This window comes from Streptomyces sp. M92, from assembly GCF_028473745.1.
Taxonomy (GTDB): Bacteria; Actinomycetota; Actinomycetes; order Streptomycetales; family Streptomycetaceae; genus Streptomyces.
This window is the reverse complement of record NZ_CP101137.1, coordinates 1,596,827-1,708,654: the sequence shown is the minus strand read 5'-3', so window position 1 is coordinate 1,708,654 and position 111,828 is coordinate 1,596,827. Positions and strand designations below refer to the sequence as shown.

105 protein-coding genes, 3 tRNA genes and 3 pseudogenes (2 of these 111 only partly in view) are annotated in these 111,828 nt (G+C 71.0%); 61 read left to right on the top strand and 50 right to left on the bottom strand.

The window, feature by feature from the left end; translation table 11 throughout:
• Positions 1-58, top strand: the final stretch of a protein-coding gene (gene rplI, locus M6G08_RS07765) for a 50S ribosomal protein L9 (protein WP_003975023.1). 389 nt of this gene lie to the left of the window's left edge; only the last 58 of its 447 coding nucleotides appear in the window; its start codon lies beyond the left edge, outside the window; it ends in the stop codon at positions 56-58.
• Positions 59-189: 131 nt separating this feature from the next.
• Here rplI and M6G08_RS07760 read toward each other — a convergent pair whose 3' ends face one another.
• Positions 190-1,527: an MATE family efflux transporter gene (locus tag M6G08_RS07760; protein WP_272586435.1), complete on the bottom strand. Its 1,338-nt coding sequence runs from the start codon at positions 1,525-1,527 to the stop codon at positions 190-192.
• Between the two features lie 459 nt (positions 1,528-1,986).
• On the opposite strand from M6G08_RS07760, the gene dnaB reads away from it, so the two are divergent.
• Positions 1,987-3,471 carry a replicative DNA helicase gene (gene dnaB / locus M6G08_RS07755; RefSeq protein ID WP_272586434.1) on the top strand — a complete coding sequence of 495 codons (1,485 nt, stop codon included), beginning with the start codon at positions 1,987-1,989 and terminating at the stop codon, positions 3,469-3,471.
• Between the two features lie 59 nt (positions 3,472-3,530).
• Positions 3,531-4,916 carry a serine hydrolase domain-containing protein gene (locus tag M6G08_RS07750; RefSeq protein WP_272586433.1) on the top strand — a complete coding sequence of 462 codons (1,386 nt, stop codon included), beginning with the start codon at positions 3,531-3,533 and terminating at the stop codon, positions 4,914-4,916.
• A gap of 55 nt (positions 4,917-4,971) precedes the next feature.
• Here the strand turns inward: M6G08_RS07750 and M6G08_RS07745 are convergent, their stop codons facing one another.
• Complete coding sequence (locus M6G08_RS07745; RefSeq protein WP_272586432.1) at positions 4,972-5,424, bottom strand: GNAT family N-acetyltransferase; 453 nt, start codon at positions 5,422-5,424, stop codon at positions 4,972-4,974.
• Positions 5,425-5,447: 23 nt separating this feature from the next.
• Complete coding sequence (locus M6G08_RS07740) at positions 5,448-5,912, bottom strand: MarR family winged helix-turn-helix transcriptional regulator (RefSeq protein ID WP_073726051.1); 465 nt, start codon at positions 5,910-5,912, stop codon at positions 5,448-5,450.
• 138 nt (positions 5,913-6,050) lie between these two features.
• On the opposite strand from M6G08_RS07740, the gene M6G08_RS07735 reads away from it, so the two are divergent.
• A complete protein-coding gene (locus tag M6G08_RS07735; RefSeq protein ID WP_272586431.1) occupies positions 6,051-7,262 on the top strand; it encodes an MFS transporter in 1,212 nt (403 codons plus the stop codon).
• Between the two features lie 112 nt (positions 7,263-7,374).
• A complete protein-coding gene (locus tag M6G08_RS07730; protein ID WP_272586430.1) occupies positions 7,375-7,794 on the top strand; it encodes a GlcG/HbpS family heme-binding protein in 420 nt (139 codons plus the stop codon).
• A 68-nt stretch (positions 7,795-7,862) separates the two neighbouring features.
• On the opposite strand, the gene M6G08_RS07725 is transcribed toward M6G08_RS07730, so the two are convergent.
• The 6 genes from M6G08_RS07725 to M6G08_RS07700 all read right to left on the bottom strand — a co-directional run bounded on the left by M6G08_RS07725 (position 7,863) and on the right by M6G08_RS07700 (position 12,553).
• Positions 7,863-8,729, bottom strand: a complete 867-nt coding sequence (locus M6G08_RS07725; protein ID WP_272586429.1) for a GNAT family N-acetyltransferase — start codon at positions 8,727-8,729, stop codon at positions 7,863-7,865.
• Positions 8,730-8,817: 88 nt separating this feature from the next.
• A complete protein-coding gene (locus M6G08_RS07720; protein WP_272586428.1) occupies positions 8,818-9,300 on the bottom strand; it encodes an NUDIX domain-containing protein in 483 nt (160 codons plus the stop codon).
• A gap of 67 nt (positions 9,301-9,367) precedes the next feature.
• A complete protein-coding gene (locus M6G08_RS07715) occupies positions 9,368-10,273 on the bottom strand; it encodes a LysR family transcriptional regulator (protein WP_272586427.1) in 906 nt (301 codons plus the stop codon).
• A 240-nt stretch (positions 10,274-10,513) separates the two neighbouring features.
• Positions 10,514-11,680, bottom strand: coding sequence for a cystathionine gamma-lyase (locus M6G08_RS07710; RefSeq protein WP_272586426.1), 1,167 nt, complete (start codon positions 11,678-11,680; stop codon positions 10,514-10,516).
• Positions 11,677-12,171, bottom strand: a complete 495-nt coding sequence (locus M6G08_RS07705; protein ID WP_272586425.1) for a low molecular weight protein-tyrosine-phosphatase — start codon at positions 12,169-12,171, stop codon at positions 11,677-11,679. The genes M6G08_RS07710 and M6G08_RS07705 overlap by 4 nt, the downstream gene beginning before the upstream one ends.
• A gap of 4 nt (positions 12,172-12,175) precedes the next feature.
• On the bottom strand, positions 12,176-12,553 hold the full coding sequence (locus tag M6G08_RS07700; RefSeq protein WP_272586424.1) for a phage holin family protein: 378 nt from the start codon (positions 12,551-12,553) through the stop codon (positions 12,176-12,178).
• A 59-nt stretch (positions 12,554-12,612) separates the two neighbouring features.
• Here M6G08_RS07700 and M6G08_RS07695 point away from each other — a divergent pair, with 59 nt between their 5' ends.
• From M6G08_RS07695 to M6G08_RS07680, 4 genes are all read left to right on the top strand, one after another.
• A complete protein-coding gene (locus tag M6G08_RS07695; RefSeq protein ID WP_043382483.1) occupies positions 12,613-12,930 on the top strand; it encodes a cupin domain-containing protein in 318 nt (105 codons plus the stop codon).
• A 174-nt stretch (positions 12,931-13,104) separates the two neighbouring features.
• Entirely contained in the window at positions 13,105-13,317 is a 213-nt protein-coding gene (locus M6G08_RS07690; RefSeq protein WP_007388908.1) for a DUF5326 family protein, read from the top strand.
• A 306-nt stretch (positions 13,318-13,623) separates the two neighbouring features.
• The gene (locus M6G08_RS07685; protein WP_336299027.1) at positions 13,624-14,358 is read left to right on the top strand and encodes an IclR family transcriptional regulator; all 735 of its coding nucleotides are present in this window, start codon (positions 13,624-13,626) and stop codon (positions 14,356-14,358) included.
• 98 nt (positions 14,359-14,456) lie between these two features.
• The gene (locus M6G08_RS07680) at positions 14,457-14,894 is read left to right on the top strand and encodes an SsgA family sporulation/cell division regulator (protein ID WP_073726029.1); all 438 of its coding nucleotides are present in this window, start codon (positions 14,457-14,459) and stop codon (positions 14,892-14,894) included.
• A gap of 61 nt (positions 14,895-14,955) precedes the next feature.
• Here M6G08_RS07680 and M6G08_RS07675 read toward each other — a convergent pair whose 3' ends face one another.
• On the bottom strand, positions 14,956-16,497 hold the full coding sequence (locus M6G08_RS07675) for a YibE/F family protein (protein WP_272586422.1): 1,542 nt from the start codon (positions 16,495-16,497) through the stop codon (positions 14,956-14,958).
• 253 nt (positions 16,498-16,750) lie between these two features.
• Here M6G08_RS07675 and thiC point away from each other — a divergent pair, with 253 nt between their 5' ends.
• The gene (gene thiC, locus M6G08_RS07670; RefSeq protein WP_272586421.1) at positions 16,751-18,562 is read left to right on the top strand and encodes a phosphomethylpyrimidine synthase ThiC; all 1,812 of its coding nucleotides are present in this window, start codon (positions 16,751-16,753) and stop codon (positions 18,560-18,562) included.
• A 61-nt stretch (positions 18,563-18,623) separates the two neighbouring features.
• On the opposite strand, the gene M6G08_RS07665 is transcribed toward thiC, so the two are convergent.
• The 3 genes from M6G08_RS07665 to M6G08_RS07655 all read right to left on the bottom strand — a co-directional run bounded on the left by M6G08_RS07665 (position 18,624) and on the right by M6G08_RS07655 (position 22,104).
• The gene (locus M6G08_RS07665) at positions 18,624-19,490 is read right to left on the bottom strand and encodes a hypothetical protein (RefSeq protein ID WP_272586420.1); all 867 of its coding nucleotides are present in this window, start codon (positions 19,488-19,490) and stop codon (positions 18,624-18,626) included.
• Between the two features lie 182 nt (positions 19,491-19,672).
• Positions 19,673-20,779, bottom strand: a complete 1,107-nt coding sequence (locus M6G08_RS07660) for a metallophosphoesterase family protein (RefSeq protein WP_272586419.1) — start codon at positions 20,777-20,779, stop codon at positions 19,673-19,675.
• Between the two features lie 212 nt (positions 20,780-20,991).
• Entirely contained in the window at positions 20,992-22,104 is a 1,113-nt protein-coding gene (locus tag M6G08_RS07655) for a LacI family DNA-binding transcriptional regulator (protein WP_073726019.1), read from the bottom strand.
• A gap of 399 nt (positions 22,105-22,503) precedes the next feature.
• On the opposite strand from M6G08_RS07655, the gene hisC reads away from it, so the two are divergent.
• The gene (hisC, locus tag M6G08_RS07650) at positions 22,504-23,583 is read left to right on the top strand and encodes a histidinol-phosphate transaminase (protein WP_272586418.1); all 1,080 of its coding nucleotides are present in this window, start codon (positions 22,504-22,506) and stop codon (positions 23,581-23,583) included.
• 51 nt (positions 23,584-23,634) lie between these two features.
• On the opposite strand, the gene M6G08_RS07645 is transcribed toward hisC, so the two are convergent.
• The gene (locus M6G08_RS07645; protein ID WP_272586417.1) at positions 23,635-24,009 is read right to left on the bottom strand and encodes a cyclophilin-like fold protein; all 375 of its coding nucleotides are present in this window, start codon (positions 24,007-24,009) and stop codon (positions 23,635-23,637) included.
• Between the two features lie 209 nt (positions 24,010-24,218).
• Between M6G08_RS07645 and M6G08_RS07640 the strand changes: the two genes are divergently transcribed.
• The 5 genes from M6G08_RS07640 (at position 24,219) to M6G08_RS07620 (ending at position 33,295) form a co-directional block, all read left to right on the top strand.
• Positions 24,219-25,724, top strand: coding sequence for a cytochrome ubiquinol oxidase subunit I (locus M6G08_RS07640; protein ID WP_272586416.1), 1,506 nt, complete (start codon positions 24,219-24,221; stop codon positions 25,722-25,724).
• Between the two features lie 20 nt (positions 25,725-25,744).
• A complete protein-coding gene (gene cydB / locus M6G08_RS07635) occupies positions 25,745-26,749 on the top strand; it encodes a cytochrome d ubiquinol oxidase subunit II (RefSeq protein WP_272586415.1) in 1,005 nt (334 codons plus the stop codon).
• A gap of 79 nt (positions 26,750-26,828) precedes the next feature.
• Positions 26,829-30,332: a thiol reductant ABC exporter subunit CydD gene (gene cydD, locus M6G08_RS07630; RefSeq protein WP_272586414.1), complete on the top strand. Its 3,504-nt coding sequence runs from the start codon at positions 26,829-26,831 to the stop codon at positions 30,330-30,332.
• 114 nt (positions 30,333-30,446) lie between these two features.
• Positions 30,447-32,129 (top strand): GAF domain-containing sensor histidine kinase, encoded by a 1,683-nt coding sequence (locus M6G08_RS07625; protein ID WP_272586413.1) that lies wholly within the window; start codon positions 30,447-30,449, stop codon positions 32,127-32,129.
• 122 nt (positions 32,130-32,251) lie between these two features.
• Positions 32,252-33,295: a M23 family metallopeptidase gene (locus M6G08_RS07620; protein WP_272586412.1), complete on the top strand. Its 1,044-nt coding sequence runs from the start codon at positions 32,252-32,254 to the stop codon at positions 33,293-33,295.
• A 27-nt stretch (positions 33,296-33,322) separates the two neighbouring features.
• On the opposite strand, the gene M6G08_RS07615 is transcribed toward M6G08_RS07620, so the two are convergent.
• The 5 genes and pseudogenes from M6G08_RS07615 to M6G08_RS07595 form a co-directional block, all read right to left on the bottom strand.
• Positions 33,323-34,210, bottom strand: a complete 888-nt coding sequence (locus M6G08_RS07615; RefSeq protein ID WP_272586411.1) for an HAD family hydrolase — start codon at positions 34,208-34,210, stop codon at positions 33,323-33,325.
• Positions 34,211-34,258: 48 nt separating this feature from the next.
• Positions 34,259-35,164, bottom strand: coding sequence for an LLM class flavin-dependent oxidoreductase (locus tag M6G08_RS07610; protein WP_272586410.1), 906 nt, complete (start codon positions 35,162-35,164; stop codon positions 34,259-34,261).
• Between the two features lie 52 nt (positions 35,165-35,216).
• Positions 35,217-35,675, bottom strand: a complete 459-nt coding sequence (locus M6G08_RS07605; protein WP_272586409.1) for a hypothetical protein — start codon at positions 35,673-35,675, stop codon at positions 35,217-35,219.
• A gap of 6 nt (positions 35,676-35,681) precedes the next feature.
• A pseudogene (locus M6G08_RS07600) lies at positions 35,682-36,224 on the bottom strand (RNA 2'-phosphotransferase).
• A gap of 136 nt (positions 36,225-36,360) precedes the next feature.
• Positions 36,361-38,112 carry an SDR family oxidoreductase gene (locus M6G08_RS07595; protein ID WP_272586408.1) on the bottom strand — a complete coding sequence of 584 codons (1,752 nt, stop codon included), beginning with the start codon at positions 38,110-38,112 and terminating at the stop codon, positions 36,361-36,363.
• A gap of 210 nt (positions 38,113-38,322) precedes the next feature.
• Here M6G08_RS07595 and M6G08_RS07590 point away from each other — a divergent pair, with 210 nt between their 5' ends.
• From M6G08_RS07590 to M6G08_RS07570, 5 genes are all read left to right on the top strand, one after another.
• A complete protein-coding gene (locus M6G08_RS07590; RefSeq protein ID WP_272591279.1) occupies positions 38,323-39,285 on the top strand; it encodes an ABC transporter ATP-binding protein in 963 nt (320 codons plus the stop codon).
• Positions 39,275-40,183, top strand: a complete 909-nt coding sequence (locus M6G08_RS07585; protein WP_272586407.1) for an ABC transporter permease — start codon at positions 39,275-39,277, stop codon at positions 40,181-40,183. Before M6G08_RS07590 ends, M6G08_RS07585 begins: the two co-directional genes overlap by 11 nt.
• A complete protein-coding gene (locus M6G08_RS07580; RefSeq protein ID WP_272586406.1) occupies positions 40,180-41,091 on the top strand; it encodes an ABC transporter ATP-binding protein in 912 nt (303 codons plus the stop codon). Before M6G08_RS07585 ends, M6G08_RS07580 begins: the two co-directional genes overlap by 4 nt.
• An 11-nt stretch (positions 41,092-41,102) precedes the next feature.
• Positions 41,103-41,822 carry an ABC transporter permease subunit gene (locus tag M6G08_RS07575; protein ID WP_272586405.1) on the top strand — a complete coding sequence of 240 codons (720 nt, stop codon included), beginning with the start codon at positions 41,103-41,105 and terminating at the stop codon, positions 41,820-41,822.
• Between the two features lie 116 nt (positions 41,823-41,938).
• A complete protein-coding gene (locus M6G08_RS07570) occupies positions 41,939-42,175 on the top strand; it encodes an SGM_3592 family protein (RefSeq protein ID WP_217248430.1) in 237 nt (78 codons plus the stop codon).
• A 240-nt stretch (positions 42,176-42,415) separates the two neighbouring features.
• On the opposite strand, the gene M6G08_RS07565 is transcribed toward M6G08_RS07570, so the two are convergent.
• From M6G08_RS07565 to M6G08_RS07525, 9 genes are all read right to left on the bottom strand, one after another.
• Positions 42,416-43,195 (bottom strand): HAD family hydrolase, encoded by a 780-nt coding sequence (locus M6G08_RS07565; protein ID WP_272591278.1) that lies wholly within the window; start codon positions 43,193-43,195, stop codon positions 42,416-42,418.
• Positions 43,196-43,257: 62 nt separating this feature from the next.
• On the bottom strand, positions 43,258-44,535 hold the full coding sequence (gene serS, locus M6G08_RS07560) for a serine--tRNA ligase (RefSeq protein WP_272586404.1): 1,278 nt from the start codon (positions 44,533-44,535) through the stop codon (positions 43,258-43,260).
• A 570-nt stretch (positions 44,536-45,105) separates the two neighbouring features.
• Positions 45,106-46,038 (bottom strand): prephenate dehydratase, encoded by a 933-nt coding sequence (gene pheA, locus M6G08_RS07555; protein WP_272586403.1) that lies wholly within the window; start codon positions 46,036-46,038, stop codon positions 45,106-45,108.
• A gap of 80 nt (positions 46,039-46,118) precedes the next feature.
• On the bottom strand, positions 46,119-47,447 hold the full coding sequence (gene efeB, locus M6G08_RS07550; protein ID WP_272586402.1) for an iron uptake transporter deferrochelatase/peroxidase subunit: 1,329 nt from the start codon (positions 47,445-47,447) through the stop codon (positions 46,119-46,121).
• Positions 47,448-47,455: 8 nt separating this feature from the next.
• On the bottom strand, positions 47,456-49,492 hold the full coding sequence (locus M6G08_RS07545; protein WP_272586401.1) for a copper resistance CopC/CopD family protein: 2,037 nt from the start codon (positions 49,490-49,492) through the stop codon (positions 47,456-47,458).
• 13 nt (positions 49,493-49,505) lie between these two features.
• Positions 49,506-50,015 carry a copper chaperone PCu(A)C gene (locus M6G08_RS07540; protein WP_272586400.1) on the bottom strand — a complete coding sequence of 170 codons (510 nt, stop codon included), beginning with the start codon at positions 50,013-50,015 and terminating at the stop codon, positions 49,506-49,508.
• Positions 50,012-50,662, bottom strand: a complete 651-nt coding sequence (locus tag M6G08_RS07535) for an SCO family protein (protein WP_272586399.1) — start codon at positions 50,660-50,662, stop codon at positions 50,012-50,014. The genes M6G08_RS07540 and M6G08_RS07535 overlap by 4 nt, the downstream gene beginning before the upstream one ends.
• A 125-nt stretch (positions 50,663-50,787) precedes the next feature.
• Complete coding sequence (locus tag M6G08_RS07530) at positions 50,788-51,540, bottom strand: YcnI family copper-binding membrane protein (RefSeq protein ID WP_272586398.1); 753 nt, start codon at positions 51,538-51,540, stop codon at positions 50,788-50,790.
• 132 nt (positions 51,541-51,672) lie between these two features.
• A complete protein-coding gene (locus M6G08_RS07525; protein WP_272586397.1) occupies positions 51,673-52,509 on the bottom strand; it encodes a hypothetical protein in 837 nt (278 codons plus the stop codon).
• 284 nt (positions 52,510-52,793) lie between these two features.
• Here M6G08_RS07525 and M6G08_RS07520 point away from each other — a divergent pair, with 284 nt between their 5' ends.
• The gene (locus M6G08_RS07520; protein ID WP_272586396.1) at positions 52,794-53,255 is read left to right on the top strand and encodes an ATP-binding protein; all 462 of its coding nucleotides are present in this window, start codon (positions 52,794-52,796) and stop codon (positions 53,253-53,255) included.
• A gap of 88 nt (positions 53,256-53,343) precedes the next feature.
• Here the strand turns inward: M6G08_RS07520 and M6G08_RS07515 are convergent, their stop codons facing one another.
• Together M6G08_RS07515 and M6G08_RS07510 are read right to left on the bottom strand one after the other, a co-directional pair.
• Positions 53,344-54,819, bottom strand: a complete 1,476-nt coding sequence (locus M6G08_RS07515; protein WP_272586395.1) for an aminopeptidase P family protein — start codon at positions 54,817-54,819, stop codon at positions 53,344-53,346.
• A 133-nt stretch (positions 54,820-54,952) separates the two neighbouring features.
• Positions 54,953-56,467 (bottom strand): PP2C family protein-serine/threonine phosphatase, encoded by a 1,515-nt coding sequence (locus M6G08_RS07510; RefSeq protein ID WP_272586394.1) that lies wholly within the window; start codon positions 56,465-56,467, stop codon positions 54,953-54,955.
• 648 nt (positions 56,468-57,115) lie between these two features.
• Between M6G08_RS07510 and M6G08_RS07505 the strand changes: the two genes are divergently transcribed.
• Positions 57,116-57,781 (top strand): bifunctional DNA primase/polymerase, encoded by a 666-nt coding sequence (locus M6G08_RS07505; RefSeq protein WP_272586393.1) that lies wholly within the window; start codon positions 57,116-57,118, stop codon positions 57,779-57,781.
• A gap of 56 nt (positions 57,782-57,837) precedes the next feature.
• A complete protein-coding gene (locus M6G08_RS07500; protein WP_272586392.1) occupies positions 57,838-58,668 on the top strand; it encodes a hypothetical protein in 831 nt (276 codons plus the stop codon).
• Between the two features lie 243 nt (positions 58,669-58,911).
• On the opposite strand, the gene M6G08_RS07495 is transcribed toward M6G08_RS07500, so the two are convergent.
• The 3 genes from M6G08_RS07495 to M6G08_RS07485 form a co-directional block, all read right to left on the bottom strand.
• Positions 58,912-59,877 (bottom strand): DUF5926 family protein, encoded by a 966-nt coding sequence (locus M6G08_RS07495; RefSeq protein ID WP_272586391.1) that lies wholly within the window; start codon positions 59,875-59,877, stop codon positions 58,912-58,914.
• Between the two features lie 551 nt (positions 59,878-60,428).
• A complete protein-coding gene (locus tag M6G08_RS07490) occupies positions 60,429-61,067 on the bottom strand; it encodes an ATP-binding protein (protein ID WP_272586390.1) in 639 nt (212 codons plus the stop codon).
• Positions 61,068-61,257: 190 nt separating this feature from the next.
• Entirely contained in the window at positions 61,258-62,085 is an 828-nt protein-coding gene (locus tag M6G08_RS07485; protein ID WP_272586389.1) for a glycerophosphodiester phosphodiesterase, read from the bottom strand.
• Positions 62,086-62,408: 323 nt separating this feature from the next.
• Here M6G08_RS07485 and M6G08_RS07480 point away from each other — a divergent pair, with 323 nt between their 5' ends.
• Positions 62,409-64,010, top strand: a complete 1,602-nt coding sequence (locus M6G08_RS07480; protein WP_272586388.1) for a S1C family serine protease — start codon at positions 62,409-62,411, stop codon at positions 64,008-64,010.
• A 62-nt stretch (positions 64,011-64,072) separates the two neighbouring features.
• Positions 64,073-64,157 (top strand) — tRNA-Ser (locus M6G08_RS07475).
• Between the two features lie 168 nt (positions 64,158-64,325).
• On the opposite strand, the gene M6G08_RS07470 is transcribed toward M6G08_RS07475, so the two are convergent.
• Together M6G08_RS07470 and M6G08_RS07465 are read right to left on the bottom strand one after the other, a co-directional pair.
• Positions 64,326-64,511: a DUF1918 domain-containing protein gene (locus tag M6G08_RS07470; RefSeq protein WP_272586387.1), complete on the bottom strand. Its 186-nt coding sequence runs from the start codon at positions 64,509-64,511 to the stop codon at positions 64,326-64,328.
• 195 nt (positions 64,512-64,706) lie between these two features.
• Positions 64,707-65,465: a GntR family transcriptional regulator gene (locus M6G08_RS07465; protein ID WP_272586386.1), complete on the bottom strand. Its 759-nt coding sequence runs from the start codon at positions 65,463-65,465 to the stop codon at positions 64,707-64,709.
• A gap of 79 nt (positions 65,466-65,544) precedes the next feature.
• On the opposite strand from M6G08_RS07465, the gene M6G08_RS07460 reads away from it, so the two are divergent.
• From M6G08_RS07460 to M6G08_RS07440, 5 genes are all read left to right on the top strand, one after another.
• Positions 65,545-65,823: a hypothetical protein gene (locus M6G08_RS07460; RefSeq protein WP_031186080.1), complete on the top strand. Its 279-nt coding sequence runs from the start codon at positions 65,545-65,547 to the stop codon at positions 65,821-65,823.
• Between the two features lie 12 nt (positions 65,824-65,835).
• Positions 65,836-66,147: a hypothetical protein gene (locus tag M6G08_RS07455; RefSeq protein WP_272586385.1), complete on the top strand. Its 312-nt coding sequence runs from the start codon at positions 65,836-65,838 to the stop codon at positions 66,145-66,147.
• A 199-nt stretch (positions 66,148-66,346) separates the two neighbouring features.
• Positions 66,347-66,571 carry a hypothetical protein gene (locus M6G08_RS07450; protein ID WP_272586384.1) on the top strand — a complete coding sequence of 75 codons (225 nt, stop codon included), beginning with the start codon at positions 66,347-66,349 and terminating at the stop codon, positions 66,569-66,571.
• 8 nt (positions 66,572-66,579) lie between these two features.
• Positions 66,580-67,311 (top strand): GntR family transcriptional regulator, encoded by a 732-nt coding sequence (locus M6G08_RS07445; RefSeq protein ID WP_272591277.1) that lies wholly within the window; start codon positions 66,580-66,582, stop codon positions 67,309-67,311.
• The gene (locus M6G08_RS07440) at positions 67,308-67,601 is read left to right on the top strand and encodes a hypothetical protein (RefSeq protein ID WP_272586383.1); all 294 of its coding nucleotides are present in this window, start codon (positions 67,308-67,310) and stop codon (positions 67,599-67,601) included. Before M6G08_RS07445 ends, M6G08_RS07440 begins: the two co-directional genes overlap by 4 nt.
• 323 nt (positions 67,602-67,924) lie before the next feature.
• Here M6G08_RS07440 and M6G08_RS07435 read toward each other — a convergent pair whose 3' ends face one another.
• The 3 genes from M6G08_RS07435 to M6G08_RS07425 form a co-directional block, all read right to left on the bottom strand.
• The gene (locus M6G08_RS07435; RefSeq protein WP_272586382.1) at positions 67,925-68,500 is read right to left on the bottom strand and encodes a hypothetical protein; all 576 of its coding nucleotides are present in this window, start codon (positions 68,498-68,500) and stop codon (positions 67,925-67,927) included.
• Between the two features lie 181 nt (positions 68,501-68,681).
• Positions 68,682-69,197, bottom strand: a complete 516-nt coding sequence (locus M6G08_RS07430) for a hypothetical protein (protein ID WP_272586381.1) — start codon at positions 69,195-69,197, stop codon at positions 68,682-68,684.
• Between the two features lie 137 nt (positions 69,198-69,334).
• On the bottom strand, positions 69,335-70,141 hold the full coding sequence (locus M6G08_RS07425) for a TIGR04255 family protein (protein ID WP_272586380.1): 807 nt from the start codon (positions 70,139-70,141) through the stop codon (positions 69,335-69,337).
• A 795-nt stretch (positions 70,142-70,936) separates the two neighbouring features.
• On the opposite strand from M6G08_RS07425, the gene M6G08_RS07420 reads away from it, so the two are divergent.
• Positions 70,937-72,736 (top strand): IS481 family transposase, encoded by a 1,800-nt coding sequence (locus tag M6G08_RS07420; protein WP_443049007.1) that lies wholly within the window; start codon positions 70,937-70,939, stop codon positions 72,734-72,736.
• A gap of 8 nt (positions 72,737-72,744) precedes the next feature.
• Here M6G08_RS07420 and M6G08_RS07415 read toward each other — a convergent pair whose 3' ends face one another.
• Positions 72,745-73,248, bottom strand: a complete 504-nt coding sequence (locus M6G08_RS07415) for an NUDIX hydrolase (protein ID WP_272586378.1) — start codon at positions 73,246-73,248, stop codon at positions 72,745-72,747.
• 18 nt (positions 73,249-73,266) lie between these two features.
• Between M6G08_RS07415 and M6G08_RS07410 the strand changes: the two genes are divergently transcribed.
• From M6G08_RS07410 to M6G08_RS07365, 10 genes are all read left to right on the top strand, one after another.
• Positions 73,267-74,046, top strand: a complete 780-nt coding sequence (locus M6G08_RS07410) for a GntR family transcriptional regulator (RefSeq protein ID WP_272586376.1) — start codon at positions 73,267-73,269, stop codon at positions 74,044-74,046.
• Positions 74,047-74,185: 139 nt separating this feature from the next.
• The gene (locus tag M6G08_RS07405; protein WP_003950171.1) at positions 74,186-74,542 is read left to right on the top strand and encodes an SCO3933 family regulatory protein; all 357 of its coding nucleotides are present in this window, start codon (positions 74,186-74,188) and stop codon (positions 74,540-74,542) included.
• 3 nt (positions 74,543-74,545) lie between these two features.
• Entirely contained in the window at positions 74,546-75,901 is a 1,356-nt protein-coding gene (locus tag M6G08_RS07400) for an FtsK/SpoIIIE domain-containing protein (protein ID WP_272586375.1), read from the top strand.
• 83 nt (positions 75,902-75,984) lie between these two features.
• Positions 75,985-76,638, top strand: coding sequence for a DUF2637 domain-containing protein (locus M6G08_RS07395; RefSeq protein WP_272586374.1), 654 nt, complete (start codon positions 75,985-75,987; stop codon positions 76,636-76,638).
• 32 nt (positions 76,639-76,670) lie between these two features.
• Positions 76,671-76,862 (top strand): mobile element transfer protein, encoded by a 192-nt coding sequence (locus M6G08_RS07390; protein ID WP_007388789.1) that lies wholly within the window; start codon positions 76,671-76,673, stop codon positions 76,860-76,862.
• Positions 76,863-76,873: 11 nt separating this feature from the next.
• Entirely contained in the window at positions 76,874-77,029 is a 156-nt protein-coding gene (locus tag M6G08_RS07385; RefSeq protein WP_003950175.1) for a hypothetical protein, read from the top strand.
• A gap of 23 nt (positions 77,030-77,052) precedes the next feature.
• Positions 77,053-77,370, top strand: a complete 318-nt coding sequence (locus tag M6G08_RS07380) for a SpdD-like protein (RefSeq protein WP_272586372.1) — start codon at positions 77,053-77,055, stop codon at positions 77,368-77,370.
• A gap of 89 nt (positions 77,371-77,459) precedes the next feature.
• On the top strand, positions 77,460-78,857 hold the full coding sequence (gene repSA, locus M6G08_RS07375) for a replication initiator protein RepSA (RefSeq protein ID WP_272586371.1): 1,398 nt from the start codon (positions 77,460-77,462) through the stop codon (positions 78,855-78,857).
• Positions 78,851-79,069 (top strand): helix-turn-helix domain-containing protein, encoded by a 219-nt coding sequence (locus M6G08_RS07370; protein WP_030403155.1) that lies wholly within the window; start codon positions 78,851-78,853, stop codon positions 79,067-79,069. Before repSA ends, M6G08_RS07370 begins: the two co-directional genes overlap by 7 nt.
• Positions 79,069-80,217 carry a tyrosine-type recombinase/integrase gene (locus tag M6G08_RS07365; protein ID WP_272586370.1) on the top strand — a complete coding sequence of 383 codons (1,149 nt, stop codon included), beginning with the start codon at positions 79,069-79,071 and terminating at the stop codon, positions 80,215-80,217. Before M6G08_RS07370 ends, M6G08_RS07365 begins: the two co-directional genes overlap by 1 nt.
• Before the next feature lie 86 nt (positions 80,218-80,303).
• Here M6G08_RS07365 and M6G08_RS07360 read toward each other — a convergent pair whose 3' ends face one another.
• A complete protein-coding gene (locus tag M6G08_RS07360; RefSeq protein WP_272586369.1) occupies positions 80,304-80,825 on the bottom strand; it encodes a DnaB-like helicase N-terminal domain-containing protein in 522 nt (173 codons plus the stop codon).
• Positions 80,826-81,724: 899 nt separating this feature from the next.
• On the opposite strand from M6G08_RS07360, the gene M6G08_RS07355 reads away from it, so the two are divergent.
• Together M6G08_RS07355 and M6G08_RS07350 are read left to right on the top strand one after the other, a co-directional pair.
• Positions 81,725-82,402, top strand: coding sequence for a DJ-1/PfpI family protein (locus M6G08_RS07355; RefSeq protein ID WP_272586368.1), 678 nt, complete (start codon positions 81,725-81,727; stop codon positions 82,400-82,402).
• Between the two features lie 39 nt (positions 82,403-82,441).
• Complete coding sequence (locus M6G08_RS07350; RefSeq protein WP_272586367.1) at positions 82,442-82,750, top strand: hypothetical protein; 309 nt, start codon at positions 82,442-82,444, stop codon at positions 82,748-82,750.
• A gap of 29 nt (positions 82,751-82,779) precedes the next feature.
• Here the strand turns inward: M6G08_RS07350 and M6G08_RS07345 are convergent, their stop codons facing one another.
• On the bottom strand, positions 82,780-83,652 hold the full coding sequence (locus M6G08_RS07345) for a bifunctional DNA primase/polymerase (RefSeq protein ID WP_272586366.1): 873 nt from the start codon (positions 83,650-83,652) through the stop codon (positions 82,780-82,782).
• Positions 83,653-84,057: 405 nt separating this feature from the next.
• Between M6G08_RS07345 and M6G08_RS07340 the strand changes: the two genes are divergently transcribed.
• The 3 genes from M6G08_RS07340 to M6G08_RS07330 all read left to right on the top strand — a co-directional run bounded on the left by M6G08_RS07340 (position 84,058) and on the right by M6G08_RS07330 (position 87,233).
• Positions 84,058-84,384, top strand: coding sequence for a hypothetical protein (locus tag M6G08_RS07340; RefSeq protein WP_272586365.1), 327 nt, complete (start codon positions 84,058-84,060; stop codon positions 84,382-84,384).
• Between the two features lie 328 nt (positions 84,385-84,712).
• On the top strand, positions 84,713-85,309 hold the full coding sequence (locus M6G08_RS07335) for a SigE family RNA polymerase sigma factor (RefSeq protein WP_272586364.1): 597 nt from the start codon (positions 84,713-84,715) through the stop codon (positions 85,307-85,309).
• 247 nt (positions 85,310-85,556) lie between these two features.
• Positions 85,557-87,233, top strand: a complete 1,677-nt coding sequence (locus tag M6G08_RS07330) for a long-chain fatty acid--CoA ligase (RefSeq protein ID WP_272586363.1) — start codon at positions 85,557-85,559, stop codon at positions 87,231-87,233.
• 52 nt (positions 87,234-87,285) lie between these two features.
• Here the strand turns inward: M6G08_RS07330 and M6G08_RS07325 are convergent, their stop codons facing one another.
• Both M6G08_RS07325 and M6G08_RS07320 read right to left on the bottom strand, forming a co-directional pair.
• A complete protein-coding gene (locus tag M6G08_RS07325) occupies positions 87,286-91,821 on the bottom strand; it encodes a hybrid sensor histidine kinase/response regulator (protein WP_272586362.1) in 4,536 nt (1,511 codons plus the stop codon).
• 200 nt (positions 91,822-92,021) lie between these two features.
• The gene (locus tag M6G08_RS07320) at positions 92,022-92,534 is read right to left on the bottom strand and encodes an SSI family serine proteinase inhibitor (RefSeq protein ID WP_272586361.1); all 513 of its coding nucleotides are present in this window, start codon (positions 92,532-92,534) and stop codon (positions 92,022-92,024) included.
• Between the two features lie 179 nt (positions 92,535-92,713).
• Between M6G08_RS07320 and M6G08_RS07315 the strand changes: the two genes are divergently transcribed.
• The 3 genes and pseudogenes from M6G08_RS07315 to M6G08_RS07305 all read left to right on the top strand — a co-directional run.
• Positions 92,714-92,804, top strand: a tRNA-Ser gene (locus M6G08_RS07315).
• Positions 92,805-92,972: 168 nt separating this feature from the next.
• Positions 92,973-93,045 (top strand) — tRNA-Arg (locus M6G08_RS07310).
• A gap of 182 nt (positions 93,046-93,227) precedes the next feature.
• Positions 93,228-93,593 (top strand): annotated as a pseudogene (locus M6G08_RS07305) (DUF6234 family protein); the annotation flags it as partial.
• 59 nt (positions 93,594-93,652) lie between these two features.
• On the opposite strand, the pseudogene M6G08_RS07300 reads toward M6G08_RS07305, so the two are convergent.
• Positions 93,653-93,955 (bottom strand): annotated as a pseudogene (locus M6G08_RS07300) (protein kinase); the annotation flags it as partial.
• Between the two features lie 84 nt (positions 93,956-94,039).
• Positions 94,040-95,344, bottom strand: a complete 1,305-nt coding sequence (locus M6G08_RS07295; RefSeq protein ID WP_272586359.1) for a hypothetical protein — start codon at positions 95,342-95,344, stop codon at positions 94,040-94,042.
• A gap of 265 nt (positions 95,345-95,609) precedes the next feature.
• On the opposite strand from M6G08_RS07295, the gene M6G08_RS07290 reads away from it, so the two are divergent.
• Positions 95,610-97,094 (top strand): peptidoglycan D,D-transpeptidase FtsI family protein, encoded by a 1,485-nt coding sequence (locus tag M6G08_RS07290; RefSeq protein WP_272586358.1) that lies wholly within the window; start codon positions 95,610-95,612, stop codon positions 97,092-97,094.
• 19 nt (positions 97,095-97,113) lie between these two features.
• On the opposite strand, the gene M6G08_RS07285 is transcribed toward M6G08_RS07290, so the two are convergent.
• The gene (locus tag M6G08_RS07285) at positions 97,114-97,473 is read right to left on the bottom strand and encodes a winged helix-turn-helix transcriptional regulator (protein ID WP_272586357.1); all 360 of its coding nucleotides are present in this window, start codon (positions 97,471-97,473) and stop codon (positions 97,114-97,116) included.
• A 122-nt stretch (positions 97,474-97,595) separates the two neighbouring features.
• Here M6G08_RS07285 and M6G08_RS07280 point away from each other — a divergent pair, with 122 nt between their 5' ends.
• From M6G08_RS07280 to M6G08_RS07245, 8 genes are all read left to right on the top strand, one after another.
• On the top strand, positions 97,596-98,483 hold the full coding sequence (locus tag M6G08_RS07280) for a DUF2797 domain-containing protein (protein ID WP_272586356.1): 888 nt from the start codon (positions 97,596-97,598) through the stop codon (positions 98,481-98,483).
• 116 nt (positions 98,484-98,599) lie between these two features.
• Entirely contained in the window at positions 98,600-99,490 is an 891-nt protein-coding gene (locus tag M6G08_RS07275) for an amidohydrolase family protein (protein WP_272586355.1), read from the top strand.
• A gap of 125 nt (positions 99,491-99,615) precedes the next feature.
• On the top strand, positions 99,616-100,356 hold the full coding sequence (locus M6G08_RS07270) for a response regulator transcription factor (RefSeq protein ID WP_272586354.1): 741 nt from the start codon (positions 99,616-99,618) through the stop codon (positions 100,354-100,356).
• Positions 100,353-101,906, top strand: a complete 1,554-nt coding sequence (locus M6G08_RS07265; RefSeq protein WP_272586353.1) for a HAMP domain-containing sensor histidine kinase — start codon at positions 100,353-100,355, stop codon at positions 101,904-101,906. Before M6G08_RS07270 ends, M6G08_RS07265 begins: the two co-directional genes overlap by 4 nt.
• 14 nt (positions 101,907-101,920) lie before the next feature.
• Positions 101,921-103,210: a bifunctional glycosyltransferase family 2/GtrA family protein gene (locus tag M6G08_RS07260; RefSeq protein WP_272586352.1), complete on the top strand. Its 1,290-nt coding sequence runs from the start codon at positions 101,921-101,923 to the stop codon at positions 103,208-103,210.
• Entirely contained in the window at positions 103,207-105,315 is a 2,109-nt protein-coding gene (locus M6G08_RS07255) for an ArnT family glycosyltransferase (RefSeq protein WP_443048751.1), read from the top strand. Before M6G08_RS07260 ends, M6G08_RS07255 begins: the two co-directional genes overlap by 4 nt.
• Positions 105,316-105,372: 57 nt before the next feature.
• Complete coding sequence (locus M6G08_RS07250; RefSeq protein ID WP_272586351.1) at positions 105,373-106,899, top strand: MFS transporter; 1,527 nt, start codon at positions 105,373-105,375, stop codon at positions 106,897-106,899.
• 147 nt (positions 106,900-107,046) lie between these two features.
• On the top strand, positions 107,047-107,805 hold the full coding sequence (locus M6G08_RS07245) for a TetR/AcrR family transcriptional regulator (protein ID WP_272586350.1): 759 nt from the start codon (positions 107,047-107,049) through the stop codon (positions 107,803-107,805).
• A 54-nt stretch (positions 107,806-107,859) separates the two neighbouring features.
• Here the strand turns inward: M6G08_RS07245 and M6G08_RS07240 are convergent, their stop codons facing one another.
• Entirely contained in the window at positions 107,860-108,330 is a 471-nt protein-coding gene (locus tag M6G08_RS07240) for a PPOX class F420-dependent oxidoreductase (RefSeq protein WP_272586349.1), read from the bottom strand.
• A gap of 29 nt (positions 108,331-108,359) precedes the next feature.
• A complete protein-coding gene (locus M6G08_RS07235) occupies positions 108,360-108,761 on the bottom strand; it encodes an STAS domain-containing protein (RefSeq protein ID WP_272586348.1) in 402 nt (133 codons plus the stop codon).
• A 260-nt stretch (positions 108,762-109,021) separates the two neighbouring features.
• Between M6G08_RS07235 and M6G08_RS07230 the strand changes: the two genes are divergently transcribed.
• Both M6G08_RS07230 and M6G08_RS07225 read left to right on the top strand, forming a co-directional pair.
• Positions 109,022-109,726 carry an ANTAR domain-containing protein gene (locus M6G08_RS07230; protein ID WP_272586347.1) on the top strand — a complete coding sequence of 235 codons (705 nt, stop codon included), beginning with the start codon at positions 109,022-109,024 and terminating at the stop codon, positions 109,724-109,726.
• An 18-nt stretch (positions 109,727-109,744) separates the two neighbouring features.
• Positions 109,745-110,446, top strand: a complete 702-nt coding sequence (locus M6G08_RS07225) for a GAF and ANTAR domain-containing protein (protein WP_272586346.1) — start codon at positions 109,745-109,747, stop codon at positions 110,444-110,446.
• On the opposite strand, the gene M6G08_RS07220 is transcribed toward M6G08_RS07225, so the two are convergent.
• Both M6G08_RS07220 and M6G08_RS07215 read right to left on the bottom strand, forming a co-directional pair.
• Complete coding sequence (locus M6G08_RS07220; protein WP_272586345.1) at positions 110,429-111,250, bottom strand: YceI family protein; 822 nt, start codon at positions 111,248-111,250, stop codon at positions 110,429-110,431. The genes M6G08_RS07225 and M6G08_RS07220 overlap by 18 nt on opposite strands.
• Before the next feature lie 109 nt (positions 111,251-111,359).
• On the bottom strand, positions 111,360-111,828 hold the final stretch of the coding sequence (locus M6G08_RS07215; RefSeq protein ID WP_524540351.1) for an MFS transporter. 2,024 nt of this gene lie beyond the right edge of the window; only the last 469 of its 2,493 coding nucleotides appear in the window; the start codon falls outside the window, past its right edge — the gene reads right to left on this strand; the stop codon is at positions 111,360-111,362.

Genomic DNA, 111,828 nt, shown 5'->3' with positions numbered 1-111,828 from the left:
CGTGCGTCTGCACCCCGAGGTTGACGCCAAGGTCAGCATCGAGGTCGTCGCTGCCTGAGCCTTGCTCTGGCTGAAGCGATGAGATGGGGCCGCATCTCCCGGTCGGGGGATGCGGCCCCATCTTCCGTCGGACCTGTTCGACTCGAAGCGTCGTGTTTCACGTGAAACACGACGCTTCGAGTCGAACGCTCAGCGCGTCGCACCGGTGACGATCCAGCGGCCCGACCGCGTGCGCAGCCACAGGGTCACCAGGCGCATCGTCATCATCAGCGTCATGGCCGCCCACAGCGCGGTGAGGCCACCGCCGAACGCCGGGACCAGCAGGGCTGCCGGAGTGAAGACCGCCAAGGTGAGCAGCATGGCCCAGGCCAGGTAGGGGCCGTCTCCGGCTCCCATGAGGACGCCGTCCAGTACGTAGACCACTCCGCAGACCGGCTGCGACGCAGCCACGATCACCAGGGCGGGCAAGGCGGCGTCCTTGACCGCGGAGTCGCCGGTGAAGAGGGGCAGGAACGCCGGGCGGGACAGCACCACGAGCAGACCCAGGACGACTCCGACCGCGACACCCCACTCCACCATCCTCCGACAGGCATCGCGGGCACCCTGGGTGTCACCAGCTCCCAGATAGCGTCCGATGATGGCTTGCCCCGCGATGGCGATCGCGTCGAGGGCGAAGGCGAGCAGGCTCCACAGCGACAGGATGATCTGGTGGGCCGCGATGTCGGCGTCGCCGAGGCGAGCCGCCACGGCCGTGGCGATCATGAGGATGGCCCGCAGCGAGAGGGTGCGCACCAGCAGCGGGACTCCTGCCTGGGCGGAGGCCTTGATGCCGGTGATGTCCGGGCGCAGGGAGGCGCCGTGCCGATGTGCTCCACGGATCACCACCCAGAGGTACACCGCGGCCATTCCGCACTGGGCGATGACGGTGCCCCAGGCGGAGCCGGCGATACCCAGACCGGCGCCGTAGACGAGTACGACGTTGAGGACGGCGTTGGTGAGGAAGCCGCCCACGGCCACGTAGAGCGGGGTCCGGGTGTTCTGCAGCCCTCGTAGGACACCGGTCGCGGCCAGCACGACGAGCATTGCCGGGATGCCGAGAGCGGAGATCCGCAGGTAGGTGATGGCGTACGGGGCCGCGGTGTCGGAAGCGCCGAAGAGTTCCACGAGGGAGGGCGCGGTGGGCAGGACGACGGCGATGACCGCGGCGCCGAGCAGGAGTGCCAGCCAGATGCCGTCCATGCCCTGGCGGATCGCGGATTGCAGATCGCCCGCGCCGACGCGGCGGGAGACTGCCGCCGTCGTGGCGTAGGCGAGGAACACGAAGACGCTGACGGCCGTCGTCAGCAAGGCGGAGGCGATGCCGAGCCCGGCGAGTTGCGCGGTGCCGAGGTGGCCGACGATCGCACTGTCGGCCATGACGAAGAGGGGCTCGGCGACGAGCGCGCCGAAGGCCGGAACGGCCAGCGCGATGATCTCGCGGTCGTGCCGACGCCGATCGGTCCGGGAGCGCTCGGAAGCCTGTGTCATGAGCACCAATCTAATCGTCCACAGGTAAGAGATGCAAAGCTTTTGTGACCCTTACCTCGTGCCTCGTCGGGCGTACGTCCCGGCGGCGTTCGAGACGATCATGGCTTGAGTGAGAAAGTTTTTCTTCTGCACAGGGCGCGGGCTGCAAAGGCGCAGATCAGCGGCGTTTTCTCAGGAGGGGCGAGGGCTTGTTCACAGGCCTGTCCACCGGGTCGTGCACAGGTTTCGGGGAGTTCTCCACAGCATCTGGCCCGTCTTCCACATGGCCTGTGGATAACCAGATTGGCTGACGCTGCCGACAGGCCTACGGTTGTCCGGCGCCCGCTCCGTCCGCCGGCTTGTGAACCCTCATAAAACCGACGCGCCAGAACCGGAGTTGGGCGTCTTATTTGTCAGTGTCGTGCCGTAGAAATGAGGGCACGGCGAGGGTCCGCTCGGCGGACGGGAGGAGGTGGCTCGGTGAGTATTTCCGAGCCCTTGGACGACCCGTGGGCCGACAGCGGTCCCAGTGATCGTCTGCCGGCTTCCCGCCGCCGGAGTGACAGCGGCCGCGGACGCGACGAGCAGCACGAGCGCGGTCCGGACGGCGGTGCCGGTGCCTGGGACGGCGGCGGGCCCTCGTTCGAGCGGCTGCCCCCGCAAGATCTGGACGCCGAGCAGTCCGTCCTCGGTGGCATGCTCCTGTCCAAGGACGCCATCGCCGACGTCGTGGAGATCCTCAAGGGCCACGACTTCTACAAGCCGGCCCACGAGACGGTCTACCAGGCCATCCTCGACGTCTATGCCAAGGGCGAGCCGGCCGACCCCATCACCATCGCGGCCGAGCTCACCAAGCGCGGTGAGATCAACAAGGTCGGCGGTGCCTCCTACCTGCACACCCTCGTCCAGACCGTGCCGACGGCCGCGAACGCCGCCTACTACGCGGAGATCGTGCACGAGCGGGCCGTGCTGCGCCGCCTGGTGGAGGCAGGTACGCGGATCACCCAGATGGGATACGCGGCCGACGACGACGTCGACGAGATCGTCAATCGCGCCCAGGCCGAGATCTACGCCGTCACCGAGCAGCGCACCAGCGAGGACTACCTGCCGCTCGGCGACATCATGGAGGGCGCGCTCGACGAGATCGAGGCGATCGGCTCGCGCAGCGGCGAGATGACCGGTGTGCCGACCGGCTTCACGGACTTCGACTCCCTGACCAACGGTCTGCACCCGGGCCAGATGATCGTCATCGCCGCACGTCCCGCGATGGGCAAGTCCACACTGGCGCTGGACTTCGCGCGGGCCGCGTCGATCAAGAACAACCTTCCGAGCGTCATCTTCTCGCTCGAAATGGGGCGCAACGAGATCGCGATGCGCCTGCTGTCCGCCGAGGCTCGCGTCGCGCTCCACCACATGCGCTCCGGCACCATGACGGACGACGACTGGACCCGGCTGGCCCGCCGGATGCCGGACGTCTCGGCGGCCCCTCTCTACATCGACGACTCCCCGAACCTGTCGATGATGGAGATCCGTGCCAAGTGCCGCCGGCTCAAACAGCGCAACGACCTCAAGCTGGTCGTCATCGACTACCTCCAACTGATGCAGTCCGGCGGATCCAAGCGTGCCGAGAGCCGTCAGCAGGAAGTCTCGGACATGTCCCGCAACCTGAAGCTCCTGGCCAAGGAACTGGAGATCCCGGTCATCGCGCTCTCCCAGTTGAACCGTGGCCCCGAGCAGCGCACCGACAAGAAGCCGATGGTCTCCGACCTGCGTGAGTCCGGGTCCATCGAGCAGGATGCCGACATGGTCATCCTGCTGCACCGCGAGGACGCCTACGAGAAGGAGTCGCCGCGCGCAGGCGAGGCCGACCTGATCGTGGCCAAGCACCGTAACGGTCCGACGGCCACGATCACGGTTGCCTTCCAGGGCCACTACTCGCGTTTCGTGGACATGGCGCAGACCTGATCCCCACGGCACGCGGAAATCGGTTCGACGTGTGAGGCCCCGACCGGTGAACTGAGGGCATGACGACACCTCAGGAAGAGCTCCTTCCCGCAACCCGCCGGGCGCTGTTGCACCGGATCGCCGTGGCCCAGACGGAGGGGCGTGCGCCGTCGCTCGTCGCCGCGGTCGTCCGGGACGGCCGGCCCGTGTGGCACGGTGCGCGGACCTCGGTGGACGGTCACGGACCGGACGAGAACGTGCAGTACCGGATCGGCTCGATCACCAAGACGTTCACCGCTGTGCTGGTGCTTCGGCTGCGTGACGAGGGCGCGCTCGATCTCGGCGATCCGCTGGAGAAGCATCTGCCGGGCACGGGGGCGGGAGAGGCCACGATCGCCGAGTTGCTGGCCCACTCCGGCGGTCTGGCCGCCGAGTCGCCCGCGCCGTGGTGGGAACGGACGCCGGGCTCGCTGCGCCCCGAGCTCGCCGATGTGCTGGGCAGGCAGCCACTCCTCCATCCGGTGGGCCGTCGGCACCACTACTCCAACCCCGGATACACGGTGCTCGGCGCCCTGGTGGAGAAGCTGCGCGGTGCTTCGTGGGAAGAGGTGTTGCGGCAGGAGGTACTGGAGCCGCTGGGCCTGGACCGGACGTCCCGGCATCCCCGGGCACCGCACGCCGGCGGCTGGGCCGTGCATCCATGGGCCGACGTGATGCTGGCGGAGCCCGCTGAGGATCTCGGGCGGATGGCCCCGGCCGGTCAGCTCTGGTCCACCACCGGTGACCTGGCCCGGTTCGCCGTCTTCCTGGTGAAGGGGGACGACAGGGTGCTGAGTCACGAGTCCGTGCGGGAGATGCGCGGGCCGGCGGCGCCGATGGAGGCCGCCGATGTCGCGGACGGGGCGGCGTACGGTCTGGGGCTTCAGATCCAGCACCGGGACGGGCGGCTGCTCGTCGGGCACTCCGGGTCGCTCCCCGGTTTCCTGGCCAACCTCACGATCAGCGTGGAGGACGACGTGGCCGCGGTGGTACTGGCCAACTGCACGTCCGGGCCGCTGCTCGCCGGAGTCGGCGCCGACCTCGTGCGTGTGGTCGCCGAGGCGGAGCCCAGGATCCCTGAACCGTGGCAGCCGCTTTCGGACGTCGACGCATCCGTCCTGGAGCTGGCCGGCCAGTGGTACTGGGGCACGCACGCCTTCGCCCTGCGGCTGACGTCCGACCAGGGGGTCTCGCTGGAGCCGTTGTCGGGCGTCGGCCGGCGCTCGCGCTTCCGGGCGAACGGTGACGGCACGTGGACCGGACTGGAGGGCTACTACGCCGGGGAGTCGCTGCGAGCCATACGACGGCCGGACGGGACCGTGAGTCACCTGGACCTCGGGTCGTTCGTGTTCACGCGTCAGCCGTATGACGAGGGGGCGCCTGTGCCGGGAGGGGTGGATCAGGAGGGATGGCGCGGGATCGGCTAGGCAACTCGCGCGCCTCGCCGGGTGGCTCTGTTTCACGTGAAACAGAGCCACCGTGTCAGAGCTGGAGCTTGAAACCCGTGTGCGAGGCCGAGAAACCGAGACGCTCGTAGAAGCGGTGCGCATCGGTGCGGGTCTTGTCGGAAGTGAGCTGTACCAGCTGGCACCCCTGTCGACGGGATTCGTCGACGGCCCACTCGATGAGCTGTGTGCCCAGGCCGCCGCCGCGCTCGTCGGCGTGGACCCGAACACCTTCGATGACCGACCGGGTGGCGCCGCGTCGGGACAGGCCGGGCACGATCGTCAGCTGCAGCGTGCCGACCACCCGGCCGTCGCGGACGGCGACGATCACGTGCTGGTTCGGGTCGGCGCTGAGCCGTTGGAACGCGGCCAGGTACGGGCTCAGGTCGTCGGGCGACTCGCGTCGGGCGCCCAGGGGGTCGTCGGCGAGCATCCCGACGATCGCAGGAAGGTCGGCCTCGGTGGTGGGTCGTATCTCAAGATCTGCCATGGCCGCACCCTACGCAGGGAAGGTCAGGCGGGCACTGGTGTTTTGAGCGTCTCGACGACGCGGACCAGCGGAGCCAGGTCGGGGTTCCCGGCGGCCTCGTCGAGAGCCTCGCGCAGGGCGGCGTCATTGGTGGGCCGTGCCTCGTCCAACAGCTTCAGGCCGGCCGCGGTGACATTGGTGTAGATGCCGCGACGGTCGGTGGGGCACAGGTAGCGCTCGAGCAGCCCCCGGTCCTCGAGCCGGGTGACCAGGCGCGTGGTAGCGCTCTGGCTGAGGACCACGGCGTCCGCGACCTGCTTCATCTGCAGGTGCCCGCCGTCGCCGTCGTGCTGTCGGCTGAGCACCTCGAGCAGCGAGTACTCACGGACACTCAGGTCGTGTCCGGCCTGCAGCGCGCGCTCGATGTGGGCCTCGATCCTCCCGTGCAGCAGGGAGAGGGCGCACCAGCCCTGGGAGAGGGCGGTGAGCGCGGGGTCCGTCGCTGTCATGTGTTTCCTCCGTCCCGGAGCGGCTGGGACCAGGGTAGACCAGTATCGCGATTGCCAGCGCTTGCAAATAACCCGCGTCTGCAATTATTGTTGGCGCCTGTAAAGCGCTCCTGCAATTCCTGGGAAGGTAACCCCTCCATGCCTCTCGCGCTTCTGGCCCTCGCGATCGGGGCCTTCGGTATCGGAACCACTGAGTTCGTGATCATGGGCTTGCTGCCCGAGGTCGCGAACGACTACGGGGTCTCCATCCCCACCGCCGGTTTCCTGGTGACCGGGTATGCGCTCGGCGTGATGTTCGGTGCCCCGCTGATGACCGTGCTCGGCACCAAGGTTCCGCGCAAGCGGATGCTGATGCTGCTGATGGGCCTGTTCATCGTCGGCAACCTGCTCTCCGCCCTCGCCCCCGCCTTCTCCGTCATGCTGGCCGGTCGGGTCGTCGCTTCCCTCGCCCACGGAGCCTTCTTCGGCATCGGCTCGGTCGTCGCGGCCGATTTGGTCGCCCCGCACAAGAAGGCCGGCGCGATCGCGATGATGTTCACCGGGCTGACCGTCGCCAACGTCGTGGGCGTGCCACTGGGCACCCTGATCGGCCAGACCGCCGGCTGGCGCGTCACCTTCGCGGTCGTCGCCGCTCTCGGCGTCGTCGGCCTGGCCGGTGTCGCCAAGCTGGTCCCGGACATGCCCAGGGCGGAAGGCGTGCGCCTGCGCCACGAACTGGCCGCGTTCGGCAACGTCCAGGTCCTGCTCGCGATGGCCATGACCGTGCTCGGCTTCGGGGGCGTCTTCGCAGCCATCACCTACATCGCGCCGATGATGACCCACGTCGCGGGTTTCGCCGACGGCTCGGTCACCTGGCTGCTGGTCCTCTTCGGCCTCGGCATGGTCGGAGGCAACCTCGTGGGCGGCAAGTTCGCCGACCGCGCCCTGATGCCCCTGCTGTACATCTCCCTGGGCGCGCTGGCCGTCGTCCTCGCCCTCTTCACGCTCACCGCGCACGACAAGACCGCGTCCGCCGTGACCGTCTTCCTGATCGGAGCCCTCGGCTTCGCCACCGTCCCGCCGCTGCAGAAGCGCGTCCTGGACCATGCGCACGGCGCGCCGACGCTGGCGTCGGCGGTGAATATCGGCGCCTTCAACCTCGGCAACGCGCTCTCCGCCTGGCTCGGCGGCGTCGTCATCGCCGCAGGCTTCGGCTACACCGCCCCCAACTGGGTCGGTGCCGCGCTCGCCGCGGCCGCCCTGCTCCTCGCCCTCCTCTCGGCCGCCCTCGAGCGGCGCGAGCCCGCCGCCGGCGCCGTCGTCGCGGGGTCCGTCCCCGTCGAACAGCGGGCCCCCGCCGTACACCGCTGAACGATCGCGGCCGCCGGATCGCGGGGCGCGGACCGTCCCCGCACCCATGCGCCCCCCTCGCCTCGGCAGCACCCGAGGCACGTACCACTCAGCACCCCCAAGGAGAACCGCAATGACCACCACCGCCGTCGCCCCGCTGACCATCCAGGATGCCGAAGCCCTCGTCACCGCCGCCCAACGCGCCGCGGAGGCCGCCGGGATCGCCGTCAGCGTCACCGTCCTCGACGCGGGCGGCCACCTCCTGGCCTTCCGGCGCGACGACCGGGCCGTGCTGATCTCCGGGGAGACCAGCACCCGCAAGGCCTACACGGCGCTCCAGCTGGACGCACCCACCGCCGACCTCGTCGACGCCGTTCAGCCCGGGGGCCTCTTCCACACCCTGCCGACCGCGCTCGACCGGCCGCTGCTGTTCATCGCGGGCGGCGTTCCCGTGCACCGCGACGGCCGGCTGATCGGCGCGCTCGGCGTCGGCGGCGGAGCCCCCGAGCAGGACCACGCCTTCGCCACGGCCGCCGTGACGAAACTTGCCTGACGGCAGCCGTGGGCCACGAGGCCGGTCCCCGGAACCTCACCGGGGCCGGCCTCGCCGTGCGAACGGGGTCAGCCCGCCGCAACCGTCAGGGGAGCGAACCGCCGCTGCCAGTCTCCGGGCAACTCCGTGATGCCGTACGTCATGACCGCGTTGGTGGTGAGGGAGGAGAGACCGTGCTCCTTCACCCAGGCCAGCAGCTCTTCGTGCCGTACGTCGATGTCCGTGCGCAGCGGGCGGTCGGTGCGGGCGGCGAGGGAGGCCAGCAGCGCCTTGGCCGTCTCGGTGTCACGGGCGATCAGCGGGCCCACGACGTGGGTGTCCATGTTGGGCCAGGCGGCGGCGTATCCGATGAGTCGTCCGCCGTCCTCGGCGACCCGGAGCTGATCGGCGAAGGCGGGCAACCGCGTGAGGATGTGCGTGCGGTCGGCGCCGAACACCTCCTCGTCGAGCCGGAGGATCGCGGCGAGATCCTCGGCCGTGGCCGCGCGCGTGGGGACCGCGGGCTCGCTCCCGGCGGGCACGAAATGCCCGCGCACCATCTCCGCCCGGCCGGTGGTCTTGAAACCGAGCTCCTCGTAGAGGGGCCGCCCGTAGGGAGTGGCGTGGAGCGTCAGCGGGGTGGTGCCCAGGGCGTTGACGACGTGGCGCATCAGCCGGCGCCCGACGCCCTGGCGGGCGTGCCGCTCCGCGACCAGCACCATGCCGATGGCGGCGAGACAGGGGCGTCCGTGCGGCCCGTACTCGGTGACGGCGCAGGCACTGACGAGGCCGCCGCCGGGATCGTCGATGCCGTACGCGTTCCCGGCCGTGAGGAGGAAGGACCACTTGTGTTCCTCACGGGGCCACCCCCGGTCCTCGGACAGGTCGGCGCAGGCGGTGAGATCGCGGAACGTCAGGCGGCGGATCGGCAGCGAGGCGAGGGAAGGTGTCGACACGCAGGTCAGGCTGTCCGACGGCAGCCGTCGGCGTCCACCACTTTCCGTGGAACACACGAGCTTTTGGCCATCCCGGACGCCTCCGGGGTCAGCCGAGGTCGGGGGCGAGCATGGCGCGCACGCCCTCGATGTTGCCGTCGAGATAGTGCCGGAGCGAGAGCGGTACGAGATGCACGGAGGCGATCCCGACCCTGGTGAAGGGCACCCGGACGATCTCGTACTCCCCGGCGGGCTCGTCGACCTCGGGGCCGTGCCGCAGGGACGGGTCCATGGACTCCAGCCGACAGACGAAGAAGTGCTGCACCTTCACACCGGTCGCCCCACCGTCCTCGCCGATGTGTTCCACCGTGTCCACGAAACACGGGACCACGTCGGTGATCTTGGCGCCCAGTTCCTCGTGCACCTCGCGGTGCAGGGCGTCCACGACGGTGGTGTCGCCGGGCTCGACACCGCCTCCGGGAGTGACCCAGTAGGGATCGACGCCGGGCTTGGTGCGCTTGATCAGAATCAGGGCGCCGTCGTCCAGTAGAACGGCGCGGGCGGTGCGCTTGACCACGGGTCGGACGGTCATGGAGGAAATGTGGCCCGGCTGGTTCCACGTGAAACATCGAGGGCGTCAACCGGCCCGGACCGACGGCTCAGCTCCAGTCGGCGGCCGCGCGCAGCAGCCACTCATGGGCCCGGGCGACGTGCGGCATCGCGAGTGTGCCGGTACGCACCACCAGGAAATACGTCCGCAGAGGTGGCACCGCTGGGTCGTGCAGGGCGACTGCCTCACCGCGCTCCAGCGCTTCGGCGCACAGGTAGCGGGGCAGTACGGCGAGCCCGGCGCCGGCGACCGTACAGGCGAGCACCGCACGCAGGTCGGGAGCGACGACCGTGGCCGGGGCCGCCGGGCGGGCGTCGAAGACGGATGCCCAGTAGCGGGCGACGAAGGGCAGCGACTCGTGCACCTCAACGACGGGGATGTGCTCCAGATCGGGTGCGGCGGTGCGGCGGGGCTGCCCGGGAACGGCCCGCTCAGCCCAGTGGGGAGCGGCTACCAGGACGTGCTCCTCATCGCAGAGCGGCGTCGCCGTGAGCAGCGCCCCGCGCGGCCGGGCCGTACCGATGGCCAGATCGTGATGCCCGGCGGCCAGCCCCTCCAGGGCCTCCTCGGCGTTGCCGAACGAGGCGCGCAGGGCGAAGCCCTGTCCGTCCTCGCCGGTGAGCTCCGTGAGCGCGGGCAGCGCCCGCTCGGCGGTGAACTCCGGGGGACCGGCAAGATGCAGGGTCCGCAGGGCGGAGTCGTCGTCGGGCCCGGTCTCGGCTATCTCCATCAGGGCGTCGAGGTGGGGCGCGGCTTTGTGGGCGAGTTCGTCGCCAATGGTTGTCGGGGTCACGCCGCGGGCCTGCCGCAGGAACAGAGGGCGCCCGAGCTGCCTCTCCAGTGTGCGGATCTGAGAGGTGACGGCCGGCTGGGAGAGGCCGAGCAGGGCTGCCGCGCGCGTGAAGGAACCGGCCCGGTGCACGGTCACGAACGTGCGCAGCAAGGCCAGATCCACGGAAGCCGCCCCCTCTTCTGTTCTCGACCGGCCCTCCGGCCGCGCTCAACTATAAATATGTCGATAGGTCGCTGTCGCTACTGTGATTGGACACTGACACAGAGTCAACTAGCCTGAGTCGCGCGGTTCTTCGCGCGCGAGAACCGAAGGGCGGTCCGAGCCACGAGGGGGGAGGCTCGGACCGCTCGGCGTGTCCGGTCGGCCTGTCGAGGAGCCGGGCGGCGCCGGTCAGCCCGCCGACTAGTCGAGCGCGCGCAGCAGGTCCGCCACCAGGTCCTCGGGGTCCTCGGCGCCGACCGAGAGACGGATGAAGCCCTCCGGTACCGCGTCGCCGCCCCAGCGTCCGCGCCGCTCGGCCGTGGACCGTACGCCACCGAAGCTGGTGGCGCCTTCCACGAGCCGCAGCGCGTCGAGGAAACGATCGGCACGCGCGCGCGTGGGCAGCGTGAAGGAGACCACGCACCCGTAGCGCCGCATCTGCTGCGAGGCGATCTTGTGCGAGGGGTCGTCGGGCAGCCCCGGGTAGCGCAGGCCGGTGACCTCAGGCCGCGCACCGAGCGCCTCGGCCACCTTGAGCGCGGTGGCGTTCTGCCGGTCCACGCGCAGCTGGAGGGTGGCGATCGAGCGGTGCGCGAGCCAGGCCTCCATGGGCCCGGGGATCGCGCCGACGATCTTGCGCCAACGCCGTACGGCGGCCATCAGTTCGCGGTCGCGGCCTGCCACATAGCCCAGGAGGACGTCGCCGTGCCCGGTGAGCTGCTTGGTGCCGCTGGCCACCGAGAAGTCGGCGCCGAGGTCCAGCGGGCGCTGACCGAGTGGCGTGGCGAGCGTGTTGTCGACGGCTACCAGGGTGCCGCGTGCGTGGGCCGCCTCCGCGAGCCGTTGGATGTCGCAGACGTCCAGCCCCGGGTTGGAGGGCGTCTCGATCCACAGCAGCCTCGCCCCGTCCAGGACGTCCAGCTGGGCGTCCCCGCCGGTCGGCGCGGTGCGCACCTCGATGCCGTACGCCTCCAGCTGGGCGCGGGCCAGCGGCAGCGCCTGGTAGCCGTCGCCGGGCAGGACGACCGCGTCCCCGGCGCGCAGCTGCGAGAAGAGCACCGAGGAGATCGCGGCCATGCCCGAGGCGAACACGAGTGTCTCGACGTCGTCCTGCCCTGGTGCCTCCAGTTCGCCGATGGCGCGCTCGAGGTGGGTCCAGGTGGGGTTCTCGTCGCGTCCGTAGGTGTACGGACCGGTCGGCTCCCCCGGCAGGTGGAAGTGGGCGGCGAAGACGGGACCGGGCAGCGTCGGCTCGTGCTTGACTGGCTCCGGCAGCCCGGCCCGAACGGCACGCGTGCCGTCGCCGGCGCCGGGAAGGGGCCACTCCGCTCCAGTACCGTGCCTGTCGCCGGCAACGGAATCGCTCATGCCACCCGTCCTCTCACCTGCTCGTGTACCGCGGCGAGCAGTCCGCCGCTCGCCGCCTCCACCATCTCAAGACATGCCTGGAAGCCGTCCACGCCCCCGTAGTAGGGATCGGGTACGTCGAGGTCACCGTGGTCGGCGGCGGGGTCGTAGGAGCGCAGCAGCCGTACCTTGTCCGCGTCCTGTTCCGTGGCAGCGAGGCGGCGCAGCGCCCGCAGGTGGCCGGCGTCCAGAGCGATGACGAGGTCGAGATGTCCGAACCAGGACGGCTGGAACTGCCGTGCCGTGTGGTCGAGGGAGTAGCCGTTCTCCACGAGGACGTCGACCGTGCGGGGGTCGGCGCCCTCGCCCTCGTGCCAGCCGCCGGTGCCGGCGCTGTCGGCCACGACCAGGCCGCCCAGTCCTGCGTCCGCCACGCGTGCGTGGAAGACGGCCTCGGCCATCGGGGAGCGGCAGATGTTGCCCGTGCACACGAAGCAGACGCGGTAGGCCATGGGATCAGTCCTTGTCGGGCAGGAACGCGTTGAGGGCCCAGGAGACGACTGAGATGATCAGTCCGCCCAGGAAGGCGGTCCAGAACCCGTCGACGTGGAAGCTCAGGTCGAGCTTGTCGGCCAGCCACGACGTGAGCAACAGCATCAGCGCGTTGACCACCAGCGTGAACAGACCGAGAGTCAGGATGAACAGCGGGAAGGTCAGCACCTGCACGATCGGCTTGACCAGCATGTTGACCAGGCCGAACATCAGGGCGACGACGATCAGTGTGAGGGCCTTCTCGCCGGTGCTGCCCCCGGCCAGCGTGATCTTGTCGAGCAGCCACACGGCGACCGCGAGGGCGGCCGCGTTGGCGATCGTCTTGACTAGGAAATTCTTCATGTGTCTGATCGTGGCAGACGCGATCGGAAACGAACGGTGAGGCAGGGGCGGACGAGGCGATGAAGGCATTCCGGCTGGACGAACTGGAGGCGGAGCGCGCCGCCAACGACGGTGCCTACCTGCAGTTCCTGCGCGAGCGGAACATGTCGGTCGGTCTGTACGCCCTCGACGCGGGAACCTCCGATCCGCAGCAGCCGCACGCGCAGGACGAGGTGTACTTCGTGGTCAGCGGCCGGGCCGCGATCACCGTGGGCATGGAGACCACCCAGGTCGCGCGCGGCAGCGTGGTCTACGTGCCGGCCGGGGTCGCGCACAAGTTCCACCACATCAGCGAGGACCTGCGGGTTCTGGTGGTCTTCTCTCCGCCCGAGAGCTGAGTCCGCGCTTCGGGGTTCCCTAGGGGATCGGTCAGGGTGAGACAAGGGATGCGGAGCCCCTGCCGGGGCTCGCGCGGCCCTAGCATCGAGTACAGGACATTCGGAGTTCCCATCGGTTGCCGGGCCGCCGAAGGATCCGGCACTCGAACGGGCGGAGAGGTAAGGACGAGGGCGATGCGAGAGATCTTCACGGGGCTGCCGTGGTGGGTGAAGTGGATCGCGGTGCCGGTCATCGCCCTGGTCGTGTTCGGTGGGCTGATCGCCAGCGTGGTCGGCTTCGTGATCGGACTGCTGTTCAAGCTGCTGGTCTTCGTCGCGCTCGTCGGCGGACTGATCTACGTGGTGCGCAAGTTCATGTCGAGTTCATCGTCGCGCAGCGACTGGTGAGGTCTGTGAGACACCGGAGGCGGTAACAGGAATCACCGGTTCCCTCGCGCGAGGGAAGTTTCCCGGACGAATCGTCGGTGAGCGGTGACCGGCGATTAGAGTCCGGAACTCGACGCGGGGGTGACCCCGCGAGCGGCGTACACCCCACCCGTGTTCCCCGCACGGGGCTGCCCCCTCGCGTTCCGGGAGTGACCCTTGGCCACGGCCGACACCGCATTGGTTCCGCTGCACGCATTGCCCGTGCAGCCACATTCGACGCCTCGAACGCCTCCCGCGTCCTCCGCGGATCCGCCCTCCGCGACGCTCATCGGATCCGTTCAGCGGGCGATGCGCCTCCTGGAGTGCGTCGCCGGACACACGTACGGAGCTCCGGCCAAGCAGCTGGCCCGGGAGACCGGGCTGGCGCTGCCCACGGCGTACCACCTGCTGCGCACCCTGGTGCACGAGGGCTATCTGCGCCGGGACAAGGGGTTGTTCTTCCTCGGTGAGGCTGCCGAGCGGCTGAGCGGCAGAGGCGCCCAGCAGAAACGTCGCACCACGGTGATCGACGCATTGGCGCGCTGGCGCGACGCGATCGGCGTCCCTGTGTACTACGCCATGTACCGCGACGGCGAGATCGAAGTCATGTGCGTCTCCGACACCCCGGGGAATCCGGCCGTGGAGGAGTGGGCGGACTTCCGCGAGACCGGGCACGCGCACGCCATCGGCCAGTGCCTGCTCTCGCAGTTGGACGAGGGCGCCCGCCGTGACCACCTGGACCGCTACCCCGTGCGGCCCGTCACGCCGTACACGGTGCGTGATGGCAATGCCCTGCTGAAGCGGCTGGAACGCATGCGGCGGATGGCCCCGGTGGTCGAACGCCAGGAGTACGCACTGGGGACGGTGTGCGCGGCGATCCCGATCACCGTCGGCACCACGGCCGCCACCATGGCCATTTCCCTGCCCCTCCAGCAGGCCGACCGGCTGCTGCCCGCGGCCCAGCGGTTGCAGGACGAGGTGGGGCGGCTTCTGGGGTCGCTGGCGATCTCTATCAGTATCTGAAAACTCACTCCTTGTGATCTGGTGTGTACGTTGAGCAAGATGCCACCAGTGTTAGAGGTTTGATTCCCGGACAGTCGACGGCGAATGACGGGTGTGCGATGGGCGAGTCGGTACAGGCAGAGGTCATGATGAGCTTTCTCGTGTCCGAGGAGCTCTCGTTCCGCATCCCGGTGGAACTGCGCTACGAGACCTGTGATCCCTATGCCGTGCGACTGACTTTCCACCTGCCCGGGGACGCGCCGGTGACCTGGGCCTTCGGCCGGGAGCTGCTGGTGGACGGGGTGGGCCGGCCGTGCGGTGACGGCGATGTGCGCATCGCTCCCGTCGACCCGGAGCCGCTGGCCGAGGTGCTGATCCGCCTTCAGGTCGGGAACGACCAGGCGCTCTTCCGTTCGTCGGCGGCTCCTCTGGTGGCGTTCCTGGACCGGACCGACAAGCTGGTGCCGCTGGGGCAGGAGGGCGCGCTCGCCGACTTCGACGCCCACCTCGACGAGGCCCTGGACCGCATCCTGGCGGAGGAACAGAGCGCGGGCTGAACCGTTACAGCAGGAGCCCCTTCCACGTGCCGTAACGCTTCACCGGCGGCCTCGCCATGGCTCAGCGCTTGCGGCGCCGGCCCCGCCCGCCACGTACGGGCGCCGAACCCGACCCCGGTGCCGCTCCGGCGGTCCGGGCCGTGGGGCGGTCGGCGGGCCGGTCGGCCGACACGACGAGGGCCGCGAGGGCCGTGGTGACCGGAACGGACGCCACCAGGCCGATCGAGCCGATCAGCGTGCGCACGATCTCCTCCGCGACCAACTCGCTGTTGGCGACCGTCCCCACCCCGCTCTGCGCGATGGAGAAGAGCAGCAGCAGCGGAAGGGCGGCGCCCGCGTAGGCGAGGACCAGGGTGTTGACGACCGAGGCGATGTGGTCGCGACCGATACGGATTCCGGCGCGGTACAGTCCGCGGCGGCCCAGCGCTGGGTTGGCCTCGTGCAGTTCCCAGACCGCCGACGTCTGGGTGACCGTCACGTCGTCGAGGACACCGAGCGAACCGATGATGACTCCGGCGAGCAGCAGACCGCTCATGTCGATCGTCGGATACAGGCCATGGATGAGGCCCGTGTTGTCGTCCGTGTTGCCGGTGAGCGCGGCCCAGCCGATGAACAGCGACCCGAGCACGCCGATCAGGACCAGGGAGATGAGCGTGCCCAGTACCGCCACGGACGTGCGGGCCGACAGGCCGTGGCACAGGTACAGCGCGATCAGCATGATGGCGCTGGAGCCGATCACCGCCACGAGCAGCGGGTTCGAGCCCTGCAGGATCGCGGGCAGCATGAAGAAGTTCAGCAGCAGGAAGCTGACGGCCAGCGAGACCAGGGCCATGAGACCCCGCAGCCGTCCGACGACCACGACCGCGAGGGCGAAGATGCCGGCGAGCAGCGCCATCGGGACCCGGCGGTTGATGTCGGTCACCGAGTACTGAAGGTCCTCGGGCGCGGAGGGCTCGTAGGCGACCACGACCTTCTGGCCCTCGTGCAACTGCCGTGACTGGTCCGGTTGCACGATCTCGGTGAAGGTGCGGCCCTTGTCGTCTCCGCTGTCGACGCGGATCGTGGCCCGTTTGCAGTCGCCGTTCGCCCGCTGCATCGCGGAGGAACCCTCGGCGGTGGAGGTGTCGCCGGTCGGGGGTACGCCCGAGGCGTTCACGGACTGGCAGCTTAGCTCGACCACCTTGGTCACGGTGGCCTGCTGCGTCTGCCGGTCGAAGCCGACCCCGGTGCGTTCGTGCGGCGGGGCGCCGCCCGGCCACAGCACCGCGAGCCCGATCAGCACGGCCGCGGCGAACGGGATGAGGACCGCGGCGATGACCTTCCGCAGGTGCCGGGAGACGGGCGCCGCCGGACCATGACTGTGCGCGTGCGAGTGGCCGTGCCCGCCGCCCCCGCCGCCCGAGCCATGGCCTCCACCGGCACCGGGCCCGCCGGGGCCTTGCCCACCGCCCGAGCCGTGCCCGCCCCCCTCGTCATGTCGGTCTCCGCCCGCGCCGTGAGGTCCGGGTGAGGCCGGATCGGCTCCGCGGCCGGCGCCGTGCTCGGTGCCCGGTCCGCGGCGGGGTTCGTGCGGCGGGAAGGGGGGATGCTGCGGTGTGGTCACCGACCGATCATCGCAAGAACGAGGGGGGCCCTCTGTTCACCGCGCCCGAATTGACGCTAGCGTGGAGGCACCTTTGTACACGCGGGAGCTCGGAGCACCGGGCTGAGAGGGCGCTGACCTCCGTCCCAGCGATGTTTCACGGGAAACGTCACCGAAGACGAGTGACGTTTCCCACGAAGCGTCCGAGGACGGAAACCGCTGCGTCGACCGCCGAACCTGTTACCGGGTAATGCCGGCGTAGGGAGTAGGTCTCATGACCATCAAGGACGCAAGCACGCCTGCCTCCGCTCAGAACTCCGCCCAGGAGGAGACCGTGGGGGCCGGGAAGTCCATCGGCTGGCACAAGGCGTACGTCGAGGGCTCGCGCCCCGACCTGCGGGTGCCGGTCCGTCAGGTGCACCTCACCAACGGGCAGTCAGTCACGCTCTACGACACCTCGGGCCCGTACACCGATCCGCTCGTCGACACCGATGTCCGCCGGGGGCTGCCGCCGCTGCGGGAAAACTGGATCATCGCCCGCGGTGATACCGAGGAGTACGCGGGCCGTCCCGTCCGTCCCGAGGACGACGGGATCAAGCACACCTCGCCGCGTGGCGGCCTGCGCAACCTCGACGCCGTCTTCCCCGGCCGTCCGCGCCAGCCGCGCCGCGGCCGGGACGGCAACGCGGTCACGCAACTCGCGTACGCACGCCGGGGAGAGATCACACCCGAGATGGAGTACGTGGCCATCCGGGAGAACGTCGCGCCGGAGGTGGTCCGCGAGGAGATCGCGGCAGGCCGGGCCGTGCTGCCCGCCAACGTCAACCACCCGGAGATCGAGCCGATGATCATCGGCAAGCGGTTCCTGGTGAAGGTCAACGCCAACATCGGCAACTCGGCGGTGACGTCCTCCATCGAGGAGGAGGTCGAGAAGATGACCTGGGCGACCCGGTGGGGCGCCGACACGGTCATGGACCTGTCCACCGGCCGCAACATCCACACCACGCGCGAATGGGTGCTGCGCAACTCTCCCGTCCCCATCGGGACCGTGCCGCTCTACCAGGCCCTGGAGAAGGTCGACGGCCGTGCTGAGGAGCTGACCTGGGAGATCTACAAGGACACGGTCATCGAACAGGCCGAGCAGGGCGTGGACTACATGACGGTCCACGCCGGGGTGCGCCTGGCGTACGTACCGCTGACCGCGAACCGCAAGACCGGCATCGTCTCGCGCGGCGGGTCGATCATGGCGGCGTGGTGCCTGGCGCACCACAAGGAGTCCTTCCTGTACGAGAACTTCGAGGAGCTCTGCGAGATCCTCGCCGCCTATGACGTCACCTACTCGCTCGGTGACGGCCTGCGGCCGGGCTCCATCGCGGACGCCAACGACCAGGCGCAGTTCGCGGAGTTGCGCACGCTCGGGGAACTCAACACGATCGCCAAGCGTTACAACGTACAGACCATGATCGAGGGCCCGGGACATGTCCCGATGCACAAGATCAAGGAGAACATCGACCTTCAGCAGGAGATCTGCGATGAAGCTCCGTTCTATACGCTCGGCCCGCTGACGACCGACGTCGCGCCCGCCTACGACCACATCACCTCCGGCATCGGTGCCGCGATGATCGCCTGGTGGGGTACGGCCATGCTCTGCTACGTCACACCCAAGGAGCACCTGGGCCTGCCCAACCGTGACGACGTCAAGACCGGCGTCATCACCTACAAGATCGCCGCCCATGCCGCCGACCTCGCCAAGGGGCATCCAGGTGCCCAGGAGTGGGACGACGCGCTGTCGGACGCCCGTTTCGAGTTCCGCTGGGAGGACCAGTTCAACCTGGCCCTCGACCCGGACACGGCACGGGAGTTCCACGACGAGACACTGCCGGCCGAGCCCGCCAAGACGGCTCACTTCTGCTCGATGTGCGGGCCGAAGTTCTGCTCCATGAAGATCAGCCAGAGCATCACGGAGCGATTCGGCGGTGCGGCCGCCGAGGGAGCGTCCCCCGAGGAGGTCGCCGAGGGGATGCTCCAGAAGTCGAGGGAGTTCGCGGCGAGCGGGAACAGGGTCTACCTGCCGATCGCCGACTGACCTCACCCGGCCCGGTGCCCCGTACCCCCGAAGGCCGGGGGGTACGGCGCCCGGACGGGGACTACTCGGGCCGGTGTTCCGGACCGCCGAAGTCCGGGCTGCTGTAGTCCGGGCTCGAATAGCTCGGGCGCGGGCCGGTGGCGGTGCCCTCACCGGGGCTCGTGAAGCCCGGACGGCCGTAGCCGAGGTGCGGCATGCGGCTCGTCGGCGCCCCCGGCCCTGTGTGCAGGGCCGCGGTGCCCGGATCGGCGAGTGCCTCGCGCAGAAACGGCAGGATGCCCCGCTCCAGCAGGGCTTCGTGCCAGGCGTCCCTGGCCCGGGCCACCTCCTCGTCGAGTTCGCCGTAGAAGCCGGACTCGGCGAAGGGGCGGTTGCGCAGCGCGGTGAGCAGCAGGCCAACCCCGGCGACGAGGATCGCGACCGCGGTCACGGCGCCGAAAACCCACCCGGTGGTGAGCATGGTCTGCGCGAAGGCCTGCCCCGGGGCGAGGACCTTCAGGAGGTAACCGACGAGCAGGAAGATCGCCGCGGCGGTGCCGGCCAGGACGGGCGCCAGTACGGCGACGACGGCCACGGCCCCCGCGCCGGTCGCCTCGGCGACCTCGCCCATGGTGGCGGCGAGCCCCGCCCCGCCCGTGCCCTGCTCCTCGGAGCCGGAGCCGCGCGCGCCAGGTGCCTTGGTGGACGGCGACGGGTGGCGCAGTTCCTCACGGACCTTGACGTAGTGCTGGTACTCGGTGGTGGCCGCCGCGGTGATCAGGGCGGTGGCGTTGAGTGCCATGGTGCGCAGTTGTTCGGAGTTGAGCCGCTGTCCTACGGCGGCCAGCTCTGGGCGGTGTGGTGCGGAGCGCAGCGCCTCGTCGAGGATCCGCTCGTACTCCTGGCGGTCCTCGTTCGGCAGGTGCTGCGGAACGCTGTTCATGTGCATCCCCCGATGCTCCGTAGGGCTTGGGGCTCGCATGCCAACGAGCCGTCGGGCAGAAACGGAGGGGAGCCTGCTACGGATAAGCCGATGGTAGAGCGGTGACGGTGGAGGGTGACAGGGGGTTTCCAGAAATTGGGTGCCGACCTGTGAGCAAGCCGCCGCCGAAAAGCCCGTCCGGCGAATGCTCAGGATTCCAGCGGCAGTTGCTGGACCAGCAGCTTCCCGGCCATGGTGACGCCGCCGTCCATCGCGATGGCCAGCCCGTCCGCGTAGACATGAGGTCCTTCGACCGCGGTACGGGTGTCGTCCTCGCCGTCCTCGGAACCGACCTCGCCCAGCAGATAGGGGATGGGGCTGTGGCCGTGAACGATCCGGGTGCCGCCGTACGTGTCCAGCAGGGAACGCACGGCGTCGGCGCCGCCCTCGTCGCGGAACGAGAAGCGCTTGGTGAGCTTGCGGAACAGGTCCCACACCTCTTCCGCGTCGTTGCGCGTGAGAGCCTCGCGGACGGTGTCGTTGACCTCCTCGATGGAACGGCCGTAGTCGAGGTAGGTGGTGGCGTCCGAGTGGACCAGGAGATGACCGTCGACCTCTTCCATGGCGTCGAGTCGGGCCATCCACTGCAGGTGGTGGTCCTGCAGGCGGTCCATGTCGGTCTTCTGGCCGCCGTTCAGCAGCCAGGCCGCCTGGAAGGTGGCGGTGCCCGCGCCGGAGTTGACGGGCGTGTCGCCGAACCGCTTGGCGCCCAGCAGCAGCAGCTCGTGGTTGCCCATCAGGGCTTTGCAGTAGCCACCGGCCGCGGCGGCCTCGGCGGACAGCCGCATCACGAGGTCGATGACGCCGATGCCGTCGGGGCCGCGGTCCGTGAAGTCGCCGAGGAACCACAGCCGCGTGGTGCCGGCGCACCACTGGCCGCCCTCGTCGATGAGGCCCTTCTCCCGCAGGGCCGCCACCAGCTCGTCGAGGTAGCCGTGCACGTCGCCGACGACGAACAGCGGGCCCTGTCCCGTGGCGGGCTGTGCCACCTGGGCCGGCTCCGGGTCGACGGCCACCTGGACCGTGTCACCCCGACGGATGACGGGCAGGTCCCGCTGGGTGGGCGTGTACCCATCCGGGAGGCCCTCCTCGTGCCCCTCCTCGGACGGCGGAGCGGCCTCGCTCGCCTGAGGTCCGGGGGCGGCGTACGGAGCGGCCTCGTGGACGTACGCGGGCACCCGGAAGTCGCGCACCGTCGCCGTCCGCTGCACCTCGGGTCCCTGACCGGCCCCCTGAGTCATCGACCCCTCCACCATCGCGCCGCATCTGCACCGCTTCGGACTGCCTGGTCGCAGCGGCCCGCGGTGTGTGGGCCCATCATAGGAATGCGGATCGCGCTGTGTGATGACCCAGGGGTGGTGAATCAGAACAGGACTCCGGTTCACCGCGGCTTTCGCCCCGATTGGGCCCGGCTTCGCCCGTCCGCGACGGGGGCGCGACCGTGCTCCGGACGCGCCGGGCGGCGGCCCTACTCGCGCTCGGGCGACCGCGGCGGGCTGACCGTTGTCCGGGGCGGGCGGCGTTGCGAAGACGTACGCACGATCAGCTCGGTCGGTATAACCTGCTCGACCGGCTGGTCCTGGGCGAGCCCTTCGATGGCGTCGATCAGGACCTGGATCACCGCCGTACCGATACGGCGGGGCTTCAGGGACAGCGTCGTGATGGGCGGCTCGGTGCTGGCGTACACGGTGGACTCGCTGCAGCAGACCAGCAGCAGGTCCTCCGGGACGCGCAGTCCGTAGCGGCGCGCGGCGGCGAGCAGGTCGGTGCCGTTCGGGTCGAACAGGCCGTAGACGGCGTCGGGCCGGTCGGGGCGGGCCAGCAGCCGGTCGGCGGCGACGGCCCCGGCGCACGGATCGTGTGCCGGGTAGGACTCGTAGACGGGGTCCTGGCCGACACGCTCGCACCAGCGCAGGTAGGCGGTGGTCGACAGATGTGTGTAGGTGTCGGTCGTGGTGCCGGTGAGCAGGCCGATCCGGCGGGCGCCGGCGTCGGCGAGGTGGTCGAGGATGCCGAGTACGGCGGCCTCGTGGTCGTTGTCGACCCAGGCGGTGACGGGGAGCGTGCCGGCCGGACGGCCGTCGGAGACGACCGGTAAACCCTGGCGCACGAGCTCGCTGACGACCGGGTCGTGGTCGGAGGGATCGATGACGACCGTGCCGTCGAGTGCGACGTTGGACCACACGTCGTGACGGGAGGTCGCCGGGAGGATGACGAGTGCGTAGCCCCGGGCGAGCGCGGCGGACGTGGCGGCGCGTGCCATCTCGGCGAAGTACGCGAACTCGGTGAAGGTGAAAGGTTCATCCCCGTACGTCGTCACGGTCAGGCCGATGAGTCCGGACTTGCCGGTGCGCAGCGTGCGGGCGGCGGCCGAGGGCCGGTAGCCCAGTCGGTCCGCGACCTCGCGCACATGGCGCCGGGTGGCATCCGGGAGTCGGCCCTTGCCGTTGAGGGCGTCGGAGACGGTTGTGATGGACACTCCGGCGGCGGCGGCCACGTCCCTGATGCCTGCCCGGCCCGGCCGGCTGCCTCGGCGTGAGGTTTCCGCGCGGCTCACCTGGTGCTTCCCTGCTGCTGTCATGGCGAGCCGATAGTAGGGCTCATGGGGTGGGGTAGGGCGGACGCATATGCACGCGTTGACAGTCACGTTTCTGCAAGATCATTGATGGTCAACTGCCATGGAAACCAAGCCTGATGCAGTCGTCTGCCCCAGTACCTGACCTGCCGACGGCTGAGGACCTGGTGCGCGTCCGATGTTGCGAAGAGGTCTCAACTCACCTGCACGAGGGATGCGCGCCACGGCGCGAGCCACCGGCGCGTAGATATATGTGTGGCGCGCCCCCCGAATCGTGCGCCTTAGTGTCCTGATGCCCATGTTGCTGGTGACGGATGAGGTCCGGCCTCACCTATACGCAGCGACGCCGAATCCTCTTATGGTGAGAAGTATTCGATGCCGGTGGTGGTCATGAGGAGGACTGTGGTGAGCGAGACGAGCCCCAAGCTGCGCGCCGAGCTGGAGGGGATTCCCACCTACAAGCCGGGCAAGCCCGCTGCTGCCGATGGCCCGGTGGCCTACAAGCTGTCCTCCAATGAGAACCCGTACCCGCCCCTGCCGGGCGTGATGGAGACGGTGACGGCCGCGGCCTCGTCGTTCAACCGGTACCCGGACATGGCCTGTACGTCCCTGATGAGTGAGCTCTCCGACCGCTTCGGCGTCCCCCTCTCCCATCTGGCCACCGGCACCGGTTCGGTCGGTGTGGCCCAGCAGCTGATCCAGGCGACCTCTGGCCCGGGCGACGAGGTGATCTACGCCTGGCGCTCGTTCGAGGCGTACCCGATCATCACGCAGATCAGCGGTGCGACCTCGGTGAAGGTGCCGCTCACCCCGGGCGACGTGCACGACCTGGACGCGATGGCGGCCGCGATCACCGACCGGACCCGGCTGATCTTCGTCTGCAACCCCAACAACCCGACCGGCACGGTGGTGCGGCGGGCCGAGCTGGAACAATTCCTGGACCGGGTGCCCAGTGATGTGCTGGTGGTCCTCGACGAGGCGTACCGCGAGTTCATCCGCGACCCCGAGGTGCCGGACGGCTGCGAGCTGTACCGCGAGCGGCCCAACGTCTGCGTGCTGCGGACGTTCTCCAAGGCGTACGGCCTCGCCGGCCTGCGGGTCGGGTTCGCGATCGCCCATGAGCCGGTGGCGGCCGCGCTGCGGAAGACGGCGGTGCCTTTCGGAGTGAGTCACATCGCCCAGGAGGCGGCGATCGCGTCGCTGCGGGCCGAGGACGAGCTGATCGGGCGGGTCGGATCGCTCGTGTGCGAGCGCACGCGCGTGGTCGACGCGCTGCGCGCGCAGGGCTGGACCGTTCCGGACACCCAGGCCAACTTCGTGTGGCTGCGACTGGGGGAGCGCACGGTCGCGTTCGCGAACGCGTGCGAGCAGTCCGGCGTGGTCATCCGGCCGTTCCCGGGCGAGGGTGTGCGGGTCACGGTCGGTGAGAGCGAGGCGAACGACATCTTCCTGAAGGTGGCGCAGGAGTTCCGCAAGGAGCTGTAGGGCGGCTGTGGCGCCCGCAGCGGGGTCGTCGTAGCGCGTCGTCGTCAGCTGCTAGGAGTCGACGCGTTCGACGCGCACCGGGTCGCCGTCCCGCACCGTCGCCAGCAGGCGCGGGTCGCCGTCGAGGCGGCCCAGGACATTGCAGGGACTCGCGAGGCGGCACTCGTCTCCTCGCGAGATCGGCGTCGGCCCGTACGGCAGCGCCAGGGCGTCGCCGTCGATCCAGAAGGCGACCGTGCCGGGCTCGACGACCTGGCGGGCGTCCGTTTCACGTGAAACCGACACACCTGTGTCGAAGTACACCTCCTCGCCCCAGGTGTGGGCGGAGGAGGTGAGCGGCAGGGCCTTGAGGAGGGCCTGCGTGCTCGGAGTGTCGGTGAGGGTCGCGGTGAGGTGACCCGCAGGCCACGAGATCCGTATCTTCATGCGGCGAATTCAACAAGATGTTGAAGTTCCCGCCAAGGGGTTGACGTCACAAGGGACCCCCCTTCCGGTGTCGAAAAGCTGTACGTCATAATTGCTTGTGAATGTGAACGCGTTCACAAGCGTGTCTCGGTTGCGCCCGAGTTGGGTGTGACATACACGCACAAACTGCCGCCGATCACGGCGAGTGGCGAGGCAAGGAGAGTGACGACGTGGACATGGCTCTGGCGCCGGAGACGCTGGCGCGCTGGCAGTTCGGCATCACGACCGTCTACCACTTCCTGTTCGTCCCCCTGACGATCTCGCTGGCCGCCCTCACGGCCGGTCTGCAGACCGCCTGGGTACGTACCGAGAAGGAGAAGTACCTCAGAGCGACCAAGTTCTGGGGCAAGCTCTTCCTGATCAACATCGCCATGGGCGTCGTCACCGGCATTGTGCAGGAGTTCCAGTTCGGCATGAACTGGTCTGACTACTCCCGCTTCGTCGGTGATGTCTTCGGTGCCCCGCTCGCCTTCGAGGCACTGATCGCCTTCTTCTTCGAGTCGACCTTCATCGGTCTGTGGATCTTCGGCTGGGACAAGCTGCCCAAGAAGATCCACCTGGCCTGCATCTGGATGGTCTCGATCGGCACCCTGCTGTCGGCGTACTTCATCCTGGCGGCCAACTCCTGGATGCAGCACCCGGTCGGCTACCGGATCAACGAGGAGAAGGGCCGGGCCGAACTCACCGACTTCTGGGCCGTTCTGACCCAGAACACCACCCTCAACCAGGTCTTCCACAGCTTCTCGGCGGCCTTCCTGACGGGCGGCGCCTTCATGGTGGGCATCGCCGCCTTCCACCTGATGCGCAAGAAGCACATAACGGTGATGCGGACCTCGCTCCGGCTCGGCCTCGTCACCCTGGCGGTCGGCGGCATCCTCACCGCGATCAGCGGCGACACCCTCGGCAAGGTCATGTACGAGCAGCAGCCGATGAAGATGGCCGCCGCCGAGGCGCTGTGGGACGGCGAGGAACCGGCTCCCTTCTCCGTCTTCGCCTACGGGGACGTCGACGAGGGGCACAACAAGGTCGCCCTGGAGATCCCCGGACTGCTGTCCTTCCTCGCCCACAGCGATTTCGACTCGTACGTGCCCGGCATCAACGACACCAATGAGGCCCTCCAGGAGAAGTTCGGTCCCGGCGACTACAAGCCCATCGTCCCCGTCGCCTACTGGGGCTTCCGCTGGATGATCGGCTTCGGAATGGCCTCCTTCTCCCTCGGCCTGCTGGGCCTGTGGCTGACACGGAAGAAGTTCCTGCTGCCGCCCGCCCTGCGGACCGGGGAGGACGAGGTGCCGCACCTGGTCCTCCTGCGCAAGCCGCTCGGCACGAAGCTCACCCGCCTGTACTGGCTCCTGGCGCTCTGGACGATGGCGTTCCCGCTGATCGCCAACTCTTGGGGCTGGATCTTCACCGAGATGGGCCGTCAGCCCTGGGTCGTCTACGGCGTGATGCAGACCCGCGACGCGGTCTCCCCCGGTGTCTCCACGGCCGAGGTCATCATCTCGATGTCCGTCTTCACCCTGCTGTACGCCGTCCTCGCCGTCATCGAGGTCAAGCTGCTCGCCAAGTACGTCAAGGCCGGCCCGCCCGAGCTCACCGAGGCCGACCTCAACCCGCCCACGAAGATCGGCGGCGACCTCCGTGACGCCGACAAGCCGATGGCCTTCTCGTACTAGGCCGAGGGAGCTGCACAGTCATGGAACTGCACGACGTCTGGTTCGTTCTGATCGCGGTCCTGTGGACCGGCTACTTCTTCCTCGAGGGATTCGACTTCGGGGTCGGCGTGCTCACCAAGCTGCTGGCCCGGAACCGGGCCGAGAAGCGGGTGCTGATCAACACGATCGGCCCCGTCTGGGACGGCAACGAGGTGTGGCTGCTCACGGCCGGCGGCGCCACCTTCGCGGCCTTCCCGGAGTGGTACGCCACGCTGTTCTCCGGCTTCTACCTCCCGCTGCTGGTCATCCTGGTCTGCCTGATCGTTCGCGGTGTCGCCTTCGAGTACCGCGTGAAGCGGCCCGAGGAGAGCTGGCAGCGCAACTGGGAGACCGCGATCTTCTGGACATCGCTGATCCCGGCGTTCCTGTGGGGCGTCGCCTTCGGCAACATCGTCCGCGGCGTGAAGATCGACCGGGACATGGAGTACGTCGGCTCCGTCTGGGAACTGCTGAACCCGTACGCCCTCCTGGGCGGCCTGGTGACGCTGACGCTGTTCACCTTCCACGGAACGGTGTTCACGGCACTCAAGACCGTCGGTGACATCCGGGAACGGGCCCGTACCCTGGCGCTGCGCATCGGCCTCGTCACGGCGGTGCTGGCCCTCGCCTTCCTGCTCTGGACGCAGGCCGCCAGCGGCGACGGCAAGAGCCTGGTGGCCCTCGTGGTGGCCGTGGCCGGTCTTGTCATCGCGCTGGTGGCGAATCAGGCCGGGCGTGAGGGATGGGCGTTCGCCCTGTCCGGCGTCACCATCGTGGCCGCTGTGGCGATGCTCTTCCTGACGCTGTTCCCGAACGTCATGCCGTCCACGCTCGACGCGGACTGGAGCCTCACCGTCACCAACGCATCGTCCAGCCCTTACACCCTGAAGATCATGACCTGGCTGGCCGCGGTCGCCACTCCGGTCGTCCTGCTCTACCAGGGCTGGACGTACTGGGTGTTCCGCAAGCGGATCGGCACCCAGCACATCGCCGAACCCGCGCACTGAGTCCGATGGGGGTGCTTCACGTGACAGGTCTCCTTGTTTCACGTGAAACACCCTCTCCGGACGGGAGGGCATGTTTCACGTGAAACCCATCGACCCACGTCTCTTGCGGTACGCCCGCGCCACTCGACACTTCCTGATGGCGGTCGTCGTTCTCGGTGCCATCGGCGCGGGCCTGCTCGTCACCCAGGCGGTGCTCATCGCCGAGGTGGTGGTGGGCGCCTTCCAGCAGGACATGACCGCCGCCGAACTCCGCACTCCCCTACTGCTCCTGATAGGCGTGGCATGCGGTCGCGCGCTGGTCGGATGGCTCACCGAACTGGCCGCGCACCGGGCGAGCGCGGCGGTGAAGTCGGAACTGCGCGGTCGGCTGCTGGAACGGGCCACGGTGCTCGGACCCGGGTGGCTGAGCGGACAGCGGACCGGGTCGCTGGTCGCCCTGGCTACGCGGGGCGTCGACGCCCTCGACGACTACTTCTCGCGCTACCTCCCCCAACTGGGACTCGCGGTGGTCGTCCCCGTCGCGGTGCTGGCCCGCATCGTCACCGAGGACTGGGTCTCGGCGGCCATCATCGTCGGCACCCTGCCGCTCATTCCGCTCTTCATGGTGCTGATCGGCTGGGCGACTCAGTCCCGGATGGACCGTCAATGGCGGCTGCTGTCCCGGCTGTCCGGGCACTTCCTGGACGTGGTCGCCGGACTGCCGACGCTGAAGGTCTTCGGGCGGGCCAAGGCACAGGCCGAGTCGATCAAGCGCATCACCGGCGAGTACCGGCAGGCCACCATGCGGACCCTGCGGATCGCCTTCCTGTCGTCCTTCGCGCTAGAACTTCTGGCTACGCTCTCCGTGGCACTCGTCGCGGTCACCATCGGCATGCGGCTCGTCCACGGGGACATGGCCCTCTACGACGGCCTGGTCGTGCTGGTGCTCGCACCCGAGGCATATCTGCCACTGCGCCAGGTCGGCGCCCAGTACCACGCGGCGGCAGAGGGCCTGGCCGCCGCGGAGGAGATCTTCTCGGTGCTGGAGCAGCCGGTACCGGCCGCGGGGACCGGCACCGTGCCGACCGTCGGCCCCCTGGAGTTCGAGGGCGTGACCGTCCGCTACCCAGGACGTGCCACGGACGCCGTGACGGACGTGAACTTCACCGTCCAGCCCGGTGAGACGGTCGCCCTGGTCGGCCCGAGCGGAGCGGGCAAGTCGACACTCCTCAACGCCCTGCTCGGTTTCGTGCGCCCGGCCGGCGGACGAGTCCGCGTGGGGGGAGCCGACCTCACCGACCTCGACCCGGAGCAGTGGCACGCCCGTGTCGCCTGGGTGCCGCAGCACCCACACCTGTACGCGGGCACCATCGCCGAGAACGTACGGCTGGCGCGGCCCGACGCCGACGACGACGCCGTACGACGGGCGCTGCGCGACGCCCATGCGCTGGCGTTCGTGGACGCGCTGCCCGAGGGCACGGCGACGGTGCTCGGCGAGGGCGGCAGCGGACTGTCCGCCGGGCAGCGGCAGCGGCTGGCGCTCGCCAGGGCGTTCCTCGCCGACCGGCCCGTGCTGCTGCTCGACGAGCCGACGGCCGCACTGGACGGTGCCACCGAGGCCGAGATCGTGGCCGCGGTGCGGAGGCTGGCGGCGGGACGGACGGTGCTGCTGGTCGTGCACCGGCCGGCCCTGCTGGAGGTAGCCGACCGGGTGGTGCGGCTGGAGGAGCCGGCTGGGGCCGTCATGGCCCACGGCGTCCACGGCGCGTCACCGGCCGCACGTCCTCGGGCGGAGGCCGCTGACGTCCCGGACCGAGCGGCCCTCGACGACCCGGACACCGGGACGGAGCGCGCAGGCGGAGTCCTCGCCAGGGTGCGAGCCATGTCAGCCGCCCGGCGCGGGCGGCTGGGTCTCGCGCTGTCGCTCAGCAGCCTGGCCCTGGGCAGTGCCGTCGGCCTGATGGCCACCTCCGGGTACCTCATCTCGCGGGCGTCCGAGCAGCCACCGGTGCTCTACCTCATGGTGGCCGTGACGGCGACGCGCGCCTTCGGCATCGGACGTGCCGTGTTCCGCTACGCCGAGCGGCTCGTGTCCCACGACGCGGTGCTGCGGATGCTGGCCGACACCCGCGTCGCCGTGTACCGGCGTCTGGAGCGGCTGGCACCCGCCGGACTGCGCCGCAGCCGTCGGGGCGACCTGCTGTCCCGGCTCGTCTCCGATGTCGACGCCCTGCAGGACTACTGGCTGCGCTGGCTGCTGCCCGCCGGTTCCGCAGTGGTCGTCTCCGTCGCGTCCGTCGGCTTCACCGCCTGGCTGCTGCCGGAGGCGGGTGCCGTGCTCGCCGTCGGCCTGCTGGCGGCCGGAGCGGGGGTCCCGCTGATCACCGGTGCCGTGGCCCGGCGGGCCGAGCACAGGCTGGCGCCCGCCCGCGGTGTGCTCGCCACCAGGGTGACCGACCTGCTCACCGGCACCGCCGAACTGACCGTCGCCGGCGCCCTGCCCGCGCGGGCCGCCGAGGCTCGCCGGGCCGACGGCGCGCTCACCCGGATCGTCTCGCGCGCCGCCACCGCCACCGCGCTGGGCGACGGACTGACCGCGCTGATCTCCGGCCTGACGGTCGCGGGCGCCGCCCTCGTCGGTGCCCAGGCGGTCGCCGACGGTCGGCTCACCGGTGTGGCCGTGGCCGTCGTGGTGCTCACCCCGCTGGCCGCCTTCGAGGCCGTACTCGGTCTGCCGCTTGCCGTGCAGTACCGCCAGCGCGTCCACCGGAGTGCGGAGCGCGTGCACGAGGTGCTCGACGCTCCCGAACCCGTACGGGAGCCGGAGGCGCCCCGGCAGGCGCCCGCGTCGCCGTTCCCGGTCGTCCTCAAGGGACTGGCCGCCCGGTACCCCGGGAAGGACCGGAACGCCCTGGCGCGGCTAGACCTGACACTGGCGAAGGGCCGTCGCGTCGCCGTGGTCGGTCCCTCCGGGGCTGGCAAGACCACCCTGGCCCAGGTGCTGCTGAGGTTCATCAAGACGGACGCCGGCTCGTACACGCTGGCCGGCGTGGACGCCAGTGCCCTGGCAGGCGACGACGTACGGCGGCTCGTCGGACTGTGCGCCCAGGACGCGCACGTCTTCGACAGTTCGGTGCGGGAGAACCTGCTGCTGGCCAGGAAGGACGCCACCGAGGGCGAACTGCGCCAGGCGCTGGAGCGGGCCCGGCTGCTGGAGTGGGCCGACGGCCTGCCCGAGGGTCTGGACACGCTGGTGGGGGAGCACGGTGCCCGGCTGTCCGGCGGTCAGCGCCAGCGGCTGGCCCTCGCCCGGGCGCTGCTCGCCGACTTCCCGGTCCTGGTGCTGGACGAGCCCGCCGAGCATTTGGACCTGCCGACCGCCGACGCGCTCACCGCCGATCTGCTGGCCGCCACCGAGGGCCGTACCACCCTCCTGATCACGCACCGGCTGGCCGGTCTGGAGGCCGTGGACGAGGTGATCGTGCTGGACGAGGGCCGGGCCGTGCAGCGGGGGACCTACGCGGAGCTGGCCGCCGTACCGGGTCCGCTGCGGGCCATGGCCGAGCGGGAAGCGGCGTCGGAACTGCTGGTGGGAGTGGTGTGACCGGCTGGCCGGGGCCGCCGCAGCCGCGAGATGCACGGACCGCCATTCTGCAGTTCACGACCTTCTCACGAAATGTGACTTTCCAGGACGAAAGGGTCTCATTAGGCTCGGGTCATGCCCCCTGCACCACTTCCCGGTCCGCAGCCGCCCCACCAGGGGACCTCGGCCGAGCTCCTGGCGCGGGTGCCGAAGCTGCTGGAAGCGATGCGTTCCGTCGGCAGCGGACTGGAACTGCACTCCACGCTGAACCGGATCTGTGAGACGGCGGCCGACCTGGCGAGTGCCCGGTACGCGGCCATCGGCGTCGTCGACGAGGACGGTGACGGCCTCGCCGAGTTCGTGCACCACGGCGTCGACGAGGCGACCGCCCGGCGGATCGGCCACCTGCCCGACGGGCACAAGGGTCTGCTCGGCGCCCTCATCCGTGACCCGGACCCGGTCCGACTCACGGACCTGACCGAGGACCCGCGCTCCTGCGGATTCCCCGCGCACCACCCGCCGATGCGCAGCTTCCTCGGCGTCCCCATCCGCGTACACGGCGAGAACTTCGGCAACCTCTACCTGAGCGACAAACCGGCCGGGGAGCCGTTCAACGACTCGGACCTCGCGATGGTCCGGGTCCTGGCCACCGAGGCCGGCATCGCGATCGGCAACGCGCGGCTGTACGAGGCGGCCCGGCAGCGCGAGCGCTGGATCGACGGGTCGGTCGCTGTGACCACCGCGCTGCTTGCCGGCGGTGACATGGACGAGGCCCTCCAGGTCGTCGCCGAACAGGCCCGCCGGCTCTCCGGAGCGCGGGCGGGAATCGTGCTGCTGCCGGCCGACGGGGGCGGCCTGGAGATCGTGGCCGTCGCCACACCGCACGCCACGAACGCCCTCGGCACGGTCATCCCGCCGGACAACGGCGTCGTCGCCGAACTGCTGGCCGGGCGCCCGGTGTTCGTGGACGACGCCGCCACCGACCCGCGCATGGCGGCCGGGCCCGTGCGTGGTTACGGACCGATCATGCTGCTGCCCCTGTGCAGGGACGGGCGGGTCCTCGGCGGTCTCGTCATGCCCCGCGCCCGGGGAGAGCGTCCGTTCACGCGGACGGAGCGTGCGCTCGGCGACCGGTTCGCCTCGCAGGCCGCGCTGGCCCTGATGATGGCCGACGCCCAGCGCGACCGGGAACGGCTCGCCGTCTACGAGGACCGCGACCGCATCGCGCGCGACCTGCACGACCTCGTGATCCAGCGGTTGTTCGCCACGGGAATGATGCTGGAGAGCGCACAGCGCAGGGCGCTCGCGCCCGAGGTGCGTGACGGGGTGGGCGGGGCCGTCGACGAGCTCGACGTCACCATCCAGGAGATCCGCTCAGCCATCTTCGCGCTGCGGCAGCCCGCCGAGTCACCCGAGGGGCTGCGCACACGCGTGCTGCGCGAGGTCGCCATGGCCGCCGTGCCGCTCGGCTTCTCGCCCTCGCACCGCTTCGTCGGCCCGGTCGACACCGCCGTCGGCGACCTGACCGGCAAGAACCTCATCGCCGCGCTGCGCGAAGCCCTGTCCAACGCCTTCCGGCACGCCGACGCCACCCGGATCGAGGTGACCGTCGATGCCACGGTCACGCTTCCGGACGGCCGCCCGGGGGTCCGGCTGACCGTCGCGGACGACGGTGTCGGCATCCCCGAGGGTGGGCGGCGCAGCGGGCTGCGCAATCTTGAGCGGCGCGCCGAGACCGTCGGGGGCACCAGCCGGACCGGGCCGGGCATCGGGAGGGACGGCAGCGGCACGACGGTGCTGTGGGAGGCCCCGTACTGAGCACCGTCGGCGCCGCGTTGCTCCATGTGCAGCAGCGGCACTGCGCCGTGTGCAGCAACGGGTCCCCCACTCGTACGACCTGAACGAGACCCCGGGCTCCCGCGCGGTCCACGATCGCTGACATGCGCTCACCTCGCCGTCACCCGCTGCTGGTTCCGGTGCTGCTGTGCGCGCTCGCCGTGCTCGCGGCCCGTCCCACGGACGCCGGGGACGAGGACGGCGGCTCATCCACCGGCGCACAGGTGGCGCGACTGTACGCGGACGCGGCCGAGGCCACCCGGCAGTACGAGGACGGGCGGCGCGAGGCCGAGGCACGGCGGTCGAAGGCCCTGGAGTACGAGAAGCGTCTCGACGTGCAGCGGCGGAAGATCGACGGCATGCACGAGGACCTGGGCCGGATCGCCCGCGCGCAGTACCGCGGCAGCGGCGGGCTGCCGCTCACCGCGCAGATGCTCCTGGCCGACGACCCCGACGGGCTGATGCGTGGTCAGCACGCCCTCACCCGGGCCGACGTGGCCGTGAACAACGCCATCGGCCGGAGCCTGCGGGCCGAGGCCCGGCTCGCCGCCGACGAGGCGAAAGCACGGGCCGCCTGGCGGGCGCTGGAGGAGCGCAACGCGGAGCTGGCCGAGCTGAAGCAGGAGATCGAGGGCAAGCTCGAGGCGGCCCGGGCGCGCCTGGAGGGGGAGGCGGACGCCTCGGTCACGGCCGGTTCATGCCCGGGCGCGGTCCGCCTCGACCAGCCGGACGAGGACTTGGACCGGCCCTGGGTCGCCCCGGTGCAGACGTACGCGCTGTCGGCGTCCTTCGGCAGCGGCGGGGCACGCTGGGCGAACCGGCACACCGGTCAGGACTTCGCGGTGCCGGTCGGGACACCGGTGCGGTCGGTCGGCGCGGGCCGGGTGGTGAAGGTGTCCTGCGGCGGGGCCTTCGGGATGCAGGTCGTGGTCCAGCACGCCGGCGGTTACTACACGCAGTACGCGCATCTCGCCGCGGTCGCCGTCGACCAGGGCCAGAGGGTCCGGCCCGGCCAGTGGGTCGGGCAGTCGGGCAGTACCGGTAACTCCACCGGCCCGCATCTGCACTTCGAGGTGCGGGTGACACCCGAGACGGGGTCGGCCCTGGACCCGGTGCCGTGGCTGTCGGAGCGCGGGGTGTCGCTCTGACGGGCCGCGGGCGCCGCCGGGCGAACGTCAGGGCAGTTCCGCCAGGATCCGCTCGACGACCACGGCGACCCCGTCCTCGTTGTTGGCGACCGTCCGCCCCGACGCGGCGGCGACCACGTCCGGATGCGCGTTGCCCATGGCGTACGACCGTCCCGCCCAGGTGAGCATCTCGACGTCGTTCGGCATGTCGCCGAAGGCGACGACCTCCTCGTGCGAGATGCCGCGCTCGGCGCAGCACAGGGCGAGTGTGCTGGCCTTGGAGACCTCCGGGCCGCTGATCTCCAGCAGGGCGCTGGGGCTGGACCGGGTGACGTTGGCGCGGTCGCCGATGGCGAGGCGGGCCAGTGCGAGGAAGCCGTCGGGATCCAGCTCGGGGTGGAAGGCCAGGATCTTGAGGACTGGCTCCTCGGCGGCGCGACCGCCCGGTGCCAGGATCTCCTCGGCGGGCAGGAGGTCGTCGGGGACCTCCATGTGCAGTTTCGGGTATGCCGGCTCCTGGTGGAAGCCGTACGTCTGCTCGACCGCGTACACCGTGCCGGGCGCCGCCTCGCGCAGCAGCCGTACGGCGTCCAGTGCGTTCTGCCGGGCCAGCTCCCGGACCTTCACGAACCGGTGTGTGCCGGGGCCGCCGTGGAGGTCGACCACGGCGGCGCCGTTGCCGCAGATGGCGAGGCCGTGTCCGTGGACGTGGGCGCTGACGACGTCCATCCAGCGGGCGGGGCGGCCGGTGACGAAGAAGACCTCGATGCCCGCCTTCTCGGCGGCGGCCAGCGCGGCGACCGTGCGCGGGGAGACCGACTTGTCGTCCCGCAGCAGAGTGCCGTCGAGGTCGGTGGCGATGAGCCGCGGGCGAAGTACCGCGGCCGGGGGCTCGGGCTGTCGGGTCGCTGAGGTCACCCGGTCATTCTCCCGCATATGCCTGCACGCCCGTGCGCGACTCTGCACATATGTGAGCTACGGCTCTCATACCCGCAGCTGCGCCGGGGCCTCCATGGCGATCCGCTCGAAGACCTTCTCGTCCGCTGTGAAGTCCGAGTCGGGGATCGGCCAGTGGACGACAAGCTCGGTGAAGCCCAGGTCACGGTGGCGGCCGGCGAAGTCGACGAAGGCGTCCACGGACTCCAGCGGCCGGCTGCGGTCGGGCGTGAAGCCGGTAAGCAGGACCTTGTCGAGCTCGTTCACCTCCCGGCCGATGCCGACGCAGGCGTCGGCGAGTTTGTCGGCCTGCGCCCGCAGGGCCCGGTCGGACTGCTCGGGGGTGCCGTGCTCGAAGAGCTTCGGATCACCGGTGGTCACCCAGGCCTGCCCGTACTGCGCGGCGAGCCGCAGACCGCGCGGCCCGGTCGCGGCCACCGCGAACGGCAGCCGGGGCCGCTGCACACACCCCGGGATGTTGCGGGCCTCGTGGGCCGAGTAGAAGTCGCCCTCGTAGGACACCGCGTCCTCGGTCAGCAGCCGGTCCAGCAGCGGGAGGAACTCGTTGAACCGGTCGGCCCGCTCACGAGGTGTCCACGGCTCCTGGCCGAGGGCGGTGGCGTCGAAGCCGGTGCCGCCGGCTCCTACGCTGAGCGTGACCCGGCCACCGGAGATGTCGTCGAGGGAGATCAGCTCCTTGGCGAGCGTCACCGGGTGCCGGAAGTTCGGCGAGGTCACCAGGGTGCCCAGGCGCAGCCGCTCGGTGACGGCCGCGGCGGCGGTGAGTGTCGGAACGGCGCCGAACCACGGGCCGTCCCGGAAGCTCCTCCAGGACAGGTGATCGTAGGTGTACGCGGTGTGGAATCCGAGCTGCTCGGCGCGCGTCCAGGCCGAACGGCCGCCCTCGTGCCAGCGGCGGTTCGGAAGGATCACGGTGCTCAAGCGAAGGCTCATGCTTCCGAGCCTAAGCGGCTGACCCCGGGTTTCACGTGAAACGTGTACGGCGTCACCGCACCCGGCTGCTCAGCCACGGGGTGAGCATGATCATCGGTACGAGCTCCTTGTGCGTGCGATCGCCCGGCAGCGGCACGATCAGGCGGTAGCCGGGCGGGAAGCGGCGGCCTTTGACGTAGGCGAGACCGCCGAAGACGGAGCGCAGGAACGCGGGGACGTCGTCGCGCGGGATGTCCGGGCACTCGACGCCCTCGACGTCGATCAGGGCGTCGCCCTCGTGGAAGAGCCGGACGCTCACCCGGGGCACCCCGCCGAATTCGACGAAGGCCTCGTGAGGGAGGGAGCCGTCGGCGTCGACGACCACGCCCACGCCCGCAGCACTGTGGCGGGAGGTCTGGTCGGCGCCGATGTCGTCGCTGACCTCGATCTCCAGCGCGTACTCCTCAGCGACGGCGCGCAGGGCGGTGACGGCGGCCTGGGTGGTGGGCAGCTGCTCCATGTCACCGATCATGCGGGATCAGTGCCGGGAGGGGAAACGCAGATACCGCGGCGGTACCGCTTTCGTCAGCCAGATCGTTGTCGCTGACATGGAAGACATGTCCCTCGCGGTGCATGGCGGCGTCCACCGGGAGCACGACCGCCCGGCCGCGGCGGGCGCCGACCCGGGTCGCTGTCTCGCGGTCGGGCGAGAGGTGCACATCGTGCCGGTTCATCGGCCGCAGCCCCTCGGCGCGGATGGCGTCCAGGTGCCGGGTGACGGTCCCGTGACAGAGGTGCGGCGGCGGGGTCGCCGGGGAAGGCCCAGGTCCACTTCGACGCTGTGGCCCTGGCTGGCGCGGATCCGGGTGCCCCCGACGGCGAAGCGCCGTTTGTCATTGCCGGCGATGACGCGGTCGAGCTCGTCCCGCGTGAAGGGGAAGCCGTGCGCGGCCGCCGCGGCGATGAGCGTGTCGATGTCGACCCGGCCGGCCTCGTCGAGTGTGAGCCCCCGCCTCTCCGGCTGATGGCGGAGAGGCCGCGACAGGAACTTGGCCACCCTGCCTGTGCGTCTGTCGTCCATGGATGCTCGTGGCATGTCTTGTGGTAGGTGATCAGGCTGCGAGAGAGACGCGCGTCACGCGAATGATTTGGTGCCGGGGGTTTGATCCACAGTCAAGTATGGTTATCCACAGGCGGTTTGGGGCTGCCTGTGGAAACTAGAGCGGCGGCTTCACCCGGGCCAGTCTCCTCAGCACCCCGGGAAAGACACGGGTCATGAGGTGGGCTCCGCGCGCCTCCGGCGTCACCGGAACCACGGCCCTGTTGCGCGCCACCGCCTCAAGGACGGCGTCGGCGACCTTCTCCGGTGGGTAGTTGCGCAGTCCGTACAGCCGGGCAGCGCGTCGCTGCCGCCGTTTCTCCTCCTCGGCGTCGACGCCCGCGAAGCGCGCAGTCGACGTAATGCCGGTGTTGACGAGGCCGGGGCAGATCGCCGTGACGCCGATCCCCTGCCCGGCCAGCTCGGCGCGCAGGCACTCGCTCAGCATCAGCACGGCCGCCTTGGACGTGCTGTATGCGGGCAGCGCCCGGGAGGGCTGGAAGGCCGCCGCCGACGCGATGTTGACGATGTGGCCGCCCTGCCCGCGTGCGGCCATCCGCCCGCCGAACAGGCGGCAGCCGTGGATCACGCCCCACAGATTGACGTCGAGGACCTTCTTCCAGTCCTGCGGGGTGGTGTCGAAGAAGGAGCCCGACAGACCGATCCCGGCGTTGTTCACCAGGACGTCCACCACGCCGTACTCGGCGGCGACCTTGGCCGCCAGTTCCTCCATGGCCTGCTCGTCGGAGACGTCGGCCGTCTCCGCCCAGGCCGCCGTCGCACCGCTCAGCCGGGCCAGCTCCGCGGTGCGGACGGCCGCCTCGGCGTCCCGGTCGACGGCCACCACGCGTGCGCCGGCCTCGGCGAAGGCCAGCGCCGTCGCCCGCCCGATGCCGCCGCCCGCACCTGTGACCAGCACCAGCTGCCCGGCGAAACGGTCGGCGTGCCGGCCACTCGCCGCGGCCCCGGGCCCGCCGCCCTCGACGGCGGTGACGAACTCCGTGATCCAGTCCGCCAGCCTGTCCGGCCGGGTCCGCGGCACCCAGTGCTTGGCGGGCAGTGTGCGGCGGGTCAGCCGCGGCACCCACAGTTCCAGTTCGTCGTAGAGCCGCTCGGAGAGGAAGGCGTCCTCCAGCGGGGTGACGAGCTGAACGGGGGCGTGCGCGTGGGCGTCACCGCGCGGACGGCGCAGCCGGGGCCGGACGTTGTCCCGGTACAGCCACGCCCCGTGCGCCGCGTCCGTCGGGAGCGAGGCGGTCGGGTAGTCGCCGCCGGGCAGCTTCTCGGCCCGCCGCAGGATGCCCGGCCAGCGCCTGCCGAGCGGGCCGCGCCAGGCCAGCTCGGGCAGCACCGGTGTGTGCAGCAGGTACACGTACCAGGACTTGGCGCCCTGGCCGAGGAGCTGGCCGGCCCGGCGCGGAGTGGGGCGCCTGAGGCGCTTGTTGATCCAGTGCCCGAAGTGGTCAAGCGACGGCCCGGACATCGACGTGAATGACGCGATACGGCCCCTGGTCCGCTCGACGGTGACGAACTCCCACGACTGCACCGAGCCCCAGTCGTGGCCCACCAGGTGCACGGGCCGGTCCGGGCTGACGGCGCCCGCGACGGCCAGGAAGTCGTCCGTCAGCTTCTCCAGCGTGAACCCGCCGCGCAGGGGGCTCGGAGCGGTGGACCGGCCGTGGCCCCGCACGTCGTAGAGGACCACGTGGAAGCGGTCGGCGAGGCGGGCTGCCACCTCGGACCAGACCTCTTTGCTGTCCGGGTAGCCGTGCACCAGTACGACCGTGGGGCGGACCGGGTCGCCCAGTTCGGCCACGCACAGTTCGACCCCGCCCGAGCGCACCCAGCGCTCCCGCGCACCGTCCAGCACCGTTGACTCCCCTCCGCCCAGCGACGTCGCCGAATCTCCCAGTTGTTAGACCCGCCGTCAATAGGGTGCGAGGCGCGGCCCCGCGCCCTCGCGCCGTAGCTCTCAGGCACGGCATCCCCTACGGGCCCGTACTACTCGAGACTGACGCGAAGACGGCTCTCCGGTCTGACGACCTCAGTGGCGCCCGTCACTACTGTCATGGATGTGACTGTGATCGCGACCGAAAGCCTGAGCAAGCGGTTCCCCCGGGTGACCGCTCTCGACCGGCTCTCCGTGGACGTCGGACCCGGTGTGACCGGACTCGTCGGCGCCAACGGCGCCGGCAAGTCCACCCTGATCAAGATCCTGCTGGGTCTGTCTCCCGCCACCGAGGGCCGGGCCGAGGTGCTCGGACTCGATGTCGCCACCAAGGGCGCCGACATCCGCGAGCGAGTCGGCTACATGCCGGAACACGACTGCCTGCCACCCGACGTCTCGGCCACCGAGTTCGTCGTCCACATGGCACGCATGTCCGGCCTGCCGCCCACCGCCGCCCGCGAACGCACGGCCGACACCCTGCGCCACGTCGGCCTGTACGAGGAGCGGTACCGGCCCATCGGCGGCTACTCCACCGGCATGAAACAGCGCGTGAAACTCGCGCAGGCCCTGGTCCACGACCCCCAGCTGGTCTTCCTCGACGAGCCGACCAACGGCCTCGACCCGGTGGGCCGCGACGAGATGCTCGGCCTCATCCGCCGTATCCACACCGACTTCGGCATCTCCGTCCTGGTCACCTCGCACCTGCTGGGCGAGCTGGAACGCACCTGCGACCACGTCGTCGTCGTCGACGGCGGGAAGCTGCTGCGCTCCAGCTCCACCACGGACTTCACCCAGACCACGACGACCCTCGCGATCGAGGTCACCGACACCGACGAACACTCCGACGGCACCCGCGCGGTCCGCGACGCACTCCACGCACGCGGCGTGAGCGTCCAGGACGGCAGCGGCCTGCCCGGCGCCGGCCACGTCCTGCTGCTCACCGCGGCGGGCGAGGACACCTACGACCTGGTCCGGGACGTCATCGCCGACCTGGGCCTCGGCCTGGTGCGCATGGAGCAGCGCCGGCACCACATCTCGGAGGTCTTCAAGGACAGCGACGCAGACCGGAAGGAGGCGGTCGGCCATGGCAACTGAGCAGCCCGTAGCCACTGCGGCGGGTGACCAGACCCGCATCCACAACATCGGCTACCGCAACTACGACGGCCCCCGCCTCGGCCGCGCCTATGCCCGCCGCTCGCTGTACTCGCAGTCCCTGCGCGGTGCCTACGGCCTCGGCCGCTCGGTCAAGTCCAAGGTTCTGCCGATGCTGCTGTTCGTGGTGATGTGCCTGCCCGCGGCCATCATGGTCGCCGTGGCCGTCGCCACCAAGGCGAACGAACTGCCGCTGGACTACACGCGCTACGCCATCGTGCTGCAGGCCGTCATCAGCCTCTACGTCGCCTCGCAGGCCCCCCAGTCCGTCTCCCGCGACCTGCGCTTCAAGACCGTGCCGCTGTACTTCTCGCGGCCCATCGAGACCGCCGACTACGTCCGCGCCAAGTACGCGTCGCTGGCGTCGGCCCTGTTCATCCTCACCGCCGCACCGCTCGTGGTGCTCTACGTGGGCGCGCTGCTCGCCAAACTCGACTTCGCGGACCAGACCAAGGGGTTCGCACAGGGACTCGTCTCCGTGGCACTGCTCTCGCTCCTCTTCGCCGGCCTCGGCCTGGTCGTCGCGTCGGTCACCCCGCGCCGCGGCTTCGGCATCGCGGCCGTCATCGCCGTCCTGACCATCACCTACGGCGCGGTCTCCACACTCCAGGCCATCGCGGACGTCCAGGGCAGCACCGGCGCCGTCGCCTGGATCGGCCTGTTCTCGCCGATCACCCTCATCGACGGTGTGCAGTCCGCCTTCCTGGGCGCCACCTCGGCCTTCCCAGGCGGGATCGGACCGAGCAATGCCGAGGGCGCGGTCTACGTCCTCGTCACCCTCGGGCTGATCGCCGGCGCCTACGGCCTGCTGCTGCGCCGCTACAAGAAGGTGGGACTGTGAGCACCCTCAGCATCGACCACGTCTCCCGCTGGTTCGGCAACGTGGTCGCCGTCAACGACGTCACCATGACGATCGGCCCCGGTGTCACCGGCCTGCTCGGCCCCAACGGCGCGGGCAAGTCCACCCTGATCAATATGATGGGCGGCTTCCTGGCCCCCTCCACCGGCAGCGTCACCCTCGACGGACAGCCGGTCTGGCGCAACGAGGCCATCTACCAGCACATCGGCATCGTCCCCGAGCGGGAGGCGATGTACGACTTCCTGACCGGCCGCGAGTTCGTCCTCGCCAACGCCGAACTGCACGGCCTGGGTGCCAAGGCGGCCCAGGAGGCGCTCGCCACCGTGCAGATGGAGTACGCGCAGGACCGGAAGATCGCCACGTACTCCAAGGGCATGCGGCAGCGCGTCAAGATGGCCAGCGCCCTCGTGCACGACCCCTCCCTGCTCCTGCTCGACGAGCCGTTCAACGGCATGGACCCCCGCCAGCGCATGCAACTGATGGACCTGCTGCGGCGCATGGGCGACGAGGGCCGCACGGTGCTGTTCTCCTCGCACATCCTCGAAGAGGTCGAACAGCTCGCCTGGCACATCGAGGTCATCGTCGCCGGCCGGCACGCGGCCAGCGGCGACTTCCGCAAGATCCGCCGCCTGATGACCGACCGGCCGCACCGGTACCTGGTACGTTCCAGCGACGACCGGGCGCTCGCCGCGGCGCTGATCGCCGACCCGTCGACGTCCGGTATCGAGGTCGACCTCGCCGAGGGCGCCCTGCGCATCCAGGCCGTCGACTTCGGCCGGTTCACGGCCCTGCTGCCCAAGGTCGCGCGCGACCACGGCATTCGGCTGCTCACGGTCTCGCCGTCCGACGAGTCCCTCGAGTCCGTCTTCTCGTATCTCGTCGCGGCGTAGGAGGCCGAAGAATGTACGACCCCACAGTCGCCCGGCTCACCTACCGGGCCCTGCTCGGCCGACGCCGGGCCCTCATCCTCGGCGCGCTGCCCCTGCTGCTGCTCATCATCGCCGTGGCGGTACGCGCCCTCGCGGGAGCCGACGACCAGACCGCGGCCGACGTCCTGGGCGGGTTCGCGCTCGCCACCATGGTGCCGATCATCGGCGTCATCGCCGGCACCGGCGCCATCGGACCTGAGATCGACGATGGATCGGTGGTGTACCTGCTGTCCAAGCCGATCAAGCGGCCGACGATCATCTTCACCAAGCTGATCGTCGCCATCGCCGTGACGATGGTCTTCTCCGCCGTGCCCACGCTCCTCGCCGGCCTGATCCTCAACGGCAACGGCCAGCAGGTCGCCGTCGCCTACACGATCGCCGCGCTGGTCGCCTCCATCGCCTACGCGGCGCTGTTCCTGCTGCTGGGCACGGTGTCCCGGCACGCGGTGGTCTTCGGGCTCGTCTACGCCCTCGTCTGGGAGGCCCTGTTCGGCTCCCTGGTCCCCGGGGCCCGCACGCTGAGCGTCCAGCAGTGGTCGTTGGCGGTGGCGCAGAAGGTGGCCGACGGGAACCTGGTCACCTCCGACGTCGGCCTGCCGACGGCGACGGTGCTGCTGGCCGCGGTGACCGTGCTCGCCACCTGGTACGCCGGGCAGAAGCTGCGGTCGCTGACGCTCGCCGGGGAGGAGTGACGGGCCATGGCCTGACGGCCCCTTCACCTCGGCCCGGGCACACTGGGCCGAGGCAGGCGAGGCAGAGCCGGACAGAACGCGGGAGAACGCGACGACGCAGGGCGGGGAGGACCGGAATGGCGGACCAGACACCTCAGCGCGACGCTCACGGTGGTGACGACCCCTGGGACGGTCTCGTCCTGGACGAGGAGTTCATACGCGACGCCGGGACCTCCGAGCCGTCGGCCCGTGCCCGGATGCTCACCGCCCGCTGGCGCCGGGAGCAGCCGGAACCGCAGCCGTGGCGCTCCGACGAGCCGCCCGCCGGGTGGTTCTTCAGCAAGGGCCGCCGCCGCAGGTGGCGCCGACGGTAACGCGCCCTACGTCCGCATTTAATCGGTGGCGCCCGGCTTTCCGTACCGGCACTGTGGTGGATGCACGAGGCCGGACGGCTCCGGCGCATCGGGCGGCCGCTTCGAGCACGCCGGACCGTCTCTCGCGAGGCGTCCGGCGTGGGCCCCCGACGGGGACGCCGGTGCCGTCCGGACCGTGCGCGAGGCCCGTCGCCGGGCAGACCGGACGGCGCCCGGGACGTCGGCGTCAGGTCGGCGGCGTCAGCCCGCCAGCCGCTCCAGCACCACGGCGATGCCGTCCTCGTCGTTGGAGGACGTCACCTCGTCGGCCACCGCCTTCAGCTCCTCGTGGGCGTTGGCCATCGCCACGCCCCGTGCGGCCCAGCCGAACATCGGGACGTCGTTGGGCATGTCGCCGAAGGCGATCGTGTCCGAGGCCTTCAGACCGAGCCGCCGGGCCGCCAGCGACAGCCCGGTGGCCTTGGTCAGCCCCAGGGGAAGCAGCTCGACGATGCCCGCACCGGCCATGGTCACCGTGACGAAGCCACCAGCGGTGCGTCGGGCCGCCTCGGCAAGCTCGTCGTCCGACAGGGTCGGATGCTGGATGTAGATCTTGTTCAGCGGCGCCGACCAGAGGTCCGACGCGTCGGTGAACGGCACCGCGGGCAGATCGCCCCCGACCGAGTAGCCCGGGCCGACCAGGACGTCACCGTCCAGGCCGTCACGGCTCGCCGCGAGGTACAGCGGGCCGGTCTCCACCTCGATCTTGGCCAGCGCCACCCCGGCCAACTGGCGGTCCAGCGTGACCGAGGTCAGCAGCCGGTGCTCGCCGGCGTGGTAGACCTGCGCGCCCTGACCGCAGACGGCCAAGCCGTTGTAGCCGAGGTCGTCGAGGATGTGCCGGGTCCACGGCACCGCGCGGCCGGTGACCACGATGTGGGCGGCGCCCGCCGCGGTGGCCGCGGCGAGCGCGTCCCGGGTCCGCTGCGAGACCGTGTCGTCACCGCGCAGCAGCGTGCCGTCGAGATCGGTGGCGATCATCCGGTACGGGAAATCACTCGGGGTGCCCGTGCCGGAAGCGGCCGTCGCGGAGTCGGTGTCACTCACTTGGCCACCGGTTCCAGGACCTCCCGGCCGCCCAGGTACGGACGCAGCACCTCGGGTACGCGCACCGACCCGTCGGCCTGCTGGTGGTTCTCCAGGATCGCCACGATCGTGCGCGGAACCGCGCACAGCGTGCCGTTGAGCGTGGCCAGCGGGCGCACCTTCTTGTCCTCGCGGACCCGGATCGACAGCCGGCGGGACTGGAACTCGGTGCAGTCCGAGGTCGAGGTCAGCTCGCGGTACTTGCCCTGCGTCGGGATCCACGCCTCGCAGTCGTACTTGCGCGAGGCCGAGGAGCCCAGGTCGGCCGAGGCGACGTCGATGACCCGGAACGGCAGCTCCAGCGACGTCAGCCACTGCTTCTCCCACTCCAGCAGGCGCTGGTGCTCGGCCTGCGACTCCTCGGGGAGGACGTAGGAGAACATCTCGACCTTGTCGAACTGGTGCACGCGGAAGATGCCCCGCGTGTCCTTGCCGTGCGAGCCCGCCTCGCGGCGGAAGCACGGTGAGAAGCCGGCGTAGCGCAGCGGCAGGCGCTCGGCGTCGATGATCTCGTCCATGTGGTACGCCGCCAGCGGCACCTCGGACGTGCCCACCAGGTACAGGTCGTCCTTGTCGAGGTGGTAGACGTCCTGCGCGGCCTGGCCGAGGAAGCCGGTGCCGGCCATCGACTGCGGGCGCACCAGCGCCGGGGTGAGCATCGGCGTGAAGCCGGCCGCCGTGGCCTGGGCGATCGCCGCGTTGACCAGGGCCAGCTCCAGGAGCGCGCCGACACCGGTGAGGAAGTAGAAGCGCGACCCGGAGACCTTGGCGCCGCGCTCGACGTCGATGGCGCCGAGCAGCTGGCCCAGCTCCAGGTGGTCGCGGGGCTCGAAGCCCTCGGCCGCGAAGTCGCGGTGCGCGCCGTGCGTCTCCAGGGTGACGAAGTCCTCCTCGCCGCCGACGGGCACGTCGGGGTGGACGAGGTTACCGAGCCGCTGGAGCAGCTCCTGCGTCTCGGCGTCGGCCTTGTCGCGCTCGGCGTCGGCGGCCTTCACGTCGGCGGCGAGCTGGCTCGCGCGCTTCAGCAGCTCGGCCTTCTCGTCCCCGGAGGCCTTGCCGATGAGCTTGCCGAGGCCCTTCTGCTCGGCGCGCAGCTCGTCGAAGCGCACGCCGGACGACCTGCGCCGCTCGTCGGCAGACAGGAGGGAGTCGACGAGCGCGACGTCCTCTCCACGGGCGCGCTGGGACGCGCGCACACGGTCGGGGTCCTCACGGAGCAGGCGAAGGTCAATCACGCGGTCAAGGCTACCGGTGAGCGGTGACGGGTCTCGACTCGCTATTGCCCATCGCGGGTCTCGCGTTCCGTTATGCGGGTATTGCCCGTTGTGTGCGTCTCAGGTGGCCCGTGATCCGGACTGTCAATGAAAGGTGTCCCATTCCCTGGAACGAGCCGACGGGCAGGCGGTGAGTTGACCGGATTTCCGTGCCCAGGAGGGGACTTGGGGGAGCGGGGCCCGTCGGAATCCACAGCCCGGAAAAGTTATCCACAGGCTGTGCGAAAGATCTGTGGACTCCTGGAATTGATCATTCTCAATTCCAGGAGAGGGTTGGTCCAAACCTTCCACGCGCCCACCTTCGAGTGAAAACGGGACACTCGGTGTCACTCCGGAGTATGGCGGTCAAGAAACAGGTGGACGAAGGGTGACCTGCGACTCTGTGGATGAAGTGGGGGACTGTAGGCGGATTTGTCGACTGAATGGCGGTTCGTTGTCGACTTGTCCCCAGGTCGAGAAGAGGACCTGTGGATAACTCCTGTGGATAACGAAGATCGACCGATATGAATTACCACTGGCCGAATCCGGCCGTCAGAAGCGGCCGTCCTGGCAGCGCGCCACCCAGTCCGCCGCCGCCACGAACTCCTCGTCCGAGGTTCCCGGCCGTAGCGCGTCCACGTCCGTCGGTGTGACCTCCGCGCGCGGGTACGACCCGAGGTAGCGCACCTGGAGGCAGGACCGCTTGAGGCCCATCAGGGCGTCGGCGACCCGGCGGTCGGAGATGTGGCCCTCGGCGTCGATGCAGAAGCAGTAGTTGCCGATGCCGGCGCCGGTGGGCCGGGACTGGAGCAGCATCAGGTTGACGCCCCGGGTAGCGAACTCGCCGAGCAGGTCGCGCAGGCCGCCGGGGTGGTCGTCGCGCTGCCAGAGCACGACGGACGTCTTGTCCGCGCCGGTCGGTGCGGCGGGCCGGGCCGGACGGCCCACCAGCACGAAGCGGGTCTGGGCGTTCTCCGCGTCGTGGATGTCGGACTCCAGCACCTCGAGGCCGTATCGGCTCGCGGCGAACTCGCCGGCGAAGGCCGCGTCGTACCGGCCCTCCTGCACCAGGCGGGCGCCGTCCGCGTTGGAGGCGGCCGATTCCCAGGCGGCGTCCGGGAGGTGGGTCTTGAGCCAGTTGCGGACCTGGGGCTGGGCCGCCGGGTGGGCGGTGACCGTTTTGATGTCGGAGAGCTTGGTGCCGGGGCGGACGAGCAGCGCGAAGGTGATGGAGAGCAGCACCTCGCGGTAGATCATCAAGGGCTGGCCGGCGACCAGCTCGTCGAGGGTGGTGGTGATGCCGCCCTCGACGGAGTTCTCGATCGGTACGAACGCGGCCTCGGCCTCGCCGGTGCGCACCGCGTCGAGCGCGGACTGCACGGACACGTACGGGACCAGTTCCCGGGTCGCCGTCTCCGGAAGTGTGCGCAGGGCGACTTCGGTGAAGGTGCCTTCGGGACCGAGATACGCGTAACTGGCTGGCATGTCCTCACCCTAATGGGCCCCGGCCGAGGCGGCTGACGCGTCCCGCGCAGGCCCCCCGCCGGGGTGAAGCGCGGCCGGTTTCACCCCTCCAGCAGCCGCTGACCCACGTACTCTCCCTCCGCGGCCCCGCCCGGCACCGCGAACAGACCGCTCGCCTCGTGCCGGATGAACGGTGACAGGGCGTCCCCCCGGTCCAGCTTGCGCTGCACCGGCACGAAGCCGCGCAGCGGGTCGGCCTGCCAGCAGATGAAGAGCAGTCCGGCGTCCGGGGTGCCGTCGGCGTCGAAGCCGTCGTGGTAGGAGAAGGGGCGCCGGACCATGGCCGCGCCGCCGTTCTGGTCGGGGCGGGAGATCCGGGCGTGCGCGTTGATCGGGACGACCAGCTTTCCGGCTTCGTCCGTCTTCTCCAGGTCCATCTCGGTCGTCTCGGTGCCTCCGGACAGCGGTGCCCCGTCGGACTTGCGGCGCCCGATGACGTCCTCCTGGGCCTTGAGCGACAGCTTCTCCCAGTCGTCGAGGAGCATGCGGATGCGGCGTACGACGACGTAGGAGCCGTTCGCCATCCATGCCGGTGCGTTCGTCCCGTCCTTGCCGGGGTGGTCGGGGACGAAGATCCGTTGGTCGAAGTCGGCGTCGGCCGGTTTGGGGTTGCGGGTGCCGTCGACCTGGCCCATGAGGTTGCGGGCCGTCATGGGGTGGGCGGTGGCGCCCGGTGAGCGGTTGAAGCCGTTCATCTGCCAGCGGACGCGGGCGGCCGATCCGGCGTCTTTCTGGATCGCGCGCAGGGCGTGGAAGGCGACCAGGGCGTCGTCGGCGCCGATCTGTACCCAGAGATCGCCGTTGCTGCGGTTCTTGTCGAGGCGGTCGGAGGAGAAGTCGGGCAGGGGGTCGAGGGCGACCGGACGCTCCTTCTCCAGGCCGGTGCGGCCGAAGAAGCTGTGCCCGAACCCGAAGGTGACGGTCAGGGAGGACGGTCCCGCGTCCCGGGCCACGTCCGTGTCGTGGGGTCCGGCCGGTTCGCCCGCCATCAGCCGTCGTGCGGTGTCCGACCAGCGGCGCAGCAGCGCGGCGGCCTCCTTGCGGCCGGCGCCCGCCGCCAGGTCGAAGGCGACGAGGTGGCCGCGGGCCTGCATCGGCGTGGTGATGCCGGGCTGATGTTTCACGTGAAACTTCACTTGCCCGTTGCCCACCGCGGCGAGCGGTGTGGCCGCGGAGGAGGGAGCGGCGGCGTAGCCGGCGGTGGCGCCCGCCGCGCCGAGCACGAGCCCGGTGGCGCCGGCGGTGCCGAGCAGCCGCCGGCGTGAGATGCCCTGGTGGGTGATGTCCTGGGCGTCGGAGGGCCCGGACCCGCCGGGCGTCCCACGGTTCGCCTCGCGGGTGCGGGTCTCCGGGTTGGTCTGGTCAGCCATGGTGCGGTTCAGCCGATCTGCGCGTTCTTGGAGACGGTCGCCTGGTCGATGTCGGAGGTCCGTACGGTCACGGCGACCTCCCAGTCGCCGGCCATCGGGATCTGCACTCCGCTCGCCGACCAGTGTCCGGTGGTGATGTGGTCGGGGACGACGGGCAGGGGCCCGATGTCCTTGGCCTCCTGGGTGAAGGCGACCTTCACCTCGGGGATGTCGATGGCGGTGCCGTCCGGGCGCTCGACGTAGAGGTGCAGGTCGTTGGCGCCGACGCGGGCGGGGTCCAGCTCGACCCGAATGACGCCCTTGCCGTTCTGGCCGCCGGTGTCGAAGGGCATGTCCAGGGTCACCGTTCCGGAGGAGGCGGACGCGGCGGCGGAGGACGACGGGTCGGCGGCCTTGGCCTCCTGCTCGGTGCGGCCCGGTTCCGTCTGGGTCAGCACGGTGGTCACGGCGAGCAGGACGACGGCGACCCCCGCCTCGGCGAGCACGGAGCGCCGTAGGCCGAAGCGCTGGGGGTCGGCGTCGCGTTGTCTCTTGCGCCGGGCGGCGTCCATGGCGGCGCGCTGCCGCGCGAGCTGGGCGGCTCGCCGGGAGTCACCGGATCCTGCGGCCGCGGCGGAAACCTTGGCCGTGCCGGCTGCCTCGGCGGTGCCGGCTTCCTTCGCCGCGCCGGACTCGGTGGCGGACTCCACGCCGGACTCGGTGGCGGACTCCGCGCCGGACGCCTTCCCGGCGGCGGTCTTCTCCAGCGTGCTCGCCGCCTTCGCCGCCTCCGGTTCCTCCGCTGTGCCCTCCCGCTGCCGGACCAGCGCCGGTTCGTTCTCCGCCAGCCGCGCCGTCCATCGACGCGACAGGTACGCGATGCCGACCAGTACGGCCACGAGCCCGATCTTGACGAGGAGCAGCTGCCCGTACCGTGTGTCGGTGAAGGCCGTCCAGGAGCCGAGCTGACGCCAGGACTGGTAGGTACCGGTCGCCACCAGCGCCACCACGCTGCCGAAGGCGACGCGGGAGAACCTGCGTACGGCGAGAGCGGGGACGGGTGTCTCCGCGGACGCCCGGTAGAGAGCGACGAGCAGGGCGGTGAGGCCGCCGAGCCAGGCGGCGACGGCGAGCAGGTGGACGACGTCGACGGGCATGGCGATGCCCGCCTGGAGGCCGACGGAGGCGTGCTCGGACATCGCCCACGTCGCCGCGAGGCCGGCCGCCACGACGGTTCCGCCGATCGCGAGCCCGAAGCTGAGGTCCCGCTTCTCCTCGTCCTCCCGTTTGTCGTAGGCCCCGAAGAGGACCGCCACGAACAGGGCGGCCGCCGCGAGCAGGAGCAGCCGGGAGACCAGCGCCGCACCGGACTTGGTCTGCAGTACCTCGCCGAGCAGGGTCAGGTCGAAGACGTCACCGAACTTCCCGGAGCCGGTGTAGGAGCCGCGCAGCAGGAGCAGCAGCAGGGTGGCGGCGGTCAGCGCGAGCCATCCGGTGACGACGAGCCGCTGCACGGGCCGTACCCCGGAGCCGCGCGGCCAGCAGGCGAGGACGAAGGCGGCGCCGCCCACCAGGACGGTGAAACCGGCGTACGACACGTACCGCCCGAGTCCGTAGAGCCAGCCGACGACCCCGCCGCCCGCTTCGGTGGTGTAGACGGAGACGGAGGTCTCTGAGGGGGCGCCGACGGAGAAGGTGTAGGCCCCGGCGACGGGGTGGCTGTCGGCGGAGACGACCTGGTAGGTCACCGTGTACGTGCCGTCGGGCAGCCCGGCGTGCAGTTTCACGGTGTAGGTCGTGCCGCCGGTGCCGGAGGGCCTGCCCTCGTCGACGCGCTTGCCCTTGGGGTCCAGGACGCGCAGTGAGTCGTCGTCCATGGAGACCGACTCGGAGAAGGTGAGCGACACCTGGGCCGGAGCCTTGTCGACCACCGCCCCCTGCTGGGGATCGCTGCCGGTGAGCGCGGCGTGCGCGGAGGCCGGTCCGGCGGCGGCGAGCAAGGCGCAGGCCGCGGCCAGGAACAGCAGCACCAGGGTCCGGACGCGCGGGGCGGTGGTCTGCGTCAAGGTGGTCCCTCCCTCAGTGTCCGGTGTGTTCGGAGTGTCCGGTGGTGGGCCGGTAGGTGGCCGCCTTCACGGGGAGCTCGACCGTGACGGGGTCGGAGTGGGCGAAGTGCAGTTCGACGGAGACGGTCTCACCCTGTTCGAGCCGCTGCGTCAGCTTCTCGATCATCAGGTGGTTGCCGCCGCTCTCGAGTACGAGTTCGCCGTGTGCGGGGATCGGGAGGCGGTCGACCTCCTGCATCGTCCCGCCGGCGGTTTCGTGCACGGTGACGTCACCGGCTTCGCTCGTCACGGAGGTCAGTTGGTCCTCGGCGTCGCCCTTGTTGGTGATCGTGAGGAATCCCGCCGCCATCGAGTCGGAGACCGGCTGCGGTATGTAGGCGGCGCCGACGGAGAGTTCGGCACCGGAGCCGGACGAGTCCGAGCCGGAACCGCCGCAGCCCGCGAGGACCAGCGCGCCGCTCACCGCGAAGGCGGCGAGGGCGGGGCGGCCGCGCAGGCCCTTCGGGGTCCTCGTGTGCCTCACGGGTTCTCCCCCTTGATGAGCTTGGGGAGGTCCTTGGTGTAGTCCTCGACGGTGGCGTCCTCGCCGTACAGCACATAGCCGGCGTCGGACTTCGGGGAGAAGGCGACGACCTGGGTGCCGTGCGTCGAGACGATCTTGCCGTCCTTGTCCTTGGTCGGCGGGTCGATGGAGATGCCGAGGGTGCGGGCGCCTGCCTGGATGGTGTCGAAGTCGCCGGTGAGGCCGACGATCTGCGGGTCGATGCCCTTGAGCCACTTGCCGAGCGCGGCCGGGGTGTCGCGCTCCGGGTCGGTGGTGACGAACACGATCTGGAGCTTGTCCTGCTCGGCCTGGGACAGCTGCTTCTTGGCGACCGCGATGTTGTTCATGGTCAGCGGGCAGACGTCGGGGCAGTGGGTGTAGCCGAAGTAGATCAGGGTGGGCTTGCCGACGGTCTGCTCGCGGAGGTCGTATTCCTTGCCCTGGGTGTCGGTGAGGACCAGGTCGGGCTTCTCGAAGGGCTTGTCGAGAACGGTGGCGGCCTGCTGGCCGGTGTCCTCGGAGACCACGGTGACGGGCTTGTCGCTGTCGGTGCCGCTGCCGCACGCGGACAGGGTCAGGGATGCGGCGGCGAGCAGGGCGGCCGCGGCGAACGTCTTCTTGCGCATAGGAAAATGTCCCAGATGTGAGGTGCTCGGGTGCGCGCCGGGTCCGTCCACCGACGGGGTTCCGGCGCGCACCGGACGAGATGGTGTGCCGACGTGGTCACGCCGGCACACCGGCGCGGGCGTGGTTACGCCGACGCACCGGAGTCGCGCCGGCGGCCCGCCAGCACGCCGTACGCGACGCCCGCGACGCCGACGACGATGCCGACGGTGCCGAGGACCCGGGCGGTGGTGTCGCTGCTGTCGCCGGAGCCGGACGAGGAGGAGCTGTCGGCGGCCGTGTTCTGCGCGGCCGCCTCGGTGTCGTCACCGGCCTTGGCGCCCGACGCGCCGTGGGCGTCGTCCTCGGCAGCGGACAGTTCCAGCACCGGCGCCGGGGTCTCGGGCTCCTCCTGGCCCTCCTGCGGCACCTCGATCCAGCGCACGACCTCCTTGTTGGAGTACGTCTGGATCGCCTTGAACACCAGCTGGTCGGTGTCCTCGGGCAGTGCGCCGAGGGAGACGGGGAACTTCTGGAAGTAGCCGGGCTCGATGCCCTTGCCCTCGGCCGTCCAGGTCACCTTGGTGACGACCTCGGTGAGCTGCTTGCCGTGCGAGTCCAGCGGCTTGTCGAGCTTGGACTTGGTGACCTCGGCCTTCCAGCCGGGGACCGGCTGCGGCATCACGGAGGCCAGCGGGTGGTCGGCGGGGAAGTTGATCTCCAGCTTGGTGGTGGAGGCGTTGTCGCGCTCGTTGGGGACCTTGAAGCCGACGGTCGCGTAGCCGCCCTTGGCGGCGGGGCCCTCCGGCTGCACGCTGACGTGCGCGGAGGCGGGGGCGGACAGGGCGAGGACGGCGATGCCGGAGACGGCGCCGGCGGCGGCGATACGGGAAGCCTTCATGGGGGGCACTCCGCTTCGAGTGGGTCACCGGTACGGAGCCGGTGACGGATGTCGGACGACGGGAGGAGCGCGCGCAGGCGCGCGTGCCGCACGACGGCGGCCCCTCCGTGCTCCGGAAGCGGTCGCGTCGTGTCAGACGGCGAGAGTGAACGCGTCGCTCGGCGGTCCGCGCCTGATCACCGTGTGCTGGAGCGCGGTGGCGCACGGACGGGGAGGTACCGGCTGGGCGGCCCGCGGCGGGCGCGGACCCTTGCCGGGAGCGCCGGCGAGACCGGCGTGCAGTGCGCGCACCAGGAAGAGCGCCGCGCGCAGGGCGCGGACGAAGGCCGCCTCGGCCACCGAGTGGGCCGACTGCGCCGACAGTTCGACCAGCCGCGCCAGGGCCAGGTCCCCGCGGCGCAGCAGCCAGCCGGCGGCCAGGGCGGCGAGGACGTGACCGAGCAGCATCGGCAGGGACGGCAGCAGGGCGGCGGAGGTGCCGGCCAGTGCGTCGGCGGACTGGTGCGCGGCGCCGGAGTGGGCGTCGGTGGCCGGGGCGATCCGCGCGTCGGTGAGGATGCGCTGGGCCTCGGCCGGACTGATCGCCGCCGCGGTGGTCCCGCAGACCAGCCGTGCGGCCTGCTGGATCAGTGAGGCGTCGGACGGCGCACCCGAACCACCCGTGGCCGCACCGGCGGCCGTGACCGCCGTGGTGCCGTGCTGGCCCAGCCCGAAGAGGGCGTGCAGGGCCGTCTGGCCGACGGTGAGCAGCACCGCGATGCCGGGCAGGGAGCGTTCGCGTCCGGCGAGGGGCGCGGCGACCAGGACCGCCCCGAGGAACCCAGCGCCCAGCGACCACAGCGGGACGCCGGCGCAGGAGGCGAGGGTGTGCCCCGCCGCGGCCAGCACGACGCAGACCGCGGCGAACACCGCGGCCCGCAGGATCCGGAGATCGTTCCCGGAACGCGTCGGCGAGTGGGGGGCAGTCATGGCGGCCTCATCATCGCACTGGCGCCGCCCGCCCCGTACGGCAGGTCCACAAGATGCCGTACGACCGGAAGTGGGGGAAAGAAGGCGGAAGAGACCGGAAGGGACCGTAAGGGGCCGGAAGAAGGACAGGAAGATCATTGCCGGGTGCGAGCCGCCCCGCATACACCGATCGGCGGCAGGGACGCATCCGCCGTTCGGGCGGTCCGGGGCGGACAGCGTGCTTACGTCCGGGTACGGAGGGCAATACGTATCGGTATGTCGAGCCGCGGCCGGGAGGCTGGAGCATGAGCATCTGGTGGTCACTCCATCTGCGGCGCGAGGCTGCGAGCGTGCCCCTGGCCCGACGCCTGCTGATCGGCACCATGGAGACCGCGGGCGTCGACCCGGACATCTCCTTCGACCTCTCCGTCGCCCTGAGCGAGGCCTGTGCCAACGCCGTCGAGCACGGCGGCGACGACGAGCCCGGCGGCCCCTCGGAGGCGTACCGCGTCACGGCCTACCTCGACGGTGAACGGTGCCGTATCGAGGTCGCCGACACCGGACCGGGCTTTCCCGCCGCCGTCGCGGGGGCGGGCGTACTGCCTCCCGCGCCTCCGGCCGAGGCGGAGAGCGGGCGGGGTCTGTGTCTCATCCGTGAACTCGCCGACCACGTCCACATCGGAGGCACGCCGGGCCGCTCCGGGTCAGTGGTGAGCTTCGACAAGATCCTCAAGTGGCGGGAAGACACACCGCTGGTGGCGGTGTGACCCCGTCGGCGCCCCCTCGGCCCATCGTCGGCACGCCGACGGCCGGGCACCTTCGCGGTGCCCGGCCGTCGCTCGTGTGCCGGTCGTGTCAGCCCTTCAGCGAGGCCATCCACTTCTCGACCTCGTCCGACCGGCGCGGCAGCCCGGCGGACAGGTTCCGGTTGCCGTCCGCGGTGACGAGGATGTCGTCCTCGATGCGCACGCCGATGCCCCGGTACTCCTCGGGCACGGTCAGGTCGTCGGCCTGGAAGTAGAGGCCGGGCTCGACGGTGAGGACCATGCCGGGCTCCAGCGTGCCGTCGACGTACGACTCGACGCGCGCGGCGGCGCAGTCGTGGACGTCCATGCCGAGCATGTGACCGGTGCCGTGCAGCGTCCAGCGGCGCTGCAGACCCAGCTCCAGCACGCGCTCGACCGGTCCCTCGACCAGGCCCCACTCGACGAGCCGCTCGGCCAGCACGCGCTGGGCGGCGTCGTGGAAGTCGCGGTACTTGGCGCCCGGCTTGACCGCCGCGATGCCCGCCTCCTGGGCGTCGTACACGGCGTCGTAGATCTTCTTCTGCAGCTCGCTGTAGCGGCCGTTGACCGGGAGCGTGCGCGTGATGTCCGCGGTGTAGTACGTGTGCGTCTCCACGCCCGCGTCGAGCAGCAGCAGGTCGCCGGAGCGGACCGGGCCGTCGTTGCGCACCCAGTGCAGGGTGCAGGCGTGCGGGCCGGCGGCGCAGATGGAGCCGTAGCCGATGTCGTTGCCCTCGACGCGCGCGCGGAGGAAGAAGGTGCCCTCGATGTAGCGCTCGCTGGTCGCCTCGGCCTTGTCGAGGACCTTCACGACGTCCTCGAAGCCGCGCACGGTGGAGTCGACGGCCTTCTGCAGCTCGCCGATCTCGAACTCGTCCTTGACCAGGCGGGCCTCGGACAGGAAGACGCGCAGCTCCTCGTCGCGTTCGGCGGTGACCTTGTCGGTCAGGGCCGCCTCGATGCCGGCGTCGTAGCCGCGCACGACGCGCACGGGGCCGGTGGCCTCGCGGAGGGCGCCGGCCAGTTCGCGCACGTCGGAGGCGGGGATGCCGTGCAGCTTCGCGGCCTCGGTGAGGGAGTGGCGGCGGCCGACCCACAGCTCGCCCTGGCCGTCCAGCCAGAACTCGCCGTTCTCACGGTCCGAGCGGGGCAGGAGGTAGATCGTGGCCTCGTGACCGTCGTCCCTCGGCTCCAGGACCAGGACGCCGTCCTCGGTCTGGTTGCCGGTCAGGTACGCGTACTCGACCGAGGCGCGGAAGGAGTACTCCGTGTCGTTGGAGCGGGTCTTCAGGTTGCCCGCGGGGATCACCAGGCGCTCGCCGGGGAAGCGGGCGGACAGCGCGGCGCGGCGGGCGGCGGTCTCGGCGGCCTGGGCGATCGGCTCCAGGTCGTGCAGCTCGGTGTCGGCCCAGCCGGACTTCATGTTCTCGGCCAGCTCGTCGGACACGCCGGGGTACAGGCCGTTCTTGCGCTGCTTGATCGGCTCCTCGGTCTCGTCCGGGGTCTCCGGGTTCTCCGGGTTCTCCGGGGTGAGCTCCTCCGCCACGGTCATCCTCCTCAGTACGGCACTGGACCACCCCCCATCGTACGGTCGTACGGAAGGGGGCCCAGGGCCGAAGGGCCTGTTACACGGAAGCGCTACCGTCCGTTATCCGCCACGGACCCGGTGTCGACGTCCGTTAATCGAACCGGACCGCCAGCAGGACCACGTCCTCCTCGGAGTCCGCCTCGGCCCTGCCGTCCGGCAGCACCGTGCGCAGGACGTGCTCGGCGACGGCGTCCGGGTCCTGCCGCGCGGCCCGGGGCACGCCGGCCGCCGCCGCGTGCAGTCGGGCGAAGGCGCGGTCGGCCGGGCCGCCGGTGCGGTGCAGCAGACCGTCGGTGTACAGCAGAACCGTCTCTCCCGGCTCGGCCTGCACCTCCACGCTCGGTGCCTCCCAGCAGGCGAGCATGCCCAGCGGCGCGGAGACGGAGGTCTCGGCGTACTCCGTGCGCCGCTGCCCGATCAGCAGCGGCGGGCTGTGTCCGGCGCCGGCCAGGGTGATCCGGCGCAGCGCGGGCTCGCAGTAGCCGAAGAGGGCGGTGGCCGAGCGGGCGGGTTCGGTGAGCCGCAGCAGCAGTTCCAGGTCGGACAGGACCGCGACCGGGTCCTCGCCCTCCATCACGGCGTACGCCCGCAGGGAGGCGCGCAGCCGTCCCATCGCGGCGACCGCGCTGGGCCCCGCCCCGGTGACGGACCCGACGGCGAGCCCGAGCGCGGCGTCCGGCAGCGGCAGGGCGTCGTACCAGTCGCCGCCGCCGCGCGGCCCGGTGCGGTGCCGGGCGGCGAGCTGGACGCCGGGCACGCGGGGCAGGCGGGAGGGCAGCAGTTCCTCGGCCAGCGTCGCCATGGACGCGCGCGTGCGCTCGACTTCCAGCAGCCGGGCCAGGTGCGGTGCGGCGTACCGGGTGTAGAGGCCCGCGAGGTGGCGCTGTCGTGCGTCGGGCTCGGCGGGCTCGTCGTAGAACCAGACGGCGGCTCCGAGGCGCGCGGTGCGTTCGGCGCGCTCGTTGTCTCCGGTACTTCCGGCAGCTCCGGTGCTCGCGCTGCTTTCCGCGGACAGCGGCAGTGCGTAGCTGGCGGCGTAACCGAGGCGGGCGGCGACCTCGCGGTGGCGGGGGTCGAGCAGCTTCTCGGCGAACAGGTCCGGCTCGGCGAGCCCGCCCTCACCGACCGGCAGCCCGTCCAGAATCCGCCCGTGCGGCAGGGCGTCGCGGGGCACCGTCTCGATGTGGCCCAGGTCCGCGCGGGCGAGCCCGAGGCCGACGGTGGTGTCCGGGCCCAGGCCGTCGGCCGGTTCCAGGGTGACGAGACCACGCCGGGCGCCCACCAGGACGGCTCCGGCGCGCAGCAGTTCCTGCAGTCCGTCGGCCAGGGAGTCCGTACGGACCAGGCGCTCGGTGAGCTCGTGCAGGGTGGTGAGGTCCGAGACCCAGCCGGCGAGCCGGTCCTGGAGCAGGGCGCCGGGGGCGCAGGGGGTGCCCGGGCGGTCCGTGACGTTCGCGGTGTCCGCGGTCTCCGCGGTGTCCGCGGTGTACGTGGCGCTCTGCGGCGCGGCCGGGCAGGTGCCCGGGGCGGCGGACGCGACAGTGTGTGCGGGGGACGGAACCGTTGAATCGATTCCGGCCACTTTCGCAGAGTGCGGGGCGTTCATGGCGTCCGGCCTTCCGACCGGCGCTTACTGCTCAAAAGCATCGCGAACCCCCATGTCATTCTGCGCCGCTAGCAGTGTCTCCACATGTACACGCACTCGTAAGGAGATGTCCAGCATTGTCCTGCTGGGATTCCTGGTGTCCGTGGGGTGTGAGTGTCCTCCTTCTCGACCTCTTGCGGAAAAGAGAAAATGGCTTGAAACTGCCCTGGAGGACCTCTTGTTGCGGTCGACTGGGGGTGCTTTACGGAGCGTCACAACGGTCGTGATGGGTACGTACTCGGTGAAGGCCAGGGGTGGTTGGGAGCCACTCGGAACCTGGCGGCGGACCCGGGCGTCCTATCCACCGACGACCGTGCCCCATCCTCCCGTGGCGGAGGCGGAGAGAAATACGCGCGACGGCAAAACGCCAGACTTCGCCACCCCCGCGCCACGCCCATGCTTTTGATGGACGCAGTGCGGACGTACCGTCCCGGACGCAGTCAGTGCTCGGCCTACAGGGCTTCTCCTCGCCCTTGGCGGAGGCGTCGTCGGCGGAAGATGGCCTCGGCAGGGGTGTGATGCGCCACCAGCTACGCACAGCGAAGTGATCGACACATGGTGATGTGACCACGGTGTTGCCAGGCGTGCAACGGAAAGGAACGAGCGCTCATGCGCGAGATCCTCGGAAGGCGACGCAGGCTCTTGTCCCAGCACGACGACGGGCGGCCTGAGCTCATCGGCGCGGCCCTGACCTACGCGACACAATGGCAGTGGCCCGTACTCCCGGGAGTGGCGGCGGACCCGCGGGCGCGGTCGCGCTGCGGCTGTCCCGACGCCGAGTGCACGGTGCCCGGCGCGCATCCCTTCGACCCCGGCCTCCTCGCGGCCACCACCGACGCGCGCATGGTGCGCTGGTGGTGGAGCAACCGGCCCACCGCGCCGATCGTCCTGGCCACCGGGGGCAGCGCCCCCTGCGCCGTCTCCCTGCCCGCCCTGCCCGCCGCCCGCGCGCTGGCCGCGCTCGACCGCGCCGGCATGCGGCTCGGTCCGGTCGTCGCCTCGCCCACCCGCTGGTCGCTGCTGGTGCGGCCGTACTCCATGGAGCAGCTGGGCGAGCTGCTGTACGCGAAGGACTTCGTGCCCGGCTCGCTGCGGTTCCACGGCGAGGGCGGCTATCTCGCGCTGCCGCCGTCCGAGACCGGTCCGGGCGCCGTCCGCTGGGAGCGGGCCCCGCTGCCCGGCTCCGCCTCGCCCTGGGTGCCCGATGTGGAGGCCGTGGTGGACGCGGTGGTCGACGCCCTCACTCGTACGGGTGTGAGCGCGCCCGAGTTGTAAGGGTGTCCGGCGCGCGCGGAAGGGCGCGCCCGCCCGCCGTCGTTATCGTCCGCCCCATGCCGCTTCATGCAGGGGAGCACCGCGCCGCCAGGCGGTACCGCGTCTTCGGGCGGTACCGCGTCGCCGGGCAGTGCCGCGTGGCCGGGCAGTGCCGCGCGTTGCCGCGCCCGGGCCGGCCGGACCGCCGGCGGGTCCGGCTGTACGGACTCGCCGCTGTCGTGGTGTGTGCGGTCGTACTGCCGTTCGCGGTGGCGTCCGCGGGGCCGTCGGGTGACGGGCCGGGCGACGCGGAGGAGACCCCCGCGACCGTCCCCCTGCTCTCGCGGGGTGGCGACGGCAAGGCGCCCGGGGGCGCGGGAGCCGACGAAGGAGCCGGTCGCGGCCGGGCCGGGGCTGTCGCGCCCGCCCGTTCCCCACTGCCCGCGGGACCGGCCACCGCGGTGCGCTGCGGTCCCGAACTCACCTCCCCGGAGGGCGTCGAGGCCCAGACCTGTGTCCTCACCCAGGGCACGGGGAGCGGCACGCGGACCTGGGCGCGGACCTACTACCGCAACGCGACCGGTGACCCGCTGGAAGCCGTGCTGAGCCTTCTGGGGCCCGACGGGCGCAGCCTGCGGATGCGCTGCGAGGTCGGCGCCGAGGATGCGCCGGGCACCTGCGAGACGCCGAGGGAGCCCGTGCGCGGCGGACCCGCGGCGTACACCGCGGTCGCGGAGTTCGCGGGCCGGGCGGGGTACGGGCCGCTGCTGCTGCGCACCGGGAGTAACCGTAGTGACGGCGGTGCCGGAAGCGGTGGTGCCGTGGGCGGCGGGCGCGGCGGGAGCGACGGGGGCGTCAGGAGTGGAGACGGCCGACTCGACAACTCGGCGACGGAAACGGGGAGTTGAGGAGCGGTCGCGATGCGTGGGCGACCCGGCGCATGGAAAGACCCGGTTGCTGGCGACGGGGGATGCACCAGCAACCGGGCTACTCGAACGGTAACAAGAGATCGGCGGTTAGCAAATTCGATCTCCCGTTTTCCGGTCATCGACTGGCCTGTTCAGGGCGGTAGTTGTGACTGGAGTCACGCGTGTGGCGCCGGGTGCCCCGGCTGACCGGTCGGTCAGCCGGGACGGCTACCGCGGCGGGGGTCAGCTGAGGGTGACCTGCCGGTTGGTCAGGCCGCCGCGTGCCCGGCGCTCGTCCGGGCTGAGCGGGGTGTCGGCCGCCAGCGCCTCGGCGAGACGCTCCGCGAACTCGGCCGCCGGCTTCTCGATGTCCTGCGCGGTGACCTCGCTCGGCAGGTCCCACACCGGAACGGTCAGCCCGTGCGCCCGGAACGAGCCGACGAGGCGGGTGCCCTCGCCGAGCGACGACCGGCCGGCCGCGTGCAGCCGGGCGAGAGCGTCCAGAAGTCGCTCCTCCTCGTGCGGCATGACCCAGCGCAGATGGTTCTTGTCCGGTGTCTCGCACCAGTAGGCGAAGTCCACGCCCTGGAGCCGGACGGTCGGGATGGCCGCGGCGTTGGCGCGCTCCAGGGAGGCGGTCACCTCCGGGGTGGCGTTCTCCGGGTCCGGGACCCAGAACTCGAAGCCCGCGTGCACCTCGGGCCGGAACGAGCCCTCGGGAGCGAGCAGGTCCTGCAGCCGGGGCCCGTCGGACGGCGCGCGGCGACCCTGTACGGGGGTGCCCGGCTGGGCGGTCAGCGCCCGCTGGAGGGTGTCGGCGAGGTCGCGGCTGATGTCGCCCGAAGCCGTGTCGTTCTGCAGGCCGAGCAGGACGGAGCCGTCGTCGCGGCGCAGGGCGGGCCAGGCCATCGGCAGCACGGTGGCCAGCGTGACGGACGGGACGCCTTCGGGCAGGCCGTCCCTCAGGGTGAGCTCGGCCGTGGCCGCCGGTACCAGCTCGCGCAGGGCCACCCAGTCGCACTCGCCGGGCAGCCCCTCGAACGGGCGCTGCACCAGCTCGGTCGTGGCCTGTGCGGCGGCACGGCCGTGACAGGCCTTGTAGCGGCGGCCACTGCCGCACGGGCAGGGCTCGCGTGCGCCGACCACCGGGATCTCGCCGTCCGTGAGCTGCGGCCGCTTGGCCTTCGTCTGGGGTCGCTTCTTGGCCATCGTGGGTGTCTCCCGGTTGCGGCTCAGTCTCGTACGGGCGCGAGCCTAGCCGGTCCCACTCCGGCCGACGGGGCCCTGTGGACAACCGGCCCGTTGTGTACAACGGGCCGACGGTGGACGGCTGGTTCGGGTGGCGGCTGATACGGGTGCACGACCGGGGCTGCGCGACCGGGGCTGCGCGACCGGGGCGCCGATGTGCGGCAGGTTGCCGATGGGCCGCGGGTCACCGACAGACGGCGGGATCGCCGCCGACGGACGACAGGTTGCCGATGGACAGCGGGCTGTTCGAGGATGACGGGCTGCCGACGGTCGTCTCCCACCGCGGCCGCGGCCGCGACCGCGTCCGTAGCAGCGGTCGGCTCACCCGCCGCGCGGGCCGACCGACCGTGTGTACGTGGGTCGCGCGGGCGCCGCCGGGACGGCTGCCGCCGCGCACCACGTGACCGTCGGGCCGACCGACCGACCGACCGACCGACCAACCGTCCGCCCGCACCGTGTCCCGGGCAGGCCGCAGGGGCGACGGCCATCGCCGTGCGCCGCGCGGGCGCTGGTCAGCCCACGTCGTCGAAGGCGTCCGCGAAGTCCAGCCCGGGGATCTCCGACACCGCGGGTGCCGTGATCCGGGTGGCGAAGTCGTCCCGCCGGTGCCCGGCGTCCGGGTCGTGCACGTCGCCGTGGACGACGACCCAGACCGTGACCTCCCCGCGGGCGTCGTCCCGTACGCCCCAGTCGTCCGCGAGCGCGGTGATGATGTTCAGCCCGCGGCCGCCGTGCGCGGTGACCGAGGGGGTCGCCGGTGCCGGGCGGGTCGGGCCGCCGCCGTCCGTGACCTCCACGAGGAGACGTCCGGCCGCGTCCACCTGCCACGCGGCGCGGACGTCACCGTCCCCCGCCAGGGCGTCGCCCAGTGGACGGCCGTGCTTGCACGCGTTGCTCAAAAGCTCCGAAAGGACCAGTACGGCGTCGTCGATGACCGATTCCGCCACACCGCCGCCGCGCAACTGCTCGCGCATCCGGCGCCGCGCCCGCCCCACGCCCGCAGGGCCATGGGGAACGGCCATGCTCGACGACGTGGGCACCTCCTGTGCCACCACCAACGCCACCCCCGAGACCTCCTTCGCCCCACGCCACGGTGTGGATGCCCTTCTGGCCTGAACCGGAAACCGGCCGGTCCCCGTCCAGTGACGCATTCGACACGGTCGAACACGTACCGAACGCGCCGGAGCACTCCCCGTAATTTCGTGGCTGGATTTCGTCGGTGTGGCCGAGACCGGAGAATGGGCCAGAGAGCCCGCCGGGTCAAGGTTTCCGGACGAATCAGCGACGAAGGCGGCGGCGAATCAGCGACGAAGGCGGCGGCGGTGGCGAAGCAGCGCCGCATCAGCGGCCGAGGTGGTCCAGTACCGCGCGCGGCCGGTTGGTGATGATGGCGTCGACGCCCAGGTCGGCGCAGAGATCGACGTCGTCGGACTCGTTCACGGTCCACACGTGCACCTGGTGGCCGGCCTGCTTCAGGCGCTCGACGTAGGCGGGGTGGTTGCGCACGATCCGGATCGAGGGGCCCGCGATCCGGACACCGGTGGGCAGTCGGCCGTCGCGCAGCCGGGGCGAGACGAACTGCATCAGGTGGACCGTCGGCAGCGTCGGCGACGCGGCCCGCACCCGGTGCAGCGAGCGGGCCGAGAAGCTCATCACGCGCACCGGGGACTCGGCGGCCGAGGCGGGAGCGTCGAGTCCGAACCGCTTCAGGAGCAGCAGCAGCCGCTCCTCCACCTGCCCCGCCCAGCGCGTGGGGTGCTTGGTCTCGATGGCCAGTTCCACCCGCCGCCCCGCGTCGGCCACCAACTGGAGCAGGCGCTCCAGGGTCAGTACGGAGGTCTCCTCCCGGTCCTCGGGCCGGTGTTCCCAGTCGGGCTGCTCGTCGCGCGTGCGCCAGAACTCCCGGGTCCTGCGGGCGCCGAAGTCCAGGGCGGCCAGGTCGGCGAGCTCCAGGGCCGACACCGCGCCGCGGCCGTTGGACGTACGGTTGACGCGCCAGTCGTGCACGCAGACCAGGTGGCCGTCCGCGGTCAGGCGCACGTCGCACTCGAGGGCGTCCGCCCCGTCCTCGATAGCCTTCCGGTAGGCGGCGAGGGTGTGCTCGGGAGCGTCCTCGGACGCGCCGCGGTGGGCGACGACCTGGATCGGGTGCTGTCGTGCGTGGGTCACCGCGTCATGGTGCCACCGCGCGCGGGTATACGTGCCGTCGGAGCCGTCGGAGCCGTCGGAGCCGTCGGCGGCCGTCGCCAGTACGTCCGTTTAGTCTTGGATGTCTCATGTAAAGGCTGTCCGTGGACCCACAGCAACCGCTTATGGTGCTCTGACGGCCCGTGGGAAAAGCTGATGGCATACGAAAACACCGCACATCCGCGCCGCGCCGGACCGCGGAGCACCGCGTGAGCGCGGCCGAGGTGGGCCGATGTGACGAAACAGCCCGTGGACCGGGAAAGACCCGTGGACCGGAAGACAGCCGTGGAACGAGGAGAGAAGCTGTGAGCACCGAGAACGAGGGCACCGCGGTACCCCCGGCCCCGTCCGCGCCTCCAGTGCCGGTGGACTCTCCCGCAGCCTCCCTCCGCCAGGACCCCCGCCAGGACCCCCAGCAGCCGTCCCCCGCGCCGACGGCACCGCAGCCGCAGGACGGCCAGGCACCCGCCGCACCCGCGTCCGTCCCCGCCGCCGCACCCGCCGCCCAGGCACCCGACTCGCCCCACCAGGACTCTCCTCCCGCCCCCCACGACCCGGCGGCGCACCAGACTCCCGGCGTGACGCACAGCGCCCCGGACGCTTCCTGGCCCCCGCCCCCGCCCCCGGGCACCCCGCCCTACGGCGGAGGAGGCGGCGACGGCCATGGCGGCGAGGGCCATGGCGGCGAGGGCCATGGCGGTGGTGGTTACGGCGCCGGTGGCTACGGCGCCGGTGGCTACGGCGCGGGCGGCTGGGGCGCCTCGTACCAGCCCCCCGCTCCGAAGGCCGGCCGGGGCCGGGGCGGACTGGTCGCCGGGCTCCTGGTCGCCGCACTGGTGGCGGGCGGCCTGGGCGGCGGCCTCGGCTACACCCTGGCCAGGAACAACGACGAGTCCGGCTCCACCACGGTCTCCGCCTCCGACACCGGCGGCTCCGTCAAGCGCGACGCGGGCACGGTCGCCGGAGTGGCCGCCGAGGCGCTGCCCAGCACGGTCACCATCCAGGCCGAGGGCAGCAACGGCGAGGGAGGCACCGGCACCGGGTTCGTCTTCGACAAGCAGGGCCACATCGTCACCAACAACCACGTGGTGGCGGAGGCGGTGGACGGAGGCAAGCTCAGCGCCACGTTCCCTAACGGCAAGAAGTACGAGGCCCAGGTGGTCGGCCACGCCCAGGGCTACGACGTGGCGGTCATCAAGCTCGAGAGCGCCCCCTCGGACCTCAAGCCCCTCCCCCTCGGCAACTCCGACAAGGTGGCGGTCGGCGACTCCACGATCGCCATCGGCGCCCCCTTCGGCCTGTCCAACACGGTGACGACCGGCATCATCAGCGCCAAGAACCGCCCCGTGGCCTCCAGCGACGGCAGCGGCGCCAGCAAGGCCTCCTACATGAGCGCCCTCCAGACCGACGCGTCGATCAACCCGGGCAACTCCGGCGGCCCCCTCCTCGACGCGCAGGGCAACGTCATCGGCATCAACTCCGCCATCCAGTCCACGAGCAACGGCGGCTTCGGCACCGGCCAGGCCGGTTCGATCGGCCTGGGCTTCGCCATCCCCATCAACCAGGCCGAGTTCGTAGCCAAGCAGCTGATCAAGACCGGCAAGCCGGTGTACGCGAAGATCGGCGCCTCCGTCTCCCTCGAGGAGACGACGAACGGCGCGAAAATCACCGAGCAGGGCGTGAACGGCTCCGAGCCCGTCGAACCGGGCGGCCCCGCTGACGACGCCGGCCTCAAGTCCGGTGACGTCATCACCAAGCTCGACGAGCGCGTCATCGACAGCGGCCCGACCCTGATCGGCGAGATCTGGACCCACAAGCCCGGCGACGAGGTCACGGTCACCTACGAGCGCGGCGGCAAGCAGCACACCACGGAACTCACTCTGGGCTCCAAGATCGGCGACGACTGATCCCACCCTCGCCCCCCGACCCGCTACCCTTGTCCCCGCGCCGTCGATCACGAGCGGCGCGGGGTGGGTTGCCCGAGCGGCCTAAGGGAACGGTCTTGAAAACCGTCGTGGCGCGAGTCACCGTGGGTTCAAATCCCACACCCACCGCGGTGTTTGACGGCCCCTGACCAGGCGTTACGGTCGGGGGCCGTCGGCGTGTGCACTACCCGCCGAGGACCGCCGTTCCCCGCGATTCCCCGGCCGATCGGGCACGGAAGGGGCACGGCTGGGGCATGCCCTGAGGGGCCTGCCGCCTGGGGCGTGTCCGGTCGATCTTTAAGCCTCGGGATTGATTTCACAGTCGGAGTTGGGCCCGGGGTAAATCAGGCTTTGGTGACCGTCATCGAACATCACCAGGTACGGCGGTTCGCCGTTCTGCCCTTTCACCTCGGCGATCTCACCGTCCGCTGAGGCGCCCGACTGGCTGCGCATTCGGATTCTGTCGCCGACAGTTGCTTGCATGAGTCGGGCTCCGTTCATGGGTCGCGTTCTCAGACCGTGCCAGGGGAGAGCGGGCGCTCGTCCGCCCGCAAGGTACGTGGGGGCTCCATCAGCATGCGGGGCTTCAACGCCCGTCGCCTGGTGGCGCGGGACAGAACTCGCCCGGGTGAGTGACGGCGGTCTACCGCGTGAGCGACCTACCGGCCACGCCGTCACCTACGCGCGGCTGATCGGAATCTCGTACACGATCTCGCAGTGAGCCGCGGGCACCACGATGTCCGCCGTCTCGACGGGCCGTCCCTGGTCGCTGTAGTACGTCCGCCGGATGTGCGTGACAAGCGCGGCCTTCTGAATGCCGAGTAGTGACGCCTCCTCGGCGGTCGCCTGCCTGGGCTCGGGCTGCTCCACGGCATGGCTCACGGTGATGCCGATGGCGGCCATCCGATTCACGACGCCTGCCCCGGCGTGCGGCCCTCCCTCGGGGAGGACGACGAGACTGCCGGCGGTGAGGTCGTACGGCTCCCAACTGGTCGAGAGCTGCACGGGCCTGCCGTCGGCCAGGAACTCGTACGCGGTTCGGACACACAGCTCGCCCTCGGCGATACCGAGTCGGGCGGCGACCTCCGCCGGGGCCGGCACCTTGGCGTCGGTCCTGCTCTCCCAGTCGCCCTGCCTGCCGACGGCCTTCATGTCCGCCCGGAACGGCGACCCTTCGGGCTGCTCGCGTGCGGACGACCGCACCACACGTACGCGTTGCCGGGGCTCGGCGACGTAGGTGCCCGAACCGGCTCGGCCCTCCAATACGCCTTGGGAGATCAGCAGCTCCTGAGCCCTGCGGACGACGTTCTCGCCTACGCCGTACTCCTGGCCGATCTGCGCGCGGGAGGGCAGCCGGTCCCCCGGTTCCCACACGTGCTCCGCGACCCGCTGCCGTAGCTCGTCGGCGATGCGGAGATAGGGCGGCTGCTCAGGCATATGGAAAATCTAGTCCACTAGCTCTAACCTAGTTAACTAGCTTCACTCAAAGTGATCGCCGAGTGACGGAGGCTTCCTTGTGCCCGCTTCGCGAGTGAGCGCGGAGGCCATCGCCGCCCGGTTATCGGCGGTCGGGCTCACCACGCGTGTGGAGGAGCGCGACCGGTGCACGTCGGTCGAGGCGGAGGTGCCGGAATCGCTCTCCGCCGAGTCATGGCGGGAGGTCCTGGAAGTTGTGGCGGAGGCCGATCGATTCGGGCTTCACGCCACCAGCTTGAACGGCCGCACCCTTTGGGCGGTCGTACGCAAAGCGGCCCCCACGACGGGCGATGTCGGGGGACCGAGCTATCAGCGATAGGAGCTGAGCAGCGTGCTCAACCGTATCCGCCGTGCCGTCTCGCTCGCCAGAGCGCGGTACTTCCCCAAGGGCAGGCACCGCCGAGCTTTAACGCCGTCCCAAACGGCTGTTGCGACGCCTCCCGCGCTCGCCGTAGAACCGCCGGCCGTCCCGGACTGGATGCCGGACACCGCTGACCGCCTTCACCTGCTCCTGGGCGAGGACAACGTGCTCGTCCGTCCGTACGTGCTGGCCTGGGAGCGGCAGCGCGCACGCCAACGCTCGATGGTCGTGGCGCCGCGACTGTCGGCTGAGGCGTTCTCGGTCCTGGCAGGTGCTCGCTGATGCCTCCTCGTCAACGCCTCCACGTTTCGGAAACCGGGGCTGCTGCCTACCGGTCGACCGCATGCCGGGTCGGAACGCACACAGCCTGTGCGGAAGGGTCGCCATCTCCTGCGCCGGTCGACCTGCCGGTGATCTACGAGATGTGCGCCTGCCCCTGCCACCCCGCGCCGGACCACTGCACGCGACCGGCGGTGAAGCGGTGAGCAACTGGGCCCCCGGGGGTGCGCTGGCTGCCAACGTCGAGGTCACGGCGGCCACTGTTCTGCGGGGCGACATCATCCAAGTCGGTGGTCGGGCATGCCGGGTGAGCGACCTCTTCCAGTTGCCCCAGGGCGCGAAGCAACTCCTGTTCGAGTCGGGAGAGCTGCTGACCATAAACGGGCGGACCCGGCTCGTTGCCGTGCGGATGACGAGAAGGCGGTGACGCAGTCCATGACGTCTCGCCGCCTCGTCGTCGCCGACGACTTGAGACGCCAGATCACGACCGGCCGCCTCGGGCCTGGTGATCGTCTCCCGTCTGAGTCCGCCCTAGCGGACCGGTACAAGGTCAGCACGGCGACACTGCGAAGTGCCCTCGCCGTTCTCCAGGGAGAAGGCCTAGTCGAGAAGATCCACGGCAAGGGCAATTTCGTCCGCCGTCCGCTGCGCAAGGTCACGTACGTCGGTGGGTGGGGCACGCTGGATCCTCGGACTGCCGCAGACGTGGACCTACGCGTGACAGTCCGCACTACGGCACTGCCCGCGCGGGGGCACCTGACTGCGCTTCTGAAGGTGGACGACGGAAGCCCACTGACCGAATTCCTCCGCCTCAGCTATAAGGGAGAGTCTCCCCACAGCCTGGCCCGCGTCTACGTACCGCGAGACCTGACACCGACCACGGCACTCGGCGACCGGTCCTCAAGGGCGTGGGCGGATGCCAGCTTCTCTGTGCAGGACCCGCCGCCGGCCGAGGTCCACGAGACGGTGTCCGCCCGACTCCCAACGTCGGATGAGGCTTCCACCCTGCGGATCAGCGCAGCCTTGGCCGTCCTCGCTATCACTCGCATTGCGGTAGACAACACCGGGCGAGTCGTTGAAGCGGCACTCCTCGTGTTCCCTGGGGATCGTGTCGACGCCGTCTTTAGCACCCACCACGTGATCGAAGAAAGGCAGGCGCACAGATGACGCCGCAGAACGAACTGCGACTCCTCCCGTGGTCGGGCCCGGACGGCAAGCCCTGCTACCTGAGCACCGATGACAGCGGCGGCTACATGTCCCGCCTGGCGGACAACATCGAGGCAGTACAGCTGGGAATGGCATCTGAACTCGTGGAGCATGTGTCGGCGGTACTCGGCGACCAGGACACCGTCCCGGAAGAGCTGCGCCGCATGCTGGCCGAACTGACCGGGGCCCTGCGAGACGTGCTCCGCGTAGCAACCAGCCGCGGTCACCTCTTGGCCGTAAGCGACCTCTAATCAGGGGCGCTCCACAGACGACAGACCTATCAGCAATCGAAGCCTGCCTTACTGATCATCGCTTGGGTTGACCAGCGGACATGATGAAGCCCATGGCTCTGAGCTGTCAGATGCCTTGGGCTTCTTCCGTTGCCGGCCGACGCTGAGCGGCCTCGTGATGCCTAGAGACGGGCCAGCTCTTCCTCTAGCTACACGCCATCTTCGTCACGAAGCAACTTGAGATGCTCGCTGTCTGCCACCTGTGCTCGTGATCGTCAGCAGCTGTGCGACGCCGGTTGTCACGCAGTTACGCACTCAGTGCGCTTTGGCGCTGCAACCTGCTCTCAAGATTGTCCGCCGTAACGCATCTCGATCTCTTTCTTTACGGCACGCGCAACCGAAAACTCACTCTCACCATCTTGCAGGCTGTCCCTGCGGTTGTCAGTCGTCAGGAAAGCATCGAATGCAAGCTCGGCCTCGGCTATGACCTCGTCCGTAAGTTCCCCGTGCTGATCGCAGCAAGACTCAACCCAGTCTGTCTGAAGCTCGATCTCGCGCTCAACCGGCCGCATGCTCGCTCGCAGGTCTCCAAGTGGTATGACCGCACGCGAAAAGTGGTAAAAGGCGCGTTGGAGCAGGTAGAGGCGTCCCTCTGCGCTGAGGGTGGCGACACGTCGATCACGCACGAGAGCAGTGGAAGGGACTGTTGCCATCTTCATGAACTCTGCGACGTGCGTACCGCGCCCCCCGCAGTACATGTCAGGCAGTGGCATGACGCCGAAGGCCTTCGACCAATGCTTTTCCCAGGCTTCGGGCCCGGTCATGATCTTCTTTGCGGACTTGACCTTCACGCCGATCACGGTCACTTCAGGTGTCAGTTGAGAACCTCTCCGCATCGTGCATGGATGCAGAAACAGCATGGCGTGATCGTAATCAGGCAGGCCTGGTAGATCTACGCCAGAGAAGACGTCACCTTGATGATACGGAAGGAATCGAGGGGGGGCGTCCTCGCTTGTGCCGAGGGCGCCCCTGTACTCGTACAACCGGTCAGTGCCAGGTACAGCGTTGAGCTGCGCACCCATACGGGCCCCTCCGTCTGCGTCAGCCGCGAGGCCGCAGGGCGGGCATCCCATCTTCCGCGCTGACGACCTCATATTCGCTCTTGTACGTCTCGCGCCACTGCGGCTCGATCCGGTCCAACAGCATAACTGGCGATACGTCACCAGCGCCCAAGTCTACGAAGTCTGGGGCAAGGTCGGGCGTATAGAGGTCCAACACGGTCACGGTGTAGCCATCAACCAACGGGTGAGCGATCCACGGCGCGGGGTCGCGGACACCTGCCTCGTACAGGACCTGCAGAAAGGCAACGAGGCCCGCCAGTCGGTCACGATTCTCTGTCGAGACGCCGCCGGCCTTCCGCCACTTGCGCAACGCAGGAACGCTGACCCGTAGCATGCGAGACAGATCAACCCAGGTCATTCCTTGATCCACGGAGAGCTCGTGCAGAAGCTCCTGCACGCTTCGTGTACGGATCAGTTCTTGGCGTCGGGTTGCCAGCCATTCACGACGATTGCGGCGCCGGCCGTGTTCAGCTTGCCGGTGGCGTCCACGGGCCAAGGAGACGTCCTCGCGCCACTGCGCATCGATGGCCCGATGGTTGGTAGACGTCCGCCGGTCAACTGCCCACTCAGCGGGTGGCCTGATTGCTTCGAGGAGTAGGTCGCGTAGTTCCTGGCTACTTACGACTGGTCCAGTCATGATTTGTCCCCCCTGAAGTACTCCCTTGCGTCCTCAGTGATTGCTGCCTGGAAGAGCTCGCCAGCGGGTGGGCGCAGACGATGTAGGCAGCTCATGAGGGCGTCCGGGTCCAACGGCGTAGGCTCTGGCGGCTCCCAAGAGCTGTCGATGTCCAGGGCGAAGAAGCGCCCCTTCGGGGCTTCTGTGCGACGCAAGGGGACATCCCGATCCACGATTGACGTGCCGACGACGTCACCCCATCGAAGCGCTACCCAGTCATCCCCTTCGAGGTGGTAGAGGGTTGTGCCCATTGCGCCCGCCGCATGACCGCTGGGAAGCAAGTGTGCGCTAGCAAGTAGCTCCGGTGCCACCCATTTGTCCCAGCTTGGATTGTCTTCGGCGCTGTGTTGGGGATGACGTAGTTCATTCACGAAGCGGATGCCGGCCCGCTCCACCAGCGCCTGCGGCGCGCATTCTGCGAGGGCGCGTGAGGCTTCCGCTACGCAGGAGGAGAACGCATCGAAGTCCTGGTAGGTGACTGTCTCGAAGGTCAGTGACGTCGCCTTTAGGAGCGCCGAGGAGGTCCGCTCCCTATTGAACGCCCGCAAGGTCGGTAGGGTCTCCGGTGGGCTGTCATCGCTTGACTCTGGCGATGGCAGGGAGACGGCCACGTCTTGGGACAAGACTGGAAGCCGAGAGCGGATCGCGCTTGCAAACAGGTCTCGGACTTCGATCTTGTTGATGGCTGGCTCATACGCCAGTGCCACCTCGGCGGTGACGTAGACCAATGGGGAGCGCGGGAAGATCTCGCGCTTCGGATACATACGCTCACCCCTAATGTTGCGGCCTGTGTCCGTCGAGGACCACGTTGAAGCAACACGGGAGCGTGAGGGCCCCCTACTCACGCCTGCGTCGGCACTCTTGCCCCGACCTGTAACTAAAACTGTAACCAGTCCTGGGCGATATTACACGCCAACTTTCGCCCTGCCACCCGATTGGGTGTCGGTCTATAGCGGGGTTCGAGTGGGGTGGACCCGTCGTGTGTGACTGCATGGCATCTGGCCTGCGTGGCTGTCTGCGACCTGCGTGGAGGGGGTGCCGGTGCGCTGGATGTTACGTTTCGGTAACTTGCTGGATGCTGAGTGCTGAGGTCGGTGGAGCGGCTTTGGGCTGGAGCTGCTTTGGGGCGAGTGATCTTGGCCCCGTAAGCTGATGGCGAGTCGGGCAGTCTGTGGACCTGCCCGTTAAAGCACGACGTTGGGGCCAAGATCTTAGAGGCTCGCCCCAAAGTGGCTGCCTAAAGCCGTGGAGCCGACCGCCCCAGCCATAGAGGGTGTCTCCCACTTCATGCCCGCAGCCGCCGAGCGCGCCGCCGGGCGCGGCCAGCCGGGGCGAAGACAGGAGGCGGGCCGCGCCGTAGAGGCGGCGCGCGCCCGCGCCGTGCGCGGGCCTTGATGAAGTAGGGAAAGTCTTATCCCGCTGGGATGAGGTGCTTGTGTCCGGTCCCGGTAGATGCTTGACACTTCGATCCCAGCTGATGGTTGACGGTGGCCGTGATCGGCTTTTCTGTGCACGTCGTTGCGGCGTGTGGCAGGAGGCCGGGATTGGCGCTGGTGGAGTTGTCGGTTGTCGAGCAGAGATACCAGGCTGTGCTTGCGGTGCTGGCGGGCGCGACGGTGACGGAGGTCGCCGCGTCGCTCGGGGTGTCCAGGCAGACGGTCAGCGGGTGGAAGACCCGGTATCAGGCCTCGGGCCTGGCTGGGTTGGCTGACCGTTCGCGTAGGCCGTCGTCGTGTCCGCATCAGGCCTCTGCCGAGGTGGAGGCTGCCGTCTGTGAGCTGCGGCGGGAGCATCCCCGGTGGGGTCCGCGGCGGATCGCGTTCGTGCTGGAGCGGTCCGGGAACGTGACGCCGGTGCCGTCGCGGATGACCGTGTATCGGATTCTGGTCCGGCATGGGTTGGTGGAGCCGGGGGTTCGGCGCCGGAAGCGGTCGGATTACAAGCGTTGGCAGCGGGACCGTCCGATGCAGTTGTGGCAGATGGACATCGTGGGCGGGGTGATGCTCGTCGACCCGGTGACGGGTGAGTTGTCCGAGGCAAAGGTCGTGACCGGGGTGGATGACCATTCCCGGTACTGCGTGATCGCGTCGGTGGTGGAGCGGGCGACGGGCCGGGCGGTCTGTTCGGCGTTCGCCGGGGCGTTGGAGGAGTTCGGGGTGCCGGAGGAGGTGCTGACCGACAACGGCAAGCAGTTCACCGACCGGTTCGGGCACGGGGGTGAGGTGCTGTTCGACCGGATCTGCCGGGAGAACGGGATCGCGCACCGGTTGACCCAGCCGGCCTCGCCGACCACGACGGGCAAGGTCGAGCGTTTCCATCAGACGCTGCGGCGTGAACTCCTGGATGACTGCCCGGCTTTCGAGAGTGTCGAAGAGGCCCAGGCGGTGCTGGACGCGTGGGTTCGGGAGTACAACTCGGTGCGGCCGCATCAGGCCCTGGACATGCAGTCTCCTGCTGACCGGTTCGCCCCGGTGCCCGAGGAGGAGCGGGCCGTGCTGGGGCTGCGGGTGCCTGGGGTGCTGGGGCGGGTGCCGCAGCAGCGGACGCCGGCCGCGGACCGGGCTCCGGTCGAGGCCGAGCCTGCCCCTGTCCCCGTTCCCGGCGTGATGCGGGTGGATGAGGCAGGGGCGGTGGAGTTCGAGCGGGTGGTGCCGGCGAGTGGGAATCTGCAGGTCGCGGGCAAGCAGTTCTGGCTGGGTCCGTCGCGGGCGGGGCTGACGGTGACGTTCTGGGCGGACACGCAAGTGATCCATGTGCTGATCGCGGGGGCGCGGATCAAGACGGTGCGGTCGCATCTGTCGGTGGTGGATCTGGGGCGGCTGGCGGCCCGGGGCGGTCGTGCGGCCGGCCCTCCGCCGCTTCCCGCCGGTGACAGTGACGGGGCCGCGTTCGAGGTGGACCGGGTCGTGAACAACAGCGGCCTGGTGGGCCTGGGCGGCCACCAGGTGCTGGCGGCGGAGATCCTCGGCGGCCGCCAGGTGGGTGTCCGCATCGACGACGAGACGCTGTCGTTCTTCGATCCGTCCTCACGGGAACTGCTGCGAGTGCGGCCCAACCCGCTGACCGGCGAGGAAGTCCGCAGGCTGCGGGGTCTGCGGCCTGCCGGCCCGCTGCCCCGGCCCCGTGTCGAGCCGGTCCGGGTGCAGCGGAAGGTCAGCGCGGTGGGCACGGTCATGGTCTGCCGCCAGACCGTCTCCCTCGGCCGCCCCTACGCAGGCCAGACCGTGACCGTCCACGTCTCGGACACCACGATCACCGTCGACCTCGACGGCCAGATCCGAGTCATCCGGCGCACCACCGACGTCCCGGTCCGTAACGTGAAAGCCAACAAGCCCCACAAAATTTCCGATGTTGTCTAGGCCCACCGTCAAGCATCAGGTGAGACCCGAACGTCAGGCATCAACTGGGACCCGACAGGGATGAGGTGCTTGCCGTCGTGGCTTCGTACGTGAGGGCCAGCCCCGTCTAGGGCGTCCAGGAGTCGGATGGCGTAGACCTCGGCCATGCGGTCGCTGACCTCGTCGGGGGTGAGCCAGGAGACGGCTGTGGACTCACTTGAGGTGCGTTCGGTGCCGCCGGAGGGCTTGCAGCGGAAGACGAGGGCGACGATTCCTCGGGTGGTGTTCTTGTAGACACCGGTTAGTTCGTCGACTTCGACGTGGATGCCGGTCTCTTCCCAGACTTCGCGGGCTACGCCGGCCTCGGGGGTCTCGTTGAGTTCGAGTACGCCGCCGGGGAGTTCCCAGGTGCCGTTGTCGGCTCGGCGGATTGCCAGGAGGCGGCCGTCTTCGCGCACGACGACTCCGGCTACGGATACGGAGTGCAGGGGCGGCGGCGTTGCTTCCTGTGGTTGACTCATGTACAGGAGCATAGGAGACAGAGAAGGACTATGGGAACTGCGGTAGAGGGGGGCAGGTCCGGGCCTCGGTACGTGCAGATCGCGGACGAGATCGTGCAGCAGATCCGGGCGGGTGTGCTCAAGCCCGGGGACATGGTGCCGAGTGAATCGGAGCTGGTGGACCGCTACGGCGTGTCCGGCGGCACGATCCGCAAGGCCATGGTCGAGGTGCGGGCGAGCGGGCTCGTCGAGACCCGGCACGGCAAGGGGTCGATCGTGAAGGACCGGCCGCCGGTGCGGCACCGTTCCTCCGACCGCTTCCGGCGCTCGCTCCGCCAGGGTGGCAAGGCCGCGTACCTCGCGGAGTCTGCGCAGTCCGGTGCCACGGCCAAGGTGAGCGTCCTCTACATCGGGCCCATAGAAGCCCCTGCGGATGCCGCCCGGCGACTCGGCGTTCCCGCCGGTACTCAGGTGCTTGCCCGGCGGCGCCTCTACTTCCGCAACGGCACCCCGGTCGAGACCGCCTCCTCCTACCTCCCGTGGGACGTCGTCAAGGACATCCCCGAGCTGTTCGCCGAGAACCCCGGCGGCGGTGGCATCTACGCCCGACTCGAAGACCACGGACACGAGTTCGCCGAGTTCGTCGAGACGCTGCAAGCGCGGCCGGCCTCCAAGGCGGAAGCCTCCGAGCTGGCGCTGAGTCCCGGTGCGCCGGTTGTTCACCTGATCCGGGAGGCCCGTACGACGGCCGGAGTCGTGGTGGAGGTCTGCGACACGCTCATGGCTGCTGACCAGTTCGTTCTCGAGTACCGGATCCCCGCCGCCGACTGACGCCCGCTCAACTTCTAGTAGCCCGTCGTGACTTCGATGTCGCGGCGGGTTGGCTCATGTACAGGAGTGGTGCACTCTTCTTCATGTCACTCATATACATGAGTGGCGGAGTACAGCATCTGTAGAGGAGTGTTCTGCTGTGCGTCAGATTCCCGTCGACACCTCCGCCGCGACCGTGATGGTTGCCAAGACCCCGCAGCCCAAGGTGCGTGACCGCCGTACCGGTGAGATCGCGACCGACGCCGAGACCGGCGCGAAGCTCATGACCGTGGACGTGATGTTCGCGGCCAACGACGAAGTCGAGATCCTGTCCGTCACCGTCCCGGAGACCGGCATCTCCGGTGACCTGACCATGGGCACCCCGGCCGCGCTCACGGGGCTGGTCGCCCGGCCGTGGGAGAACGAGTTCAACGGCCAGAAGCGGCACGGCATCGCCTTCCGCGCGGTCGCCGTCACCTCGCTGGCCACCACGGGCACGGGCTCGAAGGCGGCCTGAGCCATGACGTGGCCGACGGTCTTACTGCTGGTGGTCGTCGCCGCTGCGGGGCTCCTGCGGTGGCGGCGTCCCGCCTGGTACTGGATGACCTTCGGGGTCACCTTCGCTGTCGTGCGCGTCCTGGTCCGCTACGCCTCCGTCATGGAGGCCTGCGGGCTGACGGTCCCGCCCTCGCGCTGGCGCCTCATGCTGGCCCGGATGGCCAACCGCCCGGCACCGGAATCGCGCGCGCCACGCATTCTGCGGCTGCGGCCCACCCACACCGGCCTGGTCCTCCGGCTCAAACTCCGCCCGGGACAGGACGCCTTCGACGTCGCCGCCGCCTCTGACCGGCTGCGCCACTCCTTCGGGATGTACGGCGTCACCTCCCGTGAGCTGCGCTCCGGTGTGGTCGAGATCCGGATGACCGGCTACGACGTGCTCAAGCGGGTGCAGATGCCGGCCAAGACCGACACCCGACCGATGCGCGTCCCGGTCGCGCTGCGGGAGGACGGCTCGGTGCACTACCGCGACTACCGCGCCGTCCCGCACGGTCTGACCCTCGGGGCCACGGAATCCGGCAAGTCCGTCTACCAACGCAACCTCGTCGCCGGGCTCGCCCCGCACCACGTTGCGCTGGTCGGCATCGACTGCAAGCAAGGGGTCGAGCTGTTCCCGCTGGCCCGCCGGTTCTCCGCGCTCGCCGACAACCCGGATACCGCGCTGGAGCTGCTGGAGGCGCTGGTGGCCCACATGCAGGACGTGTATCAGCTCATCCGCGCCGAGCAGCGGATCAGCGTCGCCGTGCCGGATGCGGAGATCGCCGCCGACATCTGGGACCTGCCTGAGGACCTGCGGCCGGTGCCGGTCGTCGTCCTGGTCGACGAGGTCGCCGAACTCGCTCTCTTCGCCAGCAAGGAGGAAGAGAAGCGCCGGGACCGGATCATCACCGCCCTGGTCCGCCTCGCCCAGCTCGGCCGCGCGGCCGGCGTCTACCTGGAGATCTGCGGGCAGCGCTTCGGCTCCGAACTCGGCAAGGGCATCACCATGCTCCGCGCCCAGCTCACCGGCCGCACCGCCCACCGCGTCAACGACGAGACATCCGCGAACATGGCCTTCGGCGACATCGCCCCGGACGCCGTCCTCGCCGCCATTCAGATCCCAGCCGAAACGCGCGGAATCGCCATCGCCGGGGACTCCACCGGCGGCTGGCACCGCATCCGCGCCCCGCACACCACGCTGCGCCAGGCCGTGAACGTCTGCAACAAGCACGCCGACCGCACCCCTGTGCTGCCCGCCCTCGCGCCCTTCCGGCCCGCGGTCGCTGCGCTGCCCTCGGCCCACGTGCCGCTGTCCAAGACAGCGCCCGCCACCGCCTGACCCCTCCCCTCCCACGGTCGGCGCGACCGCCCTTCGCGCCAGGTCCCTACCCCCGCCATGCCTGATGACAGGAAGGAGCCGTGATGGCCCGCCCCGCTCTCCGTATCGACGCCGTACTTGTCCAGGCCGTCATCGCCGGGGCGCTGTCCTTCGCCCACCTCCACGACCTCGCCGCCGCTGCCGGACAGACCGGCTGGAAGGCCTGGGCCTATCCCGTCTCGGTCGATCTGCTCATGGTCGCCGCCTGGCGTCGGCTGCGGGCTGATGGGCCGTCCCGGCTGGCCTGGTGCTGGTTCTTCATCGCCCTGGTCGCCTCGCTCGGCGCCAACGTCGCCACCGCCGGGCTCCTCGACCTGGGCGACGTCCCGCCTTGGCTACGCATCCTCGTCGCGGCCTGGCCCGCCCTGGCCTTCATGGGCGGAACCCTCCTCGCCCACTCGCCCGCGGACTCGGCCCCGGATCCGCCGGCACCCTCCGTCCCGGCTCCGGACCCCGTGCCCGAAACGGCTGCCGCTGAGCCGGGCCTGGCGCCTGAACCCCCCGTCGCTCCGCAGATCGAGGAAGCCCCTGCTCTGCCCACGACCGTGGCGGTCCCGGCCGCGCTCGTGGACCACGCCCGCAAAGTCGCCGACGACCACCATGCCCGCACCGGTGTCCGGATCGACACCGACACCCTCCGCGCCCGCCTCGGCGTCCCGCCTCACCTCGCCGATGCCATCGCTGCACAGCTCGGATGACATGACCGCGACACGATAGGAGATCAACTGACATGCCCGCCCGCGACTTCTTCCACTCCGTCATGCGGATCGGCCCCGTGCAGATCGGCACCCACCGCGACCGCCGGGGCCAGACCAAACACGCCGCCGTGTGCACCAACGACCGCTGCGGCTGGTCCGCCGACTACTCCAGCCAGTCCGCCGCCCAGCTCGCCGCCCGCACCCACCGCTGCCGCGTCAGCTAGGAGGCCACCACATGGACGTCCCGCTCTGGCTCGCGCTCCTCGCCGTTGGCTACCTCGGCGTCAAGCTCATCCGCCCGCCCTGGTGGCTCATCGCCGTACTCCTCCTCGGCGGCTTCCTCATCGCCGACAGCGTGCTGGCCCCCGTCGTCAACGGCTTCGTCAAGTAGCACGACCTGAAGGGAGAACACCGATGCTCCGCCCGAAGATCCCGACCAATCCCACGCCCGCCGGCCACCTCACGCCGCCCGTGGTCGTGGAGCCGACCGCTGTCGTGCCGAGCGTGCAGGGTCCGCCTCCGGCTCCGGTCGCTCCCGCACCGACCCGGCCCACGGTGCAGCTCACCCCCGGCACCGCCCTCGCCCTCGTCGGCGGCGCAACGGCCGTCGTCCTGGTCGTCGGCGCCGTGCTCGTCTCCATGCTCCTGGCCGTCGCCATCACCGGCGCCTCGCTCGCCGTCTGCGCCCTGGTGATCCGCTCCCTAGTCCACGCCGACGCCAAACGACGCTGACCGGCACCCGGGCGGCCTCGATACCGCCAAGCATCCGCCGCCCGGGCGCCGTCCCCAACCGATCTCACAACCGGAAGGAAGCACCCAGCATGGCGCACCGCGCCCCGACCTCGCATGCCTCGCTGCTCGACCCGACCACCCTCGGCGACCTCCTCCGCGTCGCCTCGGCCCCCGACTACACCCGCTGGGAAGACCAGATCCGCCGCACCGGCGGCTGCTCCGATCCCATCCACCTCACCGGCTGGACCCTCCACAAGGACAAGACCACCGGCGAAACCCTGCACCACTACACGACCGCCGTAGAGCCCGGCGGACGCCTCCGCCTCGCCTGCGGCAACCGCCGAGCCTCCCGCTGCCCCTCCTGCGCCTGGACCTACGCGGGCGACACCTACCACCTCATCCGCGCGGGCCTGGCCGGAGACGACCGCCGAGACGTTCCCACCACGGTCCGGGATCACCCGCGCGTGTTCGCCACGCTCACCGCGCCCTCCTTCGGCCCGGTCCACAACCGCCCCGACCACGGCACCTGCCGTTGCGGCACCCAACACACCCCGGACGCCCCGGAACTGGGCACCGCCCTCGACCCGGCGACGTACGACTACGCGGGCGCCGTTCTGTTCAACAACCACGCCGGACAGCTCTGGCAGCGCTTCACCACCCGCCTGCGCCGCGAACTCGCCGCCCGCGCCGGCCTCACCCGCCGCGAACTCGCCGACCGCGTCCGTGTCTCCTACGGCAAGGTTGCCGAGTTTCAGAAGCGTGGTGCCCTGCACTTCCATGCCGTGATCCGGCTCGACGGACCGGACGGACCAGGAACGCCCCCGCCTGACTGGGCAACGGTCGGTCTCCTCGCAGACGCCATCCATGCTGCTGCCGCGCACTCCTACACGTCCGTGTCCCTCCCGGCCGCCGGGGACCAACCGGCCCGGTCCTTCCGTTGGGGCACACAGCTCGACGTGCGCCCGGTGCAGGCCTTCGGCGACGGCTCCGACATCACCGAACAGGCCGTCGCCTCCTACGTCGCCAAGTACTCCACCAAAGCCGCCGAAAACACCGGCACGCTTGACCGCCGCAACGGCGAACTCGCCGAACTCGACCGCCACCACGTCCCCAACCACACCCGCCGACTCATCACCGCATGCCGCGACCTGGACCGCCTCTACCCGGACCGGCGCCTCTGGGCCTGGGCTCACATGCTCGGCTTCCGCGGCCACTTCTCCTCCAAATCCCGCCGCTTCTCCACCACCCTCGGCGCCCTGCGCCAGACACGCGCCGACTACCGCGCCGCCCAGGAACACGACGCCCTCGCCCTGGACGGCCGCGAGCCGGAAACCGTCCTCGTCCTCACCGACTGGCAGTACGCCGGACACGGCCACAGCCCGGGTGAATCCATCCTCGCCGGCACCATCGCGCGCGGGCTCCAGACCAATCGTGAAACTTCCCGCGACGCGTTGGCCGGACTGGCCGCAGACGAGGGGGAGTGGTGACTGTGGACCGGCTTCTCACCGTGGACCAGGTCGCCGAACGCCTTGGTACCGGGGTCCGCTTTCCTCGACGCCTCATTGAGGAGCGCCGCATCACCTTCGTGAAGGTCGGCCGGCACGTCCGTATCCCTGAAACCGCCGTAGAGGCGTATGTGAGCGCCAACACCGTGGAACCGATCCTCCTGCGGCCCACGGGACTCAGGAGGGCTGCCTGATGGCTGGCAAGCGCAAGTCCCGCCGGGGCTTCGGCCGTGTCCGCAAGCTGCCGTCCGGCCGGTTCCAAGCTCGCTATCCGGGACCTGATGGTGTCCTGCGTCCTGCGGACCGGACGTTCGCCACGACTACGGACGCCGACCGTTGGCTCATGCGGAAGCGCATCGAGATCGAAGAGGGGCGCTGGCTCGACCCGGCCGAGGGACAGACGTCCGTACGCGACTGGGCGGCACGCTGGCTCGCGGCCGTGTCGCCTCAGCTCAAGCACAAGACTCAGGCGTCATACCGGTCTCTGATCAACTCGTTGATCAATCCGGCACTTGGTGATCGTGAACTCTCCAGCCTTCGGCCCATCACGGTCACCGAGTGGGTGGGGGCGATGCGGACCAAGGGGCTCAGTGCGTCGCGCATCCGGCAGGCGTATCGGGTGCTGTCGCAGATCATGCGTTCTGCCGTCGACAACGACATGATCCCGCAGACACCGTGCAGGGGCGTGAGGCTGCCTCGGATGCCGCAGACCGAGCCGCACATCCTCACGCCGCTGGAAGCGTCGCGGATCGTCAAGGGCGCGACCAAGCCGCATGACTTGTTGATCGCTCTCCTTGCGTACGCAGGCCTTCGTGTCGGCGAGGCGTTCGCCCTGCGGCGCGTGGACATCGACGTGTCCGAGGGCTTCGTCCTGGTCGACGAGAACCTGGCCGAGGCGAACGGCACGCTGGTCTTCGACACTCCCAAGTCGCATCAGAAGCGACTGCTCCGCGTGGGCCCGTCCCTTGCCAAGCGGCTCGGCCGGCACTTGGAGACTCTGCCCGGAGGGGATGACGCGCTCCTCTTCACGACCCCCGGCGGCAAGCCCTTGCGCTACAACCAGTGGCGCAAGGCGTACTTCGACCCCGCCGTGGCTGCCGCCGGACTGACTGACGTCACTCCACACGATCTGCGTGCCTCACACGGCACGTGGGTCGCGGACCGGTACGGCGTGATGACCGCAGCCCATCGGCTCGGCCACTCGAATGCCAGCGTCACTACCCGTCACTACGCTCGGCCAGTCGCCGGTCGAGACGACCAGGTTGCTGAAGCAGCGGACACGTGGCTCAGCGGCCACGATGCCGCTCCCACGCGCGATGGTGCATCGCAGTCACAGCTTTGATGGTGATGGCTTAGCCGAATCACTTGTACCGGCGTGGCCGGAGGGGGCCTCTCGTCGAGAGGCCCCCGACGCGTGTTCGAGTTGCGCTACGTTCTTCGCGTCCGATCGGTATCCGAGCCAGGTTTCTGAACCGAAGTGGCCAGCTCCGCGCGTGCCTTTGCCGCCGCGCGGACCTTCTGCGCGCTGAAGACAGCGAACTCCGGCAGACTCATTCCTGCTTCGTACGCACCTTTAATTGCGCTCTTCACGCACTCGAAGAGATAGTCCTCGCCTCCGCAGAATTCGAGCTGCCCGCGTCGTTCGAGCTCTGCGGAGACCTGCGGAACGCCGACTGGCTTGCCCGCCCTGTGCAGGTCCGTGATCGCTTGGTAGATCAGTTGGTGTCGGGGGACAGCGAAAGCGCCAGGCAGGAACGTTGACGGAACTGAGGCGGATGGCGACTCGCGTTGACTAGGCGCCTGTGGGCTCGACTCGTCGGCTGGCGGTGTGAGGGTAGAGGCTGAGGCATGCGCCTTGTCCCACAGTGCCTTGAAGCGGTTGACTTCCGTCTCGGCTACAAGGCGAGGACGAGCTCGGTGAGCTAACTGCTCAACGACCAACTCGACCACGCCCCACGATGGCAAAGTGGGCTTTACGAAGGCGTGGTGGATGTTGGTATGGCTGACTGCCTTTCCTATGGCCAGGTACAGCTTTCGTGCGGAGGGATACCCAGCCTTGCCGTGTAGGACGTGAAGCTCGCTGTTGAAGATCCGGAGAGGCCCCTCCGGGAGCTTCGGCCTAAGCCACTGCGCCACGTGTTACCCCCACCCTCTTCCCCACATGACTTGATCATGATGTTACCTAACGTCATGGTCTGTCAGGAACTGTAAGGGATCACAAAAGGCTGTCAGAACCCGTCAATCACGGCCGTCCGCTGCTGAGGCTGGTCCAAGACACCTACTTGGAGGGGTAAATGGATCACATCAGTACGCGGACTCTTCTGCTCATGCTCGTTGGAGCCTTCACTGTCTATCTGGTCATGCAGTATCCGGCCATAGGCGCAGCCCTTGGAGTGGCTGTTGCGGTGGTGGCTCTTCTGCATCAACTGCTGCAGAGGTAGTCCGGGTGAGCGGGCGCAGGGCCGAGAGCGGTGTGTCCAATGCTGCCCACTAGCTTTGCGGCTGCCGTCTAACGTGTGGGGCACGTAGCGGGCACGCTGGCGATGAATCGCCCCTGCCGGGGCGCCGAGACCTGTCTGACCTGCGGGGGAAGCCGGAAGGACACCCGACCCCGAAAGGTCTTGAAAACCGTCGTGGCGCAAGTCACCGTGGGTTCAAATCCCACACCCACCGCAGTTGTTTGACGGCCCCTGACCAGGCTTCACGGTCGGGGGCCGTCGCCGTTCGGGCCACCGGCGCGAATCCGTTGAGAGGCGTCGTTTTTGCCGCTGGGAGGTGGGTGGGGCGGTCGTTAGGTTCGAGGGGTGGCCGGTGCGGGCCGGGATTCTCGGACTTGGAGGGTGACCCCCATGCACGCCCAGATCGTTCTGTTCGACGGTTTTGATCCGCTCGATGCCGTCGCCCCCTTCGAGGTGCTGTGTGCCGGCGCTACCGCCGCACCCGGTGCGGTGAGTGTGGAGCTGGTGTCCGCCGAGGGGCCGCGGGAGGTGGTCAGCGGTACGAACGGGCTGGCGTTGCGGGCCACGGCCGCGCTCGATCCCGGGCGTGCGGGGCTGATCGTGCTGCCCGGGGCGGCGGGTCGTGTCGGGGAGCCCGGCGAGACCCCGGGCGAGGACACGGCGGCGGGCGACGCGACGATCCCCGTGCTGCTGGGCCGCACCCTCGCCACCGAGTTGCCCGCACTGCTGACGGCGGCGATGGAGAATCCCGAGGTCACCGTCGCCGCCGTGTGCGGAGGGTCGCTCGTGCCGGCCATGGCCGGACTGCTGGAGGGGCGTCACGCCACCACCCACCACATGGGCCTCGACCTGCTCGACGCCACCGGCGTCCACGCGGTGAACGCCCGTGTCGTCGACGACGGCGACCTCGTCACCGGCGCCGGTGTCACCTCGGGGCTCGACCTGGGCCTGTACCTGTTGGAGCGCGAGGTGGGCCCGCGGATCGCCCACGCCGTCGAGGAACTGTTCGCCCACGAGCGCCGCGGCACCGTGTGGAAGGCCGAGGGACCCGTGCCCGTCGGGTTCTGATGCCGCCGTCCACCACTCGTCGTCAGGAAGAGGCACAGCATGCCGGTCCAAGGCACCTGGGACCTGTCCATCTCGACCCCGGTCGGCAGGATCGCGGCGGTCGCCGAGTTCCGGCGGCGCGGGGACGGGCTCCTCGTCGGTACCGCCCACGGGGCGGGGGAGGAAGTACCGCTGCGTGACGTCGTACTCCACGGCGACCGGCTCACCTGGAAGCAGGCGGTCACCAAGCCGTCGCGGCTGAACCTCGCCTTCGACGTGACGGTCGACGGTGACAGCCTGGCCGGTACCTCCCGGGCCGGCCGGCTGCCCGTCTCGAAGGTCACCGGGGCGCGTAGGAGTACTGGCTGAACCGTGGCTCCGAAAGGCGCCGGGAGCGGTCAGGGGCGGTGGCTCGTCATGCGGGCCGCGGAGGCGATCGTGGCGCGGGCTTCGTGTTCCGTCAGTCCGGTGCTGCGGGCGGCCTCGACCAAGGGGGCCACCAGGGCGGCCCCGATGCCGTTCTCGTAGGCGCGGCAGGCCGCCCAGAAGAGGCGGGTGTTGCGCTGGCCCGGGTGGGCGGCGAGGACGAACTGGACGAGTCCCCGGCCGTGGGCGTCGGTCCCGGTGTGGGCGGGAGTGTGCCGACGCGGCCGGGGCGGCGGGAGGAGCAGGCGCAGGAGGGCGGGCGGGCAGGGAGCGGGGGCGAGGTGGGCGGTGCCGGGGGCCGCGGAGTACGCGCCGTGGCGGGTGCGGGAGCCGGGGCCGACCAGGTAGCCGCCGGCGCCCCGGATGTCGATGCCGGGGGCGAGGCGGCCGGCCGAGTTGGGGACGACGGCGTCGGGCGGGCCGCTCAGCCACAGGTGGCGGCCTCCGCTCGGGGTGAGGACGACGACCGTGGGCGGGATCGTGAACAGGTGGCGCAGGGCCAGCTCGCGCAGGGCGGCCGTGGAGTCCGTCTCCGACTTCGTGTCCAGGTCGACGCCGATGAGGTGGTGCGGGGGCAGGCCGCAGGCGATGCCGTAGCCGGTGGCCCAGGGGGCGGCGGCGAACAGTTCGCGGACGCGCGCCGGGTCGGTGGAGGCGTCGTGGACCCCGTGGCCGAGGCGGCCGCACTCGCCGTGGCAGGGGGCGGGGGACGGGTCGTCGCGGTGGGGGGAGCGGAGGGCCGGGAGCTTCGTGCGGGACAGGGGGATGACGGCCAGACCGCGTTCGGCGGCTGACAGGGCGTGCGCGAGGGCCAGCGTCGTGGCCTGCCGGTCTGTGGTGGCCATGACTTCATGTTCGTACGCGCGTTCGAAAAAGGGAAGGGTGGGTGCGTACGACACGCCGGGGCGGGGCGGTGGGGTGGAAAAAGTGCTGGAACGCTTCACCTCTTGCGGTGCTTGGGGTGCAGGTGTCCCTACTGCGCTGGGCTGGGGTGGATGGGAAGCGCAGGGGTTTATCGACTTGTCATCACGCTTGAGGGCGAATCAGGCCTTCCGGGGTGGTTCGCCGGGGTTCGGTGGGCAATTCTGATCACGCGACGTCGTGCACAGCGTCGAGGCGGTCGGCCAACTGCCTCGGCAAGAGCCAGAGTTCTTAACCGCTTCACGCAACTTCACGCAGGTCCAGGCAGCTTCACGTACTGACCGCGCCCACGGCCGCAAGCCGGTGCGCACTTGTTCTGGAGGAACAACATGGCAAGCATCCGTACCGCCCGCGTCGTCGCCGCCGTCGCCGCCCTGCCGCTCGCCGCCGCCCTCTTCGGCGGCATCGCGACGGCGGACAACGGCGCCATCGCGGACGACGGATCGAACGCGACCGCTTCGGAGGCCTTCGCGGGCATCATCGGCAGCGGCGTCGGCGACGACAACAACGGCAACTCGTCGACCACACAGCAGCAGGCCGTCGGCTCGGGGGCCTCGAACCAGAGCAACACCGCGCAGGTCGACGGCTCCGCGTTCACGGCGGTCAACCAGGGCAACGACAACGTGGCCGTCAGCTTCTCCCCGCTGTGGTGGTGAGCTGAGGGGCCGGGGCGCGGGTGCGCTCCCGCGCCCGGTCCCTCACTCTCCGTGCGGGGTGTGCTTCATGGGGTCGCAAGGCGCCTGGGCGGCGGTGTACCGGTTGTTCCGGCACCGCCGCCCAGGCGTTCTCGGGTGCGCGGGGACCTTCCGGCGGTCCTGCCCGCGGTGGCCCCCAGGGGTGAACCCGGGTGAACCCGTACTGCCTCTCCTCCCCTCGTCCACCTACAGGAGGTGCAGTCAGCACCACCCCTACAACCTGAGGCGGACGCGGCTTCGGGACCTGCGGGCGATCCGCCGGGCACCCTCGCGCTCATAGCGTTGAGACATGACCGCACCCGTCTGCACCAGCGCTTCGAACGCCGCCACCGCCATGGCCCCGGCCAAGGCTCCGGCCAGAGCCGTGGCAAGGGCGCAGGCCTTCCCGTACCCGTCGTTCTCGTCGTACGTGAAGGCCCGCCAGCCGGTGCTGCTGCGCACCGCCCGGTCGCTCACCGCGAACCCGAGCGACGCGGAGGACCTGCTGCAGACCGCCCTCACCAAGACCTACGTGGCCTGGGAGCGCATCGAGGACCACCGGGCCCTCGACGGCTATGTGCGCCGGGCGCTGGTGAACACCCGGACGTCGCAGTGGCGCAAGCGCAAGGTCGACGAGTTCGCCTGCGACGAGCTGCCCGAGCCGGAGTCCGTACCGGCCGGCGACGACCCGGCCGAGCGCCAGGCGCTGCACGACGCGATGTGGCGGGCGATCATGAAGCTGCCCGCCCGGCAGCGCGCGATGGTCGTCCTCAGGTACTACGAGGATCTCAGCGAGGCCCAGACGGCCGACGTGCTCGGCGTTTCCGTGGGTACGGTGAAGTCGGCGGTGTCCCGGGCGCTCGGTAAGCTGCGTGAGGACCCCGAGCTGGGATTCGTCCGGTCCTGAGCCGAGGTCCGTCCGGTCCTGAGCCGAGGTCCGTCCGGCCCTGAACGGAGGTCCGTCCGGTCCTGAGCCGGGCTTCGTCCGGTTCCGAGCCGGTATGCGTCCGTCCCGGCCCGGTGCGTGTGCCGCCGTCGAGGGCGCCCGTCGGGACACCCCGGAGACGTCCGCACACTGATCGATCAGCCCGGAGTAGTGACATACCGCGCGGTATGTGCGCAGAATCAGCGCAACCCTTACCGCCGCGTAGGCAATGTCGCCCCGGGAGGACACCGTGCTGAGCACGATGCAGGACGTACCGCTGCTGATTTCGAGGATCCTGAACCACGGGTCGACGATCCACGGCAGCTCGCAGGTGACCACCTGGACCGGTGAGGACGAGCCGCACCGCCGCTCCTTCGCCGAGATCGGCGAGCGTGCCGCCCAGCTGGCGCACGCCCTGCGCGAGGACCTCGCCGTCGGCGACGACGAGCGCGTGGCCACCCTCATGTGGAACAACGCCGAGCACGTCGAGGCCTACTTCGCGATCCCCTCCATGGGCGCGGTCCTCCACACCCTCAATCTCCGCCTCCCGCCCGAGCAGCTGGCCTGGATCGTGAACCACGCGGCCGACCGCGTCGTGATCGCCAACGGCTCCCTGCTGCCGCTGCTCGCCCCGCTGCTCCCGCACCTGAAGACGGTCGAGCACGTCGTCGTCACCGGCCCCGGCGACCGCGCCCTGCTGGCTGGTGCGTCGGTCCAGGTGCACGAGTACGAGGACCTGATCGCCGGGAAGCCGACGGCCTACGACTGGCCCGAGCTGGACGAGCGGGCCGCCGCCGCCATGTGCTACACCTCCGGCACCACCGGCGACCCCAAGGGCGTGGTCTACAGCCACCGCTCCATCTACCTGCACTCCATGCAGGTCAACATGGCTCAGTCGATGGGCCTGACCGACGAGGACACCTCACTGGTCGTCGTTCCGCAGTTCCACGTCAACGCCTGGGGCCTGCCGCACGCCACCTTCATGACCGGCGTGAACATGCTGATGCCGGACCGCTTCCTCCAGCCCGCCCCGCTCGCCGAGATGATCGAGGGCGAGCGGCCGTCCCACGCCGCCGCCGTCCCCACCATCTGGCAGGGCCTGCTCGCCGAGCTGACCGCCAAGCCGAGGGACGTCTCCTCCCTCACCCAGGTCACCATCGGCGGCTCCGCCTGCCCGCCCTCCCTCATGGAGGCCTTCGACCAGCTCGGCATGCGAGTCTGCCACGCCTGGGGCATGACGGAGACCTCCCCGCTCGGCACGGTCGCCCGGCCGCCGGCCCACGCGATCGGCACCGACCGGGAGTTCGCCTACCGCCTCACCCAGGGCCGCTTCCCGGCCGGCGTCGAGGCCCGCCTCACCGGTCCCGGCGGCGAGCGCCTGCCCTGGGACGGCGAGTCCGCCGGTGAGCTGGAGGTGCGCGGCAACTGGATCGCCGGCGCGTACTACAACGGGCCGGGCGCCGAGCCGCTGCGCCCCGAGGACAAGTTCAGCGAGGACGGCTGGCTGAAGACCGGCGACGTCGGCATCATCTCCCCCGACGGCTTCCTCACCCTCACCGACCGCGCCAAGGACGTCATCAAGTCCGGCGGCGAGTGGATCTCCTCCGTGGAGCTGGAGAACGCGCTGATGTCCCACCCGGACGTCGCCGAGGCCGCCGTCGTCGCCGTCCCCGACGACAAGTGGGGCGAGCGCCCGCTGGCCACCGTCGTCCTCAAGGAGGGCGCGAGCGTCGGCTTCGAGGAACTGCGGGCTTTCCTCGCCGAGGACGGCAAGATCGCCAAGTGGCAGCTCCCGGAGCGCTGGACGGTGATCGAGGCGGTGCCGAAGACGAGCGTCGGCAAGTTCGACAAGAAGGTGCTGCGCAGGCAGTACGCCGACGGAGGGCTGGACGTGACCCGGCTCTGACCGGGTCCGCAGCGCGCGTACGCCGGGCGGTGTCGAGCCCGGCGTACGCGCGTCAGTTGGTGCCGATCCGGGAGAGCAGCTCGACGATCCGGGTCTGCACCTCGCCGCTGGTGGAACGCTCCGCCAGGAACAGCACCGTCTCGCCCGAGGCCAGCCGCGGCAGGTCGGCCTGGTCGACGGCGGCGGTGTAGACGACGAGCGGGGTGCGGTTGAGCTGCCCGTTCGCGCGCAGCCAGTCGATGATCCCGGCGTGCCCCTCCTGGCGCGCCTCGATCTGCATCAGGTCCATCACGACCAGGTTGGGCCGGAACTGCCCGGCCAGCGTCACCGCGTCGGCGTCGCTCGCCGCCCGCGCCACCTGCATCCCGCGCCGCTCCAGCGTCGCGGTCAGCGCCAGCGCGATCTCCGCGTGCTCCTCGATCAGCAGGACGCGCGGCGGGTGCTGCTCACTGTCGCGCGGCGCGAGCGCCTTCAGCAGTACGGCGGGGTCGGCGCCGTACGCGGCGTCCCGCGAGGCCTGTCCGAGGCCGGCCGTGACCAGCACCGGCACCTCGGCCGCCACCGCCGCCTGGCGCAGGGACTGGAGCGCGGTACGGGTGATGGGGCCGGTCAGCGGGTCCACGAACAGCGCGGCGGGGAACGCCGCGATCTGGGCGTCGACCTCCTCGCGCGAGTTCACGGTGACCGGCCGGTAACCACGGTCGCTGAGCGCCTGCTGCGTGGACACGTCCGGAGCGGGCCACACCAGCAGCCGCCGCGGGTTGTCCAGCGGCTCCGGCGGCAACTCGTCGTCCATCGGCTGCGGACGCGGCGGGTCGGCGACCTCCACGGCCCCGCCGGGCCCGTCCAGCGGCTCGGGACCCTCGGCGGCGTTGCGGTCCGGCGCGCCTATGGCGTACGAGCGTCCGACGCCCTCCGTCCCCGGCATGCGCCGGGGCTGACCCCCGGTCAGGGACGGCTGCTCCTGGGGCTGGGGGCGAGGCTGGGGCTGGCCCGCGCCCTGGGCCTGGCCCGCGCCCTGGGCCTGGCCCGCGGCAGGGCCCTGGGGCTGCTGGGGCTGCTGGGGCCGGGCCGGCGGCTGCGTGGTGGCGGCCGGCTGGTCCGTGCGCGCGGCGGCCGGGTCGGGCGGCGTACCCAGCTTGCGGCGCCGGCCCGAACCGCCCGGCTGCTGCGGGGCGGGGGTGGCCGTCGGCTGCTGCACCTGGACCGCCTGCCGGTTGAACGGCACGCCCTGGCCCAGCGTCCGCACGCTGATCGCCCGCCCCTGGGTCGAGTTCGGGTCGACGGGCGCGGACGACTCGGCGGGCAGCGGCTGCGCCGCGCGCGGGGCGGGTGCGTTCTCGGGCGGCAGCGGCGTGCCCTGGCTCGGCGTGGTCGCGGGAACGGCCCGCGGGCGCGCCGGGGCCGCGGGTGCGGCGGGGGTCCCCGGGGCGGGTGCCGGCGTGGGGCCGGTGGTGCCGTCGGGCGCCGCGGGGGTCTCCGTGCCCGGTGCGGTGCCCGGCGCTCCGGGAGTGGCCGCGCCCGGAGCGGTGGCGTCCGGTGCGGTGGCGTCCGGCGCGGTCGCGTGCGGACCGGTGCCCGGCACGTCCGTGGCGGCCGCCGGCCAGGGCTGCGGCGCGGGCTGTCCGGTAGTGGGCTGATCGGTGGCGGGCTGACCGGTGGCGGGCTGGGCGCGCGCCGTCGGGTCGGCCGGCGCGGCCGGCGCGGGTGCCTGCTGACCGGCGGTGCTCTGCGGCGGAACGGGCCCTCCGTGCACGGGTGCCGACGGGGCCGGACCACCCGGCGCCGGCCCGGGCGAGGCCGCCTCCGCCTGCGGGGCGGTCGCGGCCCGGCGGCGCCGTCCGGTGGGCGCCTCGGCCGGGTGCGGCTGCGGCGGGGTGTGGTCGTCGGCCTGGTCGTGCGGTACGGCGTCGTGCCGGCCGTCGTCGACGAGGGCGTCACCGGGGACGGTCGGTCCGGGCAGCGGTCCGGGGCCCCGTCCGTGCTCCTGTCCCTGCTGATGCCCCTGGCCATGCGGAGCGGGCGCCGGGGTCGCCGCGGCCGCCGTCCCACCGGCGGACCCCACCGTCGCGGCCGCTGCCTGCCCATCCGCCCCTCCGGACTCCGCCACGGCGTCGGACGGCCGGTCCGCGTCGGCGGGCGGCAGGGCGAACACCTGACGGGGTGCTGCTTCCTGCGCGGCGGCGCGCTCGTTCGCGGAGGCCAGGGCGCGACGCCTGCGCCCGGTGGGCCGGTCCGCGTCCGCCGGGTCCGACTCACCGGCCTGCGCGGGGAGGGCCGGCGGCAGCGCCTGCTGCGCGGCACCGTCCCGCCGGGCACGCCGGCCGGTCGGCGCGGGAACGCCCTGCGGCGGTACGGTCCCGCCCAGACCGGTGTTGGAGGCCGCGGCCCCGCCACCGTGTTCCCCGGCCATGACGACGGCGCCCTCGGACACGCCGGCGGGAAGCGCCATCGGGTGCGCGGCCTCGACGGCGCCGGCCGCGTCCTCCGCCGGGCGACCGCGCCTGCGCCCGGTACCGCCGGACCCCTCGCCCGGGGCGGCCTGCGCGGGAACCGGCAGCGGTGCGGACGCCTGCGCCACCTGTTCTCCAGCCTGGGCCTGGGCCTGGGCCGCGCGTCGCCTGCGCCGTCCCGTCGGCGCGGCACCCGAACCCTGGGGACCGGCCTCGGCGGCACCGGCCCCGTCGGCACCCTCGCCCGCCGCTCCCGCGACCTCGCTCTCCAGGAACGCGTCGACGGACGCCCGCCGGGCACGCCGCCGCCCGCCACCGGACCCGGCCGCCTCCGCACCGGCCGCACCACCGACCGTGCCCGCGGCACCCGCAGCAGCGTCCTCGGCGCCGCCCGGTCCCGAGGCCGGTACCGGCACCGACGCCTGATTGGGTACGGACTCCGGTGCCGGGGCCCGGCCCGCGACGGCTCCCGCCCCGCCCCCGATCGGCACCTCCAGCACGAACGCGCTGCCGCTCATACCCGGCACCTCGTGCGTCTGGAGCACGCCACCGTGCGCCCGCACGATCCCGCGCACGATCGGCTCGTGCACCGGGTCGCCCCCGGAGTACGGCCCGCGCACCTCGATGCGTACGACCTCGCCGCGCTGCGCCGCCGCGACCACGACGGTGTTGTCCAGGTAGCCGCCGGTCGCCGACACGGGCGAGTTGCCGGTGGCGTCGACGCCCGCCACGTCCGCGACGAGGTGGGCGAGGGCGATCGCGAGCAGCCGGTGGTCGACCTCGGCCTCGATGGGCGGCGCGTGCACCGCGAACTGCACCCGTCCCGGCCCGATCAGCTCGACGGCACCGTCGACACCGGAGGCGACGACCGCGTCGAGCATCACCTTCGTACGGGCGACGCCCTCGTTGCCGACGTCGAGGCGCTGGTAGCCGAGGACGTTGTCGATGAGCGTGGTGATGCGCGAGTAACCGGCCGACAGGTGGTGCAGCACCTGGTTGGCCTCGGGCCACAGCTGCCCGGCGTCGTCCGACGCCAGCGCGGCGAGTTCCTGGCGCAGTTCGTCCAGGGGGCCGCGCAGGGAGCCGCCGAGGAGGGTGAGGAGCTGCTCGTGCCGGGCGGCGAGCGCCTCGTAGCGGTCCTTCTCCCGTTCGCCGAGGGCGGCGTAGCGGTCCGCGTCCGCGGCGACCTCCTCCGCGTGCTTCTCCCGCAGCTCCTCCAGCTCACTCACGTGCTCCTGGCGCAGGGCGGTCAGCTCGGCGGCGTGCTCCTCGGAGAGCCGCTCCAGCTCCTCGGCGTGCCGCCGCTCCGCGTCCTCGTGCTCCTTGACCAACGCGTCGTAGGGGCGCCGGTCGGTGAAGGTCATCACGGCGCCGACGAGCTGGTCGCCGTCGCGCACGGGGGCGGTTGTCAGGTCGACCGGCACCTGGTCGCCGCTCTTGGAGAACAGCACCTGCCCGCGCACCCGGTGCTTGCGTCCGGAGCGCAGGGTGTCGGCGAGCGGGGACTCGTCGTACGGGAACGGGGAGCCGTCGGCCCGGGAGTGGAGTACGAGGGTGTGCAGCTCACGGCCGCCGAGGTCGCTGGCGCGGTAGCCCAGTATCTGGGCGGCGGCCGGGTTGACGAGGACGATCCGCCCGTCGGTGTCGGTGCCGACGACGCCCTCGGCGGCGGCCCGCAGGATCATCTCGGTCTGCCGCTGCGAACGGGCCAGTTCGGCCTCGGTGTCGACGGTGCCGGAGAGGTCGCGGACGACGAGCATCAGCAGTTCGTCGCCGGTGTAGCCGTAGTTGTCGTAGGCCTGCTGGCCGGTCTCCAGGTTGGCGCTGGTGACCTCGACGGGGAACTCACTGCCGTCGGTGCGCCGGGCGACCATGCGGGTCGGCTTGGTGCGCGCGCGGGGGTCGATGTGGTCGGGGCGCCGCATCGAGCCGGGGATGAGCCGCGAGTCGAACTCCGGCAGCAGGTCCAGCAGCCCGCGCCCGACCAGCGCCGTGCCCGGCGTCTCGAAGGCCTCCAGCGCGATGGTGTTGGCGTTGACGACGGTGCCGTTGGCGTTGACCAGGACCAACGCGTCCGGCAGCGCGTCCAGTATGGCTGCGAGGCGAGCAGCGCCTCGGGATGGCCTGCTGCTCACGAGACGCTTCCCTCCTGTTACCGCACTTGCCGACCGCTCGGGCCATCCTGCCAATCGGCCCGCAGCGTGTCACGCGAGGGAGTCTAAGGGTTGGGGCCCGGCGGGCGGTGCGGGACGGGACGTAGGTCGCACGCGGGAATGACGCAGAACGTGTGACCGATGCCCCCGGGCGCCGCCCTTCCGGCACCCGCCGGAGCCGCCTACGACCGTCCCGGCGCGCCCACCTCGGGCAGCAGCGGCACCATGCGGTCCCAGCGGGAGATCTCGCAGCCGTCGCGGCGGTCGTACGTCACGTCGACCGGGCGGCCGGCCCAGGTACCCGTGACGTGTGCGGTGGCCGGGCCGCCGTACTGCATGGTGCAGACGCTGCCCTCGGGGACCGGCGCGAAGGCGTCCTGTCCCCAGCGCGTGTCGCGCTCGACGACGGCGCAGGCGCCGGCCGGGTCGGGGTGGGTGCCGCCGGCGGGGCCGCAGGACAGCTCGTACGTGCCGTCGGCGTCCGGGCCGGCGTCCCGGACGGTGACGGTCAGGTGGTCCGTGGCCCGGGCGTCCGGGCCGACGGCGGGGGCGTGCGGGCTGGTGGCGGGGCCGACGGCGGGGGTGTGCGGGCCGGCGGCCGTGGCCGGGTGCGCGGACAGGGCGGCGAGGCTCGCGACGGACAGGGCGGCGGCGCCGAGGAGGCGGGCGGCGGGGACTCGGGTGACCTGCGACATGACCTGACTAACGCGCCGGCCCGCCGGACGTTGCGCGACGGGTCGCCGACCACGCCGTAAGGCTTTGCCCTGCGGCCCGCCCGCCTAGTACCGTAGGGGTCGATTGGTGACAGCGCGCTCAACTGTGTCATCATCGGCACGCACCGCTCGCGCTCGCCCGCGAGTCGGTGATGTTGTCTGGAGGCGTCGCCTAGTCCGGTCTATGGCGCCGCACTGCTAATGCGGTTTGGGGCTTACCCCCCATCGAGGGTTCAAATCCCTCCGCCTCCGCACCCATCACCGAAGCCCCGGCCCACTTGGTCGGGGCTTCGGTGTTTTCGCAGGTCACAAGGGGTGTGGTCAATGGATTTCACATGACGGCGGCAGTCATGTAATGTTCTTCCTGTCGCCGCGAGCGGGCCGAAAGGGCCGGGAGCGACGGTAGAACTGAAAAGACAAGCACTCGTAGCTTAACGGATAGAGCATCTGACTACGGATCAGAAGGTTGCAGGTTCGAATCCTGCCGAGTGCACAGCAGACCAGAGGCCCTGTGGAGTGATCCACAGGGCCTCTGGTTTTTGCCTTGACGGCAGTGTTTGACGGCAACCTCCTCACGGGGCGGGTGGCGAACCGGCTGGGCTCGGGTGAGTCATGAGATCCACCCGATGCGGAGCTGAGTAGCCGTACTCATGCGACAGCCTCGCAGAGGCGAGCATGGTGGCGAGTATGAACCTGCCCGCTGCCGCGCCGGCCTTCGATGCCACCACTGGCCCCGGACCGCGGCGCCGTGCGGACCGCGGTGCCGATATCGGGGCCGGGTGTGGTCTCGTGCTCCTGGAGCTGACCATCCTTGTGGTGATCTTCGGACTCTGGTTCCTGTCCGGGTTCAACCTCGACCCAGCGAAGAGCGTCACGACCGACCCGTTGTGGAACTACCTGGTTGCTGCTGGCGGAGTCGGGCTCCTCGCCGTTGCGGCGGCCGCGACAGCGGCGTGGGCCGGAGCCGTCGTCACGGTTGTCTCCCAAGCCGGCATGGCCGCCTTGGTCTGCATCGTTGTCTTCGGTGGCGTTGAGGTTCAGTCCCATCAAGACCAGCGGTGCCGCGACGTACCGTCAGCGGTGGGCTGCGAAGGACACGGCGCCGCACTGACGTTCGGTGTGACGGTCGAGTCGGCGGAACGACAGGGTTTCCACAACCGGGGCGGATCCGGACCTTCATGCCACGGCTGGAAGTGCCATGTCCCCTGCTCCCACGCGGCGTAGGCCACGTCTGCGGAGCCCAGGCGGTGCGAGATGGCGCCCTCACGGGCCCCAGAGAGCGCGGTCCAGGGCTGGGCAGGCCAGTCGGCCGTGGCCTCGATCGGATACCCGGGTTTCACGGCGTACCGGCCTCGATGGCTCTCGACCTCCCAGACCGTTGAGCCGCGACGGTTGAGGACCATGCGCTGAGCCGTGGGCGTGAGCGCCCGGTCCGAGCCCACGTGTGGTGGCCCGGACCGGGCGGAAACGGTCGGTGGTGGGCAGCGTCAGGCGTTGTCCGCGGCCCTGCGGCGGCGTGCGGCGACGACCGTGCCGGCGCCGAGTGCCACGGCGACGGCGCTCGCGATGCCGAGCGGCGCCAGCGCGGGGGACGTGCCGGTCTGGGCGAGGGTGCCGCCGGTCCCGGTGGCCGACGTGCGCACCGTGTCCACCGTCTGCGTCGTCTGCTGCGGGGTGCCGCCCTGCGGGGAGGTACCCGTGCCCGCGGTGTCCGGTCGCTTGTCGTCGTCCTTGCCGGGCTTGCCGGGGTCGGCCTCGTCCACCGGGCCGGGGTCGCTGTCCGCGGGCAGGAGTTCGAAGTCGTAGCGCTTCATCGGGCCCAGGACGCAGGGCTTGTACGCGCTGGAGGCGTCTGCGGCGAACAGGGCGAAGGCGTCGGCGGCCCCGGCGCCGGCGGCGACCTTCATCCGCAGCTTCACGTCGCTGTGCTCGCCGGGCTTCATGGTGTCGACGGGGGCGATGTGCTCGGGCCGGTTGCCGCCCAGGGTCTTCCAGCCGGAGCCGTCGGACCACTTGACCTTCAGCGCGCCCTTCGCACCGCTGCCCTCGCCCTTCACGTGCACGAAGGCCAGGGGGTCCACGTCCAGCGTGCGCTCGGACCCGTTGGTCACGCGCAGGGTGAAGTCGACGGTGGTGCCGGCGACGACCTTGGACGGCAGCCCCACCGCGAGCGCGGTCAGTCCGTCCTCGCGGACGCACTCCTTCGCGGTGCCGAGCGCCTCCTCGGCAGCCTCCTTGGCCTCAAGGGCCTTGTCCAGGGCCGTCTTGAGCTTCCCGTACGCGCGCACCGCCGCCACCCGGGCGTCGTCCAGCGCGGTCTGGGCCGCCTCGGCGGCGGCGTCGGCCTCCTGCCTGGCCCCGACGGCCTCCGCCAGGTCGGTCTCGGCGGCCTCCAGGGCCAGCTGCGCCTCGGCCTTCTCGGCGTCGGTCCCGGCCGCCTCGACCGCGGCCCGCGCGTCCGTGACGGCCTTCTCGGCGGCCGCCTCGGCGTCGGCCGCGTCCTTGGCCGCCTTGGCAGCCGTGATCGTGGCCGCCTTGAGCGGGTGGGTGTCGGAGTCCAGCGCCGCCATGGCGGCGTCGACCGTCTTCCGCCCCTCCTTCTCGGCGGCGAGGGCGTCCTCGTACTCCTTGGCCGCGTCCGCGGCGGCCTTCTCCAGCTCCGCGTATGTGGGCTGGTGCTGCGTCTGCGCCGAGGGCGTCCCGGCGGCGAACGCCGGAGCGGAGGTGAGCAGTACGACGGGCGTGGCGACCGCGACCGCGGCGGCCACGGACAGGGAACGACGGAGTCTCACAAACGGGCCCTTCGTGGGAAGAGACGGTGGGGGCCGGCCGCCGGGAGTGGAGGGGTCGGCCTGGAAGTGTGATGAGTTTATGATCAACGGGGCCGTCCGTGCCGGGCAATACCGGGGCACAGGTCTGTCCCAGACGCGTCGCAAGGTCGCACCGCCCGGTGAAGAGGGCCCGTGACTGTGTCTAGGGTGTGCCCATGTTGCGACGACGCGTCTCCATATCCGACAGGCCGACCGCCACCCGGCCGAGCCTCGACGGAGGCATCCGGTGAACAAGCCGCTGAGGGCCGTGGCGATCTTCTGCGGGCTGCTGGTGCTCGGCCTGCTGATCCGTGCGAACTGGCTGCAGTACGTCCGGGCCCCGGAGCTCGCCTCCGACACCAAGAACCGGCGGGTGCAGATCGAGCAGTTCTCCACCCCGCGCGGCGACATCATCGTCGGCGGGCGGGCCATCACGGGCTCCGCCGAGACCGAGGGCGACCTCAAGTACAAGCGCACCTACGTCAACGGGCCGATGTACGCGCCGGTGACGGGGTACGCGTCGCAGGCCCAGGGCATGACGCTGCTGGAGAAGACCTACGACGGCATCCTGACCGGCAAGGACGACCGGCTGGCGTTCCAGCGGTTCGCCGACGTCGTCAGCGGGGAGGGCCGCCGGGCGGGCTCGGTGGTCACCACCATCGACCCGAAGGCGCAGAAGGCCGCGTGGGACGGGCTGACCAAGCTGGAGGGCGCCCGGGGAGCCGTGGTCGCGCTCGACCCGAGCACGGGCAAGGTGCTGGCGCTGGTGTCGGCGCCCTCCTACGACCCGTCGACGTTCTCGGGCGGCACCTTCAACGAGTCGGACCGCTTCGTCGCGCTCACCAAGGAGAAGCGCAAGCCGCTCGCCAACCGCGCGCTGCGCGAGACCTACCCGCCGGGCTCCACCTTCAAGATCCTCACCGCGGCCGCCGCACTGGAGCACGGAGCGGTCACCGACATCGACGCGCGCACGGACGCCGAGTCGCCGTACCAGCTGCCGCAGTCCAGCACCAAGATCGGCAGTGAGGCCGGCGACGCCGTCTGCGACAAGGCCTCGATGAAGGTCGCGATGCAGTGGTCGTGCAACAACGTCTTCCTCGACGCCGCCGCCGAGCTGGGGCCGGAGAAGATGCGGGAGACGGCCGAGAAGTTCGGCTTCAACGAGGACGTCTACTCCGACGACTTCGGCGACCTGCTCGCCACCAAGAGCCTCTACCCCGAGGACCTCGACCTGCCGGGCACCGCGCTCACCGGCATGGGACAGGGCAGCCTCACCAGCACGCCGATGCAGATGGCCATGGTCACCGCCGCGCTGGCCAACGACGGCAAGCTGATGCAGCCCTACATCGTCGACGAGGTCAAGGGCCCGGACCTCGACACGCTGGAGAAGACCGAACCCGCGGTGATGAGCGAGGCGGTCTCCGCCGAGACCGCGCAGAAGGTCCAGCAGATGATGGAGTTCACCGCCAAGGAGGGCAGCGCCGAGCGTGCCCTGATCGACGGCATCACGGTCGGCGGCAAGACGGGTACCGCGCAGCGCGGCGTCGACGTGGACGAGAAGGTGCCCTACGGCTGGTTCGTCTCCTACGGCAAGAAGGACGACGGGTCCTCCGTCGCCGTCGCCGTCTTCATCGACCCGACCGACATGGACATCTCCCGCGCGGACATCTCCGGTGGACGCCTCGGCGCGCCCATCGCCCGGGACGTCATGAAGGCGGTCCTGCAGCAGTGACGCGGAGCGCGGTGGCGGGTCAGGCCCGGCCGGCGTCGTACGCCTCGCGGGCCTGCTCCACCGCGGTCATCCGCCGTTCCGTCCAGCGGGCGAGGTCCCGGACCTGCTCGGCGGCCTCCCGGCCGAGGTCCGTGAGCGAGTAGTCCACGCGGGGCGGGATCACCGGCTCGGCCTCCCGGTGGACCAGGCCGTCGCGCTCCAGGGTCCGCAGGGTCTGCGCCAGCATCTTCTCGCTGACCCGGCCGATCTCCCGGCGCAGTTCGCTGAAGCGGTAGGGGCGGTCCAGCAGGGCGATCAGGGCCAAGGTGCCCCAGCGGCTGGTGACGTGCTCCATGACCAGGCGTTCCGGGCACGTCGCGTCGCTTCCCATCATGCTCATACCGTACGTCGTGGCGGGCACTGTCTTCCGGGCAGTGCCCGCCACGTCGCTGTGGCTGTGGCTGCCGGTGGCGGTGGCGGTGGCGGTGGCGTTGTCAGTGGTGGCCTCTACGCTCGGCGGGGATGGCACAGACGTGGAAGTGCTCGGGGCTGCGGTGGGCGGCGGACGGTCCCGTGCTGACGTGGGTCGGGGGACGGCGCAGTGCGCTGGTCCGGGGGAGAAGGGTGGCCTTCGGGGTCGCTGAGGGGGGTGAGCGGACCTGCGTGGGGGCACGGGGGCACGGGTGCCCGGTGCGGGCCGGCGTGCCGGGGCGGAGTACGGGGGCGCGGTGCGAGGAGTGCGCGCGGCTGGACCGGGCGCACTCCGTGGCCGCCGACACCGTCGCGGACGATCCGCGGCCGTACCGCGTCTACCTGGCGTGGTTCGGGCCGGGCCTGGTCAAGGTCGGGATCACCGCGTACGAGCGGGGGTCTGCCCGGCTGCTGGAGCAGGGCGCGGTCTGCTTCAGCTGGCTGGGCCACGGCCCGCTGATGGCCGCGCGGCGGACGGAGGAGCTGCTGCGGGCCGCGCTGGGGGTGCCCGACCGCATCCCCTACGCCCAGAAGCGTGCGGTGCGGTCCGGACTGCCGGGGTCGGAGGGGGAGCGGACGGCCGAGATCGCGGAGCTGCACGCGCGGGCGGTGGCGCTGGGCGGCTGGCCGGAGTCGCTGACGCCGGAGCCGTTCCGGGGCGTGGACCATGCGGCCGCCTTCGGCATCGCGGAGGCGGGGGCCGAGGTTCCGGGCGCCGTGGGGGAGGTGACCGAACTGGTGGCGGGTGGTGCGATCGGGGGCGGGCTGGTGGCCGTCGCGGGGCCCGATCTGCATCTGGCGACGGAGCGGGGGGTGATCGCGCTCGACTCGCGGCTGATGACCGGGTGGGAGCTGGTGGCGGCCGGGGGTGAGCCGTGTGCCGTGCCCCTGCGGGAGTTCAGGGACACGGCGGCCGGAGTGCAGGACGGGCTGTTCTGACCCCTTCCCGGCCCCTTGTTCCGGCCCTTTGTTCCGGCCCTTTGTTCCGGCCTCTTGTCCCGGCCTCTTGATCCGGACCCTTGTTCCGGGGGCGGGCCGGGCGCGATCGTGGCTCCATGAGCGATCAGGAGGCCGGACAGGTCCGCCGGTTCTGGGAGGGGCTCGGGCTGCCCGGGCTGGTCGACGTGCACACGCACTTCATGCCCGAGCGCGTGCTGCGCAAGGTGTGGGGCTACTTCGACTCCCTCGGGCCGCTGACCGGCGGTGTCGAGTGGCCGATCACCTACCGGAGGGAGGAGGACGAACGGACGGCACTGTTGCGGGAGTTCGGTGTGCGCTCCTTCACCGCCATGCTGTACCCGCACAAAGCGGGCATGGCCCGGTGGCTGAACGGCTGGGCGGTGGACTTCGCCCGCCGGACCCCTGACTGCCTGCACACCTCCACCCTCTTCCCCGAGCCCGGTGTCGAGGCGTACGTCCGCGAGGCGGTCGAGGCGGGGGCGCGGGTCTTCAAGGCGCACGTCCAGGTCGGTGCCTACGACCCGGCCGACGAGCTGCTCGACGGCGCGTGGGGGCTGCTCGCCGATGCGGGGGTGCCCGTCGTGATCCACTGCGGGTCCGGGCCGGCGCCCGGCAAGCACACCGGGCCCGAGCCGATCGCCCGCGTACTGGCCCGCCACCCCCGGCTGCGGCTGGTGGTCGCGCACATGGGGATGCCCGAGTACGAGGACTTCCTGGACCTGGCCGAGCGGTACGGCGAGGTGCGGCTGGACACCACCATGGCGTTCACCGACTTCAGCGAGCGGCTCGCCCCCTTCCCCCGGCGGGCGCTGCCCCGGCTGGCCGGCCTCGGCGACCGCGTCCTGCTCGGGACGGACTTCCCCAACATCCCCTACCCCTATCTGCACCAGCTGCGCGCGCTGGAGCGGCTGGAGCTCGGTGACGCGTGGCTGCGGAACGTGTGCCACGACAACGGGGCCCGGCTGTTCGAGCTGCCCGGGCACTGACGGCGACGGCGACCAGGACCGGTCCGGCCGGGCGCGCCGGGGAGCCCGAGCCCTCTGTGGGTTTCTCAGGAAAATCACAGGTTGGCGAAAGAGTGCTCTCAGAGCGCACCGCCAGGGTGACCGGTATGACCACGACCTCGCCCCAGGGGCGCACCGAACTGCTGAGGCCGGACGGGAGCCCCGTCCGGGTGCTGGTGGTGGACGACGAGTTGTCCATCACCGAACTGCTCTCCATGGCCCTGCGCTACGAGGGCTGGCAGATCCGCAGCGCGGGCGACGGCCACGGCGCCGTCCAGGCCGCGCGCGAGTTCCGGCCCGACGCGGTGGTGCTGGACATGATGCTGCCCGACATGGACGGGCTGAGCGCGCTGGGGCGGCTGCGCCGCGACCTGCCGGACGTGCCGGTGCTGTTCCTGACCGCCAAGGACGCGGTCGAGGACCGTATCGCCGGGCTGACCGCGGGCGGGGACGACTACGTCACCAAGCCGTTCAGCCTGGAGGAGGTCGTCGCCCGGCTGCGCGGACTGATCCGGCGCACCGGTGCCGCCGACCGGCGCTCCGAGTCCGTACTGGTCGTCGGCGACCTCACCCTCGACGAGGACAGCCACGAGGTGACGCGGGGCGGCGACGGCATCCACCTCACCGCCACCGAGTTCGAGCTGCTGCGGTTCCTGATGCGCAACCCGAGGCGTGTGCTGAGCAAGGCGCAGATCCTGGACCGCGTGTGGTCGTACGACTTCGGCGGGCAGGCCAACGTCGTCGAGCTGTACATCTCCTACCTGCGCCGGAAGATCGACGCCGGGCGCGAACCGATGATCCACACCCGGCGCGGCGCCGGCTACCTGATCAAGCCCGCGGTGTCGTGAGCGGACGGCGGCGACCGCGTCCGCGGACCCTGCGGACGCGGCTCGTCGTCGCGTCGGTGGCGCTGATCGCGGTGGTGTGCGCGGTGATCGGCACGGTGACGACGGTGGCGCTGCGGTCGCACCTGTACGACCAGCTGGACAAGCAGCTGGACGAGGTCGCGATGCGGGTGTCCGGCTTCGGGCCGCCCGGCGGGGCCGGACCCGGTGGCCTTCTGCCCGGCGCCGACGGCCCGCGGCGGATGGACCTGGACGAGTTCGTCACCCGCGGTCCGCAGCCGCTCGGCACGATCGTCGCCGAGGTCCGGGGCGGCGTCGTCGTCGACGCCAAGTACGGCGAGAAGGACGACGACAGCACCGACTTCAGCGGTATCGGCCCGGTCGCCCTCACCGAGGCGGAACGCGCCGCGCTGGCCTCCGCACCCCGGGACGGGGACAAACACACGGTCGAGATCGGCGGCCTCGGCGACTACCGCGTGGAGTACCGGGACGGCTACTACGCAGCCGTCCCCACCTCCGAGGTCACCGGCACCGTCGGCACTCTGGTCATCGTCGAGGCCAGCGTCACCGCCGCCGGTCTCGTCGCCGCCTGTCTCGCCGGCACCGTCATCGTCGGTGTCGCCACCCGCCCCCTGCGCAGGGTCGCCGCCACCGCCACCCGCGTCTCCGAACTCCCCCTGCACGCCGGTGAAGTGAACCTCGACGAACGCGTCCCGGAGTCCGAGTGCGACCCGCACACCGAGGTCGGCCGGGTCGGCGCCGCGCTCAACCGGATGCTGGACCACGTGCACGGGGCGCTGCACGCCCGCCAGGAGAGCGAGACGCGGGTACGGCAGTTCGTCGCCGACGCCAGTCACGAGCTGCGCACGCCGCTCGCCTCGATCCGCGGGTACGCCGAACTCACCCGCCGGGGAGGGGAACAGGTCGGCCCCGACACCCGGCACGCGCTGGGCCGCATCGAGTCCGAGGCCGGGCGGATGACCGGGCTGGTCGAGGACCTGCTCCTGCTCGCCCGCCTGGACGCCGGACGGCCGCTGGAGTTCGGGCGGACCGACCTCGTACCACTCGTCGTGGACACCGTCAGCGACGCCCGCGCGGCCGGGCCGGACCACACCTGGCGCCTCGACCTGCCCGACGAACCGGCGATCGTCTCGGCGGACGCCGCCCGGCTCCAGCAGGTGCTGGTCAACCTGCTGGCCAACGCCCGCAGCCACACCCCGCCCGGCACCACCGTCACCGCGCGCGTACGGCGCGCCGGGGCGTGGCTGCGCGCGGACGTGGAGGACAACGGGCCGGGCATCCCGGCAGGGCTGCTGCCGCACGTCTTCGAGCGGTTCGCGCGCGGCGACTCGGCCCGCACCCGCGCCACCGGGTCGACGGGCCTCGGGCTCGCCATCGTGCAGGCCGTGGCGGCCGCGCACGGCGGCGCCGTCACCGTCGACAGCGTGCCCGGACGCACCGTCTTCACCCTGCGCCTGCCGGCCCCGCAGGACGCGCCGGCGCACTCACAGGCACAGCACAGCGTCACCACACGGGTGCGACAGGGGAGTTGAGAAGTGTCGGTGCCATGCGAACCGACACCTCTCCCGGCTCCCTGCCGGCGCGGGAGCACCTCCCGGCCGCAGGAGCCGGTACGCCTGTCCTGGACGTGGTGGTCCCCGTCCACAACGAGGAGAAAGACCTCCGGCCGTGCGTCCTGAGACTGCACGACCACCTCACGCGGACCTTCCCGTACGGCTTCCGCATCACGGTCGCGGACAACGCCTCCACCGACGCCACCGCACACATGGCCGCCGGGCTCGCGGCGGAGCTGCCGGAGGTCACGTCCCGCCGCCTGGAGCAGAAGGGGCGGGGCCGGGCCCTGCGCACCGTCTGGTCGGCCTCGGACGCCCCCGTCCTCGCCTACATGGACGTCGACCTCTCCACCGACCTGAACGCCCTGCTGCCGCTGGTGGCGCCGCTGATCTCCGGCCACTCGGACCTGGCGATCGGCTCCCGCCTCACCCCCGGCTCACGCGTGGTGCGCGGCGCCAAACGGGAGTTCGTCTCCCGCTCCTACAACCTCATCCTGCGCGGCTCCCTCCAGGCCCGCTTCTCCGACGCCCAGTGCGGCTTCAAGGCGATCCGCCGGGACGTCGCCCAGGCGCTGCTGCCGCTGGTGGAGGACACCGGCTGGTTCTTCGACACCGAGATGCTGGTGCTCGCCGAACGCGCCGGGTGCCGCATCCACGAGGTGCCGGTCGACTGGGTCGACGACCCCGACTCGACCGTGCGCATCGTGAAGACGGCGACCGACGACCTCAAGGGCGTCTGGCGGGTCGGCAAGGCACTGGCCACCGGTTCGCTGCCGCTGGACCGGCTGGCGCGGCCGTTCGGCGACGACCCGCGCGACCGGGAACTGGCCGGCGTACCGCGGGGCCTGGCCCGGCAGCTCGTCGGCTTCTGCGTCGTCGGCGCCCTGTCCACCCTCGGCTACCTGCTGCTCTACAGCGGCTTCCGCCTCTTCGCCGGTTCGCAGCTCGCCAACGCGCTCGCCCTGCTGGTCTCGGCGGTCGCCAACACCGCCGCCAACCGGCGGCTGACCTTCCGTGTGCGGGGACGGGGCGGTGCCGTGCGGCACCAGGCGCAGGGACTGGTGGTGTTCGGCATCGGTCTCGTGCTGACCAGCGGTTCGCTCGCCGCCCTGAACGCGGCGACCGCCGACCCCGGCCACTCCACGGAACTGACGGTGCTGATCGCCGCCAACCTCGCGGCCACCGTGCTGCGCTTCCTGCTCTTCCGCGCCTGGGTGTTCGCCGACACGGCACCTCCGGCGACCGGGCCGGGGGACGGGACCGACTTGGGGGACGCACGATGACGACCCAGCACGCCCTGCGAAGAGTCCAGCGGAGGGTCCTGCGGCGCGGCATGTGGCGCGGCATGTGGCGGGGCCGTCCCGAGGACCCCCGATGGGTGCGCCCGGCCTTCCTCGGCCTGCTGCTCGCCACAGCGCTGCTGTACCTGTACAACCTGAGCGCCTCCGGCTACGCCAACTCCTTCTACTCGGCGGCCGTGCAGGCGGGCAGCCAGTCCTGGAAGGCGTTCTTCTTCGGCTCGCTCGACGCGGGCAACGCCATCACCGTCGACAAGCCCCCGGCCGCGCTGTGGCCGATGGCGCTGGCGGTCCGGGTCTTCGGGCTCGGCTCCTGGTCGATCCTCGTCCCCGAGGTGCTGATGGGCGTCGCGACGGTCGCCGTCGTGTATGCGGCCGTGCGCCGCCGGTTCAGCCCCGCGGCCGGGCTGATCGCCGGTACGGTGCTGGCCCTGACGCCCGTCGCCGCGCTGATGTTCCGCTTCAACAACCCGGACGCGCTCCTCGCGCTGCTGATGTCCGCGGCCTGCTACCTCGTCGTCCGCGCGCTGGAGGACGGCCGGACCAAGTGGCTGGTGTGGGCCGGCGCCGCGATCGGGCTCGCCTTCCTGACGAAGACCCTCCAGGCGTTCCTCATCCTGCCCGCCCTCGCCCTCGTCCACGGCGTCTGCGCGCCGGTGCGGCCGGTGAAGCGGCTCGGGCAGCTCGCGCTCGCCACCCTCGCCGTCGTCGTCTCCGGCGGCTGGTGGGTGGCGGTCGTGGAACTGTGGCCGGCGTCGTCCCGCCCGTACGTCGGCGGCTCGCAGAACAACAGTTTCCTGGAGCTGACCTTCGGCTACAACGGCCTGGGCCGGCTCAACGGGGAGGAGACGGGCAGCGTCGGCGGCGGCGGTGGCCCCGGCGGCGGCAGCGGCGGACAGTGGGGCGAGACCGGCTGGGACAGGATGTTCAACTCCGAGATCGGCGGCCAGATCTCCTGGCTGCTCCCGGCGGCCCTGATCCTGCTGGCCGCGGCGCTGGTCGCGCTGCGCCGCGCCGGCCGTACCGACGCCGCCCGGGCGTCCCTCCTGGTCTGGGGCGGCTCGCTGCTGACGACCATGGCCGTCTTCAGCTACATGGCGGGCATCTTCCACCAGTACTACACGGTCGCCCTCGCGCCGTACCTCGCCGCGGTGGTCGGCATCGGCGCGGCCACGCTGTGGGAGCGACGCGAGCGGGCCTGGGCGTCCCTCGCGCTGGCCGCCGCGGCCACGGCGACCGCGGCCTGGGGGTACGTGCTCCTCGACCGCACGCCCGACTACCTGCCCTGGCTGAAGTGGCCGGTCCTCGTCGGAGGCCTGGTCGCCGCGCTCGGGCTGGTCTTCGCCGGGCGGCTGGGGCGGCGGGCGGCGCTCGCGGCGGCGGGGCTGGGGATCGTGACGTCGCTGGCCGCGCCGACCGCGTACACGCTGAGCACCGTGCAGGAGGGGCACAGCGGCTCCATCGTCACGGCCGGACCGTCCGGCGCGAGCATGATGGGCGCCGGGGGGCCTCCGGGCGGTGGGCGGGGCGGCGGTGGTCGCGGTGGCGAGGGCTTCCCCGATGGCGGGGGCTTCCCGGGTGGCGGGGGCTTCCCGGGCGGCGCACCGGGCCAGAACGGCCGGACGCCCCCGAACGGTCGGACAGCCCCCGGCGGCCAGAACGGCGGCCAGAACGGCGGCGAGGCCGGCCCCGGCGCGGGTGGAGGTGGCGGCATGGGCGTGGGCGGCCTGCTCAACGGCGCCCAGGTCGGCACCGAGGCGAAGGAGCTGCTGGAGACCGATGCCGACGACTACACCTGGGTGGCCGCCGCGATCGGCTCCCAGAACGCGGCGAGCCACCAGCTCGCCACCGGAGAGCCCGTGATGGCGATCGGCGGCTTCAACGGCACGGACCCGTCGCCGACCCTCGAGCGGTTCAAGGAGTACGTCGCGGACGGCAGGATCCACTACTTCATCGGCGGCGGAACGGGAGGCGGCATGGGCGGCGACTCCGGCAGCTCGTCGCAGATCGCTTCCTGGGTCGAGGCCAACTTCGAGGAGGTCACCGTCGGTTCGGCCACCTTCTACGACCTGACCCGACCGACCTCCTGACCAGGTGGGGAATCACTTTGCTGTACAGCGTATAGGGACCCCTATACGCTGTACAGCATGACAGCGCCCTCCCCCGAGCAGGAACAGGGTCCCGGCCGCGCGCCGACCGCGTCCCCCGTCCAGGGCCACCCGCAGCGCTGGCTGATCCTCGGTGTCATCAGCCTCGCCCAGCTGACGGTGGTGCTGGACAACACCGTGCTGAACGTGGCCATCCCCTCCCTCACCGACGAGCTGGGCGCGGCCACCTCCGACATCCAGTGGATGATCAACGCCTACTCGCTGGTGCAGTCCGGCCTGCTGCTCACCGCGGGCAGCGCCGCCGACCGCTACGGCCGCAAGAAGATGCTGACCGCGGGCCTGGCCCTGTTCGGACTGGGCTCACTGGCGGCGGGCCTCGCGGACAGCACCGGCCAGCTGATCGCGGCCCGCGCCGGGATGGGCGTCGGCGGCGCGCTGCTGCTGACCACCACCCTGGCCGTGGTCATGCAGATCTTCGCGCCCGAGGAGCACCCCAAGGCGATCGGCATCTGGAGCGCGGTGAGCGCGCTGGGCTTCGCCTGCGGGCCGCTGATCGGCGGTTTCGTGCTGGACCACTTCTGGTGGGGCGCGATCTTCCTGATCAACCTGCCGGTCGTGGCGCTGGGCCTGGTCGCGGTCGTGACCCTGGTGCCGGAGTCGAAGAACCGCCAGGGCGACCGCCCCGACCTGCTGGGCGCCCTGCTCTCCACGATCGGCATGGCCGCGCTGGTCTACGCGATCATCTCCGGCCCCGAGCACGGCTGGACCTCCGGCCGGGTACTGGCCACGGCGGCCGTCGCGGTCGGTGTGCTCGCGCTCTTCGCGTACTGGGAGAGCCGCATCCCGTATCCCATGCTCGACCTGGCCTTCTTCCGCAACCAGCGGTTCACGGGCGCGGTCGCCGGGCTGATGCTGATCACCTTCGGTATGGGCGGCGCGCTCTTCCTGCTCACCCAGCACCTGCAGTTCGTGCTCGGGTACGACCCGCTGGAGGCGGGGCTGGCGACCGCGCCGCTGGCGGCGACGGTGGTGGTCCTGAACTTCTCCGGCATCGCGGCCAAGTGGCTGGTCAAGCTCGGTACGCCGGTGGCGGTCATGCTGAGCATGGTGCTGATGTCGGCGGGCCTGGTGGCCATCGCCACGCTGACCGGCGCGGGCTATCCGGGCACGCTGCTGGGGCTGCTGCTGATCGGCGTGGGGTGCGCGCTCGGCAACCCGGCCATGGCGCACGCCATCATGAGCTCGATCCCGCCGGCCAAGGCGGGCGTCGGCGCGGGGATCAACGGGACGCTCGCGGAGTTCGGCAACGGGCTGGGCGTGGCCGTGCTGGGCGCGGTGCTGAACTCGCGGTTCGCGGCGCTGGTGCCGGTCGCGGCGGCGTCGTTGCCCGCGGCGCTGGCCTCGGCGGAGGGGGAGGCGGAGCGGGAGCGGGTCGTCGACGCGTTCTCCTCCGGGCTGGAGAGCAGTCAGTTGGTGGGGGCGGTGGCCGTGCTGGCCGGCGGGGCGGTGGCGTCGGTGTTGTTGAGCCGGGCGGAACGGGCAGACTCGGAGACTGCGGGCGCCTGAGAGCTCGGGTGGTTTCTGCCCTTGTGCGGCTGCGGGCCGCGGGTGGTTGATCGCGCCCACACGGCGGAGCCGTACGTTGACGCCGTCCCGCGCCCCTTGTGGGGCGCCGATCCGGGCCGGCGTGTGAGGAGTCGAGGAGAGGTGCGTATGGCGAAGGCGGGCCGGGGGGCGCGGGCCAGTGTGTGGCTGGTGGACGAGGGGCGGCGCGGGGGACGGCGTGGCGGTCAGCCGTCGGGGCTGGACCGGGAGCGGATCACCGAGGCCACGGTGCGGCTGCTGGACGCCGAGGGGCTGGCCAGGTTCTCCATGCGCCGCCTGGCCGCCGAGCTGAACGTCACCGCCATGTCCGTCTACTGGTACGTCGACACCAAGGACGAGCTGCTCGAACTCGCCCTGGACGCGGTCTTCGGCGAGCTGCGCCGCCCCGGCCCGGAGGCCGAGGGGGACTGGCGCGAGCAGTTGCGCGCACTGGCCCGGGAGAACCGGTCCCTGCTGGTGCGCCACCCGTGGATGTCCCAGCTGACCGGTACCTACCTCAACATCGGGCCGCACTCGATGGAGTTCTCCCGTGCGGTGCAGGGCGTGATGCGGCGCAGCGGACTGCCCGCCCACCGGCTGACCGGGGGGATCGCGGCCGTCTTCCAGTTCGTGTACGGCTACGGCACCATCGAGGGGCATCTCTTCGCCCGGGCGGCCGACACCGGGATGAGCCCGGACGAGTACTTCCAGGACTCCATGAGCGCGGTGGTCGAGTCGTCGGACACCGCCCCGGACGTCGTCGCGGAGTCCCGGGCCATCATGTCGGCCCGCGGCGGTGAGACGGTCGACGAGATGCTGGACCGGGACTTCGAGTTCGCGCTGGACCTGCTGGTGGCGGGCATCGAGGCGATGGTCGAACGGGGCTGACCCGCCCCCCCCCGGGCGCACGGGGGCGGCCCGCCCGACGTCAGCCACCCGACGTCAGCCGTCCGACGCCAGCCGCGCCGGGAAGCCCCCCGTGGCCACCGGCCCCCACTTCTCCGGCGTCACCCGGATGAGCGACTTGCCCTGCGCCACCATGGCCCGCCGGTACTCGTCCCAGTCGGGGTGCTCGCCGGCGATGTTGCGGTAGTACTCCACGAGCGGCTCGACCGAGTCGGGGCTGTCGACGACCTCCGCCGTGCCGTCGACCTGGACCCAGGGGCCGTTCCACTCGTCGCTGAGCACGATGACGCTGACCCGCGGATCGCGGTGCGCGTTGCGGGTCTTGGCCCGCTCGGGGTACGTGGAGACCACGATCCGGCCCGAGTCGTCGACCCCGCAGGTCAGCGGCGACCCCTGCGGGCTGCCGTCGGACCGGCGGGTCAGCAGGATCGCCCGGTGCCGGGGGCGTACGAAGTCCAGCAACTCGGCCAGGGAGACACGGGTGTTCGTCGCGATGTTCGGTGCCATGCCGTCACCCTAGAGGCTGTCACAGGCTGTCACTCCTGGGCCGCGCTCCCGCTTCCGGGCCCGCTCGCCGCACCGCTCTCCTGGCGCAGCGCCTCCGCGAGGTTGTCGTACACCGGCACGTCCCGGCGCAGCCCGGACAGCTCCAGGACCCGGCTCGGCACGCCCTTCGGGGCGGCCACCACCCGCAGCCGGGCGCGGCCGGGCAGACGGCGGCGCACCTCGTCGAGGAGGCGTACGCCCTGGGAGTCCATGAAGCGGGTCGCCGTCAGGTCCAGGACGAGGACGCGCAGGCCGGCCGAGTGGTGTTCCACGGCGGTCATGATCAGGGGGAGCAGCCCCGTGCCGTTGCAGAAGTCGATGTCCGGGGGCAGCGCGAGTACGGCGCAGCCGGGTGGATCACACGGGTCGCAGGGGCGGGGGCGTAAGGGCACGGCATTCACCTTGCAGACGTACGTCCGGCTTCCGGCAAGGCCGCTTCCTGACCCGTGCCCCATTCCATCACGCCGCCGAGTCGAGGGGGAAGGTGCCTGCTCGCTCCGTCGACCGGGCGTCACCGGAACGCAACCGAGCAGCTAGAGTGCTGTCCGTCCTGTGCTCGCAGTCAGGAATGTGCTGCGGAGCTCTCCTGCGCACGGCCACCGGGTCGTGCACGCCGAAGAGGTTCGTGGTGGCTGCGTCCGAATTTACTGATTTGCCGCGTTTTCCGGTGGGCTTCGAGCTGGCCGAGGCCCTGACGTCGGCGGCTCGGCAGCTGCATGGGACGGGCTCCCCGGACGACACCCTGAGCACCGCGGTCCAACTGGCCGTGCGCCTGCTGCCCGGCGCCGAGCACGCGGGCATCTCGGAGATCCAGCGCGGCCGGCTGCGCACCCTCGCCTGGACCGACGAGGCCGTACGCTTCGACGCCGACTCCCGGCAGGGGAGCCGCGAACCGCACCCGGACTGGGACCGCCTGTGGACCACCCCCGTGGTCCGGACGGACGACAGCGAGGCCGACGGCGAGGGGAACGCCCTCCGCGCCCGCGGCCTGCGTTCCGCCCTGTCGCTGCGGCTGCGCGCCGACCGGCGCCGCCTGACCGTGCTGACGGCCTACGCCCGCAAACCGCAGGCCTTCGACGAGGACGCCGCCCGCGTCGGCCGCCTGTTCACCGCGCACGTCTCCCTCGCCCTGGACTCGGCGACCGTGCGGGCACAGCTCACCGAGGCCATGCGCACCCGGGACCTGATCGGCCAGGCCACCGGCATCCTCATGGAGCGCCTGGACATCGACGCGGCCGGCGCCTTCGACTCCCTGGTGAAGGCCTCCCAGCGGGAGAACGTGAAACTGCGCGACCTCGCCCGCCGCATCGTCGACGCGAACAGCGGTGCGGGCGGCCGAGGCGTGGCGGAACGATGACGGGATATCCGTACGTGCATGACCTCGCAGACCTCTGACCCGCTCGACCAGGCGATAGCGCGCAGCCAGGGTCTCGACACGCTGCTGCGCGACCTGACCGACCGCGCCGTCGGCCAGGTCCCCGGCGCCGCGGCCTGTTCGGTCACCGTGCGCCGCGCCGACCGGCTGCTGACCCTGGCGGGGAGTTCCGGGCTGCCCGGCGGCCTGGACCTCAGGCAGTACGAGAACGGTTCGGGTCCGTGCGTGGACGCCGCCGAGACGGACAGCCCCCGGTACTCCCCCGACCTGGCCGCGGAGACCCGCTGGCCCGCGTACACCGAGTACGCGCTGGCCACCGGGGTGCGCTGTGTGCTGGCGCTGCCGATGGCCGTCGAGGGCGAGACGGGCGCCGCGCTCAACTTCTACGGCATGGAGCCCGATTCGCTGGGCCGGGGACGCGAAGCGGCCCGCACCTTCGCGGAGCGGGCCGCCGACGCGGTCAACGAGGCCCTGCGCCTGGAGCGGCAGCGGGCCTCGGCGGCCGACGTGCGCACCGCGCTGCTCTCCCGCAGCGTCATCGACCAGGCGGTCGGCATCCTCATGGCCCGGGAGCGTATCGACGCCCACCGGGCCCTGGCGCGGCTGCGCCGTGCCTCGCAGCACCGGAACGTCAAGCTCCGGGACCTGTGCGGCGAGCTGGTGGCCCAGACGGCCGGCGGCGCCTCACACGGCCGGCAGTGACTCCCCCTGGACCGCCTGGATGTCCAGCTCGACCCTGAGGGTCGTGCCGATGGCGGCGATGCCGGCCTGGAGGACCTGGTTGTAGTTCATGGCGAAGTCCTCGCGCCGCAGCTCCGTGGTGGCGCGGAACGCCGCCCGGGTGCCGCCCCACGGGTCGGCGCCGGTGCCCAGGTAGGCGAGGTCCAGGTCGACCGGGCGGACCACGCCGTGCAGGCCCAGCTCGCCGTGGACGGTCCAGTGGTCGGGGCCGGCCTCGGTCACGCCGGTGGAGCGGTAGGTGATCTCCGGGTACCGCTCGGTGTCCAGGAAGTCGGCGGAGCGCAGATGGGTGTCGCGCATGCCGTTGCCGGTGTCGACGGAGGCCGCCCGGATCACCGCCTCGACCCTGGACTTGGTCACGTCGTCCGGCGCGATGTCGACCGTGCCGGCGAACTCCGTGAACCGGCCGTGCACGCTGGAGATGCCCAGGTGCTGGGCGACCGCGGCGACGCTGGAGTGCGCCGGGTCGATGGTCCACGGTCCCGGCGGCGGCAGCTCGGTGCCGCCCTGGCGGGCCAGCGTCACGGTGCCGACCTCGGCCCGGCCGCTCGCGGTGACGATCGCGCTGGACGCGGCCGGCGCGTAGCCGACGGCGGTGACGATCACGGTGTACGCCCCCGGCGCCAGCGCGGTGGTGTCCCGCACGGCGCCCTCGGTGTCCGCCTCGGCGCGCAGCACCTGCGTGCCGGTCATGTCGGTCACCGTGACGACCGCGTGCGACACGGCCCATCCGTCCCGCGTTCGGATCCTCGCGGTCAGTCCCATCCCGTTTTCTCCCTGCAAAGGCTCAGAAAGTGGTCGTGAAGAAGCCGGCCCGTGGCGGGCGGGCGCGCCTCCGCTCAGAGCGCGCACGCCACCACGGGCCGGGGACTCGCTACTCGCCGGGGTGGGCGAGCTCGATGTCGTGGCCGTCGGCACCCGGGCCGGCGACCGTCAGGGACGTGGCCACCGGCGGGTAGCCGGTCGCGATCACGGTGTACTCACCGGCGTCCAGGTCGGTGAAGGCGTACGCCCCGTCCGCGCCGGTCGTGGCCGTGCCGACCACGTTGCCCGCCGCGTCGACCAGCGTGACGCGGGCGTCGGCCAGCGGACCGTGCGGAGCCCGCACGACGCCCTGGACCCGCGCCCCGGCCTGGAGGTCGACCTCCACGCGGGTGACACCGGTGCCGCCCACCTCCAGGGGCAGGGCGCGCGGCCGGTAGCCGGCGGCGTTGACCGCGACGGTCACCGTGCCCGGCACCAGCTCGGTGAAGGCGAACTCGCCCGCCTCGCCGGTGGCGGCGGTGGCCAGCAGGTCACCGCGCACATCGGTCACGATCACCCTCGCGTCCTTGACCGGCAAC

What these genes read in the sequence shown, in the direction of transcription:
- M6G08_RS07760 (WP_272586435.1), bottom strand. Translation starts at nt 1,527, where the DNA reads ATGACACAGGCTTCCGAGCGCTCCCGGACCGATCGGCGTCGGCACGAC.
- M6G08_RS07750 (WP_272586433.1), top strand. Translation starts at nt 3,531, where the DNA reads ATGACGACACCTCAGGAAGAGCTCCTTCCCGCAACCCGCCGGGCGCTG.
- M6G08_RS07745 (WP_272586432.1), bottom strand. Translation starts at nt 5,424, where the DNA reads ATGGCAGATCTTGAGATACGACCCACCACCGAGGCCGACCTTCCTGCG.
- M6G08_RS07740 (WP_073726051.1), bottom strand. Translation starts at nt 5,912, where the DNA reads ATGACAGCGACGGACCCCGCGCTCACCGCCCTCTCCCAGGGCTGGTGC.
- M6G08_RS07735 (WP_272586431.1), top strand. Translation starts at nt 6,051, where the DNA reads ATGCCTCTCGCGCTTCTGGCCCTCGCGATCGGGGCCTTCGGTATCGGA.
- M6G08_RS07730 (WP_272586430.1), top strand. Translation starts at nt 7,375, where the DNA reads ATGACCACCACCGCCGTCGCCCCGCTGACCATCCAGGATGCCGAAGCC.
- M6G08_RS07720 (WP_272586428.1), bottom strand. Translation starts at nt 9,300, where the DNA reads ATGACCGTCCGACCCGTGGTCAAGCGCACCGCCCGCGCCGTTCTACTG.
- M6G08_RS07710 (WP_272586426.1), bottom strand. Translation starts at nt 11,680, where the DNA reads ATGAGCGATTCCGTTGCCGGCGACAGGCACGGTACTGGAGCGGAGTGG.
- M6G08_RS07705 (WP_272586425.1), bottom strand. Translation starts at nt 12,171, where the DNA reads ATGGCCTACCGCGTCTGCTTCGTGTGCACGGGCAACATCTGCCGCTCC.
- M6G08_RS07700 (WP_272586424.1), bottom strand. Translation starts at nt 12,553, where the DNA reads ATGAAGAATTTCCTAGTCAAGACGATCGCCAACGCGGCCGCCCTCGCG.
- M6G08_RS07695 (WP_043382483.1), top strand. Translation starts at nt 12,613, where the DNA reads ATGAAGGCATTCCGGCTGGACGAACTGGAGGCGGAGCGCGCCGCCAAC.
- M6G08_RS07690 (WP_007388908.1), top strand. Translation starts at nt 13,105, where the DNA reads ATGCGAGAGATCTTCACGGGGCTGCCGTGGTGGGTGAAGTGGATCGCG.
- M6G08_RS07680 (WP_073726029.1), top strand. Translation starts at nt 14,457, where the DNA reads ATGGGCGAGTCGGTACAGGCAGAGGTCATGATGAGCTTTCTCGTGTCC.
- thiC (WP_272586421.1), top strand. Translation starts at nt 16,751, where the DNA reads ATGACCATCAAGGACGCAAGCACGCCTGCCTCCGCTCAGAACTCCGCC.
- M6G08_RS07665 (WP_272586420.1), bottom strand. Translation starts at nt 19,490, where the DNA reads ATGCACATGAACAGCGTTCCGCAGCACCTGCCGAACGAGGACCGCCAG.
- M6G08_RS07660 (WP_272586419.1), bottom strand. Translation starts at nt 20,779, where the DNA reads ATGGTGGAGGGGTCGATGACTCAGGGGGCCGGTCAGGGACCCGAGGTG.
- M6G08_RS07655 (WP_073726019.1), bottom strand. Translation starts at nt 22,104, where the DNA reads ATGACAGCAGCAGGGAAGCACCAGGTGAGCCGCGCGGAAACCTCACGC.
- M6G08_RS07645 (WP_272586417.1), bottom strand. Translation starts at nt 24,009, where the DNA reads ATGAAGATACGGATCTCGTGGCCTGCGGGTCACCTCACCGCGACCCTC.
- cydB (WP_272586415.1), top strand. Translation starts at nt 25,745, where the DNA reads ATGGAACTGCACGACGTCTGGTTCGTTCTGATCGCGGTCCTGTGGACC.
- M6G08_RS07625 (WP_272586413.1), top strand. Translation starts at nt 30,447, where the DNA reads ATGCCCCCTGCACCACTTCCCGGTCCGCAGCCGCCCCACCAGGGGACC.
- M6G08_RS07620 (WP_272586412.1), top strand. Translation starts at nt 32,252, where the DNA reads ATGCGCTCACCTCGCCGTCACCCGCTGCTGGTTCCGGTGCTGCTGTGC.
- M6G08_RS07615 (WP_272586411.1), bottom strand. Translation starts at nt 34,210, where the DNA reads ATGCGGGAGAATGACCGGGTGACCTCAGCGACCCGACAGCCCGAGCCC.
- M6G08_RS07610 (WP_272586410.1), bottom strand. Translation starts at nt 35,164, where the DNA reads ATGAGCCTTCGCTTGAGCACCGTGATCCTTCCGAACCGCCGCTGGCAC.
- M6G08_RS07605 (WP_272586409.1), bottom strand. Translation starts at nt 35,675, where the DNA reads ATGATCGGTGACATGGAGCAGCTGCCCACCACCCAGGCCGCCGTCACC.
- M6G08_RS07585 (WP_272586407.1), top strand. Translation starts at nt 39,275, where the DNA reads ATGGCAACTGAGCAGCCCGTAGCCACTGCGGCGGGTGACCAGACCCGC.
- M6G08_RS07575 (WP_272586405.1), top strand. Translation starts at nt 41,103, where the DNA reads ATGTACGACCCCACAGTCGCCCGGCTCACCTACCGGGCCCTGCTCGGC.
- M6G08_RS07570 (WP_217248430.1), top strand. Translation starts at nt 41,939, where the DNA reads ATGGCGGACCAGACACCTCAGCGCGACGCTCACGGTGGTGACGACCCC.
- M6G08_RS07565 (WP_272591278.1), bottom strand. Translation starts at nt 43,195, where the DNA reads ATGATCGCCACCGATCTCGACGGCACGCTGCTGCGCGGTGACGACACG.
- pheA (WP_272586403.1), bottom strand. Translation starts at nt 46,038, where the DNA reads ATGCCAGCCAGTTACGCGTATCTCGGTCCCGAAGGCACCTTCACCGAA.
- efeB (WP_272586402.1), bottom strand. Translation starts at nt 47,447, where the DNA reads ATGGCTGACCAGACCAACCCGGAGACCCGCACCCGCGAGGCGAACCGT.
- M6G08_RS07535 (WP_272586399.1), bottom strand. Translation starts at nt 50,662, where the DNA reads ATGCGCAAGAAGACGTTCGCCGCGGCCGCCCTGCTCGCCGCCGCATCC.
- M6G08_RS07530 (WP_272586398.1), bottom strand. Translation starts at nt 51,540, where the DNA reads ATGAAGGCTTCCCGTATCGCCGCCGCCGGCGCCGTCTCCGGCATCGCC.
- M6G08_RS07525 (WP_272586397.1), bottom strand. Translation starts at nt 52,509, where the DNA reads ATGACTGCCCCCCACTCGCCGACGCGTTCCGGGAACGATCTCCGGATC.
- M6G08_RS07520 (WP_272586396.1), top strand. Translation starts at nt 52,794, where the DNA reads ATGAGCATCTGGTGGTCACTCCATCTGCGGCGCGAGGCTGCGAGCGTG.
- M6G08_RS07510 (WP_272586394.1), bottom strand. Translation starts at nt 56,467, where the DNA reads ATGAACGCCCCGCACTCTGCGAAAGTGGCCGGAATCGATTCAACGGTT.
- M6G08_RS07505 (WP_272586393.1), top strand. Translation starts at nt 57,116, where the DNA reads ATGCGCGAGATCCTCGGAAGGCGACGCAGGCTCTTGTCCCAGCACGAC.
- M6G08_RS07500 (WP_272586392.1), top strand. Translation starts at nt 57,838, where the DNA reads ATGCCGCTTCATGCAGGGGAGCACCGCGCCGCCAGGCGGTACCGCGTC.
- M6G08_RS07495 (WP_272586391.1), bottom strand. Translation starts at nt 59,877, where the DNA reads ATGGCCAAGAAGCGACCCCAGACGAAGGCCAAGCGGCCGCAGCTCACG.
- M6G08_RS07490 (WP_272586390.1), bottom strand. Translation starts at nt 61,067, where the DNA reads ATGCGTCACTGGACGGGGACCGGCCGGTTTCCGGTTCAGGCCAGAAGG.
- M6G08_RS07470 (WP_272586387.1), bottom strand. Translation starts at nt 64,511, where the DNA reads ATGCAAGCAACTGTCGGCGACAGAATCCGAATGCGCAGCCAGTCGGGC.
- M6G08_RS07465 (WP_272586386.1), bottom strand. Translation starts at nt 65,465, where the DNA reads ATGCCTGAGCAGCCGCCCTATCTCCGCATCGCCGACGAGCTACGGCAG.
- M6G08_RS07445 (WP_272591277.1), top strand. Translation starts at nt 66,580, where the DNA reads ATGACGTCTCGCCGCCTCGTCGTCGCCGACGACTTGAGACGCCAGATC.
- M6G08_RS07440 (WP_272586383.1), top strand. Translation starts at nt 67,308, where the DNA reads ATGACGCCGCAGAACGAACTGCGACTCCTCCCGTGGTCGGGCCCGGAC.
- M6G08_RS07435 (WP_272586382.1), bottom strand. Translation starts at nt 68,500, where the DNA reads ATGCTGTTTCTGCATCCATGCACGATGCGGAGAGGTTCTCAACTGACA.
- M6G08_RS07425 (WP_272586380.1), bottom strand. Translation starts at nt 70,141, where the DNA reads ATGTATCCGAAGCGCGAGATCTTCCCGCGCTCCCCATTGGTCTACGTC.
- M6G08_RS07415 (WP_272586378.1), bottom strand. Translation starts at nt 73,248, where the DNA reads ATGCTCCTGTACATGAGTCAACCACAGGAAGCAACGCCGCCGCCCCTG.
- M6G08_RS07410 (WP_272586376.1), top strand. Translation starts at nt 73,267, where the DNA reads ATGGGAACTGCGGTAGAGGGGGGCAGGTCCGGGCCTCGGTACGTGCAG.
- M6G08_RS07400 (WP_272586375.1), top strand. Translation starts at nt 74,546, where the DNA reads ATGACGTGGCCGACGGTCTTACTGCTGGTGGTCGTCGCCGCTGCGGGG.
- M6G08_RS07395 (WP_272586374.1), top strand. Translation starts at nt 75,985, where the DNA reads ATGGCCCGCCCCGCTCTCCGTATCGACGCCGTACTTGTCCAGGCCGTC.
- M6G08_RS07390 (WP_007388789.1), top strand. Translation starts at nt 76,671, where the DNA reads ATGCCCGCCCGCGACTTCTTCCACTCCGTCATGCGGATCGGCCCCGTG.
- M6G08_RS07385 (WP_003950175.1), top strand. Translation starts at nt 76,874, where the DNA reads ATGGACGTCCCGCTCTGGCTCGCGCTCCTCGCCGTTGGCTACCTCGGC.
- M6G08_RS07380 (WP_272586372.1), top strand. Translation starts at nt 77,053, where the DNA reads ATGCTCCGCCCGAAGATCCCGACCAATCCCACGCCCGCCGGCCACCTC.
- repSA (WP_272586371.1), top strand. Translation starts at nt 77,460, where the DNA reads ATGGCGCACCGCGCCCCGACCTCGCATGCCTCGCTGCTCGACCCGACC.
- M6G08_RS07365 (WP_272586370.1), top strand. Translation starts at nt 79,069, where the DNA reads ATGGCTGGCAAGCGCAAGTCCCGCCGGGGCTTCGGCCGTGTCCGCAAG.
- M6G08_RS07355 (WP_272586368.1), top strand. Translation starts at nt 81,725, where the DNA reads ATGCACGCCCAGATCGTTCTGTTCGACGGTTTTGATCCGCTCGATGCC.
- M6G08_RS07350 (WP_272586367.1), top strand. Translation starts at nt 82,442, where the DNA reads ATGCCGGTCCAAGGCACCTGGGACCTGTCCATCTCGACCCCGGTCGGC.
- M6G08_RS07345 (WP_272586366.1), bottom strand. Translation starts at nt 83,652, where the DNA reads ATGGCCACCACAGACCGGCAGGCCACGACGCTGGCCCTCGCGCACGCC.
- M6G08_RS07340 (WP_272586365.1), top strand. Translation starts at nt 84,058, where the DNA reads ATGGCAAGCATCCGTACCGCCCGCGTCGTCGCCGCCGTCGCCGCCCTG.
- M6G08_RS07335 (WP_272586364.1), top strand. Translation starts at nt 84,713, where the DNA reads ATGACCGCACCCGTCTGCACCAGCGCTTCGAACGCCGCCACCGCCATG.
- M6G08_RS07330 (WP_272586363.1), top strand. Translation starts at nt 85,557, where the DNA reads ATGTCGCCCCGGGAGGACACCGTGCTGAGCACGATGCAGGACGTACCG.
- M6G08_RS07320 (WP_272586361.1), bottom strand. Translation starts at nt 92,534, where the DNA reads ATGTCGCAGGTCACCCGAGTCCCCGCCGCCCGCCTCCTCGGCGCCGCC.
- M6G08_RS07285 (WP_272586357.1), bottom strand. Translation starts at nt 97,473, where the DNA reads ATGAGCATGATGGGAAGCGACGCGACGTGCCCGGAACGCCTGGTCATG.
- M6G08_RS07280 (WP_272586356.1), top strand. Translation starts at nt 97,596, where the DNA reads ATGGCACAGACGTGGAAGTGCTCGGGGCTGCGGTGGGCGGCGGACGGT.
- M6G08_RS07275 (WP_272586355.1), top strand. Translation starts at nt 98,600, where the DNA reads ATGAGCGATCAGGAGGCCGGACAGGTCCGCCGGTTCTGGGAGGGGCTC.
- M6G08_RS07270 (WP_272586354.1), top strand. Translation starts at nt 99,616, where the DNA reads ATGACCACGACCTCGCCCCAGGGGCGCACCGAACTGCTGAGGCCGGAC.
- M6G08_RS07260 (WP_272586352.1), top strand. Translation starts at nt 101,921, where the DNA reads ATGCGAACCGACACCTCTCCCGGCTCCCTGCCGGCGCGGGAGCACCTC.
- M6G08_RS07255 (WP_443048751.1), top strand. Translation starts at nt 103,207, where the DNA reads ATGACGACCCAGCACGCCCTGCGAAGAGTCCAGCGGAGGGTCCTGCGG.
- M6G08_RS07250 (WP_272586351.1), top strand. Translation starts at nt 105,373, where the DNA reads ATGACAGCGCCCTCCCCCGAGCAGGAACAGGGTCCCGGCCGCGCGCCG.
- M6G08_RS07245 (WP_272586350.1), top strand. Translation starts at nt 107,047, where the DNA reads ATGGCGAAGGCGGGCCGGGGGGCGCGGGCCAGTGTGTGGCTGGTGGAC.
- M6G08_RS07240 (WP_272586349.1), bottom strand. Translation starts at nt 108,330, where the DNA reads ATGGCACCGAACATCGCGACGAACACCCGTGTCTCCCTGGCCGAGTTG.
- M6G08_RS07225 (WP_272586346.1), top strand. Translation starts at nt 109,745, where the DNA reads ATGACCTCGCAGACCTCTGACCCGCTCGACCAGGCGATAGCGCGCAGC.
- M6G08_RS07220 (WP_272586345.1), bottom strand. Translation starts at nt 111,250, where the DNA reads ATGGGACTGACCGCGAGGATCCGAACGCGGGACGGATGGGCCGTGTCG.